The sequence below is a fragment of the Christiangramia aestuarii genome (genome assembly GCF_009735585.1).
In the GTDB taxonomy this organism is placed as follows: Bacteria; Bacteroidota; Bacteroidia; order Flavobacteriales; family Flavobacteriaceae; genus Christiangramia; species Christiangramia aestuarii.
Genome location: NZ_VJVW01000001.1, coordinates 288357 through 403699, shown reverse-complemented (window position 1 = coordinate 403699; position 115343 = coordinate 288357). Strand labels below are relative to the sequence as shown.

Annotated in this window: 103 protein-coding genes and 1 other RNA gene (2 of these 104 cut by a window edge); 45 read left to right on the top strand and 59 right to left on the bottom strand. The window is 42.6% G+C overall.

All coding sequences use genetic code 11. The annotated features are described in order from the left end of the window. Window positions 1–485: the 5' portion of a glutaminyl-peptide cyclotransferase gene (locus FLP08_RS01700; protein ID WP_156273398.1), read on the bottom strand. 571 nt of this gene lie to the left of the window's left edge; 485 of the gene's 1056 nt are visible here — the first part of the coding sequence; its start codon is at window positions 483–485; its stop codon lies off the left edge, out of view. A gap of 84 nt (window positions 486–569) precedes the next feature. On the opposite strand from FLP08_RS01700, the gene ffs reads away from it, so the two are divergent. From ffs to fsa, 3 genes are all read left to right on the top strand, one after another. Next, window positions 570–668: signal recognition particle sRNA small type (gene ffs / locus FLP08_RS01695), an RNA gene on the top strand. 43 nt (window positions 669–711) lie between these two features. Next, on the top strand, window positions 712–1533 hold the full coding sequence (locus tag FLP08_RS01690; RefSeq protein WP_156273396.1) for an SDR family oxidoreductase: 822 nt from the start codon (window positions 712–714) through the stop codon (window positions 1531–1533). A gap of 55 nt (window positions 1534–1588) precedes the next feature. Next, the gene (fsa, locus tag FLP08_RS01685) at window positions 1589–2245 is read left to right on the top strand and encodes a fructose-6-phosphate aldolase (RefSeq protein ID WP_156273394.1); all 657 of its coding nucleotides are present in this window, start codon (window positions 1589–1591) and stop codon (window positions 2243–2245) included. Between the two features lie 48 nt (window positions 2246–2293). Here the strand turns inward: fsa and FLP08_RS01680 are convergent, their stop codons facing one another. Then, entirely contained in the window at window positions 2294–3706 is a 1413-nt protein-coding gene (locus FLP08_RS01680; RefSeq protein WP_156273392.1) for a TlpA family protein disulfide reductase, read from the bottom strand. Between the two features lie 170 nt (window positions 3707–3876). On the opposite strand from FLP08_RS01680, the gene FLP08_RS01675 reads away from it, so the two are divergent. Further along, complete coding sequence (locus FLP08_RS01675; protein WP_156273390.1) at window positions 3877–5502, top strand: ABC-F family ATP-binding cassette domain-containing protein; 1626 nt, start codon at window positions 3877–3879, stop codon at window positions 5500–5502. A 75-nt stretch (window positions 5503–5577) separates the two neighbouring features. Here FLP08_RS01675 and FLP08_RS01670 read toward each other — a convergent pair whose 3' ends face one another. After that, complete coding sequence (locus FLP08_RS01670; RefSeq protein ID WP_156273388.1) at window positions 5578–7938, bottom strand: TonB-dependent receptor; 2361 nt, start codon at window positions 7936–7938, stop codon at window positions 5578–5580. Between the two features lie 300 nt (window positions 7939–8238). On the opposite strand from FLP08_RS01670, the gene FLP08_RS01665 reads away from it, so the two are divergent. Continuing rightward, complete coding sequence (locus FLP08_RS01665; protein ID WP_156273386.1) at window positions 8239–8601, top strand: CoA-binding protein; 363 nt, start codon at window positions 8239–8241, stop codon at window positions 8599–8601. Here FLP08_RS01665 and FLP08_RS01660 read toward each other — a convergent pair. Beyond that, window positions 8572–10017 (bottom strand): sodium:solute symporter, encoded by a 1446-nt coding sequence (locus tag FLP08_RS01660; protein WP_156273384.1) that lies wholly within the window; start codon window positions 10015–10017, stop codon window positions 8572–8574. The genes FLP08_RS01665 and FLP08_RS01660 overlap by 30 nt on opposite strands. Window positions 10018–10094: 77 nt before the next feature. On the opposite strand from FLP08_RS01660, the gene recR reads away from it, so the two are divergent. Both recR and FLP08_RS01650 read left to right on the top strand, forming a co-directional pair. Next, window positions 10095–10712 (top strand): recombination mediator RecR, encoded by a 618-nt coding sequence (recR, locus tag FLP08_RS01655; protein ID WP_156274302.1) that lies wholly within the window; start codon window positions 10095–10097, stop codon window positions 10710–10712. A gap of 217 nt (window positions 10713–10929) precedes the next feature. Next, a complete protein-coding gene (locus tag FLP08_RS01650; RefSeq protein WP_156273382.1) occupies window positions 10930–12255 on the top strand; it encodes a dihydrolipoamide acetyltransferase family protein in 1326 nt (441 codons plus the stop codon). A gap of 50 nt (window positions 12256–12305) precedes the next feature. On the opposite strand, the gene FLP08_RS01645 is transcribed toward FLP08_RS01650, so the two are convergent. Continuing rightward, a complete protein-coding gene (locus FLP08_RS01645) occupies window positions 12306–12725 on the bottom strand; it encodes a BLUF domain-containing protein (protein WP_156273380.1) in 420 nt (139 codons plus the stop codon). 166 nt (window positions 12726–12891) lie between these two features. Between FLP08_RS01645 and FLP08_RS01640 the strand changes: the two genes are divergently transcribed. The 12 genes from FLP08_RS01640 to FLP08_RS01585 all read left to right on the top strand — a co-directional run bounded on the left by FLP08_RS01640 (window position 12892) and on the right by FLP08_RS01585 (window position 21670). Further along, a complete protein-coding gene (locus FLP08_RS01640; RefSeq protein WP_156273378.1) occupies window positions 12892–13668 on the top strand; it encodes a 3'-5' exonuclease in 777 nt (258 codons plus the stop codon). After that, entirely contained in the window at window positions 13668–14282 is a 615-nt protein-coding gene (locus tag FLP08_RS01635; RefSeq protein WP_156273376.1) for a fumarylacetoacetate hydrolase family protein, read from the top strand. Before FLP08_RS01640 ends, FLP08_RS01635 begins: the two co-directional genes overlap by 1 nt. Before the next feature lie 8 nt (window positions 14283–14290). Beyond that, a complete protein-coding gene (locus FLP08_RS01630) occupies window positions 14291–14632 on the top strand; it encodes an Hpt domain-containing protein (protein WP_156273374.1) in 342 nt (113 codons plus the stop codon). Beyond that, window positions 14629–15888 carry a competence/damage-inducible protein A gene (locus FLP08_RS01625; RefSeq protein ID WP_156273372.1) on the top strand — a complete coding sequence of 420 codons (1260 nt, stop codon included), beginning with the start codon at window positions 14629–14631 and terminating at the stop codon, window positions 15886–15888. Before FLP08_RS01630 ends, FLP08_RS01625 begins: the two co-directional genes overlap by 4 nt. Before the next feature lie 228 nt (window positions 15889–16116). After that, complete coding sequence (gene rpmB / locus FLP08_RS01620) at window positions 16117–16356, top strand: 50S ribosomal protein L28 (protein WP_156273370.1); 240 nt, start codon at window positions 16117–16119, stop codon at window positions 16354–16356. Window positions 16357–16385: 29 nt separating this feature from the next. After that, window positions 16386–16568, top strand: a complete 183-nt coding sequence (gene rpmG, locus FLP08_RS01615) for a 50S ribosomal protein L33 (RefSeq protein WP_057480125.1) — start codon at window positions 16386–16388, stop codon at window positions 16566–16568. Window positions 16569–16575: 7 nt separating this feature from the next. After that, on the top strand, window positions 16576–16725 hold the full coding sequence (locus tag FLP08_RS01610) for a DUF4295 domain-containing protein (RefSeq protein WP_084509775.1): 150 nt from the start codon (window positions 16576–16578) through the stop codon (window positions 16723–16725). Window positions 16726–16868: 143 nt separating this feature from the next. Next, window positions 16869–17822: a signal recognition particle-docking protein FtsY gene (gene ftsY, locus FLP08_RS01605; protein ID WP_156273368.1), complete on the top strand. Its 954-nt coding sequence runs from the start codon at window positions 16869–16871 to the stop codon at window positions 17820–17822. A 4-nt stretch (window positions 17823–17826) separates the two neighbouring features. Then, entirely contained in the window at window positions 17827–19461 is a 1635-nt protein-coding gene (locus FLP08_RS01600; RefSeq protein WP_156273366.1) for an amidase family protein, read from the top strand. After that, window positions 19454–19738 carry a hypothetical protein gene (locus FLP08_RS01595; protein WP_156273364.1) on the top strand — a complete coding sequence of 95 codons (285 nt, stop codon included), beginning with the start codon at window positions 19454–19456 and terminating at the stop codon, window positions 19736–19738. The genes FLP08_RS01600 and FLP08_RS01595 overlap by 8 nt, the downstream gene beginning before the upstream one ends. A gap of 108 nt (window positions 19739–19846) precedes the next feature. Then, the gene (gene rimO, locus FLP08_RS01590) at window positions 19847–21199 is read left to right on the top strand and encodes a 30S ribosomal protein S12 methylthiotransferase RimO (RefSeq protein WP_156273362.1); all 1353 of its coding nucleotides are present in this window, start codon (window positions 19847–19849) and stop codon (window positions 21197–21199) included. A gap of 48 nt (window positions 21200–21247) precedes the next feature. After that, window positions 21248–21670: a hypothetical protein gene (locus tag FLP08_RS01585; RefSeq protein ID WP_156273360.1), complete on the top strand. Its 423-nt coding sequence runs from the start codon at window positions 21248–21250 to the stop codon at window positions 21668–21670. 2 nt (window positions 21671–21672) lie between these two features. On the opposite strand, the gene FLP08_RS01580 is transcribed toward FLP08_RS01585, so the two are convergent. From FLP08_RS01580 to FLP08_RS01565, 4 genes are all read right to left on the bottom strand, one after another. Further along, entirely contained in the window at window positions 21673–22347 is a 675-nt protein-coding gene (locus FLP08_RS01580; RefSeq protein WP_156273358.1) for a TVP38/TMEM64 family protein, read from the bottom strand. A gap of 99 nt (window positions 22348–22446) precedes the next feature. After that, window positions 22447–25263: a M16 family metallopeptidase gene (locus FLP08_RS01575; protein WP_156273356.1), complete on the bottom strand. Its 2817-nt coding sequence runs from the start codon at window positions 25261–25263 to the stop codon at window positions 22447–22449. Between the two features lie 11 nt (window positions 25264–25274). Beyond that, a complete protein-coding gene (locus tag FLP08_RS01570) occupies window positions 25275–27764 on the bottom strand; it encodes a M14 family zinc carboxypeptidase (protein WP_156273354.1) in 2490 nt (829 codons plus the stop codon). 93 nt (window positions 27765–27857) lie between these two features. Next, complete coding sequence (locus FLP08_RS01565; RefSeq protein ID WP_156273352.1) at window positions 27858–28652, bottom strand: carboxylesterase family protein; 795 nt, start codon at window positions 28650–28652, stop codon at window positions 27858–27860. 139 nt (window positions 28653–28791) lie between these two features. On the opposite strand from FLP08_RS01565, the gene bshC reads away from it, so the two are divergent. Together bshC and FLP08_RS01555 are read left to right on the top strand one after the other, a co-directional pair. Beyond that, window positions 28792–30408, top strand: coding sequence for a bacillithiol biosynthesis cysteine-adding enzyme BshC (bshC, locus tag FLP08_RS01560; protein WP_156273350.1), 1617 nt, complete (start codon window positions 28792–28794; stop codon window positions 30406–30408). Between the two features lies 1 nt (window position 30409). Then, window positions 30410–31774: a pyridoxal phosphate-dependent decarboxylase family protein gene (locus FLP08_RS01555; RefSeq protein WP_156274300.1), complete on the top strand. Its 1365-nt coding sequence runs from the start codon at window positions 30410–30412 to the stop codon at window positions 31772–31774. Window positions 31775–31781: 7 nt separating this feature from the next. Here FLP08_RS01555 and FLP08_RS01550 read toward each other — a convergent pair whose 3' ends face one another. Then, complete coding sequence (locus tag FLP08_RS01550; protein WP_156273348.1) at window positions 31782–32507, bottom strand: SIMPL domain-containing protein; 726 nt, start codon at window positions 32505–32507, stop codon at window positions 31782–31784. Window positions 32508–32765: 258 nt separating this feature from the next. On the opposite strand from FLP08_RS01550, the gene FLP08_RS01545 reads away from it, so the two are divergent. The 5 genes from FLP08_RS01545 (at window position 32766) to FLP08_RS01525 (ending at window position 38191) form a co-directional block, all read left to right on the top strand. Further along, window positions 32766–33206, top strand: a complete 441-nt coding sequence (locus FLP08_RS01545) for a YybH family protein (RefSeq protein WP_156273346.1) — start codon at window positions 32766–32768, stop codon at window positions 33204–33206. A 511-nt stretch (window positions 33207–33717) separates the two neighbouring features. Further along, window positions 33718–35247 (top strand): glutamine-hydrolyzing GMP synthase, encoded by a 1530-nt coding sequence (gene guaA / locus FLP08_RS01540; RefSeq protein ID WP_156273344.1) that lies wholly within the window; start codon window positions 33718–33720, stop codon window positions 35245–35247. A gap of 31 nt (window positions 35248–35278) precedes the next feature. Next, the gene (locus FLP08_RS01535) at window positions 35279–37255 is read left to right on the top strand and encodes a LysM peptidoglycan-binding domain-containing protein (RefSeq protein WP_156273342.1); all 1977 of its coding nucleotides are present in this window, start codon (window positions 35279–35281) and stop codon (window positions 37253–37255) included. After that, window positions 37245–37646, top strand: coding sequence for an OsmC family protein (locus FLP08_RS01530; RefSeq protein ID WP_156273340.1), 402 nt, complete (start codon window positions 37245–37247; stop codon window positions 37644–37646). The genes FLP08_RS01535 and FLP08_RS01530 overlap by 11 nt, the downstream gene beginning before the upstream one ends. Further along, window positions 37643–38191, top strand: coding sequence for a DUF922 domain-containing protein (locus FLP08_RS01525; RefSeq protein WP_156273338.1), 549 nt, complete (start codon window positions 37643–37645; stop codon window positions 38189–38191). Before FLP08_RS01530 ends, FLP08_RS01525 begins: the two co-directional genes overlap by 4 nt. Here the strand turns inward: FLP08_RS01525 and FLP08_RS01520 are convergent. The 4 genes from FLP08_RS01520 to FLP08_RS01505 all read right to left on the bottom strand — a co-directional run bounded on the left by FLP08_RS01520 (window position 38185) and on the right by FLP08_RS01505 (window position 41647). Further along, window positions 38185–39132, bottom strand: a complete 948-nt coding sequence (locus tag FLP08_RS01520; protein ID WP_156273336.1) for an NAD(P)H-dependent flavin oxidoreductase — start codon at window positions 39130–39132, stop codon at window positions 38185–38187. The genes FLP08_RS01525 and FLP08_RS01520 overlap by 7 nt on opposite strands. A gap of 111 nt (window positions 39133–39243) precedes the next feature. Continuing rightward, the gene (gene mnmA, locus FLP08_RS01515) at window positions 39244–40431 is read right to left on the bottom strand and encodes a tRNA 2-thiouridine(34) synthase MnmA (protein ID WP_156273334.1); all 1188 of its coding nucleotides are present in this window, start codon (window positions 40429–40431) and stop codon (window positions 39244–39246) included. 115 nt (window positions 40432–40546) lie between these two features. After that, the gene (locus FLP08_RS01510) at window positions 40547–40945 is read right to left on the bottom strand and encodes a lipocalin-like domain-containing protein (RefSeq protein ID WP_156273332.1); all 399 of its coding nucleotides are present in this window, start codon (window positions 40943–40945) and stop codon (window positions 40547–40549) included. 36 nt (window positions 40946–40981) lie between these two features. Continuing rightward, entirely contained in the window at window positions 40982–41647 is a 666-nt protein-coding gene (locus tag FLP08_RS01505) for a toxin-antitoxin system YwqK family antitoxin (RefSeq protein WP_156273330.1), read from the bottom strand. Between the two features lie 96 nt (window positions 41648–41743). On the opposite strand from FLP08_RS01505, the gene FLP08_RS01500 reads away from it, so the two are divergent. Next, entirely contained in the window at window positions 41744–42775 is a 1032-nt protein-coding gene (locus FLP08_RS01500; protein WP_156273328.1) for a fasciclin domain-containing protein, read from the top strand. A gap of 260 nt (window positions 42776–43035) precedes the next feature. On the opposite strand, the gene yidC is transcribed toward FLP08_RS01500, so the two are convergent. From yidC to FLP08_RS01485, 3 genes are all read right to left on the bottom strand, one after another. Beyond that, the gene (gene yidC / locus FLP08_RS01495; RefSeq protein WP_156273326.1) at window positions 43036–44883 is read right to left on the bottom strand and encodes a membrane protein insertase YidC; all 1848 of its coding nucleotides are present in this window, start codon (window positions 44881–44883) and stop codon (window positions 43036–43038) included. Between the two features lie 46 nt (window positions 44884–44929). Next, entirely contained in the window at window positions 44930–46570 is a 1641-nt protein-coding gene (pyrG, locus tag FLP08_RS01490) for a CTP synthase (RefSeq protein WP_156273324.1), read from the bottom strand. A 109-nt stretch (window positions 46571–46679) separates the two neighbouring features. Further along, on the bottom strand, window positions 46680–46922 hold the full coding sequence (locus FLP08_RS01485) for a DUF3820 family protein (protein ID WP_156273322.1): 243 nt from the start codon (window positions 46920–46922) through the stop codon (window positions 46680–46682). Between the two features lie 287 nt (window positions 46923–47209). Here FLP08_RS01485 and FLP08_RS01480 point away from each other — a divergent pair, with 287 nt between their 5' ends. After that, on the top strand, window positions 47210–48748 hold the full coding sequence (locus FLP08_RS01480) for a GH3 family acyl-acid amido synthetase (RefSeq protein ID WP_156273320.1): 1539 nt from the start codon (window positions 47210–47212) through the stop codon (window positions 48746–48748). Here FLP08_RS01480 and FLP08_RS01475 read toward each other — a convergent pair. The 8 genes from FLP08_RS01475 to FLP08_RS01440 all read right to left on the bottom strand — a co-directional run bounded on the left by FLP08_RS01475 (window position 48745) and on the right by FLP08_RS01440 (window position 55688). Continuing rightward, entirely contained in the window at window positions 48745–49311 is a 567-nt protein-coding gene (locus FLP08_RS01475; RefSeq protein WP_202912740.1) for a hypothetical protein, read from the bottom strand. The genes FLP08_RS01480 and FLP08_RS01475 overlap by 4 nt on opposite strands. Window positions 49312–49549: 238 nt before the next feature. Next, the gene (locus FLP08_RS01470) at window positions 49550–50011 is read right to left on the bottom strand and encodes a DUF4168 domain-containing protein (protein ID WP_156273316.1); all 462 of its coding nucleotides are present in this window, start codon (window positions 50009–50011) and stop codon (window positions 49550–49552) included. A 142-nt stretch (window positions 50012–50153) separates the two neighbouring features. Next, the gene (locus FLP08_RS01465) at window positions 50154–50756 is read right to left on the bottom strand and encodes a short chain dehydrogenase (protein ID WP_156273314.1); all 603 of its coding nucleotides are present in this window, start codon (window positions 50754–50756) and stop codon (window positions 50154–50156) included. 1 nt (window position 50757) lies between these two features. Further along, entirely contained in the window at window positions 50758–51216 is a 459-nt protein-coding gene (locus tag FLP08_RS01460; RefSeq protein WP_156273312.1) for a DUF1801 domain-containing protein, read from the bottom strand. 43 nt (window positions 51217–51259) lie between these two features. Then, window positions 51260–52435, bottom strand: coding sequence for an MFS transporter (locus FLP08_RS01455; protein ID WP_156273310.1), 1176 nt, complete (start codon window positions 52433–52435; stop codon window positions 51260–51262). 56 nt (window positions 52436–52491) lie between these two features. Next, window positions 52492–54396: a S9 family peptidase gene (locus tag FLP08_RS01450; protein ID WP_156273308.1), complete on the bottom strand. Its 1905-nt coding sequence runs from the start codon at window positions 54394–54396 to the stop codon at window positions 52492–52494. A 102-nt stretch (window positions 54397–54498) separates the two neighbouring features. Next, window positions 54499–54858, bottom strand: coding sequence for a cupin domain-containing protein (locus tag FLP08_RS01445; RefSeq protein ID WP_156273306.1), 360 nt, complete (start codon window positions 54856–54858; stop codon window positions 54499–54501). Window positions 54859–54875: 17 nt separating this feature from the next. Further along, window positions 54876–55688 carry an alpha/beta hydrolase gene (locus FLP08_RS01440; RefSeq protein WP_156273304.1) on the bottom strand — a complete coding sequence of 271 codons (813 nt, stop codon included), beginning with the start codon at window positions 55686–55688 and terminating at the stop codon, window positions 54876–54878. A gap of 147 nt (window positions 55689–55835) precedes the next feature. Here FLP08_RS01440 and FLP08_RS01435 point away from each other — a divergent pair, with 147 nt between their 5' ends. Continuing rightward, window positions 55836–56591 carry a PepSY-like domain-containing protein gene (locus FLP08_RS01435; RefSeq protein ID WP_156273302.1) on the top strand — a complete coding sequence of 252 codons (756 nt, stop codon included), beginning with the start codon at window positions 55836–55838 and terminating at the stop codon, window positions 56589–56591. Window positions 56592–56643: 52 nt separating this feature from the next. Here FLP08_RS01435 and FLP08_RS01430 read toward each other — a convergent pair whose 3' ends face one another. Together FLP08_RS01430 and FLP08_RS01425 are read right to left on the bottom strand one after the other, a co-directional pair. Then, entirely contained in the window at window positions 56644–57918 is a 1275-nt protein-coding gene (locus FLP08_RS01430) for a hypothetical protein (protein WP_156273300.1), read from the bottom strand. A 103-nt stretch (window positions 57919–58021) separates the two neighbouring features. Beyond that, entirely contained in the window at window positions 58022–58522 is a 501-nt protein-coding gene (locus FLP08_RS01425; RefSeq protein ID WP_162430877.1) for an SRPBCC family protein, read from the bottom strand. A gap of 46 nt (window positions 58523–58568) precedes the next feature. Here FLP08_RS01425 and FLP08_RS01420 point away from each other — a divergent pair, with 46 nt between their 5' ends. Beyond that, on the top strand, window positions 58569–59054 hold the full coding sequence (locus tag FLP08_RS01420; RefSeq protein ID WP_156273296.1) for a VOC family protein: 486 nt from the start codon (window positions 58569–58571) through the stop codon (window positions 59052–59054). Between the two features lie 118 nt (window positions 59055–59172). Beyond that, window positions 59173–59814, top strand: a complete 642-nt coding sequence (locus FLP08_RS01415; protein ID WP_156273294.1) for an outer membrane beta-barrel protein — start codon at window positions 59173–59175, stop codon at window positions 59812–59814. Here FLP08_RS01415 and arsB read toward each other — a convergent pair. The 8 genes from arsB to FLP08_RS01375 all read right to left on the bottom strand — a co-directional run bounded on the left by arsB (window position 59802) and on the right by FLP08_RS01375 (window position 67082). Beyond that, a complete protein-coding gene (gene arsB / locus FLP08_RS01410) occupies window positions 59802–60851 on the bottom strand; it encodes an ACR3 family arsenite efflux transporter (protein ID WP_156273292.1) in 1050 nt (349 codons plus the stop codon). The two genes, FLP08_RS01415 and arsB, sit on opposite strands and share 13 nt — an antisense overlap. Window position 60852: 1 nt before the next feature. Continuing rightward, window positions 60853–61470, bottom strand: a complete 618-nt coding sequence (locus FLP08_RS01405; RefSeq protein WP_156273290.1) for an arsenate reductase/protein-tyrosine-phosphatase family protein — start codon at window positions 61468–61470, stop codon at window positions 60853–60855. Window positions 61471–61480: 10 nt separating this feature from the next. Then, window positions 61481–61945, bottom strand: coding sequence for a DUF6428 family protein (locus tag FLP08_RS01400; RefSeq protein ID WP_156273288.1), 465 nt, complete (start codon window positions 61943–61945; stop codon window positions 61481–61483). Window positions 61946–61992: 47 nt separating this feature from the next. Further along, window positions 61993–62328: an ArsR/SmtB family transcription factor gene (locus FLP08_RS01395; protein ID WP_156273286.1), complete on the bottom strand. Its 336-nt coding sequence runs from the start codon at window positions 62326–62328 to the stop codon at window positions 61993–61995. Between the two features lie 68 nt (window positions 62329–62396). After that, window positions 62397–63503: a Gfo/Idh/MocA family protein gene (locus FLP08_RS01390; RefSeq protein WP_238388429.1), complete on the bottom strand. Its 1107-nt coding sequence runs from the start codon at window positions 63501–63503 to the stop codon at window positions 62397–62399. Window positions 63504–63547: 44 nt separating this feature from the next. Further along, complete coding sequence (locus FLP08_RS01385; protein ID WP_156273284.1) at window positions 63548–64651, bottom strand: hypothetical protein; 1104 nt, start codon at window positions 64649–64651, stop codon at window positions 63548–63550. A gap of 60 nt (window positions 64652–64711) precedes the next feature. Continuing rightward, window positions 64712–65863: a hypothetical protein gene (locus tag FLP08_RS01380; protein WP_156273282.1), complete on the bottom strand. Its 1152-nt coding sequence runs from the start codon at window positions 65861–65863 to the stop codon at window positions 64712–64714. A 109-nt stretch (window positions 65864–65972) separates the two neighbouring features. After that, a complete protein-coding gene (locus FLP08_RS01375) occupies window positions 65973–67082 on the bottom strand; it encodes a hypothetical protein (RefSeq protein ID WP_156273280.1) in 1110 nt (369 codons plus the stop codon). A gap of 515 nt (window positions 67083–67597) precedes the next feature. Here FLP08_RS01375 and FLP08_RS01370 point away from each other — a divergent pair. Further along, window positions 67598–68413, top strand: coding sequence for a L,D-transpeptidase (locus tag FLP08_RS01370; RefSeq protein WP_238388428.1), 816 nt, complete (start codon window positions 67598–67600; stop codon window positions 68411–68413). A gap of 44 nt (window positions 68414–68457) precedes the next feature. Continuing rightward, on the top strand, window positions 68458–69222 hold the full coding sequence (locus FLP08_RS01365; RefSeq protein WP_156273276.1) for a hypothetical protein: 765 nt from the start codon (window positions 68458–68460) through the stop codon (window positions 69220–69222). Here the strand turns inward: FLP08_RS01365 and FLP08_RS01360 are convergent. The 3 genes from FLP08_RS01360 to FLP08_RS01350 all read right to left on the bottom strand — a co-directional run bounded on the left by FLP08_RS01360 (window position 69219) and on the right by FLP08_RS01350 (window position 71221). After that, window positions 69219–70013: an HAD family hydrolase gene (locus tag FLP08_RS01360; RefSeq protein ID WP_156273274.1), complete on the bottom strand. Its 795-nt coding sequence runs from the start codon at window positions 70011–70013 to the stop codon at window positions 69219–69221. The genes FLP08_RS01365 and FLP08_RS01360 overlap by 4 nt on opposite strands. A 144-nt stretch (window positions 70014–70157) precedes the next feature. After that, complete coding sequence (locus FLP08_RS01355) at window positions 70158–70514, bottom strand: phage holin family protein (RefSeq protein ID WP_156273272.1); 357 nt, start codon at window positions 70512–70514, stop codon at window positions 70158–70160. Between the two features lie 74 nt (window positions 70515–70588). Beyond that, window positions 70589–71221 (bottom strand): SanA/YdcF family protein, encoded by a 633-nt coding sequence (locus FLP08_RS01350; protein WP_156273270.1) that lies wholly within the window; start codon window positions 71219–71221, stop codon window positions 70589–70591. A 124-nt stretch (window positions 71222–71345) separates the two neighbouring features. Between FLP08_RS01350 and FLP08_RS01345 the strand changes: the two genes are divergently transcribed. Continuing rightward, window positions 71346–71978, top strand: a complete 633-nt coding sequence (locus FLP08_RS01345; RefSeq protein ID WP_156273268.1) for an NAD(P)H-dependent oxidoreductase — start codon at window positions 71346–71348, stop codon at window positions 71976–71978. Here the strand turns inward: FLP08_RS01345 and ribB are convergent. The 11 genes from ribB to FLP08_RS01290 all read right to left on the bottom strand — a co-directional run bounded on the left by ribB (window position 71975) and on the right by FLP08_RS01290 (window position 83239). Beyond that, on the bottom strand, window positions 71975–73123 hold the full coding sequence (gene ribB, locus FLP08_RS01340; RefSeq protein WP_156273266.1) for a 3,4-dihydroxy-2-butanone-4-phosphate synthase: 1149 nt from the start codon (window positions 73121–73123) through the stop codon (window positions 71975–71977). The genes FLP08_RS01345 and ribB overlap by 4 nt on opposite strands. Window positions 73124–73152: 29 nt before the next feature. Next, the gene (locus tag FLP08_RS01335) at window positions 73153–74601 is read right to left on the bottom strand and encodes an LptF/LptG family permease (RefSeq protein ID WP_156273264.1); all 1449 of its coding nucleotides are present in this window, start codon (window positions 74599–74601) and stop codon (window positions 73153–73155) included. A 1-nt stretch (window position 74602) separates the two neighbouring features. Beyond that, a complete protein-coding gene (lolA1, locus tag FLP08_RS01330; protein ID WP_156273262.1) occupies window positions 74603–75244 on the bottom strand; it encodes an outer membrane lipoprotein periplasmic chaperone LolA1 in 642 nt (213 codons plus the stop codon). 9 nt (window positions 75245–75253) lie between these two features. After that, window positions 75254–77653: a DNA translocase FtsK gene (locus FLP08_RS01325; RefSeq protein WP_156273260.1), complete on the bottom strand. Its 2400-nt coding sequence runs from the start codon at window positions 77651–77653 to the stop codon at window positions 75254–75256. A 330-nt stretch (window positions 77654–77983) separates the two neighbouring features. Beyond that, window positions 77984–78346 (bottom strand): diacylglycerol kinase family protein, encoded by a 363-nt coding sequence (locus FLP08_RS01320; RefSeq protein ID WP_156273258.1) that lies wholly within the window; start codon window positions 78344–78346, stop codon window positions 77984–77986. After that, complete coding sequence (gene tpx, locus FLP08_RS01315) at window positions 78346–78846, bottom strand: thiol peroxidase (RefSeq protein ID WP_156273256.1); 501 nt, start codon at window positions 78844–78846, stop codon at window positions 78346–78348. The genes FLP08_RS01320 and tpx overlap by 1 nt, the downstream gene beginning before the upstream one ends. Before the next feature lie 122 nt (window positions 78847–78968). Next, on the bottom strand, window positions 78969–79217 hold the full coding sequence (locus tag FLP08_RS01310) for a DUF6952 family protein (RefSeq protein WP_156273254.1): 249 nt from the start codon (window positions 79215–79217) through the stop codon (window positions 78969–78971). Further along, complete coding sequence (locus FLP08_RS01305) at window positions 79198–79512, bottom strand: thioredoxin family protein (RefSeq protein ID WP_156273252.1); 315 nt, start codon at window positions 79510–79512, stop codon at window positions 79198–79200. The genes FLP08_RS01310 and FLP08_RS01305 overlap by 20 nt, the downstream gene beginning before the upstream one ends. 39 nt (window positions 79513–79551) lie before the next feature. Further along, a complete protein-coding gene (locus tag FLP08_RS01300) occupies window positions 79552–80190 on the bottom strand; it encodes a peroxiredoxin (protein WP_156273250.1) in 639 nt (212 codons plus the stop codon). Between the two features lie 203 nt (window positions 80191–80393). Next, entirely contained in the window at window positions 80394–81866 is a 1473-nt protein-coding gene (gene nhaC, locus FLP08_RS01295; protein ID WP_156273248.1) for a Na+/H+ antiporter NhaC, read from the bottom strand. Window positions 81867–82024: 158 nt separating this feature from the next. Continuing rightward, window positions 82025–83239 carry an aminotransferase class I/II-fold pyridoxal phosphate-dependent enzyme gene (locus FLP08_RS01290; RefSeq protein ID WP_156273246.1) on the bottom strand — a complete coding sequence of 405 codons (1215 nt, stop codon included), beginning with the start codon at window positions 83237–83239 and terminating at the stop codon, window positions 82025–82027. 156 nt (window positions 83240–83395) lie between these two features. Between FLP08_RS01290 and FLP08_RS01285 the strand changes: the two genes are divergently transcribed. Both FLP08_RS01285 and lpdA read left to right on the top strand, forming a co-directional pair. After that, entirely contained in the window at window positions 83396–83854 is a 459-nt protein-coding gene (locus FLP08_RS01285; RefSeq protein ID WP_156273244.1) for an Lrp/AsnC family transcriptional regulator, read from the top strand. Between the two features lie 193 nt (window positions 83855–84047). Beyond that, on the top strand, window positions 84048–85451 hold the full coding sequence (lpdA, locus tag FLP08_RS01280; RefSeq protein ID WP_156273242.1) for a dihydrolipoyl dehydrogenase: 1404 nt from the start codon (window positions 84048–84050) through the stop codon (window positions 85449–85451). A 367-nt stretch (window positions 85452–85818) separates the two neighbouring features. Here lpdA and FLP08_RS01275 read toward each other — a convergent pair whose 3' ends face one another. Both FLP08_RS01275 and FLP08_RS01270 read right to left on the bottom strand, forming a co-directional pair. Beyond that, window positions 85819–87162, bottom strand: coding sequence for a DEAD/DEAH box helicase (locus FLP08_RS01275; RefSeq protein ID WP_156273240.1), 1344 nt, complete (start codon window positions 87160–87162; stop codon window positions 85819–85821). A gap of 72 nt (window positions 87163–87234) precedes the next feature. Next, a complete protein-coding gene (locus FLP08_RS01270; RefSeq protein ID WP_341484966.1) occupies window positions 87235–88113 on the bottom strand; it encodes an aldose 1-epimerase family protein in 879 nt (292 codons plus the stop codon). A 102-nt stretch (window positions 88114–88215) separates the two neighbouring features. Between FLP08_RS01270 and FLP08_RS01265 the strand changes: the two genes are divergently transcribed. The 7 genes from FLP08_RS01265 (at window position 88216) to FLP08_RS01235 (ending at window position 97962) form a co-directional block, all read left to right on the top strand. Continuing rightward, window positions 88216–88752, top strand: a complete 537-nt coding sequence (locus FLP08_RS01265) for an NADPH-dependent FMN reductase (RefSeq protein ID WP_156273236.1) — start codon at window positions 88216–88218, stop codon at window positions 88750–88752. Further along, a complete protein-coding gene (gene pabB, locus FLP08_RS01260; protein ID WP_162430875.1) occupies window positions 88753–90045 on the top strand; it encodes an aminodeoxychorismate synthase component I in 1293 nt (430 codons plus the stop codon). Between the two features lie 83 nt (window positions 90046–90128). Beyond that, window positions 90129–91442 carry a tRNA lysidine(34) synthetase TilS gene (gene tilS, locus FLP08_RS01255; RefSeq protein ID WP_156273234.1) on the top strand — a complete coding sequence of 438 codons (1314 nt, stop codon included), beginning with the start codon at window positions 90129–90131 and terminating at the stop codon, window positions 91440–91442. A gap of 206 nt (window positions 91443–91648) precedes the next feature. Beyond that, a complete protein-coding gene (locus tag FLP08_RS01250) occupies window positions 91649–93523 on the top strand; it encodes a CocE/NonD family hydrolase (RefSeq protein WP_156273232.1) in 1875 nt (624 codons plus the stop codon). Then, window positions 93513–95336 carry a DUF885 domain-containing protein gene (locus FLP08_RS01245; RefSeq protein ID WP_156273230.1) on the top strand — a complete coding sequence of 608 codons (1824 nt, stop codon included), beginning with the start codon at window positions 93513–93515 and terminating at the stop codon, window positions 95334–95336. The genes FLP08_RS01250 and FLP08_RS01245 overlap by 11 nt, the downstream gene beginning before the upstream one ends. Before the next feature lies 1 nt (window position 95337). Then, window positions 95338–96336 (top strand): aldose epimerase family protein, encoded by a 999-nt coding sequence (locus tag FLP08_RS01240; RefSeq protein ID WP_156273228.1) that lies wholly within the window; start codon window positions 95338–95340, stop codon window positions 96334–96336. A gap of 36 nt (window positions 96337–96372) precedes the next feature. Beyond that, window positions 96373–97962, top strand: a complete 1590-nt coding sequence (locus tag FLP08_RS01235; RefSeq protein ID WP_156273226.1) for a solute:sodium symporter family transporter — start codon at window positions 96373–96375, stop codon at window positions 97960–97962. 61 nt (window positions 97963–98023) lie between these two features. On the opposite strand, the gene FLP08_RS01230 is transcribed toward FLP08_RS01235, so the two are convergent. Further along, window positions 98024–99061 (bottom strand): UDP-glucose--hexose-1-phosphate uridylyltransferase, encoded by a 1038-nt coding sequence (locus FLP08_RS01230; protein WP_156273224.1) that lies wholly within the window; start codon window positions 99059–99061, stop codon window positions 98024–98026. Between the two features lie 3 nt (window positions 99062–99064). Continuing rightward, window positions 99065–100228 (bottom strand): galactokinase, encoded by a 1164-nt coding sequence (gene galK, locus FLP08_RS01225; RefSeq protein WP_162430873.1) that lies wholly within the window; start codon window positions 100226–100228, stop codon window positions 99065–99067. 107 nt (window positions 100229–100335) lie between these two features. Between galK and FLP08_RS01220 the strand changes: the two genes are divergently transcribed. Both FLP08_RS01220 and FLP08_RS01215 read left to right on the top strand, forming a co-directional pair. Continuing rightward, complete coding sequence (locus tag FLP08_RS01220) at window positions 100336–101040, top strand: NUDIX hydrolase (RefSeq protein WP_156273220.1); 705 nt, start codon at window positions 100336–100338, stop codon at window positions 101038–101040. A 70-nt stretch (window positions 101041–101110) separates the two neighbouring features. Continuing rightward, a complete protein-coding gene (locus FLP08_RS01215; protein ID WP_156273218.1) occupies window positions 101111–102001 on the top strand; it encodes a hydroxypyruvate isomerase family protein in 891 nt (296 codons plus the stop codon). Window positions 102002–102679: 678 nt separating this feature from the next. Here the strand turns inward: FLP08_RS01215 and FLP08_RS01210 are convergent. The 6 genes from FLP08_RS01210 to FLP08_RS01185 all read right to left on the bottom strand — a co-directional run. Next, a complete protein-coding gene (locus FLP08_RS01210; protein WP_156273216.1) occupies window positions 102680–105235 on the bottom strand; it encodes an adenosylcobalamin-dependent ribonucleoside-diphosphate reductase in 2556 nt (851 codons plus the stop codon). A gap of 594 nt (window positions 105236–105829) precedes the next feature. Beyond that, on the bottom strand, window positions 105830–106543 hold the full coding sequence (locus FLP08_RS01205; protein WP_156273214.1) for a hypothetical protein: 714 nt from the start codon (window positions 106541–106543) through the stop codon (window positions 105830–105832). A gap of 4 nt (window positions 106544–106547) precedes the next feature. Then, on the bottom strand, window positions 106548–109910 hold the full coding sequence (locus tag FLP08_RS01200) for an alpha-amylase family glycosyl hydrolase (RefSeq protein WP_156273212.1): 3363 nt from the start codon (window positions 109908–109910) through the stop codon (window positions 106548–106550). Window positions 109911–109969: 59 nt separating this feature from the next. Then, window positions 109970–111100 carry a SusE domain-containing protein gene (locus FLP08_RS01195; RefSeq protein WP_156273210.1) on the bottom strand — a complete coding sequence of 377 codons (1131 nt, stop codon included), beginning with the start codon at window positions 111098–111100 and terminating at the stop codon, window positions 109970–109972. A 13-nt stretch (window positions 111101–111113) separates the two neighbouring features. Then, window positions 111114–112739 (bottom strand): RagB/SusD family nutrient uptake outer membrane protein, encoded by a 1626-nt coding sequence (locus FLP08_RS01190; RefSeq protein ID WP_156273208.1) that lies wholly within the window; start codon window positions 112737–112739, stop codon window positions 111114–111116. 8 nt (window positions 112740–112747) lie between these two features. Next, window positions 112748–115343 carry the 3' portion of a SusC/RagA family TonB-linked outer membrane protein gene (locus FLP08_RS01185; RefSeq protein ID WP_238388426.1) on the bottom strand. Its footprint extends 326 nt past the window's final position, so the window shows 2596 of its 2922 coding nt (coding positions 327–2922); the start codon falls outside the window, past its right edge; it ends in the stop codon at window positions 112748–112750.

Below are 115343 nucleotides of genomic sequence, written 5' to 3'. Positions count from 1 at the left end.
TTCCTTAATTTAGACCTTCCATACTGGCCTATGCTTTCGTAAAGTGTATCCCCGTGAAATTCCAGTCCCTGTGTATAAGAGGTGATATCATGCGGGTAGGTGTTCACTATCTCGTAAGTATAAAGAGTAGGGGCAGTGGTATTAAGTATTTTAATGTCCTTGAATACGGTATCTGTGATCTCTTCCCCGTGAACCACGGCCTTCAGGGTTTGATTCCCGAGTAAGGTATTCTGAAGCGACATGTCGAAATCCCCGGTTTTAGAGCTTTTCAGATACTGGTCCCCCAGGTAGAAAGAAACCGAGTCTATATTCCTGTTTTTTGAATTTACGATCGAAGCTTTCAGGCTTTCATTTATCTGAAACTGGGATTTATTTTCTTCGATTTTCAGGGAAAAATCAGATTTTTTATTTCCGTTATTGCTTCCACAGGAAAAAAATAAAAAGTTTAAAATAAAGAGTAACAGTAAGTTAAATTTGTTCATCATTAAATAGGCTTGAAGTCACAGCAAAATTAACCAATTCACTTTAAAAAAAGCTTGCCAAAAGATACAAAGATTGTATATTTGCACCGGCAAGTCCCACACAACCAGCTCCTGCTGAATCCCCCAGGGCGGGAACGCAGCAAGGGTAAGCGGTCGTAGCGGTGTGATGTGGGTCGCTTGCCATTTTTTGTTTCTACTAAGTCCTAAATTTATTGCATATTTGTGCGATATGAAACAAGGGGAATCTTCACAGAAAGTGGTGCTTATCACCGGTGCTTCTTCCGGAATCGGAAAGTCTATTGCGACCTATCTAAGCATACGAAATTTTAAAGTTTACGGAACCAGCAGAAAGGCTAACGCCTCTACCCAGAATGGTTTTAGTTTTGTGCAATTAGATGTCACCAAAGAGGAAACCATTGTAGCTGCTATCGAAAATGTGGTGGCGAAAGAAGGCAGGATAGATATTCTTATAAACAATGCCGGAGTTGGAATTACCGGTCCCATCGAAGAAACCCCCGAAGAAGAGATCAAAAAAGCTTTTGAGACCAATTATTATGGTCCATTAAGGATGATAAAGCATAGCCTTCCGATTATGCGAAGACAAAGGGGCGGGCTCATCATTAACGTGACCTCTATAGCCGGGTATATGGGATTGCCCTATCGCGGGATATATTCTGCAACCAAAGGAGCCCTGGAGATCACTGCCGAAGCCTACAGGATGGAGATCAAGCAATTCGGCATACAGATGACCAATGTGGCCCCGGGCGACTTCGCAACCAATATCGCTTCAGGCAGGTATCATGCTCCTGTTACCCCGGGATCTCCATATGAGGAGGTTTATGGGAAGACTTTAAAGCTCATGAACGAGCATGTTGATGCTGGCCAGGATCCGGAATTGATGGCCAAAGAGATCTTAAAAATTATCGAGACCCCAGAGCCGAAGGTGCATTATAAAGTAGGGGAAAGGCTGCAGAAGTTTTCAGTAAAGCTCAAGGGCCTTTTGCCAGATAAACTATATGAGAAAATGCTCATGAAGCATTATAAATTGTAATTTTATTCAGATCCAAAAAATCGTATTTCATTAATTTTCAAAATAACACACAACTATGAAATTTTTTATTGATACCGCCAACCTTGACCAGATCAAAGAAGCCCAGGACCTGGGAGTTCTTGACGGGGTTACTACTAACCCTTCCCTGATGGCCAAAGAAGGTATCACCGGGAAAGACAATATTTTTAAGCATTACAAAAAGATCTGCGATCTTGTAGATGGTGATGTGAGTGCTGAAGTGATCGCAACCGATTTTGAAGGTATTGTAAAAGAAGGTGAGGAGCTTGCGGAATTACATGAGCAGATCATTGTAAAGGTTCCTATGATCAAGGAAGGAGTGAAAGCCCTAAAATATTTTAGCGATAAGGGAATCAAAACTAACTGTACTTTGGTATTTTCTGCGGGACAGGCTTTGCTTGCTGCTAAAGCAGGTGCTACCTATGTTTCTCCTTTTATCGGAAGGCTAGACGATATTTCAACAGATGGTTTGAACCTGATCGCAGATATTCGTTTGATCTATGATAACTACGGTTTTGAAACAGAGATCCTTGCAGCTTCGGTAAGACATACCATGCACGTGCTTGAATGCGCCAAGATTGGAGCAGATGTGATGACGGGTCCGCTTTCTTCTATTGAAGGTTTACTTAATCACCCGTTAACAGATATCGGCCTTGAGAAATTCCTGGCAGATTACAAGAAAGGGAACAAATAATTTCTCGTAGTAAATATAAAAAAAGGCTGTCCGGAAAGACGGCCTTTTTTATTTGTTAATGAATTCCTGTAGTTTGGATTCGAAGTCTGGCCCGCCCAGATTGATATCTCCTTTTACGATGGTACCGTCGGAATTCACGAAAAAGATCTTATTGAGGTATTTTCTATAAGTCTCTTTAGAAGTAGATCGTCTTACGATCTGATATTCGTTCTCCTTATTATAATCAAAGGTTTCCAGGGTTCTTAACCATTCTTCGCGATCGCCCAGATCTATATTTACCCCTAGAAAATTGAGTTCCGGGTATTTCTCTTCCAGCTCCTTAATGATACTATGTTGCCATCTGTGATGAGCAGGAGAATAGATAGACCAGGCAAAAGTGATGGTGGGACTGTCTATAACATCTCCATATTTTATAATATTTCCTTCTGTGTCCTGTGCGGTAAGATCGTTAATTGATTGGCCTACGAAATAATTTTTCTGGATCTCGGCAAGTTCTTCGGCTGTATTGATATGACTGTAATTAATGCTTTCCAGAAGACCCAGAATAGAATCGAGCCTGCTTTCTCCTTCGGCCATAGTAATAGCCTGGGCAGAAAGCCTGTCCAGGAATTCATTTTTTAGCGATTCTATTTCAGATAAAGAATCGATGAGTAGAATACGTCTTTCTATGTTCTTGTAAGTATTAATGTTGAAACACTTCTGGTGATCTGCATGTTCCTCTATACAGGTCTCAATAGATTTTGAACGCAGGTAATCATCGATCAGGTTCGTATAAACATAGTAATCCTGCAGCGCCTCGTTATTAAAATCTATCTCCTTACGGTAGTCATTGAAATTTTCAGGGATCTTTTCTGCATAGTCGTTATAATATTTTCTGATTAGAAAGTTGTAACGCTCTCTTAAATCATAATATTCATAATCTATACTGGACCTGGCAACCTTTAAGAATTCGTCTGAGAATTCATGTTTTTCCTTTAGTTCCTCCAGTTCCTTAAGCCTGGAATTTTTAATAGAATCGGTGATCCTGGCGAATTCTTCCGGTTCTATTTTGTAGTAAGTAAGAATAAGATCGTTATTGCTACGATTCTTTAAGAACATGTCCAGCAAGAAATTGCTTTTTTGAGCACCTTCCCCGCTAAAATTCAGGGACTCGTCAAAAGAAAGGGTGTTGAGCCAAATAACGATACTGTCTCCCGGCTCCATATACATAATCTGGCTTTCCGGGGGATGTTTAAAAGTATAGATCCCACCCTCGAGATTTTTGAAATCTTTCCCGAACTGATTCTTTTCGTCCAGGTAAAGCGTATCTATGGTCTCATTTTCTTTGGAAATGATGACATAATCTGTTTCAGGATTGTTAATCTGGCCGCCGATAAATACAGAAGTTGCTTCAGGGGAATTTTCAGTACACCCCATGAGCATTAGCACGCAGCACAGACTTAAAAAGAAAGTATATTTCATTTGAGGTATTGGGCCACAGGGCTTTTCGGATCGCCCTATTTTTTAACAAATATAGAGGCTGGCATATCGGTGCTATGTTAAGTGGGCGTTAAAACGAATATTTAAAACGTTAATCTTTCTTAGTAAGACTGATTATAACTACTTTTGCAAAAAATTAATTTAATCTGTTTATGCTTTCAGTATCAAACCTTTCTGTACAGTTTGGAAAACGTGTTTTGTTCGATGAGGTTAATACAACCTTTACTCAGGGAAACTGTTACGGAATCATCGGTGCCAACGGTGCCGGAAAATCTACCTTTCTAAAGATCCTTTCAGGGAAATCTGAACCTACTTCGGGGCACGTGCACCTGGAGCCGGGTAAACGTATGTCGGTTCTGGAACAGAACCACAACCTTTATGATGATTATCCTGTACTAGAAACCGTAATGAGGGGTAATAAGCCTCTTTTCGAGGTGAAAACTGAAATGGATGCATTGTATGCAGATTATTCAGATGAAAATGCCGACAGGATAGGGGAGCTACAGGTACAATTCGAGGAAATGGATGGGTGGAACGCCGAAAGTAATGCCGCGTCCATGCTTTCTAACCTTGGGATAAAGACCGAGCTGCATTATTCTCAAATGAAAGACTTGGATGGTAAGCAGAAGGTAAGGGTGCTTTTAGCCCAGGCGTTATTCGGAAATCCAGATGTGCTTATCATGGATGAGCCTACTAACGATTTGGACTACGAAACCATTTCCTGGCTCGAGAATTTCCTGGCCAATTATGATAATACGGTGATCGTTGTATCTCACGACCGTCATTTCCTGGATGCAGTTTGTACGCATATTTCAGATATTGATTTCGGTAAGATCAATCACTTTAGCGGTAACTATACTTTCTGGTATGAATCTTCACAGCTTGCTGCAAGGCAGAGAGCCCAGCAGAATAAGAAGGCTGAAGAGAAGAAGAAAGAACTTCAGGAATTCATTCAGCGATTCAGCGCCAACGTTGCCAAAAGTAAACAGGCGACTTCCAGAAAGAAAATGATCGATAAATTGAATATCGATGAGATCAAGCCATCCAGCAGAAGGTATCCTGCGATCATCTTCGACAGAGAGCGTGAAGCCGGGGACCAGATCCTGAATGTTGAAAATCTTGAGGCAAGTTTAGAAGGGGAAACCCTTTTCAGAAAAGTAGATATTAATCTTGCCAAGGGAGATAAAGTAGTGGTTTTTTCAAAAGATTCCAGAGCTACCACTGCTTTTTACGAGATCATCAACGGAAAGCAGGAGCCTGTAAATGGTAAATTCCAGTGGGGTGTAACTACTTCCCAATCCTATTTACCGGCAGATAATTCAGATTTCTTTGATAGTGACCTTACGCTTGTAGACTGGTTACGTCAGTGGGCCAAGACCGAAGAAGAAAGAGAAGAAGTATATATTAGAGGATTTCTGGGAAAAATGCTGTTTAGCGGGGAAGAGGCTTTAAAGACCTGTAGAGTACTTTCTGGAGGTGAAAAAGTTCGTTGTATGCTTAGTAGAATGATGATGATAAGAGCGAATGTTCTAATGCTTGATGAGCCTACGAACCACCTGGACCTGGAATCTATTACCGCATTTAATAACTCCCTGAAGAATTTCAAGGGGACCGTGCTGTTCACCACTCATGACCACGAATTTGCCCAAACCGTGGCTAATCGTGTGATCGAGCTAACTCCTGGAGGAGTGATAGATCGTTACCTAAGCTTTGATGAGTATATGAGCGATAAGAGCATCAGGGAACAAAGAGAAAAGATGTATGCTGTAGAAGCATAATTTATAGTTAGTTTTAAATAGAAAAAGCCGCAGATCGTATGTTCTGCGGCTTTTTTTGGCTAAACAAATAAGATTTTAAAAGATACCACCGTTTCCTGCCTGGTTGTCGTCCCTGTTCTTACGTTTGAAGGCCAGGTTCTTGCCTCCTCCAAACCTGTAAGAGAATCCAAGGTAAACAGACTGGGTTTCTCCTTTGAATCTTCCCTGTTGAGGGAAAGGTCTGCCCCCGGTTACCCGGAACTCCTGAGTATCGAAAACATCATTGAAGTTCAGGCTCAGGGTAGCATTCTTGTTTTCTAGGAAGGTATAACGCGCTCCCAGGTTTACAAAATACAGGTCGTCTATATCGAGTTGAAGATCTCTCATTTTGCTTCGGTAAAATCCGAAAAGTGAAAAGGTAAGGTCTTCGGTTACATCGAAATTATGATTGGTCCTGAAGGTATAGGCTTCGTTATCAATCTCGATAAATTCAGTTCCGGCCACACCTTTCAGGGTTTGTCCGTAAAGCTCCAGTGAGGTGTTGGTGCTCCACCAGTCGGTGATTTTATAATTCGAAGAAAACTCTACTCCATAGGAGTCGTTGTTCTCAAAGTTCTGATAGGTAAGGAAGATCGAGCCAGGTTCATCTTCTACCTGGTTGAAAACCTGGTTGATCTCGTCTATGGTTCTACGATAGAAAAGCCCGGCGGTAACACTTCCTTTCTTTTTGAAATTACGGGTGTAGTTAAATTCGACCGAATTGGTAAACTGAGGATCAAGCTCAGGGTTACCTGCAACCGTTAACCTTGGGCTGGCAACCTCCCTTATTGGGTTTACCTGCCCAAAACCTGGGCGGTCTACTCTTCTGCTGTAGCTTAATTGGTATGAATTCTTTTCACTGGGATTATAGTTGATAAATCCTGAAGGGTATAGCGTAACATAATCATCCCTGTAAACTTCCTCACCATTATAAATGGCATTTACCTGGTAATTTTCCATTCTTGCGCCAAATTGATACGACCATTTGTCGAAATTCTGCCCAAATGTAGAATAGACGCTATAGATATCCCTTTTGTACTGGTAAGTAGCATCAGTGAATTGTGGATTGGATGTGTTATAGTCATTATCTGTGTCCAGAATCCTGGCTTCCAGTCCCATCTCAAGTTTGCTGGTCTTACCAAGCGGATTCACATAATCCAGGTTAGCTGTAAGGTTGCTCCTGTTTTGAAATACAAGGTCCTGGTATGGAACCAGCTCAAGCTCTGTATTTACAAAATCTATCCTGGTATCTTCGTTCCCCTCAAAATTGTTGTAATCCAGTTCAGCCTGAATATTATGGCCGTCCTTTTCAAATTTATGGTCATACAGGAGGTTATAGGTAGAATTCAGATTATCAAAATTCATTTCTATAGCCTGGGTAAAACTGTTGGAAGGATCGTTTAGGTCATCGAAGCTAATATAGCCCTGAGGCCCTCCAAAGTAGCGGTTCTGGTTGGTATAAAAAGACAGGGTGTTCTGTTCGTTCAGGTAAAAATCCACTCCTATCTTGTAAAGGTAATTTTCTCTTTCATTATCGATTCTGAATTCCTGGGTCGCGTCCTGGGCCGGAAGAAAAATGTTTCCGCCATTTTCACGATCCCCCACATTGGTTCCCAGGTTAGTGTAAAAATTGAATTTGCCTTTTCGGTAATTCAGATCCAGGGAACCATTAAGACGGTTGTGTACGCCCTGGGTAGAGCCTGTATTTACGGTTCCGTTGAAGCCTTCGTTGGAATTTTTATGCAGCACGATATTTATTATCCCGCTCATTCCTTCCGGATTATACTTTGCGGAAGGATTGGTGATCAATTCAATGCTTTTTATGGAGGTGGAAGGTATTTGTTTAAGCAATTGTGCCGGATCCATATTGGTAGGTTTGCCGTCTACCAGAATCCTCACGTTAGAATTTCCTCTAAGCGAGATATTCCCATCCTGGTCTACATTCACCGATGGTACATTTACCATGATCTCGGAAGCACTTGCCCCGGTGGTCATAAGGTCTTTCCCTACGTTGATCACTTTACGGTCCACACGTTGCTCTATGGTAGTCCTTTCGGCCACAACCACTGTTTCGTCAAGCATGGAGATGTCTGCTTCCAGTTCGATGATGCCAATATCAAGCTTAGAATTATTCCGCTCCAGGCTCACCTCTTTGGTAAAGGTCTTATAACCCATGAACTGAACTTTAAACATGTAATTTCCAGCCTTGATGCCGGTTATTAAAAAGCTACCATCCTCATTGGTGGTAACACCGCTAACCAGTTCTCCCTCGGTATCATTAAGGATGACCGTGGCGTAAGGTATGGCTTCTTTGAGTTCGCGGTCTATAACCGTTCCCGAGATCTGGCCAATGGGATCGTTTAAAGCTAGGCTAATTGTAGTGCTCAATAGGCACAGAAATAAAGTTAACTGTTTCATTTTTTGATTGATTTTGATGATTAAGGTTTATTGAAAGGTACTTTGTATTGCATAATTAGAATGCGTAATACTCCGTATTTTGATGCCCTTGTACTATAATGACGAGCCAAAAAGATTTATGTTACATCCTTTTCAAAAAAAAAGAACCTGCACCCAAAAAAGGATGCAGGTTTTGGCAAGATCGTCTTTATTAACACTAACCATCAAAATTAATAGGATGATCTTGCAAGGCCCGGACCTCATTTTAAAGACTACTGGCGAAAGGGATTGTTACACCTAATTTTCATTAACTTTGAAAATATGAAGAAAAAAACGCTTGTTCTCGGGGCCTCCCTAAAACCTAATCGATATTCGAACCTGGCAATTAACAGGCTGGTTAAACACAATCAGCCCACAGTTGCTATTGGATTAAGACAAGGAAAAGTGGCCGGGGTAGAAATAAAGACTGAGAAATATCCTTTTGAAGATATAGATACCGTAACTCTATACCTCAATGCTAAGAGGCAACAGGAATACTATGATTATATACTTTCTCTAAATCCTGAAAGAGTGATCTTTAATCCCGGTACAGAAAACCCTGAACTTTACGATCTCTTAAAAAAGAACAATATTCATTTTGAGAATGCCTGTACCTTAGTCATGCTTTCTTCTCAGCAATACTAATCCCAGGAAGGTTAAGAGCCCGTTCAGTATCAGGATAAAAAAGCCGAATTCAAAGCCAAACCACTTCAGGCTGTTTACACTTATTATGTAAGACAAGACAGGGGCAGCAATGGCGATTGCCGGTACCAGTTTGTCTTTTACCTTCCATTTGGTAAAAAGCCCAAAAGTGTATAAGCCTAATAGTGGCCCATAGGTGTACCCGGCGAACTGGAATAACTTGTTGATCACACTTTTATCTGCGATCGCATATTTAAAAACCAGCATTACCAGGATAAGCAGGATGGAAATCGCTACATGTATCTGTTTTCTTATTCTTACCTGTTTCTTTTCATCATATTTTTTCTCAATATCCAGTATGTCTATACTAAAAGATGTGGTAAGCGAAGTTAGGGCGCTATCTGCACTCGAGTAGGCAGCCGCGATAAGGCCGAGGATAAAGAAGATGGCCACGGCCAGGCCAAGGTCTCCGCTGGTGGCAATGGCCGGGAAAAGATCGTCCCTAACCTCGGTAATGCCATTAATGTCTGCATAATCTGTAAGAAGAACCCCCAGTGCCAGGAATAGGAAATTCACAAAAACCAGCACAATGGTGAACCAGAACATGTTCTTCTGCGCATCCTTCAGGCTGCGGCAGGTAAGGTTCTTTTGCATCATATCCTGGTCCAATCCGGTCATCACTATCGCGATAAAGGCACCGGAAAGGAATTGTTTAACAAAATGGTCCTTGCTTTTCCAGTCTTCGAAAAAGAAGATCTGGGAATGTTCACTTTCCGCCAGGTACCCCATAAGATTACTCACTGAAAAACCAAGATCTTCAGAAATAAAATGAATGGTAATACCCAGGGCCAGCAACATAAAGAAGGTCTGCAAGGTGTCTGTCCAGATGATCGTCTTTATCCCGCTTTTAAAGGTGTAAAGCCAGATTAGCAGTATGGTGATCGTAACTGTCACATAATAGGGTACTCCCATCGCATCGAAAACTATAAGCTGAAGTACATTGGCGACGAGGAACAGCCTGAAACTTGCCCCTACCACCCTTGATAACAGGAAAAAAGAGGCTCCCGTCTTATAGGAAGCATTTCCGAAACGGGACTCGAGGTAGGTGTAAATAGAGGTGAGGTTCAGTTTGTAATAAAGAGGCAGCAGGACCTGGGCTATCACGGCATAACCCACCGTATAACCAAGTACCACCTGGAAATAGCTGAAGGAATCACTTTCTACCGTGCCGGGAATGGAGATAAAGGTGATCCCGCTTAGGGAAGCTCCTATCATTCCGAAGGCAACCAGGTACCAGGGCGCTTGTTTATTTGCTTTAAAGAATTCTGCATTACTGCCTCCGCGACCCGTGAAGTAAGAGATTAAAATAAGGACAGCGAAATAGGCAGCTACAAGAATGAGGACTTGGTAAGGTTGCATAGTAAGTAGTTCTGCGCGGCAATTTACAAATTAAGCTTTAAGTAATTTCATCCATGAAAAAAATCATAAATTCGCATATGGATTTTTCTTCAAAATTACTGGAGCAGGCGGTAGATGAGATGTCGCAATTGCCGGGGATAGGAAAACGAACTGCCCTAAGGCTGGTATTGCATCTACTTAAACAGCCAAAAGAGCAGACCGAGCAGCTGGCCGGTGCCCTGCAAAACCTGAGGCAGAACATCAAATTATGTAAGAACTGCTTTAATATAAGCGATACGGAGCTATGTGAGATCTGTGCCAACCCGTCGCGCGTTTCAGAAATTGTTTGTGTGGTAGAAGATATCCGGGATGTAATGGCCATTGAAAATACCGGGCAGTACCGCGGGCATTATCATGTGCTTGGCGGTAAGATTAGTCCCATGGATGGCATAGGTCCATCGCAGCTTAGTATCAAGCCTTTGATCGAAAAGGTTTCCGCAGGGAAGATAGAGGAGATCATCTTTGCATTGAGCAGTACCCTGGAGGGAGACACTACCAATTTTTATATCTACAAACAACTGGAGGGAACCGGGATAAAAACCTCTACGATCGCCCGCGGAATTTCGGTTGGCGACGAGCTGGAGTACGCCGATGAGGTCACCCTGGGAAGGAGTATCACTAACCGTATTCCTTTTGAAAATTCCATGAAATCTTAAAAATTAAAGGTCTTCTTCAGGTCCTTTCTCTTTAAAAATGGCTAAATCTTTTTCAATTCCGTGCTTGAAATCGTAATTTTAGCGGGAATTTAATCAGCGCTCGCGACTATAAAAAAATTCAGTAAAAGCTAATTTTATTGATTTTTTAATATTCATTAAGCGGTTTTTTGGTTAAATTCGCAAACCTAATAACCAAAATCGCATCTGATTTAACGATATGGCAAAATTCGAATTGAAGTTACCCAAAATGGGTGAAAGTGTTGCAGAAGCAACGATAACTAGCTGGCTAAAAGAGGTTGGCGACACCATAGAAATGGATGAGCCGGTACTGGAAATAGCTACCGATAAAGTAGATAGTGAAGTTCCTAGCGAAGTAGACGGGAAACTGGTTGAAAAGCTATTTGAAGTTGATGATGTGGTTAAAGTGGGGCAAACCATTGCCATTATTGAAACCGATGGAGAAGTTGAAGGCGGGACTACCGAAGATGAAGATGAAGATACTCCTCAGGAAGCTGCACAGGTAGAGGAGACCGTTGAAACTGCAAAAGCGACCGCTTCTAGCGGTGGAACTGAAGATTATTCAGACTCTTCCAGGTTTTATTCACCTTTAGTAAAAAATATCGCCAAGGAAGAAAATATTTCCCTAGAAGAGCTGGAGTCCATCGAAGGAACCGGCAAAGAAGGGCGTGTGACCAAAAACGATATCCTGGCCTATGTTGAAAACAGAGGCTCTCAGCCTAAAAAATCTGCTTCGGCAGCCTCAAAATCTGTGGATACCAAGGCCATGGAGAAAGGAGTGTCTGCACAACCAGAGCCAGTGGTTTCCGGAGAGGACGAGATCATAGAAATGAGCCGTATGGGTAAAATGATCGCACACCATATGGTGGAAAGCGTTCAGAAATCTGCCCATGTCCAGTCGTTTATCGAGGTAGATGTTACTAATATCTGGAACTGGAGAAACAAGCATAAGGCTGAATTTCAGAAGAAGGAAGGTGAGAAACTAACTTTCACCCCGATCTTTATGGAAGCCGTAGCGAAAGCTATTCGTGATTTTCCGATGATCAATATATCGGTGAACGAGGATGCAACCAAGGTCATTAAAAAGAAAAACATCAATCTGGGAATGGCGGCAGCCCTTCCAGATGGTAACCTTATCGTACCGGTGATTAAGAATGCCGACAGGTTGAACCTGGTAGGTATGGCTAAGGCTGTTAACGACCTGGCGAACCGTGCGAGACAGAATAAACTAAAACCAGATGAGATCCAGGGTGGTACTTATACCGTAACCAATGTTGGAACTTTTGGAAGTATCATGGGAACTCCTATTATCAACCAGCCGCAGGTAGGTATCCTGGCGCTGGGGGCTATCAGGAAAATGCCTGCAGTAATAGAAACACCAGATGGTGATTTTATCGGTATCCGTTATAAAATGATCCTGTCTCATAGTTACGACCACAGGGTTGTGAATGGAGCTTTAGGAGGTCAGTTCGTGCAAAGAGTTGCCCAGTACCTTGAAGGTTTCGATAAGGATAGAGAGATCTAGTTCTAAAAGAAAGATGATTTCAAAAGCCGTGATAAATGTCACGGCTTTTTTTATAGGTTATTTACAAATGAGTTCAGCAGGCGGGTAGCATGATGATTATCATATTCACGGCGGCCCTTAAAAACTTCATTTTTGTCAAAATCCCTGTAGCCAAGTATCTTTTCGGCTTTTTTATGATCCAGTTGTCTGAAAGCCATAGACCAGTTGGAAAACTGCCTGTCCTGTTGCAGTCCGGAATCTAGCTCGACAACGCTATGATGCCTGGCGTCTTTCTTGATCTTCTGGAATAGTTCATCTATCAAGCCAGGTGCCCCCTCGATGTATTGAATGAAAATACCCTGGTAGGACACCAGCAGACCGGTGATCCCCATGGCAGAATTATTTATCCGGCAGTTTTCTAAAAGCTTTTCAAGGCCTGCTTCAGACATGATGTGCGACTGCCGGCTCATATAAGAGATATACTTGTACACTTCGTGAAAATTCAATGATACTTTAAATATAGGAAAAATCGCATCAAGTTAATACTGGCTTAAATTCCAAGTCGTTTAAGTATAAAATCTATGTGCAATTTGCCCGGATACCTGCCCGGTGCAAGCATAGAATTATAGTATATTTGTTCAGAATTAAATGAAAAGCATGGACCTGAAGCTTACCAAACCTATCTGTTTTTTTGACCTGGAGACCACAGGCACCAATATTTCCAAAGACAGGATCGTGGAGATCGCCATCCTGAAAGTATACCCCAACGGCAATAAGGAAAGTCATACCTGGCTGGTAAACCCGGAAAGGGATATTCCAGCAGAAGTAGTGGCCATTCACGGAATTTCTAATGAAAAGGTGGCTAACGAGCCTACTTTCAAGGAACTGGCCTCTAAAATTCATGATCTGATCAAGGGCTGCGACCTGGGAGGGTATAATTCTAACCGCTTTGATATCCCCTTACTTGTAGAAGAATTACTGAGGGCCGGGATCGATTTTGAAATGAAGAATGTGGTAGCTGTAGATGTGCAGACCATTTTTCATAAAAAAGAACAGCGAACCCTTTCTGCCGCCTACCTATTTTACTGCGGAAAAGAGCTGGAAGGAGCTCACGGTGCCGAAGCCGATACAGAAGCTACTTACGAGGTGCTGAAATCACAGCTGGACAAATACGAAGACCTTGAAAACGATATGAAATGGCTGGCAGACTTCAGTTCTCGTAAAAAGTTTGCTGATTTTGCTGGATTCATCAGTTTCGACAAAAAAGGAAAAGAGGTTTTCGCCTTCGGAAAATATAAAGGCAAGCATGTAGAAAAAGTGTTGGAAGAGGAGCCTGGCTATTTCGGGTGGATACAGAATGCCGATTTTCCCTTATATACCAAAAAAGTACTTACCGCGATCAAACTGCGTAAACTCAATAATAAGCTTAGTTAATGAAGATAATTTGCGTAGGTAGGAATTACACCGAGCATATTGCCGAATTAAAGAACGAGAAGCCCGAGGAACCGGTATTGTTTCAGAAGCCGGATACTTCGATATTGCTGAAAAAACAACCTTTTTTCATCCCGGATTTTTCGGATGATATACATTATGAAGTTGAGGTTCTGGTAAAGATCAAAAAGATAGGGAAACATATTCAACCGAAATTTTCTCACAAATATTATGATGAGATCGGGCTCGGAATAGACTTTACGGCGAGGGATCTTCAGCAGAAATTAAAAGACAAAGGCCTGCCCTGGGAGAAGGCCAAGGCATTTGACGGAGCTGCGGTAGTTGGATATAAATGGCTAGACAAGAAAAATTTTGAAAGCGTAGACGATCTTAACTTCAGTCTGAAGAAAAACGGGGAGACCGTACAGCAGGCCAATACCTCGCATATGCTTTGGAAAATTGATGAATTAATTGCTTATATTTCGACCTATTTCACCCTGAAGATAGGTGATATCATATTTACAGGAACACCTGCCGGAGTAGGTAAAGTGCAGCCTGAGGACCGGCTGGAAGGATTCCTGGAAGAAAATAAAATCTTTTCTATAAAAGTAAAATAACCAACCTAATGAGCAGCTACAATCTTGATGATGTAAAAGAAATGGCCGGCGGGGATGAGGAATTCATGCTCGTGGTAGTACAGACCTTTCTGGAAGAAATACCACCAGATGTTGCTGCGATGAATGAGGCTATCAGCAATGATAATCCCTCACTGGCATATCAATATGCACATAAGATGAAACCCAATCTTCAGCTTTTTGGCCTAAATCTTATGGATCAGATCCTCATTATAGAAGCCTGGTCCAAACAAGGGAAAAGAAAGGATGAGGTGCCTGAGGCGGCTGAGACGATCACAAGAAAAGTAGATGTGGCGGCCAGTGCTCTTAGAAGAGATTTTCAACTGGCATGAGGGCAGAGATCGTAACGATAGGGGATGAGATCCTGATAGGCCAGATCGTAGATACCAATTCAGCCTATATTTCCAAGGAGCTTAACAAGATTGGGGTGAGTGTTCACCAGATCACCTCTATCGAGGACGAGCGTGGGCATATCCTGCAAACCTTAAAAGAAGCTTCAGAAAGAGCTGATATCATTATAATAACCGGAGGCCTGGGGCCTACCAAGGATGATATCACCAAGAAATGTCTTTGTGAGTTCTTTGATGATAAACTGGTTCGTAATGAAAAGGTTTTAAAACATATCGAAGAGCTTTTCGAAAAATACATCGAGACCCCGATTTCTGATCTCAACCGCGACCAGGCTTTATTGCCTTCAAAAGCCATCGCCCTGCATAATGAGTACGGTACAGCTCCCGGAATGTGGTTTGAACAGGATGGGAAGGTCTTTGTATCTATGCCTGGAGTTCCCTATGAAATGCGCGGCTTAATGGAGCGTGAGATCATCCCGAGATTGATCAAAAGTTTTTCCAGGCCGGTGATCCTTCACAAAACCGTTATTACTTACGGCCTTGGGGAAAGTGCCATTGCTGAAAAGATAGAGAGCTGGGAAGACAATCTTCCGGCAGATATCAAGCTGGCTTACCTCCCCAATTTGGGAAGGGTTAGACTGAGACTTTCAGCCCGCGGACAAAATGAAGAAGAACTAAGAAATAAGATCGATGCCCAGATCACTGGTCTGCATAAGATCATTGGTGATATCATTTACGGCTACGAAGATGATGATTCCATAGAAGTGATTATAGGAAGGATGCTTGCTGAAAAAGGCTGGACGCTCTCCACTGCTGAAAGCTGTACCGGCGGAAGGCTGGCAGCAAAATTTACCACCGCTCCCGGATCTTCCCTAAGTTTTAAGGGCAGCGTGGTTTGCTATGCGACCCAGGTCAAAGTGGACCTTTTAGGAGTGCCTGAAGAAATTATTTCAGAAAAGTCGGTCGTGAGTGCTGAGGTTGCCGAAGCCATGGCAAGAGGAGCACAGCAGCGATTGTATACCGATTTCGCTATCTCTACCACGGGAAATGCCGGGCCAGCAAAGGGAGATAGTGATGCAGAACTGGGAACGGTTTTTATAGGAATTGCCACTCCGACGGGAGTTAATTCGCATAAGTTCAATTTTGGCAATCACCGCGAAAAGGTGATTGGGAAAGCAGTGAACAAGGCTATGGAATTAGTGCAGAATGCCATCCTGAAATTCGGGGAAGATCATTGATCTTGAACCTCTTGCCAAAAACTTTTCTGAAAATTGATTTCTTTCAGCTTGATTTGTATGCTTAAAAAATCCTATTTTTGCAGCCTGAACAGCGTTGGGATGGGAGTTGAACGCCAGGGCAACTTATTAATTTCAAGACCAAAATATTTTTTTTGAATTAGTTGTCTGTTAGGTAAAAAAATCGTTAATTTGCAGCCTGTTTTGAAATAACGAGAAAAGTATAGAGCAATGTCAAGAGTTTGTGAACTTACCGGGAAAAGAGCTATGGTTGGGAATAATGTTTCTCACGCCATGAATAAGACAAAGCGTAAATTTAACGCTAACTTAGTAAAGAAACGTTTCTTTATTCCTGAAGAAGACAGATGGATCACCCTAAAAGTGAGTACTTCTGCATTAAAAGATATCAATAAAAAAGGCATTTCTGCCGTAATTAAGGAAGCTAGAGCAAAAGGATTTCTTCAGAAATAATCCTAAGCGGCACCTAAAAATATTTCACAATGGCAAAGAAAGGTAACAGAGTTCAGGTAATTCTAGAATGTACAGAGCACAAAGCGACTGGACAACCAGGTACTTCAAGATATATTACTACAAAAAATAAGAAGAATACACCGGATAGAATGGAGTTGAAAAAATTCAACCCTATTCTTAAGAAAATGACGGTTCATAAAGAAATAAAATAATTGAGTCATGGCAAAGAAATCAGTAGCATCTATTCAAACAGGATCTAAAAGATTAACCAAAGCGATAAAAATGGTTAAATCTGAGAAGACCGGTGCCTATACATTTGTAGAACAAATCATGGCTCCGGAAGACGTAAACGACTTTTTGAAAAAGTAAGGATCGTTCACAAACGATTTTAAATAATCTTAAAAAGCCGTCCTGGATTTATTCTGGACGGCTTTTTCTTTTTTACGTATATTTATTGCCGCAAAATGAGGGGGTTTTGAACCTTCTTTTGTTTTTTAAACCTGCCAAATACAATGAGTTTATTTAAAAAGATATTTTCTAAAGAGAAAAAGGAAAACCTGGACAAGGGACTTGAAAAATCCAAGACCAGTTTTTTTGATAAAATGAGTAAGGCGGTTGCCGGAAAATCCAAGGTAGACGATGAGGTCCTTGATGATCTGGAAGACGTGCTTATTAGCAGTGATGTTGGAGTAGCCACCACCATAAAAGTGATCAATAGAATAGAAGAACGTGTGGCCCGGGATAAATATCTAGGAACCGACGAGCTGAACAAGATACTTCGCGAAGAGATCGCGGCATTGCTTTCAGAAACCAATACGGGTGAAGAATCTGAGATACATGTTCCTGAGAAGACCAAGCCCTATGTGATCATGGTGGTAGGTGTGAATGGTGTTGGAAAAACAACCACCATCGGGAAACTGGCCCATCAGTTTAAAAGCAAGGGGCAAAAGGTGGTTCTTGGAGCCGCAGATACCTTTAGAGCTGCTGCAATAGACCAGCTTCAGATCTGGGCAGACAGGACAGATGTTCCCATAATCAAGCAAAAGATGGGGAGCGATCCTGCTTCCGTAGCTTTTGATACGGTACAAAGTGCAGTTAAAATGGATGCCGATGTAGTGTTGATAGATACTGCCGGGCGTTTGCATAATAAAGTGAACCTGATGAAGGAACTTTCCAAGGTGAAGCGAGTAATGCAAAAGACCATTCCGGAAGCTCCTCACGAGGTTTTGCTGGTGCTCGATGGTTCTACCGGGCAAAATGCTTTTGAGCAGGCCAAGCAGTTTACAGCCGCTACCGAGGTGACCTCGCTGGCTGTGACCAAACTGGACGGTACCGCTAAAGGAGGTGTAGTGATCGGCATTAGCGACCAGTTCAAGATCCCTGTAAAATATATTGGTGTAGGAGAAGGAGTTGAGGATCTGCAGGTATTCAATAAATACGAATTTGTAGACTCATTCTTTAAATAAACCTATGCGTAAGCTTTTACTACTGTTCGCTGCAGCCAGCATCCTGGCTTGTAAGAACGATCAAACCGAAAAAACTTCTGAAATTGCCGAAACTACTGCCGATTCCACCAACGTGGAAGAGATGGAGTTCAGGCAGGTCGATTCAAAGATCATCAACAATGATAGTCTTTGGCAGCCATTCGAGGCAGATCTTTCAGAATTTTCAACTGAGGTTTATGAAGAAGTAAAAGCCCTTGTTTTTGAACGATCTATCCCAGAGATACAGCAGGCGATAGCTTCCGGAAAACTTACCTATGAAGAACTGGCGATGTTCTATCTTACCAGGATCAGGGAATACGATCGCGAGAACGAACTTTCCTTAAATTCTGTAATTTCTCTTAATCCCAATTTAATTGAAGAGGCCAGGGCAAAGGACAGTCAGATAAATGGTTCTGAAGCCCAGCATCCTATATTTGGGATCCCGGTCCTTTTGAAGGATAATATAAATACGGCAGCGATGCCGACCACCGCAGGCTCCCATGCCTTGCAGGATAACCAGACCCAGGATGCCTTCATCGTACAGCGACTTAAGGAAAATGGGGCCTTGATCTTAGGAAAGGCCAATTTAAGTGAATGGGCGAACTTTTTCTGCCAGGGCTGCCCTAATGGGTTTTCTACAGTAGGAGGCCAAACCCTCAATCCTTACGGAAGAAAGATCCATGATACGGGTGGGTCGAGTTCGGGAAGCGGAGTGGCCGTGGCGGCTAATTTAGCACCGGTTGCAGTAGGCTCTGAAACTTCAGGTTCAATTCTGTCACCTTCCAGCGCCAATTCTGTAGTGGGATTAAAACCTAGTATAGGTCTTTTAAGCCGCGGAGGGATAGTTCCAATTTCCAGTACGCTGGATACACCCGGACCCATCACTAGGACGGTTATAGATAACGCAATTCTTCTGGATGCGATGACGGGTGTGGACGATAAAGATCCGGCTTCAGCAAAAGCCGTTCAACCAACAGGGAATTATATTGATGGCCTGGAGAAAGCTAGTTTAAAAGGCAAACGTTTCGGCGCGATAAGATCTTTGATGGAGGATAGCCTTTATGTTAGGGCTGTTAACGACCTTAAAAAAGCCGGAGCCGAGATCGTGGAATATGAAGCAGAGGAAATAGACCTTCCCAATTTTATCAGGTTGCTGAACCTCGATATGAAACAGGATCTGCCGGCATATTTAAAGAATTACGGAGGGGAGGTTCCCTATAACTCTGTGCAGGATGTCATAGCTTATAATAACCAGGATTCGCTAAACAGGTCTCCCTACGGGCAAGCCCTTTTCTACGGAATCGTAAAGGATTCGGCTTCCAGTAAAGAATTTGCCGCTATCAAGGATACGCTGAAGATCAACGGTACCAGGTTCCTGGAAAAACCAATGCAGGAACATAAGTTGGACGCGATTCTATCTATCAATAACTATCATGCAGGTTATGCCGCTGTGGCTAAATATCCCGCCATTACGGTTCCTATGGGTTATACCAGGGAAAACCGGCCTATGGGACTCACCATGATCGGTAAGCCATTTACTGAAGAACAGCTCCTGCAGTTCGCCTATATTTTTGAAAAGAATACCAAAAGAAGAAAAACTCCCGAAAATTATAATGAGTAGTAGTTCCCAAAGATATCTCGTCCTGATTTCCAAGATTATTTTCTTTTATAGTATATTCTATGTGGTGATGAAGGTGATCGCGATGTTCCAGGGTGCATGGGTAATTCCTAATCTTATCCTTTCGCTGCCATACCTGGTTTTCGCCGTGGTGGGAGGTTTTATGGTGAAGAGGAATTCCTATCACTGGGCTTATGTTATTGCCGGTGCCATTCTTATAAGTATCGTGAGATATTATGAAAAGGAATGGATGCTGCAACTACACGAATATTTCTCTTAATATCTTCAGGTTAAAGACTTTCAGGTATATCTAATTTTAGATTGTATCTTTGCACCCGCTTTGGACTTTCCCTTCGGAAAAGTTCAGGGCTAAAAAGCAGATAATTATATGAGGACGAAGTCACTAAAGAAGAACAGGATCAACGTGGTAACCCTTGGCTGTAGTAAGAACGTTTACGACTCCGAGGTTTTGATGGGTCAGTTGAAGGCCAATAATAAGGACGTTGTACATGAAGAGGATGGGAATATCGTAGTGATAAATACCTGCGGATTTATAGATAATGCAAAAGAGCAATCTGTAAATACGATTCTTGAATTTGTAGAGAAGAAACAGCAGGGAGATGTAGATAAGGTCTTCGTGACCGGATGTTTAAGCGAACGATATAAGCCAGACCTGCAAAAGGAGATCCCAGATGTAGACCAGTATTTTGGTACCACTGAACTTCCAGGACTACTTTCGGCTTTGGAAGCAGATTATAAGCATGAGCTTATCGGGGAGCGTCTTACCACGACTCCAAAAAACTATGCTTATTTAAAGATCGCTGAAGGTTGTGACCGTCCATGCTCATTCTGTGCGATCCCTTTAATGCGTGGTGGACATAAATCGACGCCAATCGAGAACCTGGTGACCGAAGCTGAAAAGCTTGCCGCCAACGGGGTGAAAGAATTGATATTGATAGCCCAGGACCTTACTTATTATGGTCTTGATCTCTATAAGAAACGTAATCTTGCCGAATTACTTGAAAACCTTGTCAAGGTTGAAGGTATCGAGTGGATCAGGCTGCATTATGCATTCCCGACCGGTTTCCCGATGGATGTGTTGGAAGTGATGAAAAGAGAGCCTAAGGTTTGCAATTACCTGGATATTCCGCTTCAGCATATTTCAGATGATCTTCTGAAATCCATGCGTCGTGGAACCACCCACGAGAAAACGACCAAACTTCTGAAGGAATTCAGGAAAACAGTGCCTGAAATGGCCATCAGGACCACCCTGATCGTTGGTTATCCAGGAGAGACCGAAGAACATTTTCAGGAATTAAAGGAATGGGTTAAAGAGATGCGTTTTGAGCGTCTTGGCTGTTTTACCTATTCTCACGAGGAGAATACCCACGCATATAACCTGGAAGATGATGTTCCGCAGGAGGTGAAGCAGGAGCGCGCCAACGAAATCATGGAAATCCAGTCACAGATCTCCTGGGAGCTTAACCAGCAGAAAATAGGAGAGACCTTTAAAGTGGTAATTGATAGAAAAGAAGGTAATTATTTTATTGGTCGTACCGAATTTGATTCTCCAGATGTGGATAACGAGGTGCTGATCGATGCAACTTCGGTATATCTAAAGACCGGTGATTACTACGAAGTGAAGATCACAGATGCCGCCGATTTCGATCTTTACGGAGAGCCATTAAATGTCAACACTGAAAAGCCAAAAAGAAAGGAATTGAAGATTAAGTCTGTATAATACGATGTCGATCTTTAAATTTGAATTTAAAGATCGATATTTTTAAAAATGACACGAATAAATAGAAAGCTTGGTTTCTTCAAACGTAACTATTATTCCATCTTCGGTTCTCTGTGGTTAGCTTTGGGAATAGTTTACTATCTAAACAAGAATTATTCTGAAGAAAAACTGCTTACCTTCAATTTTGTGATCTCTATTTGCTACGTGATCCTTAGTATGCTTTATTTCTATAAGGCCTTTGGAAAACCTGAAAATAACAAGGAGTTCATCGAATGGGATGATAATGTATTGAATTACAAGCCAATTAGAGGGAAAATTCATTCTTATAAGATCAATGATTTAATAAATTTGAAAGTTTCCAATAGTAATCTAATTATTAAAGCCCCAGACGCTAAAGGCACCATGGCAGAGTTAAATGGTTATTCTGAAACTGACCTTCAGAAATTAGAATCTCGATTCGGTTCTTTCTAAGCTTACTTTTTCCGCTTACGATAGTCAATATATACGTAAAGGCCATAGATGACTATTCCGGCTCCACCTATCCAGTAAAGTCCGTTCTTCAAACTTGTCGTATCCTGCCCAAAATAGGCAATGGCAAAAGAAAGTGGGATGATCCCGGTAAGTGTGGCCAGGATGAACTTACGGTATTTCATGCTCAACATTCCGGCGATAATGCTAATGGCATCGTTAGAAAGAAATGGAGAGATCCTAAAAATTGCAATGGTCCAGAAGCCGTATTCTGAAACCCAGTATTCCACTTTTTTGTTTTTCGATTTTCCCATAACCTTCTCTAGGTTATCTTCACCCAGCCATTTCCCGAGGTAGAAGGCGATAGTTGAAGCGCAGTATACCCCAGCGATGGAAATAAGCGCCCCTCCCCAGAAGCCGTAAGCCAAAACCGCCACGATCATGGGAAGCCAGGAAGGGAAAACCACCAGGAAGATCTGCAGGATCATCACGATAATGATGGCAACCGGCCCCCAGAATCCAAAGCTTTCAAAATGTGCGCTGATCTTTTCTTCGTCATTGCTCCATAAAATATCCCAGGTTTCATTCAGAAACTCCTGAAAGGATGAATGCGCAAAATATAAGATTAGAAGACCGGCTACTGTGCTCAAGGTTAGGATGTAAGAAATTTTTTTGGACAAAAGTTCTTATTTGGTCTCGTTAGGAATCACTGATCGAGGAAAAGATATAAAAAAGGCGGAAATGTAAATTCCCGCCTGACTTAAATCTTTGATAAAGTTTTAGTTGGAATCCTCAGGATTTAATAGCACCGGTTCACCGTAGCCTAAGTCTTCAAGCTTTTCCAGTTGAGTTTCGGCATCACCAACAATGAGGTAATACATCCTTTCGGGGTCTACATATTTTCTGGCCAGGTCCTGTATATCTAAAACACTAAGCTCTTCGGTCACCTTCTCTCTTTCCTTTATATAATCATAATTATAGCCATAATCACTGATCTCACGCAGCATATTCAGTTTTGCGCCCAGGGTCTCGAACTTCCTGGCGTTACTTTTTATCATATAGCTTTTGGTGACTTCAAGGTCTTCAGAGGTGAAGGTAGATGCGTAATCTTTCACTATATCCCGAACCAGTTCTGCAGCTTCATAAGTGATATTGGTCCTAACGCCACTGCTTATCATAAAAGGTCCGATATAAGACCTGTCTGCGAAGCCGGAGCGTATACCATAAGTGTAACCCTTGCCTTCGCGTAATTGCTGGGTTAACCTGGAAGCAAAGCTGCCACCACCAAGACGGTAATTCATGACCTCTGCCGGGTAAAAATCATCATTTTTTGCTGAAAGACCCGGCGCACCAAAGGCAAGAACAGATTGTTTAGCTCCGGGAACATCGTAAAAATAAACCTTCGATTTTTGTGGGGGTGTGAATTCTGGTATTTCTGGGAATTTAACTGGCTTTGGAGGCCAGCTTGCCGAGATGGCTTTTACTGCATCTACCGCATCTTCCTTTTCCACAAAGCCCGCCACGAGGAAAGTAGAGGCCAGGGGAGAAAGGTTTTCTTCGTAAAAATCCTTTAGATCTTCAAGACTCAAATTCCTCAGAGTTTCCGGAGTTCCCAGTTCATTATAAGAAAGTATGCTGTTTTCCCCGTAAACCAGTTTTTTAAATTCATTCTCAGCGATGGAGTTGGGATCTCCCTTTTCTTCCTGTAGCTGGCTAAGACTTTGCTGTTTGATCAGTTCAAATTCCTTTTCATCCCACCTTGGCTGAAGAAGGATTTCCTGAACGAGGTCCATGGTTTCTGAAAAATTCTTGGCCAAAGTATTTCCCGAAATGCTGATTTTTTCTTCTTCAGAATTCACATAGATGGACGCACCCAGTAATTCTATGGCTTCCTCGAGTTCTGCCGGGGTTCTTTTAGCCGTTCCCCTGGTCATCATGCTCGCCAGCATATGTGAGGCTCCTGCCGTAGCTGCTGTTTCCAGGAGCTGCCCACCCTTGATCTCCAGGCTGAATTGAACCACAGGTACTTCTTTGTTCGTGATCCCCATGATCTTCATCCCTGAGGGCATTCGCGCATCCCAAATTTTAGGAATATTCAGTTCGGGTTTGCCATGATATGGAGGTTCCTTACTACGGTCGAAACTTGAAGCTGTTTTTTCGTAGGAAACTTTCTGGTTAGGATCAAATTTTTCTTCGGCTCCCTCTACGACTTTTTCTTCTACTACCTCGGCTTTTTCAGATCCTTCTAGCGCAAGCTCCAAACTCCCTTTTGGGACGAAGCTCGTAGCCACATAATTTTTGTCATTGACATATTTATTGAAAACACGCATTACATCGCCGGTTGTTACCACCAATAGTTTATCCACCTCTTTATTTATAAAATTGGGGTCTTTGGCGAAGATTTCATACTGCGCTAACTGAAAACCTTTACCTAAGACACTGGAGATGGAATTATAAAAATTGGTTTCCAGCCCGGCCTTTATTCTTTTAAGGTCTTTTTCCGGGATACCGTTTTGTTCGAATTCTGAAAAACTTTCTTCGATCGCCAACTTAACAGAATCCAGGTCTTTGCCCTCATAGGCTCTCACCTGCAGCATTAACTGGCCGGCCAGTTCTGAAGGATAATTGAACATTTCTACCTGGGAAGTAAGGTTCTTTTCTTCCACCAGTTTCTTATAAAGAGGCGCATTTTTTCCATTGGCCAGGTAGCTGGCGAGGATCTCCAGGGCAAAGGAATCGGGATGATAATAATGCACTGAAGGCCAGGTGAGGGTCAGCTCCGGCAGTTTGGCGAAATTATCCTCGTGGTAGAGGTTCTTGATTTCAACTAGGCTTACCGGTTTCTTTTCTAATTCTTCTATATCTGGTCCCCGGTCTATTTCGTCAAAATATTTGTGAACCCATTCCTTGGCCTGCTCCTTGTCAAAATCCCCAGAAATGGTGAGGATCACGTTGTTCGGAACATACCAGCGGTTATAGAAATCCTTTACGTCCTGTAAAGTGGCATTCTGCAGGTCTTTCAGACTGCCTATTACCTGCCAGTGATAAGGATGACCTTCTGGATAAAGGTTCCTGTCTACCACATAATAGGTATGCCCATAGGGGCGATTATCAACCCTTTGTCGCTTCTCGTTCTTTACGACCTGTTTTTCCTTGGCCAGTACAGGTTCTGTAACTGTATTGATAAAAAATCCCAGTTTGTCCGCTTCAGCCCAGATCATCTTTTCCAGAGCGTCGTTAGGAACGGTCTGAAAATAGTTCGTACGGTCGCGGCTGGTAGAGCCATTGGCACCAGAACCTCCAATTCTGGCACTTAATTTGTCAAGGCCGCCTTTACCGAGGTTTTCAGACTCAAGAAACAGCAGGTGTTCGAATAAGTGGGCAAAACCCGTGCGACCTTCCTTTTCCCTGGCCGAACCAACATGCGCAGTCAAAGCCACAGCTACTACTGGGTCTGAATGGTCCTGATGAAGAATTACCTTTAGGCCGTTCTCCAGGTTAAAGGTTTCAAAGTCTACCGAAAAATTCTTTGATTCCTGTGCAACCACAGTGGTTCCCAGGAATAATAAGAGATTTAAAAATTTAAGGGTCTTCATTTTCTAAATAATTAGTAATCGTAACCAGTATTGTTCGTAAAAAATATGGCATTGGCGAAAAACAGTTTTCCGTTTTGCCAGAATGCCCGGAAGAGGGGATTGTCTACCATATAAATCACACTTCCGCTACCTAAAGGTACTTCTCCAAAAACCAGCGAATTATTAAGTTTTTTAACCGCTTCACTTCCGGCGAAGCCTGAAACGATCTCTGGCTCTTCAAGATAAGAAACATTATATCCATCTTCCAGCAGGGAATAACTGTCGCCGCTGAGCTTTAATGAAAAATATTTATCAGGATAACCGAATGCCAGCGGATGGGTGTTATCGAGTTTTGTTCTAATGATACTTCCGGTAATAAGGTCCTTAATGCTTTCACGTTCACGTTGTGCATAAGGTACCAGGTTGGGTTTAGAAGCCAGGCTATCCTTTTCGATGGTCTTATTCTCCATAATACCAAAGCCTTCCTTTTCAGTGAAATTACTTACCGCTCTGCCAATTGCGATCAGTTTTCCGCCAGCCTTTACCCAGGAAGTAATCTTTTTCATGTTATCCTCGTTCAGGAAGTCTGAATACCAGCCTTCAGGCAATATCAATACATCGAATTCACTTAGATCTATCCTGTTAAAATAATCGGCCTCAAGAGGAGTCACTGGATAATTAAGATCCTGTTCAAAATAATACCATACTTCCCCAAAATTAAGAGAGGATATTTCATTTCCTTTTAGGACCGCTACCTTCTGGCGGTTGATGATCTTTATGTCTGAGGAGCCGAAATCGGGTCCGCTACCGGCGAAACTCGTTTCAGCAGTAAGAAGCTGTCTTTTGTAATTATTGGCGATCTCGACAAGTTTGGCGTCAAAATCCTCGACTTTAAGGTTGTCACTTTTGGTAATGACCAGGCTGCCTGGCTCGAATTTCTTTCCATGGCTCTCAAAGGCTACCTCGCTAAAGCGCACTTTTATACCATTTTTCAAAAGTTCCGAAAGAAATTGTGCATCCTGCATACTGTCCCACTTGGTAATATATCCCGCAGCATTAGGGTTTGCCTTGTTTTGCACTTCAGGGGCAGCAGAAGCCTTTCCGTCGTTTATTAGCTTGCCACTGGCTACGGCATCCAGGCCATAGGCGTAAGGCAAGCTCCAGGCAGTGATATCATAAGTAAGCGAATCCATTAGTTTCGTCTTTGGCTCGAACAAGACTTTTACCATCTTAGCTTTGGGCTGGTTCGTAGAGATGATCAAAGTGCTTGCGTCTGCATCCAGACTACCGTTTGAATTAGAATTGAATTTATAACCATTGATCCTGCCGGAGTTGGCGTAAGAGTATTTGATCTCATGCCTGTCCAGCAGTGCCTTTAGAGTAGCTAATTTATCTGGAGAACCCTGCAGGGCATAACTTTTATATTCAAAATCTGTCTTATCGAAATAATCCTGGAATTCATTATTGAGTTCAGCAGCATTTTTTGAAGCGACCTCTACCGTAGACAGGCCGGTAGTATGGTGGTGTTCCACACGATCCTTCAGGCTTAGCACATAGCCTTCATCGGTTTCTATGCCCAGACCAGCACGGCCATGCCCGGCCTGTTCGTAGGTCATACCAATCGCTCCCATATAAGTTGGGTAGGTATCTCCGTAACTAGGGTAAAGCAGATCGAATCTTTCACCGGTGAAATATAACCAGCCTTCCCTGTCGAAGTATTTAGCATGATTCTTCCCGATCCTTGTTTGAAAATCCCTCTGGAAAGGGGTGATGATCTCGTGGAAAGGTTCAGCCGCCGGCGCAAAATAGTAAGGGTCATTTATTCCCTGCTCATGGAAATCAACATGTATATGTGGCATCCATTGATTATAGATTTTCAGCCTTTCCCTGGTTTCTACCTGCGTGGCCCAGGCCCAGTCCCGATTGAGGTCGAAAAGATAATGATTAGGTCTGCCGCCAGGCCAGGGTTCATGATGTTCAGCCGCAGCCTGGGAAGTATTATAAGGTTCGGTCTTTACCTGGTTATACCAGTTGGCATACCTGTCCCTGCCATCGGGATTCATGCAGGGGTCTATGATGACCACGGTATTCTCAAGCCAGTCTTCTTTTTCGGTAATTAGCGAATAAAGGGTCTTCATGCTCGCTTCGGTACTGGAAGCCTCATTTCCGTGAACATTGTAGCTTAACCAGACGATGGCGATTTCATTATCAGGATTTCCATTGCCAAGCCCGGCATTTTTCAAATGTGCAGCCCTGATATCTTCCAGTCTCTTTATATTCTTTTCAGAAGAAATTATTGCGTAGGTGAGAGGTCGGCGTTCATTGGTTTTTCCGTAGGTATGATAATCTACCATGGATGAATTTGCAGCTACGTGATTAAAATAGTTAACCACGTCTGCATGTCTGGAAAACTGACTCCCCAGTTCGTAACCAAGGAATTCTGAAGGAGATTTAAGATTTTGTGCGAAAAGTATCTGAGCAGTAAAAAATAAAAGGCATAGCAGGGAATACTGATATTTCATTAATTCAGGTTTTGGTTTGCACCAGTAAATATAAAGCCTACTGCGAAAAATTAGGCCTTAGGGCTTATAATTTCTTAGATAAGTAAGCAGATTTTAGTTCCAGACATCGTTCTGAAGCCACTCAACGGCATTTTTTACATATGGTACATACTCACAGGGCTCATAATGACCGAGACCAGGCGCTACTTCCATGGTGACATCGGTACCCGCGCTTCGGGTAGCTTCAACCCATTCCTGGGTTTCTGCCAAAGGAAAGAGCTCATCATTCTCTCCATGAATTACATACAGGGGGATGTTGATCTGTCTGGGAGTCCCGGCGGTACTATAAGTGTTATAGGAACTTACCATAGGGATGGAAGCGCTAAAGAGGCCCTGGACAACTTCAGCATAAAACCAGGCACCATTCCCTCCGTTGCTGTAGCCGGTCACAACCACCCTGTCTTCATTCACGTTCTGGTATTTATTAACCAGGAACAGGAGACTAAGTATCATCTGCTGGTTAACAGCATCTGTCCATAAATTATTACCTCCGTTGGGACTTAGGATGATCGGGTCTATTGCTTCAAAGCCAGGTTCGGTATAACAAGCCGTGGATTTATGGGCATCCGGATTTCCGCCGGAGGCACCATGCAGGGTGAGAATCAATGGACGTTCCGAAGTACCTGCGCTTTCAGGAATTATAAGTCTGAAATTCCAGGTCCTGCCTTCCACACTTTGAAGGCTTACATCATTTACCCCGGTAGTGAGGTCTAATGCCTGGAAATCTGCCTCAACATCGGCACTTGTCCGGTCTGGGGTGCTGGGAGAATCATTATCATCTGAAGAACAGCTAATACTGAAAAACGTGATCAATACTACGAGGATGGACCTAAAAACTAGCTTTTTCATGATGATGAAGGATTAATTTCTCTAAGATAAGAAATAATCCAGTATGTTAATCTTATATAAAAGCGGAGCTATGGGGTAATTCAGAATTTAGTTTCCTCTTCAAAAGGTTTTATATTTACGGTAATTTTTAAGACAATTGATGGCTATAGAGCAGATACCTTACTCAGAAACAAATTATTTCTCAGATCTCATCCTTGATTACCTTTCTGAAAAGGAGGAATTGAAGAACTTTTATAAGCGCTTTCCCCGTATTGATAATTTCGAAGCCCAGATAAAGGAAAAAAGCGAGTCTTATGACCATAAGATTAGACAGGACCTGTTTGAGGTTCTTACTGAGCAGTATCGGGAATTAGATGTTTCTGATAAGACGCGAAAGAATATTGAGGTTTTAAAGGAGAAGAATACATTTACCGTGGTTACCGGTCACCAGCTGAATTTATTTACCGGGCCGCTGTACTTTCTTTATAAGATCGTTTCTACCATCAATCTAACCAGCCGTTTAAAGGAAAGATATCCGGAAAATGATTTTGTGCCGGTTTACTGGATGGCAACTGAGGATCATGATTTTGAGGAGATCAATTTCTTTAATCTGCATGGAAAGAAATTCAAATGGAACAAGGCTGATGAAAGGGCCGGAAAAACGGCCGTTGGGAAACTTTCTACCAAGGGGCTGAAAGATGTTTTTGAACTCTTTTCCGCGGAACTTGGAGGAGGCGAAAATGCTGAAAAACTGAAGGCCCTATTTGAAAATGCTTATCTAAACCATGATAACCTTACCGATGCCACCCGCTACCTCGCTAATGAGATCTTTGGGGAATACGGTCTTGTGATCGTGGCTGCAGGAGATGCGAGGTTGAAGAATCATTTTGCTCCCTACGCTAAAAATGAGCTTCTTAAACAGGTTTCCTATGAAAAGACCTCCGCCAGTGTAGAAAATTTGAATTCCCTTGGGTATAATGTACAGGTGAACCCTAGGGAGATCAACCTATTCTATCTAAATGAGGAGATTAGGGAAAGGATCATCAAAAGAGAGGATAAATACTATGTTCACGAAACCGAAATTTCCTGGAGTGAAGACGAGATCCTGAACGAATTGCAGCAATACCCTGAGCGCTTTAGCCCTAACGTGATGATGAGGCCTTTATATCAGGAAGTGATCCTACCTAATCTATGCTATATAGGTGGAGGCGGTGAACTGGCTTACTGGCTGGAGTTAAAGGATTATTTTGAAGCTGAAAAGGTGATGTTTCCTATACTATTGCTCAGGAATTCAGCCTTGTTGCAAAGTGCCAAGCAAAATTACAAAAGAGAAAGACTGGATATTTCTATCCCGGAACTTTTCCTAAAGCAACATGAACTTATCAACAGGAAGGTAAGAAAGATCTCAAATATTGACATTGATTTCTCACCTCAGAAAGAGCATTTGGTGAAACAGTTCCAGGAAATGTATGAATTGGCAGAAAAAACAGATCAGTCTTTCCTCGGGGCTGTAAAGGCACAGGAAGTAAAACAGCTAAAAGGCCTGGATAATCTTGAAAAAAGACTGCTTAAAGCTCAAAAACGTAAATTGAAGGACGAGGTGGAGAGGATCACTGAAATACAGAACGATCTCTTCCCTAACCGAAGTTTACAGGAAAGACAAACCAACTTTTCAGAATTCTATGATGAATATGGAGAAGATCTTATCACTCAGTTACTGAATAATCTTGATCCTCTGGATGCTAACTTTAAAATTTTGACCTTTGGAAAAGAATAGAATGCATACCATAGACATGGATCTGGTTGAAATGACCCTGGATGTCATGAAATATACCATAGACCGGATCTCCAATGTGACCCCAGAAATGGGATCTCCTAAAAAGGAGGAAGACTTATTGCGTATAGTGGGAGAAACGATCACCCCCGAAGGTATTGGCGGGGAGAATGCTTTTCAGTTATTTCGGGATGTGCTGGTAAAGGCTACCGTACCCATAGATCATCCAAGACACCTGGCTTTTGTGCCTGCGGCGCCCACAAGGGCCGCCATCATGTTCGACCTGGTAACTTCAGCCTCGAGCATACATGGTGCATACTGGATGGAGGGTGCCGGAGGGATATTTTGCGAGAACCAGGCCATGAAATGGCTGGTGTCGCTAACCAAACTGCCCGAAGGTGCTTTTGGTGTATTTACAAGTGGAGGCACTGCGGCGAATTTATCGGCTTTGGTGACGGCAAGAGAAGAATGGAGAGAGCAGAAGCCCAAACATGCAAGAGAAAGAGCCTTACTAATGACCTCTACCGGGGCTCACAGTTCTATAAAATCCATGGCCAAGGTAATGGATGCAGATGTTCACCTGATAGATTCAGATGATGAATTCCTTTCTGGTGATGAACTTAAGGATGCAATAAAAGGTCTCAGCGAGCATGACCGGGACAGGCTATTTGCAGTAGTGGCCACGGGAGGAACTACTAATGCGGGAATTATTGATGACCTGCAGGGAATTGCCGATGTTTGCGAAGAAGAGAATATCTGGTTGCATGTAGATTGTGCTTATGGCGGTGGAGCCCTGGCGGCTAATTCGGTCAGGTTTTTATTCAATGGGATAGAAAAGGCAGATAGTATTACCATAGACCCCCACAAATGGTTGTTCTCTCCTTACGATTGTGGCGCCGTGATCTATAAGAACCTGGAACTGGCGAAAAAAGCCCATTCCCAAAAGGGAGCTTACCTGGAGATCTTTAAAGATGAAGGAGCACAGGGCTTTAACCCGGCCGATTACCAGATCCAGCTTACCCGTCGATTAAGAGGAATGCCTTTGTGGTTTTCTTTAGCCATGCATGGGACAAATAAGTATAAAGAAGCTATAGAACGTGGGATAGAACTGGCCAAAATTGCTGAAGAAAAAATCAAGAATGGCTCTAACCTTGAACTGGTGAGGCCTTCAAGTCTATCTGTGGTTTTATTCAAAAGAAAGGGTTGGACTGCTGAAGATTACCGGGACTGGACCTATAGAAATCATAATTCGGGATTCGCGCTGGTCACTCCCTCCATCTGGAAGGAAGAAAGCGTGATAAGATTTTGCTTTATAAATCCCGATACTACCGAAAAGGATATAGACGAGATCCTGGCGACACTGGAATAAGTATATATCAGTCTATTTCATATTCCAGCCTCATGGTGATCGAAGCTGTTTTATTTTTATCGGCGGTGTTATAAGCGCCGCTCCAGCTATAGTCTTCGCCGCTGTTCTGGCCTGTGATCTGAAAAACGCCCATACCGGCGTTTTTGAGATCTCCGAGACTACCACCGCTGTTTTCGGCGATCTTTTCGGCTCTTAACCGGCCGTCTTCGGTGGCTTTAGAGATCATTTCGATCTTAAGGTCGGCAAGCCTGGTGTAGTAATATCGTGGGGGAGAGGAATTGAACTGCACACCTTTGTTGAGCAATTGAGTGATCTCCCGGGAGACCTCCTCGATCTTTTCAACCTCATTAGATTCGATCTTTATAGGCTGCACCAGTTCATACCCCTTAAAGATGCTGCCGGTGAAGTTACCGTTCTGGTACTGGTTTTCGCGTTGCTCCACTGTCTGGACAGAATTGAAGACTATATTCTCCGGTTCGATTCCCTGTTCTACCAGGTAATTTTTTACGATTTCCTTATCCCGGTTTAACTGTTCATAGGCTTTCTCCAAATTAGGGTTCATGCGGCTGAAGCGACCTTCCCAAACAATAAGGTCTGAAATGAAATTCTCACTTCCCGAGCCGGTCACCGAGATGACTCCATCCGGGTTAGCGCGGGAAACATACGAGTTACCCAGTAAATAGGCAGAGAGGATAATGGCTATCGAAAAAATGACCGCAGGAAAATATTTCATATGTAACAAATTAGACCACTCTAAATATAAATAATCTCCCGCATCTGTAAACGGAAATTTCCTTCCGAAGATTTAGAAGTAAATAGACCTGTTTTTTAATTTTTGCGTTTAAATAAATGAATATTGCTTTTTGTAAGAAGCTGTATTCTATATAGTTAAATGATTCCGATTTATTTTTTTTGTATATTCAGTTCTGTGAAAATCTCGAGTATACGAAGATTTTCACTCTCCTAAGTAACCACTAAACCAATCAATATTATGAAAAGACTATTTGTACTTTTTGCGATCATTCTTTTTAGTTTTTCATCTTATGCCCAGGATTCGGGAGATGCAAAATCTGCTATCAAGGAGAATTCTGAAATAATGCATGAAGCTATGAAAAATGGTGACTATGAAAAATTTAGTTCTTTCTTCGCTGAAGATGTGATGTTCAAAATGTCGGGACATCAGCCTATAAGCGGCAGGGCTGCCGTGACCGAGGCTCACAAGCCCATGGCGCAGCAGGAAATGCAGCTGGTGATAAATACCGAAGAGGTTCAGGATTTTGGAGATTATGCCCACGAGATAGGGAATTACGAGATACATACTAAAGACGGGCAAAAGGTAGACCACGGGCATTACTCGACCTTGTGGAAAAAAATAGATGGTGAATGGAAGATCTACCGTGACGTGATCAGTACTTCGGTATCTGCAAAATAAGACTTCAGCAGTTGAAAAATTTAAAGTCTCGTGTATACACGAGACTTTTTTATTGTAAAGAAAAAATCCCCAAGTTAACTGAGGACTTTTAATGTAGGGCAAAAAAAAGATTAATCATTATGCATTTAACAGCAAGTAGGTGATAAGTATTATCATAAATAGATCGACTCCATAAATAGGAATCGTTTCCTTGGGAAGCAACCAGGCCGATTCTTTAAACCTATTCCTTTTCCTGTTTCTGCTTCCCGTTTCAATTTACATGATTTGGATACTGTAAAGTTAACTTCCTGTTTCTAAATAAAATATCAACAGATAAGAATTAAATATTAAAAAATTTGAGCTGCTGTTAAAGAAAGAAGGTTTTTTTATGACTCTGACTAAAACCGATTGTTTCAGAGAATAATTCAGGGAGTCTTAAGGTCCCGTTTTGCGATTAAAAAGAAGTGGTAATAACAAGGAAATTAATAGGCTGTATTTATTTTATTTTTAGCTCATTTTCCTATTTTTGCGCATGCAAAACAACGTACTCATCTTAGACTTCGGTTCGCAGTACACCCAGCTTATCGCGCGCAGAGTAAGAGAGCTGAATATTTACTGCGAAATTTATCCCTACAGTAAAATTCCAGAAGATTTATCGGGTTTTAAAGCGGTTATCCTTTCAGGAAGTCCGTTTTCGGTAAGAGCAGAAGATGCTCCCCATCCAGATCTTTCCCAAATTAGAGGTAAACTTCCTATCCTGGCAGTTTGTTATGGAGCACAGTACCTGGCCCATTTCTTTGGTGGGAAGGTAGAGCCTTCAGACACCCGGGAGTACGGAAGGGCAAACCTTTCTGTGATCAAGGATGCTGAAACCCTTTTTGAAGATATTACCGAGAATTCGCAGGTATGGATGAGCCATAGTGATTCCATCATCAAACTTCCTGAAAACGCGGTGAGACTTGCTAGTACCTCAGATGTACTGAATGCGGCCTACCGTATAGAAGGTGAGGAAACCTACGCGATACAGTTCCACCCGGAGGTATATCATTCGACCGATGGAAAGCAGTTACTGGAGAACTTCCTTGTTAAGATCGCCGGAACCAAACAAACCTGGACTCCAGGAGCCTTTGTAGATCTTACGGTAGATGAGCTGAAGGAAAAGATCGGGGATGATAAAGTAGTGCTTGGCCTGAGTGGAGGAGTAGATTCTACGGTGGCGGCGGTATTGCTGCATAAAGCTATAGGCAAGAATCTATACTGTATTTTTGTTAATAACGGCTTATTAAGAAAGAACGAATTCGAAAGCGTTCTGGATCAATATAAACATATGGGGCTTAATGTTAAGGGAGTTGATGCTTCGGCACGATTTCTGGATGCCCTGAAGGGATTAAGCGATCCTGAAGAAAAACGTAAGGCCATCGGTAATACCTTTATCGAGGTATTTGATGATGAGGCTCACGAAATTACAGATGTGACCTACCTTGCCCAGGGAACTATCTATCCAGATGTGATAGAGTCTGTTTCGGTAAACGGGCCATCGGTTACTATCAAATCTCATCATAACGTAGGGGGATTGCCAGATTTCATGAAACTGAAAGTGGTGGAACCATTAAGGATGTTATTTAAAGATGAGGTAAGGAGAGTAGGTAAAGAACTTGGAATAGATAAGGAATTATTGGGTAGACATCCTTTCCCGGGACCGGGACTGGCTATCAGGATCCTTGGCGATATCACTGCAGAAAAAGTGAGGATACTTCAGGAAGTAGATCATATATTTATCCAGGGCCTAAGAGACTGGATGCTGTATGATAAGGTATGGCAGGCAGGCGCGATCCTTTTACCTATACAGTCTGTTGGAGTGATGGGAGACGAAAGGACCTATGAGCAGGTAGTTGCATTAAGAGCTGTGGAATCTACCGATGGAATGACCGCAGACTGGGTGAATTTGCCTTATGAATTCTTACAAAAAACATCCAATACAATAATAAACCGTGTTAAGGGCGTTAATAGAGTGGTATATGATATAAGCTCCAAACCACCTGCAACCATAGAGTGGGAATAAAAAATTATCGTTACAACCTAAATCTTTAAGAATGAAGTATCTATTTGTAATATGTTTTCTTTTTCAAGTCTATTCGACCTCGGCTAATGCCCAGGCTTATAAATATCATACGGTAAAGAAGGGAGAAACCGTTTTCAGTATCTCCCAGACCTACAATATTGATGAGGAAGATATTTACAAATACAATCCCGATGCTAAGGAAGGGATCGGCATTAATGAAAAGCTGGTCATCCCGGTAAGTACTTCCAAACCTGAATCGAAGACAAAAGCCGCTTCCCAGTTCGTGGAGCACAGGGTAAAAAGAAAGGAAACCCTTTACAGCCTTGCCAGAGAATACAAGGTAAGCGTAGACGATATCAAAAGATATAACAAGCAGCTTTATTCGAAGGAACTTCAAATGGGAGAAACCATCAGGATTCCTGTAGGAGGTTCAAATTCAACTGAAGATTCGGGATCGCTGATTGCAGATAATACCAGCAAACCTTCGGCCCCGGCCAATCCTGCGAAAAGCCAGATCACCAGCACCAGGGAGCATATTGTTCTACCTAAGGAAACCAAGTTTGGGATCGCCCGTAAATACGGGATGACTCTAAAAGAACTCGATGCCCTGAACCCAAAAGTTGAGGTACTACAACCCGGAATGATGATAAGGGTAGGCACCGACGTTCTGGAAGACGAACCGGTGATCATTACCGATGAGCGTTTCAGGTTCTACGAGGTACAGCCTAAAGAAACCCTTTTCAGCCTTACCAGGAGATTTGGAGTGAGCGCCGATTCTCTTAAGCAATTGAATCCTGCCTTGAAAGACGGACTGAAATTCGGGATGGTTTTAAAAGTGCCTGAGAATCCTGAGGGAAAAGGCACCGAAGAGAACGACTATTTCAATATGGCCGATGCAGCCAATATGAAGATAGACCTGAGCAGCTCTGTGAATAACAGAAGTACTAAAGAAATCGCGGTAATGCTGCCGTTCCATCTGAATAAGATAGATGCAGATTCTATCGAAACCTATCGCAATTCAATTCTGAATGAAAGAGTGGTAAGGATTTCCCTCGATTTTTATTCCGGAGTTTTAATGGCGGTAGACAACGCAAAATCCATGGGTATCTCTACCAATCTGAAAGTTTACGATACCAAACGTGATCCTTCACAGGTTGCGAACATCATCAACACTAATGATTTTTCCAATGTAAATGCGGTGATCGGACCTTTCCTTAAGGAGACCACTGAAGCTGCGGCCTCCAAGCTGGAATCCAGGAACGTACCGGTTATCAACCCGCTTTCCAATCGAAGCATGAGAGGTTTTGAAAACCTTTTTCAATCCAGGCCTAGCGATGAGATCCTGAAAAATGCCATGTTGGATTATATTTCCAGGAATGCACAGGCTAAGAACGTGATCATCATTGCCGATGGGCAGGCATTCCAGATCAAAAGTGAATTGACCAGTATGATCCCTTCCGCCAGGACCGTTACGCCAACCAATAATTATGTTTCAGAAGAGACGCTGAAAAAGATGATGAGTCCGGGAGCTAACTGGGTGATCCTGGAGTCTGAAAACATTAACGTGGTAAGCAGCGCTACTTCAGCATTGAACCGGCTGGCCAGGGAAAATGATATTACCCTTTTAACTACCAATAAGAACAATGCTTACGAGAGTGATATTATTTCTAACAACCACCTGGGGACTTTAAAGTTTCATTATCCTTCTGTAGACAGGGAGTATGATATCGCGGCTTCTGAAGATTTTATAAATGATTACGAGGAGAGATTCGGGATCCAGCCAAATCAGTATGCTCTTAGAGGATACGATCTAACCATGGACGTCCTGTTGAGACTTGCTTCTGCTGAAGATCTATATGAATCTTTTGAAAGATATCCCGGTTATACCGAATATTTTGAAAGCAAATTTCACTATATGCCAAAATCGGGAGGCGGTTTCGCTAACGACGCGATTTATATACTAAAGCTGAACAAGGACCTAAGCATAACTAACGCCAATGACTTCTAAAGTTAAATATCTCGGAGATCTCAGGACAGAATCTAAGCATTTACAAAGTGGTTCCAGGATGATCACCGATGCCCCGGTTGACAACCATGGTAAAGGAGAGGCTTTCTCCCCAACCGATACGGTGGCAAATGCTCTTGCTACCTGTATGCTAACGGTAATGGGTGTCAAGGCGGAATCCCTAGGAGTAGATATGAAAGGAGCCAGTGCCGAGGTTACCAAGACCATGGCTGATGAACCTAGACGTATTTCCAGGATAGATGTTGCTATACATTTCCCTAGAAAGTTTGATAAAAAAGAAACCGAAATTTTGGAAAGGACCGGAAGAACCTGCCCGGTGCTGCAAAGTCTTCATCCAGATATAGAGAAGAATATTAGCTTTTCTTATTCATGAAAAATTCGATCTTGCTTTTGTTTTTTCTGAACTTTTGTCCTTGTCTACCTGCTCAGGAAAAGATCGAAAAAATAAGCTGGCAGGAAGAAAGGCCCTTGACCTGGGCCGATTTTAAGGCTGCACCGGATTACTCCATTTCTTATTCTGCGAATACGAATTCAGGAATCAGTTATTCCTGGAATTACAGCACCGCTACAGGTGAGCCGGTCTTGGAATATGAAGTTTTCAGTAATTTTTATCCTAAGCGGTCCTGGGTGAAAGGTATCGAGAATGAGGAATATCTTCTGGCCCACGAACAGTTGCACTTTGACATTTCAGAATTACATGCCCGGAAACTCAGGAAAGCCGTGGAGGAATATGAAATAGGACGAAATATTCGCAGAGACCTGAGAAATATTTATGACCGGATAGATAAGGAACGGGTCACGATGCAGAACCAGTTCGACCGGGAGACCTCGCATAGTGAAAACAGGAGTGCAGAGATGAAATGGAGAAAATTTATCGCTGCTGAACTAAAGAAACTGGGAAACTACTCTAATCAGTAATTCGCAACCTCTTTTTTGGCGCTTTCAAAATCTCGCAGAATCTCGTTTACAATTTCTGCGGCGGGTTTTATTTCATGAATAAGGCCCGAGATCTGCCCGATCTCAAGTTCACCTTCTTCCAGGTCACCTTCGAACATACCTTTTTTAGCTCTAGCCCTTCCTAAAAGTTCAATCAGTTCCTCTTTGCTTGGAGCCTTTGCATACAAATTCTGTATATCTTCATAGAATTTGTTTTTAAGCAGGCGTACCGGCGCCAGTTCCTTTAAGGTTAGTACAGTATCACCTTCTTTAGCGCTCACCACCATCTCCTTGAAATTCTTATGGGAAGAGGCTTCTGGGGTGGCCACGAACCTGCTGCCTATTTGAACGGCATCTGCACCAAGTACCATCGCGGCTAACATTCCCCTTCCTGTGGCTATACCACCAGCAGCGATTAAGGGAATCGAAATCTTTTCCTTTACCATTGGAATAAGGGTGAAGGTGGTGGTTTCATCCCTTCCGTTATGCCCTCCGGCTTCGAAACCTTCAGCAACTACGGCATCTACACCGGCTTCCTGGGACTTTATCGCGAACTTCACACTGCTAACCACATGAACCACTTTAATGCCATGTTCCTGTAAATGCTTGGTCCAGGTTTTAGGGTTGCCCGCCGAGGTGAAGACGATCTTAACTCCCTCCTTAATGATGATTTCCATGATCCTATCGATCTCCGGGTACAACATGGGAACATTCACCGCGAAAGGTTTATTGGTGGCCTTCTGGCATTTCTGAATATGTTCCCTAAGGACTTCAGGGTACATAGAACCAGAACCAATAATACCCAATCCTCCGGCATTAGATACAGCGCTGGCGAGTTTCCAGCCACTGGCCCAGATCATTCCGGCCTGGATTAAAGGATATTCAATATTGAAAAGTTCTGTGATTCTATTTTGGGTCGCCATTATTGTTTGAATTTGTTGTTCAAACATAACAATATAAATGCCTTCTTGAAACCCGGAGTACCAAATTTATTCGGGCATCTAGCCCTTTTGTATAGAAAAAAGGTTTTGTACTTAGGAGATGACTCCCGAACCTAATAATTCCTCATCTTTATACCAGGCGACGAACTGTCCCTCGGTGATGGAAGCCTGCGGTTCATCAAAGAGCACATACATGCCATTCTCTGTTTGGTATAGCGTTGCATCCTGTAAAGGCTGGCGGTATCTTATCCTGGCCTTAATTCTAAGTTCCTGGTCGTTTTCGATCTTCAGGTCCCGGCGTATCCAGTGTACTTCGTCCTGGGCGATAAAAAGACCTTTGCGGTATATTCCCGGGTGATCTTTCCCCTGGCCGGTATAGATCACATTTTCATCTACATCTGTATCTATAACGAATAAAGGTTCTGGAGTACCACCCACGGCAAGGCCTTTACGCTGACCCTTGGTGAAATAATGTGCCCCCTGGTGTTTGCCAACCACTTTTCCATCATTCAGCTGGTAGTCGAATTTTTTTGATAAATGCTGAAGCTGGTCAAGTTTTGAACTGAAATTATTCTTTTCCTCTTTAAAAGTATCATTATCTGCCGCTACTTCAACAATAACTCCTTCTTTAGGTTTTAATTTTTGCTGAAGGAAATCCGGTAGTCTAACCTTTCCAATAAAGCAAAGTCCCTGCGAGTCTTTCTTCTCTGCAGTGACCAGGTTCTGTTCTGCCGCGATCTTCCTTACCTCAGATTTCTGAAGTTCACCAATAGGGAAGAGGGTCCTCGAAAGTTGCTCCTGGGTTAACTGGCAAAGGAAATAAGACTGGTCTTTATTATTGTCTTTCCCGGCAAGTAACTGGTAGACCTTCTCGCCGTCCTTATCTATTTCTCCTTTACGGCAATAGTGACCGGTAGCCACGTAATCTGCACCAAGGGATAGGGCGATCTTCATAAAAACATCGAATTTGATCTCTCGATTACACAGCACATCAGGATTCGGGGTACGGCCACGCTCATATTCATTGAACATATAATCTACGATACGTTCCTTATATTGTTCGCTTAGATCTACCGTTTGAAAGGGGATGCCGAGTTTTTCGGCAACCATCATTGCATCATTACTGTCGTCCAGCCATGGGCATTCATCGGAAATGGTGACCGAATCATCATGCCAGTTCTTCATAAAAAGACCTATTACCTCATAACCCTGTTCTTTTAAAAGATAGGCTGAAACACTAGAATCAACACCTCCGGACAGTCCGACAACAACTTTTTTCATGCTTTAAAATATTATTCATTTTCAATACCCACTATGAAGTCGGATTGAGGGGCACAAAATTACGAAATAAAAAAAGGTGGCGAAAGCCACCTTTGATTCTATATATTCAGAAAGTTTATTGTCTTTCAAAACTAAGGCTGGAAGTAGCTGATAGGTTAGGAACAAAGGTAAACCTGTTAGCGCTGCTAAAGGTCACTGTTCCGGCTACGGGCTCGTCAAATCCAGGGACTTCTATGGTATACTGGGAATTCGAGGAGCTGCTCCATTCCCCGGTATCTTCAGCTGAAACACAATTGCCATCTACCGTTGAGTAAAAAGTAGAGCTAGCCGTTTCGTCGGCATTAAAGGTGATCGTTGAGCGTCCCGTACAGTCATCTACAGTCACTCCCGGTACATTAGTAGCATCCACAAGTACCCACGTGCCAATGATATTTCCGTTGGAACCTGCATCATCATCGTCGCTGCAGGCTATAAATAAAGTAATGGATAATAACAGTAATATGATCTTTTTCATAAGTAGTTAATTTAGTTTATCAAATATATTCAATTATTAATAATCTTCTTCTCTTTCCAATTTTCCTTCAGAATAATATTTCCAGGTGCCAAACTTATTACCCTCGAGGTAAGAGCCCTCCATGGTCTTTTCACTTTTTACATTATAATAAGTTGCGGGGCCATGTAATTTCCCGTTCTGATAGGTCAATTCTTTGGTAACCTGGCCATTGTCGGCATATATAAAACTCTTTCCATGTTTTTCGCCCTTAGAATACTCCGTCTTCTCAGCTAGTTTACCATTAGGGTAAAAGGTCTCCTGCAGGCCATGAAGAAGGTCATTCCTGTAATCTTCTTTCATCATGATGCTGTCTGACTGCTGATGAAAATAAAGCCATTCCCCTTCACGTTTTTTGTTTAACATTTTTCCTTCACTTATGGGTTTTCCCGATTGTGTGAAATAAGTGACCTGTACCGAGTCTGTATCCTCTTGAAATTCCATAATGGCGGAAGGATGCTGATAAAAACCTTTTTTGTAGAATTTAAAAATCCCGGTCTCCTGGCCATGTTCAAAATTACCTTCGAATTTAGGATCGAAAGTGCCCTCAAAATCTACTTTCCAATAGCCATGACGGCGTCCCTGGCTGTCTAACTGATTGTTTTGTGATTTACAAAGCGTTGAAAAAGAGAGTGATAAAATTAAAAAAATTAGATGTTTATTCATTTTTAACAAACATTAAACAGAATTATAGACTTTTTGGCTCTACATTTACGTACCAATGATTATTCAAAAGCTAATCAATAACTAAAACTTAGAATTATGAATTTTATTTTAAAAAATGTGAAATTAAGTTTCCTGGCGCTCATTATCTGCTTTGGTTTTACCGCATGTGATGAAGAAGATGATTTTCAATTTGATGATGACGTAACAGTGACTCCCGATCCAGATCCAACCGATGATGGAGGGGTAGAATCCAACAACATTCTCGATTTTGCTTCGGCAAATGGTTACACCACTTTTGTTGCAGCTGCAGAAGCTGCAGATCTAACTAGTGTATTAGTAGGTGATGATGAGCTGACCGTCTTCATGCCTACCAATGATGCTTTCCAGGCTTTATTAGACTCTAATGACGACTGGACTGCCTTGGGAGATATTCCAGAAGACCTTCTAGTAGAAGTATTGATGAACCATGTTCAGTCAGGAAGCCTGATGGCTGCAGATCTTAGTACAGGTTATCTTACCAGTATGGCTCAAACTGAAATTGATGGTGAAATGATAGATCTTAGTCTGTATGTAAATGTTGGTGAAACAGTAATGCTTAATGGAATGAGTACTGTAACCGATCCTGATAATGAGGTTGATAATGGGGTTGTCCACGTAGTAGACGCCGTTATTGGGTTACCAGATTTAACCACTTTTGCTACTGCAGATCCGGATTTTGATTCTTTAGAAGCCGCTTTAACTGAAGCTGAACTTGTAACAACTCTTCAGGGAGATGGGCCATTTACTGTTTTTGCCCCTGTTAATGACGCGTTCCAGGCCTTACTCGATTCTAATGATGATTGGACTGAATTAACTGATATTGATTCTGAAACTTTAACTGCGGTGCTTACCTACCATGTAATTTCAGGAATAAATGCTAATTCTGAAGATATTGACGATGGAACTATGGTTACCACCGTTCAAGGTCAAGATCTAACTATAAATAAAGATGGGGATGGAAATGTTACCGTAACCGACGCTACAGGAGCTACCGTAAATGTTGTTGCTGCGAATGTTCAGGCGACCAACGGTATCATTCATGCAGTGGATGGAGTACTGCTTCCAGATATGAGCGACGATTCCGAATAATTTTAAATTAATTGTTTGAATACTAAAGTCCTTGCTTCTTAAGCAGGGGCTTTTTTTATTCCTTTTTCAATCTTTGGCTAAGAGCATTCTTCGCTTATATCCTTAAGCAAATTTGACCGGGAATAAATAAACCATTCAACTTCAACCTGGAACCCGAGAATCAATTCTAAAATTTAATAGGTAGATTTAGTTTCCGGTATCTATAAAAAAAAAAGCCCCTTGATCAAGGGGCTTTTATATTCACTAGAAATTATTCTCAATTAGCGTTTCTGTTTTTTCTGCTGTTCTTCAGCCTGTTCCATCATTTCCTGGAACTTCCTGGTGAACCTGTTCTGCTTTTTAGGCTTTTTCTTGTTCTCCTGTATCTTCGCATGGATCTTATCTTCATCGATGATCACATACTTGATCACTAACATGATCCCAATGGTGATCAGGTTAGAAGTGAAGTAATATAATGAAAGTCCAGACGCATAATTGTTGAAGAATATCAACATGATTAGCGGCGAAAGATACATAAGGAACTTCATGTTGGGCATTCCCGGCTGCTGGCTGGCCTGCATATTCTGCCCTGTGGTCATCATCATATAGATAAAGATGGCAATAGAAGCAAGAATAGGGAATAAACTTACATGGTCTCCATAGAATGGAAGGTGAAATGGTAACTCTGCCACCACATCGTAACTTGAAAGGTCGTCTGCCCAAAGGAAACTTTTCTGTCTAAGCTGGAATGCACTTGGGAAGAACTGGAAAAGGGCATAAAAGACCGGGATCTGCATAAGCGCTGGTAAACATCCGCTCATAGGGCTGGCTCCCGCCTTGCTATAAAGCTTCATGGTCTCCTGCTGCTTCTTCATTGCATTATCCTTATACTTTTCATTGATCTCGTTGATCTCTGGTCTAAGTATCTTCATCTTGGCCTGGGACAGGTAAGACTTATAGGTAACCGGGGAAAGTACGATCCTTACCACGATGGTCATAGCAATAATTGCAAGCCCGTAGCTTGGCAGTACTCCCGCAAGGAAAGCAAAGAATGGAATGAACAGGTATTTGTTTATCCATCCAAAGATTCCCCATCCAAGAGGAATGATCTCATCCAGGTTACGGTCATAGTCGTTCAGGATCTTATAGTCTGCAGGACCATAATACCAGTTCATATTATAGTTGAGCTCTCCTGCCTTTAGATCTAATGGGATCGTGGAGGCGAAGGTCTTAGTGAATACCGTATCTACCTCTTCATCCTCGACCAGGTTCTCGACTTCGAATTTCGCGGTCTGGAAAGGAGTGTCGGTTAGAAGGATTGAGGTAAAGAAGTGCTGTCTATAAGCAATATAGCTTATGTCTTCCTCCTCGTCGTCTCCACTGGAAAGGCTGCTGTCGTCTCCATCTTCATGTTCATAGATAAGGTCGGTATACCTGTTTTCATAAGAAATACTCTTGGCATGTCGGTATCCCTTAAGTTTCCAGTCCAGTACAGGAGTTTGAGAAGAATTAAGTATTCCGGTTAATCCCTGTGAACGTACACTGAAATCCAGCATATATTCTCCTGGACGCATGGCATAGCGATATTCCAGGTATTCATCTTCAGAAACCTTAAGTTTCATGGAAAGCACCTGGTTACCATTACTTTCGGTTAACTGAGGTTCAAAATAAAGGTTTTCAGTATTCAGTGTCCTCCCATCGGTAGTGCTGAACTGCATATTCAGGGAGGCATTCCCATCTTTGATCAAATGTACCGGTAGGGAATCATAGGTCTTATAATTCTTCAGCCTTGCTTCCTCTATATATCCACCTTTATTAGAGATCTTCAATTCTAACAGGTCGTTTGAGATCGTGGTAGTTCCTCCTTCAGCAGAAGCCAGGGTCTCAGAATATCCAAAAGCTCCCAGGCGACGCTGGGCATCGGCAAGGGCAGTGGAGTCATTGCTAACTTTCCTTGGCTCCTTATCATCTGCAACCTGCGTGTCCTGAGAACCTTCTACCTGTTCTGTGGTAGTGGTCTCCTCTGCAGGAACTTCTTCAGGGGTGTTATTATAAAGCATCCAAAGAAGGATACCTCCAATCAGAATAAATCCAATTATGGACTGAATGTCTATTTTCTTTTCTTCCATTATTTAATTTTGCTTAATCTTCCTTTGTCAAAAAAATGGCCATTTCTTATTTCTGTGCCATCTTGGCATTTTTCTGCTTTACAGAATGTTCGTGTGCGGCTTTTACAAAAGAGACAAAAAGAGGATGAGGGCTGGCCACCGTAGACTTATATTCCGGGTGGTACTGCACGCCTACAAACCAGGGGTGATCCTTTAATTCTACGATCTCTACCAGGCCTGTTTCCGGGTTGATCCCGGTGCTGGCCATTCCGGCATTTTCAAGTTGTTCTTTGTATTTATTATTGTACTCGTAACGGTGACGATGTCTTTCCTTGATCTCGGTAGTGCCATAGACCTTATGGATGATAGATCCTTCGGTAAGCACGCAGTCCCACGATCCAAGTCTCATGGTTCCTCCTTTATGAGTAACCTCCTTCTGCGCCTCCATCAGGTCTATAACCGGGTGCTTGGTGCCGGCATCCATTTCAGTTGAATTCGCATCTTTAAGCTGAAGCACGTTGCGGGCAAATTCGATCACCGCCATTTGCATTCCCAGGCAGATTCCAAGGAAAGGCAAGCCGTTCTCACGGGCATATCTTACCGCATCAATTTTACCTTCAATTCCACGTTCGCCAAACCCCGGTGCTACCAGGACCCCGTCAAGATGGCTTATTTTATTGTGGATAGTACTGTCATTAATGAATTCTGAATGTATATATTCCACCTTCACTGAAACTTCATTTTCTGCTCCCGCGTGAATGAAAGCTTCCAGGATAGATTTATAAGAATCCTGAAGTTCCACGTATTTCCCGATAAGACCAATATGCACTTCGGCCTTAGGATTTTTGTGTCTTTTCAGGAACTGGTTCCATCGCTCCAGGTTTGGAGTAGTGTCATCTGGTAAAGCAAGCTTCTTTAGGACCACCGTATCCAATCCTTCCTTAAGCATCATGTTCGGTACGTCATAAATGGTAGGTGCATCGATACTTTGTATCACGGCCTCCTGGCGTACGTTACAGAATATGGCCAGTTTCCTTCGAATATCGTCTGAAAGTTCATGCTCGGTACGGCAAACCAGGATGTCAGCTTTTATCCCGCTTTCCATCAGTGTTTTAACGCTATGCTGGGTAGGTTTAGTCTTTAACTCCCCGGCTGCGGAAAGATAAGGTACCAGGGTAAGATGTATCACCAGGGCATTATCATCACCCAGTTCCCATTTTAACTGTCTTACCGCTTCAATATATGGTAGAGACTCAATGTCACCCACGGTACCACCAATTTCAGTGATCACAATATCATAATCGCCATTCTGGCCAAGGATCTGTATCCTTTCCTTGATTTCGTTGGTAATATGGGGTACTACCTGCACGGTTTTTCCAAGAAATTCCCCGCGACGTTCCTTTTCTATCACACTCTGGTAGATCCTACCGGTGGTCACGTTGTTCGCCTGGGAAGTGTTCACGTTCAAAAAACGTTCGTAATGGCCAAGGTCGAGGTCTGTTTCAGCTCCATCTTCAGTTACATAACATTCTCCATGCTCATAGGGGTTCAAGGTTCCCGGATCTACGTTTATATAAGGATCCAGTTTCTGAATAGTAGCTTTAAAGCCCCTTGCCTGCAATAACTTTGCTAAAGAGGCGGCAATTATCCCTTTTCCAAGGGAAGAAGACACACCTCCTGTTACAAAAATATACTTGGTATCGGCCATTTTAGTCGTGTTTGTTGTGTTGTTTATTCAGGGCGCTAAATTACAAAGAAGAATAGAAAAACCTGCCAATTTAAAGCCCTAATATTAAGAGCTTTTTAACAGCAAATATTTAGCGTTTGTAAGGATCGGGATAGCGCTTCCTTATCTGTCGCAACAGGCCTTCCAGGCTGTTGATCTTTAATTCACAAACCTGCTGCATCTGTTCCCCGAGCTTTCCCTCTGGGAAGCCTTTTTGCCTGAACCAAACGTAATAAGGTTCCGGAATATCTGAGAGGTAATAGCCCTTGTATTTGCCAAAATGCATTTTTGCAAAGGCGAGTTCGAGAAGTTTTTTAGGATCTGGATTCAGCAAGACCTGGGTAAATTTAATTGAGGCGAAAGTTCAGAATAATTTTTTATTCAGAGGCCCTACTTTCTAAATTATGATCTCAGGATATTTTACCATTGCGACAATGGAAGAAAAAGAAGGCAGCAAAATTGGCCTGAATATGATGAAAATAGAGTCCTAAATTTCAGTAATAAAAAACTGCCGGTATTAGAGTTTCAGGCTTCGATTTTCGGAGTTAAATATTTGGTAATCCTTGTGCCTGCTCTAAATGGTATTTTTAGCTTTATGCTTTCCAAATTCAAATACGAAAAATGGCAATATTCGGATCGATCATTAAAAGTCTTATAGACCTCAAAGAAACGCTAACCCCGGAGGGTGAGGCGGTGAGGGACCAGGAAGAAGTGTTGAGAAATCTTTTAAAGAAAGCAAAGAACACCTCTTTTGGTAAGCATTATAATTTTGAAGAGATACTGGAGTCTGACAATCTGCGCAAAAGTTTTGCAGAGAAGGTCCCGTACTTCGATTATAATAAGATCGATAAGGAATGGTGGTATAAATACCATGAGGGAGAAGAGGATGTAACCTGGCCGGGAAAACCGCCATATTTCGCCTTGAGTTCCGGAACTACCGGGAAGAGCAGCAAACGAATCCCTGTTACCGAAGAAATGGTGGAGGCCATAAGGAAAGCCGGCATCAAGCAGGTTAGCGCATTGAGCAATTTCGACCTTCCGCCAGATTTCTTTGAAAAAGAGATCATGATGCTGGGAAGCTCTACCGACCTTCAGAAGGAAGGAGATCACCAGGAAGGGGAGATCAGCGGGATTAGCGCCAGTAATATTCCATTCTGGTTCCGTGGCTATTATAAGCCGGGAGAAGAGATCGCCAAGATAGATGAATGGGACGACCGGGTAAAAATGATCGCCGAGAATGCCAAGAACTGGGATATCGGAGCCCTTAGCGGCATCCCTTCCTGGATGGAGCTAATGCTCAAGGAAGTGATCGCCCACCATAATCTTAACAATATTCACGAAATCTGGCCTAATCTCCAGGTCTATGCCTCGGGTGGAGTGGCCTTTGAGCCTTATGAAAAGAGTTTTAATGCCTTGCTGGGGAAACCGGTACAGGTCATAGATACTTACCTGGCTTCAGAAGGATTCCTCGCCTTGCAGAACAGGCCGGATACTCACGCCATGCAGCTTATCACAGATAATGGCATCTATTTTGAGTTCGTTCCGTTCAAGCCCGAATATATCAACCAGGATGGCTCGATCACTGAAGATGCTCCGGTAATACTCTTAGAAGATGCTGAAGAGGAAACAGAATATGTCCTGCTAATTTCGACCGTAAGTGGAGCATGGAGGTACCTTATAGGGGATACCATCAAATTCACAGATAAATCTAAAAACGAGATCAGGATCACCGGAAGGACCAAATTCTTTCTGAACGTGGTAGGATCTCAGCTTTCGGTAAATAAGATGAACGATGCGGTGCAGGAACTGGAGAACGAGTTCGATATCAGGATCCCTGAGTTCGTGGTAGCGGCAAAAAGGGCCGAAGAAGACGATGAATACTATCATTACTGGTACCTGGGAACCGAAGATGAGGCAGACGATTCCAAGCTGGCCGAAGCCCTGGACAATGCGCTAAAGGATGCTAATAAAAATTATAAAGTAGCCCGTTCTAAAGCCTTAAAAGGAGTTAAGGTTACCACTATCGATCCAAATATGTTCCACGAGTGGAATGCCGTGAACAAGAAAAAAGGCGGACAGGTGAAAATGGAGAAGGTAATGGACGAGGAAAAATTCGCCGACTGGGAAAAGTTCCTTAAAGAACAGAATGCGGTGAGTTAATCTACCTTGTCTATCAAGGCCATGATCTCCTCGGGAGATAAGTATAATTCCTGGATACGGTCCTTATAGGTGTCTGATAACCTGGAGTGGTTCAGGATAAAATTCTTGGTAGCGATGATCTGCTCCCCAAGGCCGTGGTTAACCGCGTAGGTATCGGCAGCCCTTTCTGCCTCCCTGATATAATTTTTCGAGGTTACATATCTCATTCCAAACCAAAGCAGTTCTGCGCCGGTACGATCCAGATAATCCATGATATGTCCCAGCTCGTGGCCAATCCAGCCCACAAGAACTTCTGAAGGGACGCTGGTAATGTCGAATTCCTCATCGTCTATGGTGAATTTTTCATTGATAAAAACCAGGTATCCACGGTTCTTCCTTTTTTTGAAGAGCCCTCCAATCTTTGGCTGGGCCTGCATAAAAGATTTCTTGATATTCTTTTTGAATTTGAACTCTATGGGTACATCCTTTAGTTCAGGATAATGAGAAAGTGCCACGTAGGTTTCGCGCCAGATGGCATCTGGAACTATTTTATTGCTGAACTTAAGACTGTCTTTTTGTTGCATGGTTGATTGCTGGGCATAACAAGCAGGAAGGATCAATATAAATATTAATAAAAAAAGGCTTCTCTTTAAAAGGCTTGTCATAGGTTCGAATTATTTCCCAAATTACAACAAAATTGATGCCTTTAAAATTTTCAAATTTTAAAATAGACTTAAATTATTCCGGTCTTATACCTGATCCAGCCCATAAAAAAAGCAGGTCTAAGGACCTGCTTTAATTTTATATCGTTCAGCTAGAGAATTAGCTCTTCAGGATATTCTGAAGTCTTTGCTGAAGCTCAGCATCACTTCTCAAGGCCATGGCCATTTGCTGGTATCTTTCCATGCTTAGATCACTTTCTTCGATCACCTGTTGCATTTTTTTCTGAAATTCAGGTTGAATAACTTCGAATTCAGCCACTACGGCCTTATACTTTTTATCTTCTGCGTCTGTGGTTTCAACTTCTTTTTTAGGATCCATTTTTGCCTGGTGGATCTCATTAAACCTTTGTAGCTCAAGTTCTTCTTCCTGCACTACAGCCATCATTTCCTGTTGAACCTGCTGGTTCATCATTCTCATTTTCTGGAAAACTTCAGCGAATTCGTTCAGTTCGGCATCGCTTACTTCAATCTTTTCCTGTTGTGGCATGGTGGTATTTTGAGCTGCAACCGAAGCGGTTCCCACTGCAAAGACGAATAACAGGCTACTAATAAACTTCTTCATTTTCTTTGTTTTATGATTTTGGTCTATAAAGTGCGAAAACTATGCCTATAACCCAATAATCTGTGGCTTTAATAAAATGAAGTTCAGTCTTAAGAAAATCTTAACAGGATAGCACTGCTTATGTTAACCTATCAGCTGCCTTTTAAGCAAGGATGCGAATGATCTCACCATTGACCTTACCCAGGACTGACTTTTTGTAAGCGTCTGCCACTTTGTACATCGGCACCGGGGTATGGCCCGGGAAATAATCCTCATATTTCTCTTTGGCATCTTCCACAAGATCTGCAGAGACGGCATTTATCCGGTGTCCGTTTTCAAGTTCCAGGGCAGCGGCTTTCACAAAACTGTGGATACCACCATTCACCATGGCTGCGCTGGTGGTCTTATCTACCGGGTGATCTGCAAGTATTCCCGTGGTAAGGGTAAAAGAACCACCGGGGTTTAAATACTTTCTGCCTATACGCACCAGGTTCACCTGTCCCATCAATTTACTCTTAATGCCTATGTAGAAATCCTCTTCGCTAAGTTTGTCGAATTTATCCCATTTGGCATCGCCAGCAATACATACCACCGCATCAACCTTACCGGCCTTTTCGAACATCTCTTCTATGGAAGACGCTTCGGCGATATCTGTCTGTATTTCTCCGCTGGTCTTTCCAACCTTTATGATCTCATGTTTATCTGAAAGTGCTTCGCTCACTTTTTTACCTATCGTTCCGTTTGCACCTATGATCAAAATCTTCATATTATTTCTTTTTTATGTTTTTTTCGTACAGATCTATCCATTCCTGGGCTGTGAATTTTGAACATAGCTCTCCAATTAGATCATAAGGGATCTGCTCCATATTTTTGAACCGAATGCAGCTTTTTCCCATATCCGGCTTTTTTCCCATCCTCTTTTTATACTCTTCAACGAACCAGTCGTGAATTTCCTTATTCGCATATACGCCAGAATGATATACCGCGATATAGTTCTTCTGGGAAGCCAGGTTGATGAAGGGCAGGGGCAGGGAAGTGTCGCAATGATATCCTTCAGGATAAATGGAATGTGGTACTACATAGCCGATCATCCCGTAGCTCATGGTTTCCTCGAATCCTTCCGGAAGATTTTCCTTTATTTCGGCGCGAAGCCTGGACATAGGCCCTTTTCGTTCTTCGGGAATTTTCCCGATATATTCATCTGGAGAGCTGGCTTCAATTTTCATAAGGAATCTATTGATCTGTTCGAACAAATTTAATTATTTCAGCCTAAAGTTTTTTCCGGAAAAGGGAAAGCAGGCCAAATGCCGGGCATATGGCTAGAAATAGAAAAATGAGGGCAGGAGATAGTTTCCCATTAAGAAAATTAAGCAGCTGTATACTGAAAATGGTGATGCTGAAGCCGATACAGTTCACAATGGTAAGGGCAGTACCTCTTGATTCTGCGGAAGCGTTCCGGGCTACCAGTGTGGAGAACAAGGGAGAATCTGCGATCACCACCAGCCCCCAGAAAATTAGGAAGCCGATTAGCAACACTTCAGAGCCAAAAGAGAATACGAGGGGAGAGAGCAGGCAGCATATGCCCGACATCAGTAAAGCAAGGCCTGCGGTTTTATTGGTACCGGCCTTTTCTGAAATATAGCCTCCCGAAATGCAGGCAAGGCTTCCAAGACCAATTACCAGGAAGGAGATCAGCGGGATACTGAAATTTGATTCGGGGTTTGAATTCCTGTAAAAATTAAGGATTACCGGAACGAAGGCCCAAAAGGCATATAGTTCCCACATATGGCCAAAATATCCGAATGCTGCAGACCTGAATTCCGTATTTCTGAAAACCTTAAAAAAAAGGCTTATATCTGGCCTGTTTCTTTTTGTCCTGAAAGGACCGTCTGGTACGAGGAGAAAGATCAAAAGTCCGCCAATCCCCGCCAGGATAGAAGTAAAAATGATCACGCTTTTCCAGTGCAGTTCGATTTCACCCGAAAGGGCTTTAAGCAAATGCGGAAAGGCCGTGCCCAGCACCAGTGCCCCAACCAGGTAGCCTAAAGAACGGCCCAGGCCCCTGTCAAAATAATCTGCAGCGATCTTCATGCCAACAGGATAGATACCGGCCAGGCAAAACCCGGTTAAAAATCTATAGATAATAAGGCTGGGTAAAGCGTTGTTATCCAGTAGTATTCCCAGGTTGAAGAAAGCTCCGAGTAAAGCAGATAAAAGGAAAACTTTTGAGGGAGAAAATCTGTCTGCGATGGTAAGAAATGCAAAGCTAAGGGTACCGGCAATAAAACCGAATTGAACAGCCGAGGTAAGATGACCCAAGGCTTCCGTATTAAGGCCGAACTTTAAAAGCAGCTCGCTCATTACCGCATTCCCCGCGAACCATAGCGAAGTGCAGCAGAATTGTGACAAAACAATAACAGGTAATATCCAGTAAGGCGTTTTCAATACTTGTTCGTCTTAAGGGATATAACCTGTTCCATATAAAGGCAATAATACTAAATTTAATCTTTCAATGTGGTGTCTGGCAAAGTGACCTCTTCGTCTTTAAGGTATTTATCCAGGAAAAGCCTTATTTGTTTATAACCTTTAATTTCATTTTCCTTTTTGATGAAGCCGTGACCTTCGTCTGCAAAAACCATATACTCTACCGGTACATTGTTCTTTTTAACGGCCTCAACGATCTCGTCTGACTCTATCTGTAAAACCCGGGGGTCGTTCGCTCCCTGTAATACCATAATAGGATTCTTTACATTTTCTGCGTGGAACAAAGGAGAGATCTTCTTAAGCCTGATAGAATCCTTAGTGGTAGGGTCACCAAGCTCTTCATAAAGTGCATTTTTGAATGACTCCCAGTAAGGCGGAATAGACCTTAGAGTTCGTAGCCAGTTGGTAACTCCAAAAATATTCACTCCAACTTCAAATTCATCTGGGGTAAAGGTCATAGCGGCCATGGTCATATATCCTCCATAACTTCCTCCAATGATCCCAATCTGGTCTTCATTGATATAATCCTGCGAGGCTAACCATTTTTTACCATAAATAACATCCTGAAGGTCTTTTTCACCGTGATTCTTATCGTCCATCTTGTAAAAACTGGCTCCATAACCGCTACTTCCTCGGTTATTAACAGCAAGCACAGCATATCCATGGTTTACCAAATATTGGATAAGGGCAAAATAGCCTACCCTGGACTGGCCACCGGGACCACCGTGAACCCAAACCAAAGCGGGTTTCTTATTATCGGCAGTGGCATTGAGAGGTTTGTAATAGATGGCCGGGATCTCCAGTCCGTCAAAAGACTTGTATCTCACTACTTCTGCTGAAACCAGGTCCTCCGGGTCTATCTCGGGATTAAGTGTACTGGTTAGCTTTTTAAGCTCCCTGGTTTTTAAATTATAGACATAAATATTATTAGGAGTTTTTGAAGTCCCCACGGTGAGTCTTAAAAGATCCTCACTGTCTGAAAAACTTGCAGAAACTATATTGCCGTCCTTGATTTCTGGAAGCTCCATAGCTTGCTGGGTCGCATTTTTCCACATGATAAGTTTGGTGGCCCCATCTTCATTAATTCCAATCACCCGGTAGGTGTCATTTTCACTTAGGCTGCTATACATTACGTCCCAGTTGGTCTTGTAAAGTTCCTTGGATTTTTTGCTGTTGAGATCGAATTCCATCAATCGGGCAAATTCACCTCCCTGGTTGGTGGTATAGTACATTTCGGTTTCATCCTTATTAAAACCGGTAGGGCTGTAATTGAATCCTGGTTCTGAAATCTCGGTGATATCACTGGATTCCCGGTTTAAAAGGAAAAGTTTGTTCTCACTGGTGGTTACTGCCTTGGTTAAGACCAGGTATTTTCCAGATTCAGAAACATCTGCGATCGAATATGCTTCCTTGTTCTCGTAAAGCATTTCCGGTTCCCAGGTACCCACTTTCATCCTGTAAAGGTCAAAGAACTGCGGATCCCTTTTGTTGGAAAGATAATACATGTATTTTTTATCCTTGCTCCAGCCTGCGAACTCTGCCTTTTCATTTTCTGAAGGCGTGAGGTCTTTGGAACTACCATCAGGCTGTAAAAGATAAATATGGCTTATTTCGTTCCCGCCTTTATCGGCAGAATAAAGGATCTCGTCGCTTCCCGGCACATAATCTACTGCGAAATAAGATTCCTCTTTAGAATTGGTAATAGCCTTTTGTTCTCCACTAGCAATATCGATCTCGTAGACATTGAAGATGCCAGACTTATCGCTGCTAATCAACAACTTGGATTCATCGGCAGAGAAGCGGCCGCCTCCCACACGGGTATTCTCGTAAAACTGTTCGATGCTGTACTCCTTAGGCTGCTTTTGTTCTTGGGCAGAAAGCATAAGGGTGACCAGCAAAATCAGGTAAGTGATTCTTTTCATTCTTTGGGATTTTTGGTTAGAAAAAAGGTTTCCGAAACTGAAAACCAGCTCAATATACAAAAAATGAAATTCGAAATAAATATCGCATCTGCGGGAGGCTTTTTAAAGCCTTTCCTGCCTGTTATTGGTGAGTTCGTGCTTTTCCTTTCCCGTATGCTGGGTAGAAGCAGGTTCAAATAACATGACCTGAACTTCCTGTTCGGCAATAGGTCTGTGTTCGACCCCACGGGGTACTATAAAAAATTCATTTTCCTTAAGTTCGACCATGCGATCCCTGAACTCTATCTTTAATGTTCCTTTCACGATATAGAACATCTCATCCTCATCTTCATGGGAGTGCCAGATGAATTCACCTTTAAGCCGGGCCAGTTTAACCTGCTGCCCGTTCAGTTCCCCTACGATCCTCGGGTTCCAGTGGTCTGAGAATTTTTCGAACTTTTCGGCAATGTTTACTTTTTCCATCTATTCAGGGTTTGGGATCATTTTACAAATCTATTTTGCATTAACCAAAGATAGGTTTCCGCGAAGGTTTTGCTCCAAAGGGCCTCGTTATGCTTACCTCCTTCAACAAACCTGGTTTTGAAATTTTCAGTTTTCAGGCCCTTTTCAGTTAGCAGGTCTATCATTTTTTCGAGGTCGGGAAGCATTTCTTCAGATTCTTCAGTTCCTACCAGGAAATAAAACCTGATTTCAGGATTAAGTTCAGCCTTTTGAGCAAAATCATAGATCTCCTCGTTAATCCAGAAGGAGGGAGAGTAAACCCCAACCATTCCGAAGATCTCCGGATATTGCAGAGCGGCATAAAATGAAACAAGCCCGCCCAAGGAAGATCCAAAAATACCGGTATTCTCAAAACCCGGTTTTGTGCGAAAGCTTCTGTCTATATGAGGTTTTAAGGTTTTGGTGATAAATTCAAGATATGCATCAGCCTTTCCTCCGCCATATTTTTCGTGTGGGTAAGGGGTTAGCTCCTCTATCCTTTTATTCCCTCCATGCTCGATACCTACAATTATGGAGCGCGGTTTTCCGATACTGTCCAGGCTTTCATCTACCTTCCATTCGCCGGCATAGGAAGCTTTCCGGTCAAATAAATTCTGAGCATCGTGCATATAGATCACCGGGTAGTCACGACCGGAACTTTGGTAGTTCTCCGGTAAATAGATCCATATCTTCTTTATAGTATCCATTTGTGGTGCTTCAATTTCAAAGCTGCTTACCTGTTCAGAGGCTGTACTTTGGGCAAGGCTATGTATGCTAATTAAAAACGCCAGCAGAGTGAAAATCCTGTACATGGGGAATCAATATTATATTTGCTTCAAAATAAGGCTAAGTTTCAACAAAAAACAATTTTATGATCGTTCAGATCATTTAAGTTGAACCTGTAATAATATAGCCGGCCATAATTCGTTTTAAGTGCAGGTAATGTTAAAACTAGTAATATGAATAAATTGAGAAAATTCGGAATTATTGCTGGAGGCCTTTTGTTCCTGGCTGCCTGCAGCGATGACGATAATGATCCCGGAACTGGTGTAGACCTTGATTCCAGGGTCTTTAAAGCCGATGTGCACGTAAGCACTTCCAGCCTGCCACAGGATATCCTTGATTACGTAACCGAAAATTATCCCGGCACAACCATCAGGGAGGCCGAAATAGAGGATAATAATAATTATGAGATCCATCTTAGCAATGGAATAGAACTTGTTTTTGACCAGGATGGAAATTTTCTGGGCATAGATGACGATAGCGATGATGATTTCGGGGATGAATATCTTTTGGTTTCAGAAATTCCTCAGAATATCCTTGATTTCATCGAAGCGAATTTTCCAGGGGTAGAGATCGATGAGGCCGAAAGGGAAAATAATGGTAATTATGAGATCGAACTGGAGAACGATGTGGAACTGGTTTTTGATGCTAACGGTAATTTCCTGGGGCAGGGAGAAGATGAGAATGAGGATGAAGATGATGATGAAGAAATAGACCCGGCAGATCTGCCTCAAAATATCCTGGATTATATCAGTGAAAATTATCCGGATAATACGATCATAGAAGCCGAGATCGAGGATGATGGCGAATATGAAGTAACCCTGAATAACGGGGTAGAACTGGAATTCGATTCAGAAGGTAATTTTCTGAGCGCCGAAGATGGTAATGGAGAGGATGAAGATGAGGATGATGACGAATCAGATGACGATTAGTCCCGCATATCCAGAATAAATAAAGAGGCCCTTTTTAGAGAAGGGTCTTTTTTTATTTACACTCGAAGCATTTCAGCAAAGGCGAATCCTCGATTTCCAGGTCTTCAGATCCTTTAAGCGGTTCTTCCAGGGCGCCCCGTTCCTGGATAATATCATGAAAAGCCTTGGCATATTCTTTTAAATTGTCCCTACGGCTTTTAATTTTTTCACTTATTTCCTTCCGGTCGAGGTCGGCGATCTGTTTCGGCCAAACCGTGAAAGCCTCTTCAATGGCTTTTTCTGTAAGTGAAGCCTGCAACTGTTCCGCCTGTTCCACATAAACCTCTTCCGGAGTATCCAGTAAAAAATAACGGTCGAATGGATAGACCAAACCGGGTAAATAATCTATCTCTTTTTTGAAAGGCCGTACCAGTGGCTCAATATTTTCATTGGTAATAATGGAGGGAATAACACCGCTAAGGTTAAAAAAGGCATTGTCGCGGTCTCCAGCTACCGGGATTGCGCTAATCTTATTTTCCTTCTCTAGAAGTACCCAGCCCCATTGTTCAGCATGCCGGTCCCAGTCACCTATCAATAGATCGAATAACCGGGCTTTTACCAAAGCAGCTCTGTCTATGCTCACCTTGTCCCCCTTTTCCTGTTTTATTTCCTGAAGGTCCTTGGTTTCCACGATCTCATCTACATTCTTAAAAGAGGTCCAGTTCTTTTTACTTTCTGTCTCATATTCCAGAAGGTAAAGGCGATTGCCATATTTTTTATTGTATTCGCCCAGGGCTTCCTGCTTTGGAATAAAATACATCGTAGGATGCGTATGCAGAACCCCGGCAATTTCTGATAGCCTGGCTGAAAGGATGGCGCCAAATGGATGTTGGGCAGAGATGCCGTCAACAATGATATTTTCGAGCCCCAGGTCTTCAGCTACTTGGGGAATCAGTTTTTTAGGGTCCTTGGTAACACTTCTAAGGGTGTAGGTAATGCCATTTTTGCTTTCCAGTTTCAGGGAATGGGTTTGTTTTCCACCACCTTCTTTTTTGATCTTCATGCCTCCCTTCAAAGTATCCAGGAATGCGATAGGGACTTTAACCGGGGTAGACCAGGCTTCCCGATAATTCTTTCCCTGCATGAAAGCTTTAAGAATATTACCTTCGTACAGGCTGCTTGGAGCCACCAGGACAGAATCGTGCTCCTTGAAATTGACTTTTTCAAGATCTTCAAAATTCTTTATTTCGCAGGTTTTGAATTCCTTATCTGTACTGGAGGCAGACCAGTAGGTAAGGCCAATGAACACCACTAAAAGGATACCTGCAAAGACAAGAACTTTCTTCATCGAACTTCTGTTTTATAAATTTTTCGGGAGCATAAAGCTATGATTTTAACGCTGATCTATAATTTTTTAAAAGTTATAATATTCTGAAATTTCCGGGGAAGTATCAATCCATGTGCAATTCACTTTTCCTGTTCCTTAGATCGGGACCTTCCTGTAGTTTTGATTTCAGGTTAAGCAAATAAAAGGTCCAGCCTGTCTTACAGCCTACATAAAAGTTCATCTTGGATTCTTCATCCTGCGGAATCTTTTCCTGAACAAGCCTCAATATGTTATGACCATGTTCAACAACCACGCGCACTCCTACGATCCCGGCCTTACCAAACTGAAACCTGAGGAACTCAGCCTGTTCGGGATTCAGTATTTTGCCGTGCTCTTCTACGCTATCTGGCCATCCAAACCATTGCCACCGGTAAGTGTCTCCCGGCTTTATTTGTTCCTGCCTCTTTCGTTTTTCACCACTTGGGGTGCTGAATTCGGCCAGTCTTAAGAACCATTTCTCCAGGGCTTCCTGGGTTAGCCATGCGTTTATGATTTCTTCTTCTGAATTGTCCAGTGGCAGGTTGACCGTGAAGCTGCTCCAATCTATTTTTTTTCTTTCTTCCATGAGCTTAAAAATTAAAGAATGTCTATTAAATTTAAAGAAAAATACCATGTCTGGAAAGTATAAAATACCCCCTGCGACCCGTATTGGTCATGTACATTTAAAGGTGTCTAACCTGGATAAGGCTTTGAGGTTCTATGAAGGTGTCCTGGGTTTTGAGATCACCGAAAGAATGGGGGACCAGGCAGTATTTCTCTCGGCAGGAGGCTATCATCACCATATCGCTTTGAATACCTGGCATAGTGAAGGAGCGGGGAAGGCACAGCGGAATGGAGTAGGGCTTTTTCATGCGGCCATTCTTTATCCCACGAGGAAAGAGCTGGCAGGTATCACTAGAAGATTGTTGGAGTTGGATTATCCAATTACCGGCGCTGCCGATCATGGGGTCTCAGAAGCCATCTACCTGGATGATCCAGACGGGAATGGGATTGAGTTCTACTGGGATAAGCCACGGGAACAATGGCCTGTCAAAGCAGATGGAAGTATAAAAATGTATACCAGGAGATTAGATCTTGAGGAATTACTGAGCTTGTAAATTCTTTCCATAGAGTGTACTGGTAATAAAGTGATTAAGATTAACGTGTTTAATTTTACCTCTAACCGATAGGTGGTTAGATTCGTTTTTAATATCATTGTGCCCGTAAACACTCGATATGAAAACATTTATACTTACCATCGCTCTTGTATTTTTCGGGTTTGTCGCCGGCGCTCAGAACGAGTCTGATAAATTTCTAATTGAAAAAGGAACCTGGAGTTTGGGAGGATCTGTTGGAGTTAATTCTAATAATTCTGATAATGAAAATTCGGAATATGAAAATTTTGGATTTACCCTTAGACCTCAGGCTGGTTATTTTATTAATGATAACCTGGCCGCGGGCTTAACATTAGGATATCATTATAGCAGGAATAAGTATACCCGCCCTGATGAACTTCAAGAAGCAACCAATAATGCATTTACCATAGCTCCATATTTACAAAAGTATTTTGCGATCTCAGGATCATTCTCTTTCAACCTGACGGGTTTCCTGGAATACACCCGAAGTACCTCTAAAAACGATTATGATAATTGCCTCAATTGCCAGAAAGATACCCGTAATCTTTATGGCATAGCTTTAAGACCTGGTTTATCATACCTGCTATCAGATAAATTTTCATTAGATGCCAATTTAGGAACTCTACAGTATAGTCACTCAGAATTTCGTGAGGATGGAATTGATAGAGCTACTACAAATTCCTTTGCTTTCTCTTTTGGTTTAAGCAATATTTATCTAGGGCTTACATTCTATTTGAACTGATATTCTTTTTTATAATATCTCTTTTTTAGCCAGAATGATACCCTCACCAGAAGTATCAAGGCCGGTACCTCAACCAGTGGACCTATAACCCCGGCAAAGGCTTGCCCGCTATTGAGTCCGAATACCGCAATCGCTACGGCGATGGCCAGTTCAAAATTGTTACCTGCCGCCGTAAACGAAATGGAAGCATTTTTATCGTAAGATGCTCCCATGGCTTTACTTAAAAAGAATCCTATAAGGAACATCAGGCTGAAGTAGATCAATAGCGGAATAGCGATCCTAACCACGTCCATAGGAATTTGCACTATCAATTCTCCTTTTAGAGAAAACATGAGGATAATCGTAAATAAAAGGGCTATGAGCGTTAACGGAGAAATAGCTGGGATGAATTTCTGTTCATACCAGGTCTCTCCCTTCACTTTTACCAGGATTAGGCGGCTAAGAATTCCCAGGGCAAAAGGGATTCCCAGGTAGATCGCTACACTTTCGGCGATCGTAGCAATCGAAATATCAACGATAGCCCCATCAAAACCGAAAAGAGGAGGAAGCCAGGTAATGAACAACCAGGCATAAAAACTATAAGCAAAGACCTGGAAAATGCTGTTCAATGCAACCAGGCCGGCGCCATACTCGCTGCTTCCTTCGGCCAGGTCATTCCAAACCAGGACCATAGCGATACAACGGGCAAGACCAATCAAAATAAGACCCACCATATATTCAGGTTGATCCTGTAGAAAGATGATCGCCAGGAAAAACATAAGGAAGGGCCCGATGATCCAGTTTAGAACAAGTGAAATGCTCAGGATCCTGACATTTTTAAAAACCTTAGGTAAAAGCCTGTATTTCACTTTGGCCAGGGGCGGGTACATCATCAAAATAAGTCCGATGGCAATAGGGATATTGGTGCTTCCCGAGCTGTAAGAATTAATATTTTTAGGAATGGAAGGGAAAAAATACCCTAAACCAACTCCTATGCCCATAGCCAGGAAGATCCACAGGGTAAGGTTTTTATCCAGGTAACTCAGTTTCTTTGGCATTTTATTTTATGTTTTGGAATACATGAATCATTTCTGAAGCGATCTGTTCGCTGCGTTCTTCATATTTCTCCATGGCGAAAGGAGTATCATCAAATTCTTTAGGATCTTTATAATCCAGCGGGATACGGGCTTTTGAACCGGGAATAAAAGGACAATTTTCATCTGCGTTGGAGCAGGTCATTAGCGCAGCAAACTCCTCACTGGGATTTTCGGGAGCATCATACACTTTGGAATAACAGATTAAGGGATCGATCTCTTCAGACATAAAAATTTCGAAAAGTGGGTTTTGTCCGCTCCCCGACTTAATTATAAAACCAGCCCTCCTTAAAGCTTCCACGGCATTTTTAAAGAAAGCGGTTTCTTCCGTGCCTCCGGAGTAACAATCGGTTTTGATGCCGTAGTACCTTGAAATAGCCCAGGCCCATACCTGCGCCAGCTGGCTGCGCCTGGAATTATGCGTACATATAAAGTTCAGCGTGATGGGCGCTCCGTGGTCCTTTTGCTGTTGAACATAATCGATCATAGGTTGCAGGACCTTCTGCCGGTATGCTGGAATCTTTGACTTTTCTAAGTGTTCGATCTTTTTTACCAGTACCGGGAATAGTTTTGTTTTGGGCATAGATGGTTAATTAACAGCAACCAGAGCCTGGTGCACAGGATGAATTCTGCAATTCAGATGATTTCACTTTAGGTTTTTGCTGAGGTACACCACATTTTTCTTTGGCCAGGCAGGCGGTTTGAGTGTTCACTAACAAGAAATTCTTACCGTCAAAATCAAGTTGAAATTTATTGATACTTTCTCCCTGATATTCAACCTCTATCTCGGCGTCGGGCAAATTCAATTTTTCTTTGGCCAGGTCTATAATGTGAACTAGTTTATCCGGATGGAGACGGTGGTTATAATCGTTCTCCTCCCATAATTGAAAAGACACTTTTTCTTCATCTCTTAAAGTTCCTCCACAGTCAATAAAATGTTTGTTTATTTTCCCGACTTCGGTAACATGAAAATGCTCCGGAACGAGTTTTCCATTGGGAAGCTCGAAAGCGATCTCCTTTAATCCGGATAACTGATTTCTAAATTCTGAAAGTTTCATATTTCTATCGTTTTATCGCATTATTACGATATTTGTTTCTAAATTTTTTAGCAGCAATCACCGGGCTCACAAGCCTGGATCTTATCGAACATCCCGTTGAACAACTTTTGTACACTTTCCCACTTTTCAGGATTTATACAATAGCTCATGGATACTCCTTCGATATTACCCTGGATGAGTCCGGCATTTTTTAATTCTTTTAAATGCTGGCTAATAGTTGCCTGAGCCAGACCAAGTTCGCTCACCAGATCGCCATTAATGCATTTATTAGAGGCTAATAAATACTGCAGGATAGCAACACGGGCAGGGTGAGCAAATGCTTTTGCGAGTGTGGCAAATTCATTTTGCTCCTGAGTAAAAAGATCTGATCTGGTAACCCCCATAATTCAAAATTATATATTGCAATATTACGATGAATAAGAATATCAGCAAAAAATAAATGATTTTTTTTTTAAATAAGGATTCGCCGATTGGTTGCAGCAGCCTCGTTGATCTTTTGGACTATGTGTATATCTTTCATCCCTTCAGTTCCCGGCACCAGTACTTCGGTATCATTTATTATGGCAAGGGCATCATCATCCATTTGCACGGCCTGCTGGTTTTTACCCATAGGAGGAAGTACAAGTCCGTCGCTGGTTTTTCCCTTTACGCCGGAATATGACTGCATTGGCCTAAGATAATACCAGCCTTTTTCGGCGCTCACTTCTAGATTGTTCAGGCTCTGCCCGAAGCTGGTCTTTCCATCCACGAGGATACCACCAGGGAATTCCATCTTGAAACTAGTAGTCTCATCTACCTCGGTGAACATTTCTGGTCTTCGGGTACTTTGCTCGGCCGTGACCGCAAGAGGTTCCATTCCGGTGGAATAACGTGCAGCGTTGATGCTGTAAACACCCATATCGTATATGGCGCCACCACCCATTTCTTTCTTCAGTTTCCATGGATTGATAGTACCGCCATTATACCCGGCCTCAGAGATCACATTATTTATATTTCCGTAGGGCTTGGTTTTAGCCCAGTTCATGATCTTTTGAGTATTGGTTTCATGCTGCATGCGGTAGCCAATAGAAAGTTTAACCCGGTTCTTATTACAGGCATCTATCATCTGCTGGCATTCTTTGGCCGTTCTGGCCATGGGTTTTTCACACCAGACATGTTTTCCAGTTTCCGCTGCCTTGATCGCATATTCTGAATGAAGCCCGGTAGGCAGGACAATGTAGATCACATCTATTTCCTCGTTATTTGCGATCTCGTGCATATTCTGGTAATTATATACATTAGAATCTTTAATGCCATATCTTTTCTGCCAAACAGGGATCTTTTCCGGACTACCAGTCACTATGCCCCGAAGTTCGCAATGATCTGTTTGCTGAAGGGCGGGTGCCAGCAAATCTGTGCTATAATATCCCAGTCCAACCAGGGCTACACCCAGTTTATTTTTTGATCCAAAGCTTATGCAACCAGGGAAAGGAAGCAGGGAGGCTCCCAGTAATAATCCCGATTTCCTGATAAATGACCTTCTGTTTTCCATGCCGCAGATTTCCTTTAAGATAGTCATTTTCGTAATTCTAAAAATAAGGGTAGTTCCCTGCCTGGGTTTATCTAATGGTAAGAGTATGTGGTCGTCTCGCCTGTAGCTTTCCTTTTAGTCAGTTTGCCATCGTCTCCAAATTCATAGGTGTAAATTCTGGAATAATTATCTTCACCAAACTTATATTCGATAAGACCTGGTAAGCCCTTTTGAGCATTCACCCCTGGTAAAATTTGAGTAAATGGGTTCAAGACAGGTAGATAATTATCATAGTTAATCTTATAATTTAATTCCTCATCAAAATAAAAAGTCGTGCTTTCTGTTTTGAGTCGTCCATCGCTATAATATTCGTAGCTGGATTTTGCCTCCAGGCTTTCATTTCCTAATTCATCTTTATCGTACGCAGAACTGGCTATCAAATTTCCATTTTGATCATAATCGTAATTAGTGTAGCTGAAGGAAATTCCATCATATTTATTTACTGTTTGATGAATGTTTCCGTTTTTCCAGTAATAAAGAGTCTCCAGGTTGCTCTCAGGATCCTCATCGAAAACCGAAATCACCTTTATTAAGTTCCCGTCTTCAGAATAAAAATACTGGCTTGATTCCTTCCAGCCGAAGCCTGAAATTACCTCAGTTTCAACTGTGATTAGTTGTTTAGCATTATCATAGAAAAATTCTTTAGTTTCACTTCCCTCATTAGACCGGGTGTGGTAAGCTCTGGGCATACCCATCAATTCATCGTCACTTAAAAGGATTACCAGTTGATTATTATTCGCTTTTATTAAATTACCACTTAGTGCATAAATGGAAAAAACAATTTTTTGCATGTTGGTTACAATTTCATCATCTTCAGGAGTAATAAAAAAAGAAGCATGTGAAGCGCCGGCCTGTACCTGAATACTTAGAATGCCATTCAGAATTTCAGGGACCGTTCGAAGGTTTAATTCGTTGTTGCTCTCTAATTTCAGCTGAATTTCCCCTACTGAGATAGTCTTGCTATCAAATGGCAATATGACTTCCTGCTGTCCTCCGTTTTCGGAAATATTTTGAGATTCACCGAATCGAATTACCGTATATTGTTTTAGATCATTTGAAGATGCTTCGTCATCGGTGGAGCAGGCTGAATAAACCGCAATTAGTAGCAAATACCTGAATATTAATAAAGCTTTCATGACATATCGATTTTGTTGATTAAGGCGGAGCTTGGGGCCCCGCCTTGATTCTGAATTTATTTACTGGTATTCAAAAACTATAAATTCATCTGTGGTACTCCTTTGAGTTACTTTTCCCTCTGAATCGAACTCATAGGTGTAGTTAAAGATTTGCGTTTGGAGTCCGTCACCTTCAGATTTCATCGTACCCGGTAAGTTCTTTGGAAAGATTACTCCTGGAATTATTTCGTTAAAAGGGAAAGTGTGGGAATATTCCAAATAGTTGTCATAGGTGATAAAAGTATTGGTTTCACCTTCATCGGGATACCACTCATTTGGATAGTAATATTCGGTATTGTGTACTTTAACCAGTTCATTGTTATTATTATACGTGAAGGCAGATCTGTAAAATATTCTTTTTTCAGATTGGCCAAAAAATGAAAAAGATTCCTTAGTAATTACATTTCCTTTCTCATCGTAGGTATAAAAAGTTTGTTCCTGTTTTTCAGTAAGGATATAAAATTCAGTAGATAGGATCCTGTCATTCTCCCAGTTATAAATGGTTTTCTGATCAAAAACTGGTTCCAGGTCTGAATAATCATAGCCTGTCATGATCGTGGAAAGTTTACCGTCCTGGTCGTAAGAATATTTAGAAACAGATTTAAAAGGTCCCCAATCGCTAGGAGTTTGTCGCTCGATCTTCAGAAGTTTCCTTTCTGAATTGTAGAAGTATTCATATATGACTTCTCCATAATCGTAAGCTATCTTCATGCCTTTTGGCATTCCGTTGAGCTCATCATCTCGCACTCCCAGATATAGGTTCCTATCATCCATTTTCCTGAAAAATTCACTTAAAGCATTTATCCTAAACCTATATTCAAGAAATCCATTGGTAATGGCATCATCTTTAGGAATAATACTAAGTATTGCTTTAGAACCTCCCTTTTCTACCTCAAATTTAATCACTCCATTCACCATTTCTGGTATGGTTTCGAAATTGACCTCGTCCTCTGTAATTAACTGCAGGTCAAAACTACCGTCAGTATAGGCATAGGTACCAAAAGGGATTACAATTTCCTGCGGCCCTCCATTTTCGTCAATAAATACTTCTTTAAAAAGCTTTACGGTCGTAAATCGTGGGCCATCTTCGAGGGGTGATTCATCATCTTCTGAACAGCCAATCAATAATGCTGTTAACAGCAGATATCCGCTTAATTTAATAATCGTTTTCATCACTGAGTTTTTTTAATCAACCCGGCATAGGCGGTCCTCAGGATAGATTCAGGCTTATATAAATCTTAAAGGCAGCATTTAACAGATTGCGATACCTGTTTTCTCTACTTTAATAATATTCGTAGGTGATCACTTCACCATCGGTCACACGCTTAACGGCATATCCTTTTTCATTGTATTCATAGGTGAATTCAAAGCTAAAATCCACACCGTTCTCCTCCAATCGGTACAGGCCGGGCAGATTATGCTGGGTCATAATACCGGGCACCACCTGGTTTACAGGAAATAAGTTTGGTTTGTCCAGGTAATTTTCATAGCTCCTGCTAGAGATGAGGGCGTACTCCTCTTCTGTGTCCACCTTTAGGTAAATGATCTGTTTGTAGAAGTTTCCTGTGTCAAAATACAGGTAAACATAAACGAAGTTTTCCTTGAAATCGCCCTGGTCATTTTTCAGATAAACCACCTTGCTGCCTATATTCCCGGCCTCATCATAATCGTAGAGACTATAGGCCCGCATTTCTTCTCCAATAAACTCTTCAGACCTAACGAGTTTGTCTTCTTCCCAGTAATATTTGTTCTTAATGACTGCGGAAGTAGCTTGATGAATCGTCTCCAGAATAGTACCACTAGAATTATAATGGTAGGTAGTATGATCTTCATAGCCATGTGAATATTTATTGGTTACCCGACTAATTTTGCCATTTTGCGAATATTTATATTCCACTTTTATGCCTCCACCGGCAAAGCTTTTTGGTTTCCCGTCCAGCTCATCATCGATAATACTGAGTAACATTTCCTGGCCTTCTTCAGACTTACGGAAACCGCTGCTCATGGGGCCGAAAGTGATGCTGAATTCCTGATGCCCTTTTAGCAGCTCATCATTTTCTGGTATTACCTTAAATGAAGCGCTGGCAGCTCCTTTTTCAATCTGCAGGCTTATATAATTATCAATCATCCCTGGATTGGTTCCAAGGTTTATTTCATCGGGAACCTGCAACCTCACTTTGATCTCGCCACTGGTCCTGGCTGCCGGTTCAAGAAGCAGTTTGATCTCTGTTTCTCCAGCATTTTCAATGATGCTCAGGTCTTTTTCAAATCTAACTTTTGAGATTAAAAGGTTAGGGTCATCTCCCGGATCGGGCCGGTCATCATCTGAGGCGCAAGCGCTGACTAGAAATAAGACTACGGCACCCCAGATGAATTTGTAAAATTTATTCATTTTTTTGATCGAATTAATTGGATAGGTTATATAAGATCGGGCCGATGAATGCTCCGTTCATTGCCTGGCAATAACTTCGGATGTGAAGAAGACTTTCCTGCTGCTTGAATGCTATTAAGTTTCGTTTCGCCAGAGCTCAAAAGGGGTGATAAGAAATGTAGGGTATTTTTTGATCCTAACCTTTTGGTCTAAAACTCTGCAATTTACGATAGATGAGATTTTAGTATCTCTAAGCTTTAGTTAAATCTTAAGATAAATTTTGATAAAAACCTTCCCGGTCATTCTAAAAAAGGGTTAATTATCATAATATCAACAAAGGCTTAACTCCTTATTAGCAGGCATCTCGAAGGTATGTGCGTAATTTCATACCACAAATCAAAACTACTATTACAATGAAACGCTTAGATGCTTTTAGTAAATTTTCGTTATTATTTTTATGTAGTGCCCTTTTTCTTGCCTGTAATTCTAATACGCAGGTAGTAGAACCTTCAGTTTCACAATCTAAAGAGTTGTCGATGAGAAACCCGATTGTGAAAAAAGACCCTAAAATCTTCCGAAAAGAGATCAGTTATACAATTGATTCTCTTAATACCCGGGCAGATATCGATAGCCTTTTCAAATCATATTCTGAAGACCAATTAAAAACCATTCTGGCCCTGAACAGGATCGAGAAGAATAGATTGAGACCTAATAGGCCGATAATTGTTCCCGAATGTGCTTCAGAAGATTTTAATACCTATAGCCCCTTCCCGCAACATATCAATACGCTTGGGTGTATCCCAAAAACCGTCCTAATTAATAAAAGGGTTCAGGCCTTTGGGCTTTATGAAAATGGGAACCTGGTGAAATGGGGACCGGTGAGTACCGGTAAAAGCTCTACCAGGACGCCAAGCGGTTTAAATTACGGGAATTACAAGGCAAAACGTAAGGTTAGTACTGTAGATGCGTCATGGATCCTGCCCTATTATTTCAATTTCATGAATTTTGAAGGGGTAGGAGTGCACCAGTATGCCCTTCCCGGATACCCGGCCAGTCACGGTTGTGTAAGACTTTATATGGATGACGCCAAGTATATTTTCGATTGGGCAGATATGTGGGAAGTGAAAGGTTCCAGGATTGCCAGAAATGGAACTCCTTTTATGGTCTTTGGAGAATATGATTATTCTGCTGAAAAACCGTGGATCAAGCTTTCCCAGAACATGAAGGCCAATGATCTTACTCAGGAAGAACTAGATACACTTAAAGAATATGTGGAGAATTATCAGAATGACCCTAAGAATTTCCACAATATAGCTTCAAAAGAAACTGAAGCAGAATTAGCCAAGGTTTAATTGAATTAGTTTTTAATTAACTTAGCCGGTAAACATTGATTCTTATGAAGAGATTTGATATTTACCGGCTTTTTCTTGTCCTTTTTTTGATGCTCACTTCGGTCTGTATTCAGGCCCAGGAAACGAACCTTATGATAAGGGCTAAAGCCAAGGATGCCAAATTTATAGGTAGTTCCATCGGTGGGGCTCATATCCTGGTAAAAGATGATTTAACCGGGGAGGTACTGGCTGAGGGTATTACCACCGGCAGTACCGGCAATACGGATAAGATCATGAAACAGAACTGGAAAAGGAATTCAACTTTGTCTGATAATGAGACCGCTGGCTTTAATGCCAAGCTCGATATTGAGCAACCAACCTTTGTAACAGTTGAAGCCTATGCGCCAATTAACAAGAAACAGGCGACGGTGCTCAGCAGCACACAGCTCTGGGTAATACCTGGAAAACATATTACTGGTGACGGACTGGTTCTTGAAATTCCAGGCTTTGTAGTAGATATAATTTCTCCTCAAACCCACGAAAGGATTGCCTCATCAAATGATATAGAGCTGTTAGCGAATGTGGTCATGATGTGCGGTTGCCCCGTTACCGAAGGCGGGATCTGGGATGCCAACCAGTACGAAGTAACGGCCATCGTAACTTCGGAAGAAGGAATTGCGAAGGAAATCGAAATGGTTCAGAAAGATAAACCTAGCACTTTTAGTGCAGAAATGAAACTGGAAAAGGGACTATACGAAATCCTTATTTATGCCTACGACCCTGAAACGGGAAATACGGGGCTCGATAAAACCAATATCATCATTAATTAAGCCCTGAGTAGTCCCAGGTCCTCAATAGTTCTTAATACGCCATTATTGTTATTATCGTGGCTGGTAACAAAATTACTGGCCTCGATGATCTCTGGATGAGCATTTTTCATGGCGTAGCTATGCTTTGCCACCTGCATCATTTCCAGGTCATTCAAATAATCGCCAAACACAAGGGTTTCCTCGGGACTAATCCCAAGTTCTTTCTGGATTCCTTTTATGGCATTTCCTTTATTCGCATCCAGTGCCGTAATGTCTATAAATACTTTTGCAGCGATGGCAACTTTATACCTGTCGGTATAATCTACAAAATGCGGAAAGGTATTCTCTTCGACCCCATCAAAATTGCAAAGCGTCACTTTAAGGTAAGTGTCCTCAACCTTGGTAAGATCATCAACCACCTGCAGCCTTTCATAAAACTTAGATATTTCCTTTCTGAAACCTTCATCACTGGTTTCAATATAAGCTGAAGATTTTCCGCATAGCACCAGATTGGTCTTTTCCAGCTCTCTTCCCATTTCAATGAATTCTTTCGCGGCTTTTTCGTCTATGGGATTTACATAGAGTTCCTTCCCACGATGGGATACATAGGTGCCATTTTCGGCAAAGAACATGGTCCTGTCCTTGATCCTGTCAAACTTAGATTCCAGGTTATAGAACTGCCGCCCACTGGCGATGGAAAACAAGATCCCATTTTTGGTGAGCTGTTCTTCTACCTTCCAGAAATCGGGGTGTAACTCGTGATTATCATTCAGCAGGGTTCCGTCAACATCGGTTACAATAAGTTTGATCATGGTTCTGATTTTAAAAGATCAAAAATAGACTAATGTGCCGGGAATAGGATTAAATCTGGATTAAATTTCCTGCTTCTACCATAAGCCAAGCTTATAAGCTGAAGATATAAGTATACCGGATGAAATCATTCACCCGGTATTTTTTTAAAATAGCAATGCATCCGTTATCAAGCTGAAAACAGCTATCACAAAAGCCAGGAGCACCGAGGCTCCAAAACCATCGGTTTTAAAATCTGAAGTCAGTTTATCTGCGATCTCGATGATGATCGCGTTAACGATCACCCTGGTGATAAAGCCCAGTCCCAGGAAGTAAAAGATACCAAGGGTGGCAATATTTAGAATTGCCGTAAGCAGCCAGCTTAACAGAAAGCTTAGAATTCCGATGATGATCGCGACTATCAAAGCAGATTTGAATCCGCTTAAATGAACTCTGGAGATCAGTTTTGCAGCGACGAGCAGAACTAGCGCGTCGATAAGGATATGGATTATCCACTGGAACATGTTGATTGTTTTTAGTAGTTAGTAATATCCTAATATACCAAAAATGCGATGGGTTGCCTTATTGAGGTCTATTCCTAATGGATAAATGCCTGTAAGGAATGGGGTTTTTTCTTTAGAAGTACTTCCCATAGGGCCTTTAAATTGGCCAGTTTTTCCCTTTGTTTAAGTCGGTATTCGGTTTGATAAGCGCTCTGGTCTGCGGCAAATCCATGATAATCCAGTCCAAGGTTCTGGGCAATAAAAAGGGTTCTGGGAAGGTGGAAGTTCTGGGTGACCACGATAGCGTCTTCGATATTGAACACCCTGCCTGCACGGTACATACTATCATAGGTATCCAGGCCGGCATGGTCTGAAGTGATAAGACTTTTATCGATGCCGTTCTTCTGAAGATAGTTTGTCATGGCCGCTACCTCGTTATAATCGTCGCTCCTGTGATCACCGGTAACGAGGAAGTTTTCTACGATGCCATTTTCATATAGTTTGATAGCTGTGTCTACCCGGTCTTTCAGAATAGGCGATAGTTTCCCGTCTGCATGTACACTGGCACCAAGAATGATCACCGTTTCAGAATGAGGGATCTCAGAAATCTCTTTGTAAATAAGGTCCTGGGTTTGTCTCTGGAAGGTAGCTTCGATGCCCAGGATAACGAAAATTATGAGCACCAGGCCGATAACCGAGAACAGGATGATTTTTTTTAATCGCCGCATTTTAGATCGATGAATGTATACCGAAGATAGCCATAAAAATTGGATGTATCAGATTAATTTATGGGCTAACGCCGGTCTTGCCTTTAACATTGTGTACATTTGTAAAATATTATTTGAATGCGTTATGAGTAATATAAAAGCTTTGAACTGGCGCTATGCGACCAAGAAATTCGACGAGTCTAAAATTCTTTCTGAAGATAAAATAGAGGTCCTCAAAAAGGCCTTTAACCTTACGGCTACATCTTACGGATTACAGCCTCTAAAAATGCTCATTATTTCCAATAAGGAGCTTCAATCCAAACTAAGGGATTTCTCCTATAACCAGCAGCAGGTAAACACCGCTTCTCATGTACTGGTGATATGTATCGAAGATAAGGTGGACGAGGAATTTATTACCAATTATTTCAAAAGGGTAAAGCATGTAAGGGAAACCCCGGAGGAGATCATTAAACCTTTTCACGAATTCCTGGTAAACGATTTTAAGACCAAGGCTGAAGAAGAGATCCACGCCTGGGCTACCAACCAGGCCTACCTGGCGTTGGGAACCTTGCTTACCGTTTGTGCTTCTGAAGAGATCGACGCCTGCCCCATGGAAGGTTTTGAACCTGAAAAATATGATGAATTCCTAAGCTTACCCGATAAGAACCTTCGCTCGGTCTTAGTTTTACCCGTAGGTTACCGTGCCGAAGATGACGAATTCTCTAAATTCAAAAAAGTAAGAAGACCCCTGGATGAGGTCATCATCGAGATCGATTAGTAATTTACGTATTCGGTGATTTCAAGGCCGTAACCAATCATCCCCACACGTTTTGTTTGCTGAGTGTTAGAAAGCAGCCTGATCTTATGGATCTCCAGGTCATGGAGGATCTGCGCTCCAATCCCGAAGTCTTTATTATCCATCTTGACCGGTGGCGCTTTTATCTCACCCTTTTTCTGACTTTCCTTTAGTTCTGCCAGCCTGTTCAGCAGGTTAGGAGACTGGTTCGCCGGGTTGATGAAGACAATGGCTCCGCGGCCTTCTTCATTGATGGCCTGGAACATTCCGTCCAGTTTTTTATCGGCATTATTGGTAAGAGTGCCCAGGATATCATTGTTCACAAGGGTAGAGTTTACCCTCACCATGATCTCCTCGTTGGGTTTCCAGCTACCCTTGGTCAGGGCGATATGTACCTGGGAATTCGTTGTTTGCTTATAAGCTCTTAGTCTGAACCTTCCAAACCTTGTATCCAGTTCAAAATCTTCTTTTTTCTCAATGAGAGAATCATGCTGCATCCTGTAGGCAACCAGGTCTTCAATAGAAACGATCTTTAGATCGAACTTTTTGGCAACTTCCATTAACTGGGGTAACCTGGCCATGGTTCCATCTTCGTTCATTATCTCCACGATCACTCCGGCAGGTTCAAACCCGGCCAGCCTGGCAAAGTCTATCGCTGCCTCGGTATGCCCGGTACGTCTAAGCACGCCACCTTCTTTTGCCTTAAGCGGAAAAATATGCCCGGGACGGTTGAGGTCTGTGGGCTTGGTTTCAGGATCTATAAGTGATTGTATGGTCTTGGCTCTGTCTGCTGCTGAAATTCCCGTGGTAACTCCCTTTCCTCGCAGGTCAACTGAAATGGTGAAAGCTGTTTCCATGGGGTCGGTATTATTGCCAACCATCATTTCCAGTTTCAGCTCGTTACATCTGGCTTCTGTAAGAGGAGAGCAGATAAGTCCGCGGCCGTGGGTAGCCATGAAGTTGATCATTTCGGGGGTAACCTTCTCTGCGGCGGCAAGGAAATCTCCTTCGTTCTCCCTGTCGATATCATCTACCACGATGATCACCTTTCCGGCACGAATATCGTCTATCGCCTCCTGAATATTGTCCAGTTTTACCGAATATTGATTGTTCTCCACCTGAGCCATACTATCTAATTTTGTGGCTGCAAAGATATTTATTCTGTTTTACTTTTATCCTTGAATAGCCCGGCTTTTTTGAAGAGTTTCTTTACCGGTGCGATGAAATTGTCGAATACGAACAGTCCCTGGTCTGTAGTCGCCCGATAAGTAAGGTATATGCCTAAAGGCAACATGATCCACGTAGAAAGCCAGGTGGCAATAAAGGCCGGGATACTACCGTCTTCAGCCGAATTCTTCGCAAAAATTCCTATGAAGTGATAAGTTAAGAAAAGGAGTATTGCTACAACAATTGGCAGACCCATTCCACCTTTCCTGATGATCGCTCCAAGCGGGGCTCCCACAAAAAACAATACGATACAGGCGATAGCCAAAGCATATTTTTCATGCAGGGCGATCTCGAATTTATTGATCTGTTTGATATTTACCTTGAATTCCTGCTTCTTCATTCCTAAATGGGCCAGGGCTGAATTTACCGTACCCAGGGCTAGGTTAGAGATCTGCGCAGCATCATAAGTGTCAAAATAGGAGAGAAGCTCAGAATCCTCATTAATAACAGTATCTTTTGGCTTGTAGTTGTTATTGAGGTTAGAGATACCGGTACGGTTGTACATGTTCTTACGAAAGGCCGCCATCCGGTCGTTATAGGAAACCGAAAATGAATCTATACTTTCATCAAGCTCAGAGATCTTAAGCATCCCATGTGCAGAACTGTAAGTTTCATCTTCAAGATCTACATTGTTGAAGTCAGATAGGTCTATGTTGATCACATATTCGTCAAAATAGCTCTTGGTAAAGGGTTTCCTTTTTCGTTTCTGGTAATCGCTGGGTTCTACCTCGTCGTAATAATTACCTTCTTTCAGGATAAGAGAAAGTACATCTGAATCTGTGCTTCCCACCAGTTCGCCTTCCTTGGCTTTGATAACCGTATTATTTCCACCGGTCTTTTTCTTCTGATGAATAATCACATCGGTGAGGTACTGGTCGTTCTCTCCGCTTTTTTCATCCACCTTGATATTGAAGGTTCCAATATCATTGAAGGTTCCTTCGGTAATGGCCATGGCTGGTTTCAGCTGGGCAATGTTTTTTCGGAGGTTGATAGATTTGAATTCTGCAGCCGGGATCACATTATTGGCAAAAAAGAAGGCTACCAGGCTTATAAAAACGATAAAGACGGTAAGGCTGCGCATGGCGCGCCCAAGTGAAATACCCGATGATTTCATCGCGGCGAACTCGTAATTTTCGGCAAAAGAGCCGAAGGTCATGATCGAGGTAAGCAGGATGGTGAGCGGTAATACCAGTGGTACCAGTTTCGGGGAGAAATACAAAAGGAATTTCAGGATCACTTCTGTATCCAGGTCTTTACCAGCAAGTTCACCTATGTACAGCCAGATGGTCTGGAGTACAAAGATGAACATGAGTATGATAAAGACCGAAAAAAAAGTTTTTAGAAAACTGGTTAGTATGTACCGGTCGAGTATTTTCAATTTAGTCTAATCTATTGATGTAATAATCGCTGTAACGATCTTCGTTAAAGTTAAATAGATTCTCCGCAAGCGGCTGGTCTGTCTTAAAGCTTTTCACGGTAATCGTCACTTTAGTGCCATTTTCCTGTGTCTGGATAAGATCGTAGATATGCTTGGTCTGGCTGTCTATCCCCAATAGTATGTTCTTGATCTCGGCATTGCTGTCTTTTGGAGTAAGCTTCACATACTGGATCTGGCGTCCCTTTACATTCTGGGTGGCCGCCATCTCATAATTGTATCCGTCTTCATAAAAACTGAACATTTTAGAAGGCGTAATGCTGTTGCTATCCTCTTCTACATAATTGGAAATATTGATCTCCTCATCCTCCGGAATGATAGTGTAGATTTTCTTTCCGTCGAACATCTGGGTAGTACCCATAAGGTTAAGAACATATTTCTCACCTTTAATGCTAACATCGCCTCTGGTTTCCTGCCTAACATTTTCAGCCTCGTTTTCCAGGGCATATTTGAATTCGATAACCATATTATCGTAATTCTTCACCTTGGAAGATACCTCGTTAAGTAATTTTTCTGCTTTCTGCGAGCTTTGTGCCTGGACGTTTAAGGAAAGAACTGCGGCCAGGATGAATACTAATTTTTTCATTTTGAATTTTTAATTGTCTGGTTCATTTAATAGTTGATCTAAAGCTGCGAGATCTGTGATTAAAACCTGTCTTGCCTTGCTTCCTTCAAAAGGACCAACGATGCCTGCGGCTTCCAGTTGATCGATGATTCTACCTGCACGGTTATAGCCAAGTTTCAATTTTCTCTGAAGCAATGATGCCGAGCCCTGCTGGGCGGTAACGATCACCTCTGCAGCTTCGCGGAACAGCTTGTCCCGCTCGCTCACATCTATATCAACTCCTGTGCCACTTTCCTCACTTTCGTAGGCAGGTAACTGGTGTGCATCTGGATATGCTTTTTGTGCCCCAATGAATTCTGTGATCTTGTCAACCTCAGGCGTATCTACGAAAGCACACTGAAGCCGCTTGAGCTCATTCCCCTGGGTGAACAGCATATCCCCGCGACCAATCAACTGGTCTGCACCCTGGTTGTCCAGGATGGTCCTGGAATCGATCTTTGAGGTTACCCTGAAGGCTACCCTTGCCGGGAAGTTTGCCTTGATAATACCGGTAATTACGTTTACCGATGGTCTTTGGGTGGCAATGATTAAATGTATCCCGATAGCCCGGGCAAGTTGCGCCAGACGGGCGATAGGAGTTTCCACTTCCTTGCCAGCGGTCATGATAAGGTCGGCGAACTCATCCACCACCAATACGATATAAGGCAGGAACTTATGCCCGTCATTCGGGTTAAGCTTTCTTGCCTTGAATTTCGCGTTGTATTCCTTGATGTTCCGGCACATGGCGTTCTTCAGCAACTCGTACCTGTCGTCCATCTCGATACAAAGCGAATTCAGGGTGTTAATAACCTTGGTATTATCGGTGATGATGGCGTCTTCGGTATCAGGAAGTTTGGCCAGGTAGTGACGTTCTATTTTATTGAATAAGGTAAGTTCTACCTTTTTAGGATCAACCAATACAAATTTTACCTCTGCCGGGTGTTTGCTATATAACAGCGAAGTTAAAATGGCATTCAGTCCTACAGATTTACCCTGACCCGTTGCTCCCGCCATAAGCATATGCGGCATCTTGGCGAGGTCTACCACGAATGTTTCATTGGAAATTGTCTTTCCTAATGCCAGGGGAAGTTCCATCTCGGCATTCTGGAATTTTGGTGAAGCGATCACCGAACGCATGGAAACGATACTGGCATTTTTGTTAGGGACTTCAATACCAATGGTACCTCGTCCCGGAATAGGAGCGATGATCCTGATGCCCAGTGCCGAAAGGGACAGGGCGATATCGTCCTCAAGATTCTTGATCTTGGAGATCCTGATCCCTGCTTCGGGAACAATTTCATATAGGGTTACCGTTGGGCCAACCGTCGCCTTGATCTGGGCGATCTCGATCTTATAGTTCTTCAGGGTCTCAACGATACGGTTCTTGTTCTCTTCCAGTTCTTCCTGGTCTATGGTGATAGTGCCGCCATAGTCCTTTAGAAGCTCAATTGTCGGGAACTTATAATTCTTGAGTTCCAGGGTAGGATCAAATTCTCCGAAATCACGTACAAGCTTGGTGCTCAGATTATCTTCCTCTTCCTCTTCGGGAGCAGCTTCTACCTCCATGGCCACGTCATCTTCAGGCTCTTCCTGGGTGGTATGGATCTCCATTTGCGGAGACGGTTCTGGTTCTTTTTTCTTTTCAGGGCTTTCTGAAATGCTTTCTTCTGAAAGATCTATGCTTTGAGGTTTTTCTTCTTCCTGCACAGGTTTAGTGGGGGTGAGGCTTTCTTTCCAGTCGAGTTCTTCATCGGTTTCAGAAATTTCAGACTGGTGTTCCTCCATGGCATCCTTGAGCTCTTTTTTTCCGGACCTGAAATATCCGCCAACCATTTCCGGAGTAACTCTTAGGCGAATGGCCAGATAAGCCATAAAAAGGAAAAGCATTAATAAGACAGTTCCGAAGAATCCCAGGTAATCCTGTATAAAATCGTTGGTCTCATAGCCAATACGGCCACCAAGCAAGGCATAATTCCCGGCGAAAAAGCCAAAGAATACCGAAAGCCAGATCATCACCAGCACTCCCCAAAACCAGAATTTTCTCAGGTTCGAGCTATTGAAACCGAAGAAAAGATATATTCCGCTTAGCAAAATTAGGAAGGCAATAGAGAAGGAGGCAAGTCCAAAACCTTTATAGATAAAAAAGTCGCTGATAGCCGCACCAAATTTGCTCAGCCAGTTTTTCGCTTCCACCTCGCGGTCGGCGAATTCGTTGAGCACACTTTGATCTGCCTGCCAGTTGAACAAAAAAGATATGAATGCCACGATAAGGGCAAGGCCAAAAAGCATTAGGAAACTACCGAGAACCACTTTTTGCTGCCTGTTCAGCTTTAGTGAGAAATTACGAGGTTTTTTGGCGGTTTTCTTGGTCTTAGCTTTCTTTTTAGCCATACGTAGGTTCAAGGATTTGAGCAAAAATACAAATAAGCGACTATTAAAATAAATAAATGCATTTAGAAACTAAAAATTGTGCGGAGGTCAGATTAATTATCAACTTCTCAGCAGGGAGAAATGCCCGTGTAAAAATTACTGGATTCTGCGAAGAAAGATTGCCTGAAAATTCCTTAGGCGGTATTAGGATCCGGTCCACGAATAGCAAGGGATGGACTGCCTGTAGTATGTATTTATAAAATTTTATTCACCCCGATTTTAGTTAACCAAAAATAGTCTGGGAACTTTAAAACCAGTAGTTTACAGGTGAAGTGATAAATTAATTCAGGTTTAAAAAATATAAGGGAAATAAATAAAGCAGGCGATGATCACTGCTATCAGGGCCGCGATAAAAACCGCACCCGCCGCAACATCTTTAATATGGCCGATCTTATTATGGAAGTCCGGGTGTACAAAATCTGCCATGGCCTCCATAGCGGTATTCAGCCCTTCGGCCGACATGACCAGGCCTATGGCAAAAAACTGGAACATCCATTCGGTTCGGGTAATATCGAAGAACCAGCCCGCGATGCATACCAGTATCGAAATACCAAACTGTACCTGAATACTTGGCTCATGCCTTAGCAGCAACCAGGCACCTTTTATCGCATATCCTCCTCCTCTGATCCTTTTTCCGAGGAAACTGTTTTTCATTATAAGAGTGTTTTCAAGGCGGCAAGATAGTCGGGCTCCTCATCTATTTTAGGAACCTGCTGTGAATGTATAACATGACCATTTTCATCCAGTACCAGGACAGCCCTGGATAAAAGCCCTTCAAAGGCGCCATCTATCATTTCTACCCCGTAATCCTTGCCAAAGTTTCGATCTCTGAAATCTGAAAGGTTCACCACCTTTTTTAATCCTTCATCGCTTACAAATCTTTGCTGGGCGAAAGGCAGATCCCGTGAGATGCACAAAACTACAGTATTTTTCAATTCTGAAGCTTTTTTATTGAAATTACGAACCGAAGTGGCGCAGACATTAGTGTCTATACTCGGGAAAATATTCATGATCACTCTTTTGCCTTTATAGTCTTCAAGAGTGCTGATGCTAAGATCAGATTTTATAAGTTCAAAATGGGGTGCCTTTTCATTTAAGGCGGGAAGACTACCATAAGTAGTTACGATTTCATCACCGAGTTCAATCTTTGCCATGCTATTTTTGTTAGGTCTATAAATTTATAAGATTGTCTTTCGGTTATTACTAAAATTATCATAAAACAACAAGGGCTGTTTCCTAATGAAAACAGCCCTTTTGAAATGATTTGTAAGAAGATCTACTGGTCTATAGAGCCCAGGACTTTCTTTACAAAATTGTTAGCGGCATCCTTTTCTGGCATACCATCCTGTATCATTTTATGAACTTCTACAGCTCCACAAAGGTTGGTAATTAATTCTCCAATCACATCCATCTGTTCTTCGGTTACCGAACGGTGCTCGGTGAAACTTTCCAGAACTTCGATGGTATGCTGAAGTTTTACCTCCTCGTTGTTTCTCTGTAAATGTTTAATTACTGGTAACTTCATCTACTAAGTTTTTTAACTGGTCAAACTTATTTGTTTGAACCTGATTCTTAAAACTTCCATTTTTGAAAGTAGCAAAAGTTGGCAGGTTATCTACTTTGGCCAGTTTTCTTGATTCCGGGAATTTCTCGGCATCAACGAATACAAACTGGGCATTTTCATTCTCTTCAGCCAGTTTTTTGAATTTTGGCTTCATAAGCCTGCAGTTACCACACCAGCCGGCCATATACTGAACCACCACGGTGTCGTTGCTTTCTACTACTTCGCTTAAGTTATCCTGATCTAATTCTTTAATCATAGCAATTTTTTTAGATTCCTGAATAATGCCTGAGCACTCTTAGTTTAAGCTTAGGTAGTTCGCTACACCTTCTCTGTCGGCGTTCATTGCTTCTTTACCTTCTTCCCAGTTTGCAGGACAAACTTCTCCTTTTTCCTGAACGTGAGTGTAAGCATCGATCAATCTTAGGAATTCATTTACGTTTCTTCCAAGTGGCATATGGTTGATACCTTCGTGGAATACAGTTCCTTCTTCATCGATAAGGTAAGTAGCTCTGTAAGTTACATTGTCTCCTTCAAGAGTGATCGCTCCGGTTTCCTCATCGTAAGTTTCGCTCATGATATCAAGGATATCAAGTCTAGAACTTAAGTTACGGTTAGAATCTGCAAGGATAGGATATTTTACACCTTCGATTCCTCCATTATCTTTTGGAGTATTCAACCAGGCGAAGTGTACCTCTGGAGTATCACAAGACGCTCCGATCACCATAACATTTCTCTTTTCAAATTCTTCCATAGCATTTTGAAAAGCGTGAAGTTCGGTAGGGCAAACAAAGGTGAAATCTTTTGGGTACCAGAAAAGCAATACTTTCTTATTGTTCTTCTGAGCTTCTTCCAAAACGTTTATTTTGAAAGTATCTCCCATTTCGTTCATTGCGTCTACGCTAAGGTTTGGAAATTTTTTTCCTACTAAAGCCATATAAATTATTGTTTTTTAAGTTTAACTTTCTCTTTTTCTACGTAGCAAAATTAGCATCTAAACGCGCATTTAAAAGGACTGAAAATTTTTAAATTTTATTGTTTGATAGGGTTTGTCTATCAACTTAGATAAGTGTAATAGCGAGCATCTATAATTGCCAAATTATCAGGAAATTAACTTCAGATCTGCGAAAGTCTCACCAATTATTTTTCAGTAAGCATTTTAATTTTTATACCCACAGCTGCGAATAATAATGTCATAAATGGGCTTAGGTAATTGAAGAAGGCGTACCCAGCATAAGATAGTACGGGCACTCCCAGAACCCCACTGTGATAAGCTCCACAGGTGTTCCATGGAACCAGAACCGAGGTCACCGTTCCTGAATCCTCTAAACTACGGCTCAAATTCTCGGGTGCGAGGCCCTTATCCTTATAGGCTTTCGCGAACATTTTCCCGGGAACCACGATGGCCAGGTACTGGTCTGATGCTGTAACGTTCAATGCCAGGCAGCTAATAACGGTGCTGGCAAATAATCCGAAAGTGGTATGGAAAAGGTTCAATAAAGCTTTACTGATTCTGGCCAGGGCTCCAATTGCTTCCATGATTCCTCCAAATACCATCGCGCAAAGGATAAGCCAGATGGTCCCAAGCATTCCGGCCATTCCGCTGGAGGCAAAAAGGTCGTTCAAAGCTTCAGAATCGGTTTCTACAGCACTATCTACGGTAATGGCATTCATGATGCCTTTGTATCCACTAATAAAGTTCAGTTCATCCATTCCGCTAACTGCGAGCACCACATCGGGCTGGGCGATAAGGGCGGCTACGGCTCCAAGCAAAGTACCTATTAAAAGCGCGATAAGCGGGGAAGTTTTTCTAACGATCAGAAAGATAACCAGGACAGGTACCACGAACAGCCATGGGCTGATGTTGAAGGCAGCATCTATAGAATTCAATATGTCGGTGGTATCTGTAGTTCCGCTGGTATCCAGGTTTAGACCAATAATTATAAAGGCGATTATGGTAATGGTAATAGTAGGCACAGTAGTTAGGGCCATATATCTAATATGTGTAAAAAGATCGGTTCCTGCCATGGCCGGCGCAAGATTCGTAGTGTCACTTAGCGGCGACATCTTATCTCCAAAATAAGCTCCGGAAAGTATGGCTCCTGCAGTCATTCCTAACGAAATTCCCAATGCATCGGCGATACCAATAAGCGCAATACCTACGGTCGCTGAAGTGGTCCAGCTACTTCCCGTAGCCAGAGAAATAACGGAACAAATGATCACACAGGCTGCCAGAAAAATGGTGGGATTTAATATCTGAAGACCGTAATATATCATGGTAGGGATGATCCCGCTGATAAGCCAGGTCCCGGCCAGGGCACCTACCATGAGCAGGATAAGGATCGCGCCGGCTGTGCTTTCAATGTTCCCGGCCACCTCGTCTATCATCGTATCAAATTTCACCTTATTAAAGTAACCTACGATGGCAGCCACGGCACCTCCTAAAAGAAGAATGAACTGGTTAGATCCGCTAAGGGCATCATCTCCAAATACAAAAACATTGAAGGCCAGCATGCCGATAAGGGCAAAAACGGGGATCAATGCCTCCCAGATATTCAGCTCTTTGTTTTCAAGGATTGGTTCATTCTTAGGACTTGCAGTAGAGTTTTCCATTAAGGCTCAGTACTTTATATATGGCAAAAAATTAGCCTCAGGGCAAATCTGAAAATCATCAGATCTACCCTGAGGCCTTTATTTTTAAAACCGGTCGTTAATATTGATCATTTTTTCTGATCGTAATTTTACGACTTTCGGCTTAATCCTGCAAAATTTTAAACCATTTCGGTGGCTAAAACCCCAACTTTCATCATACATTCTTTCATTCGCTCATAAGTTCTTGAAATATCATTATCCAAACCTATGGAGAAACGAATTAGCCCATCGCTAAGTCCCATTTCCATTTGTTCTTCTAGAGGAATTTCAGAAGAGGTAGATGTGCCGGGCGCGCTGAAAAGTGTTTTGTAGAATCCAAGACTTACCGCAAGATATCCCAGGTTCTTTTCTTGCATGAGTTCCATGAGTTCGTTGGCTTTATCAAGGGAACCAACGTCTATGGTAAGCATACCGCCAAAACCATAAGATTCGTTCATCATTTTCTTGAAGGTTTCATGACCCGGATGAGACTCAAGTCCCGGATAAACGGTTTTAAAACCATTTTCCTGGAATTTCTGAGCCAGGTGCATGGCATTCAGGCTATGTTGTTTCATCCTGATATGAAGTGTTCTTAAGTTTTTCAGGATCGATGCTGCCCTCAGGCTATCCATAGTTGGACCAAGTAGCATAGCCGCCCCATCGTTCACATTCCTAAGATCGTTGATGAATTCAGTGGTTCCGCAAACCACACCGCCAACCGTATCGCTGCTTCCATTAATGAATTTGGTTAGACTGTGTATCACCACATCTGCACCCAGTTTTGCCGGGCTAAGGGAAAGCGGGGAAAATGTATTGTCTACTACCAATTTCAGATCACGCGCTTTTGAGATCCTGGCCAATACCGGAAGGTCTGCGATCTCCAGCAACGGGTTGCTCACACTTTCGCAATAGATCACCTTGGTATTTTTCTGAACTGCTGCCTCTACCATCTCAGGCTTTGTGATATCAACAAATGTGGTTTCGATACCGAATTTTGGAGCGAAATTTTTCAGAAAAGCATAGGTTCCGCCGTAAACGGTTCTGCTACAAACTATATGGTCTCCGGCATTACACAACTGCATTAATACTGAAGTGATCGCGCCCATTCCTGAAGCTGCCACATTCGCGGCTTCGGTCCCTTCCATCGCGGCAAGGGCTTCCCCTAGGTAAAGGTTAGAAGGGGAGGAGTGGCGTGAATATAAATAACAACCTTCAGCATTGCCCTCGAAAGTATCGAACATGGTCTTGGCTGAAAGGAAGGTATAGGTCGATGAGTCGGAGATCGAAGGGTTCACTCCTCCAAATTCTCCAAAATATTGTAGATCCTGAATATGGTCTGCCGGTTTGTATTTCATGATGTTTGATTTATACTATCAAATTTCCTGATATTCAGTTTTAAAAACAATGATGAGCGTCATATTTGGAAAATAAATCGGCTATCTCGGAGTATTTCAGATTTTAAATCTATTTTTATCTTGAATCCTGATGCTTTTCCAAATAAATTAAAGCAAATGAAACTTGACGAAATAGATAAAAGGATCCTGAGACATCTTCAGGACGATAGTAAAAAGACCAATAAAGAGATCTCCAACGACCTGGGACTTTCGGTCACGGCAGTTTTTGAACGTATTCGCAAACTGGAACGCGAGGGCATTATTTCTAAATATGTGGCACTTGTAGACCCGGAAAAGGTTCAGAAGGGTTTTATGGTGCTTTGCCAGATCAAACTTGTGCAGCATAAAAAGGACTTTCTTTCCAATTTTGAAAAGGAGGTAAACAACCTGCCCGAGGTGATCGAGTGCCTGCACGTGAGCGGAGATTTTGATTATATGCTCAAGGTAATGGTGAGGGATATGGATGCCTATCGTGAATTCCTGGTGACCAAGCTAACCACGCTGGACCATATTGGCAGTACCAAAAGTATCTTTACCATTAATAAGGTGAAACAAAGTACGGTTATAAGTTTGTAAGTGAAAAGAGGAAAGTTGAAAGTGAATAGTGGAAAGAGGAAAGAGGAAAGAGGAAAATTAAGATTTATAAAATCTAATTATAATTTTACTTACAGCTTACAGCTTATTGCTTACAGCAAAATGATTATTGGTCAATGTAGAGAATAGTTGTACTTTTACGATCGATTTTTGAAAAACGAAAAAATACACAATTATGAGTACATATGATGTTGCAGTTATAGGATCAGGACCCGGTGGATATGTTGCCGCCATTCGTTGCGCCCAACTGGGTATGAAAACTGCAATCATTGAAAAATACTCCACTCTTGGTGGAACCTGTCTTAATGTTGGGTGTATCCCCAGTAAGGCGCTTTTAGATTCATCTCACCATTATCACGATGCGATCAAGCATTTTGAAGAGCACGGAATTGAAATTCCTGGTGAAGTGAAGCTGAATCTTGAAAAGATGATGGAGCGTAAATCTTCTGTGGTAAGCCAGACTTGCGACGGGGTGAAGTTCCTGATGGATAAGAACAAGATCGATGTTTATGAAGGTTTAGGTTCTTTCAAGGACAAAACTCACATCAATATTGAAAAAGATGGTGAGACCAAAACGATTGAAGCGAAAAAGACCATTATTGCAACCGGTTCCAAGCCTGCAAATCTTCCGTTCATTGAACTTGATAAGGAGCGAGTGATCACTTCTACCGAGGCTTTAACGCTGAAGGAAGTTCCAAAACACATGATCGTAATTGGTGGTGGAGTTATTGGTCTTGAGCTTGGTCAGGTTTACCGTCGTCTTGGTGCTGAGGTTACTGTGGTGGAATTCCTTGACAGGATCATCCCAACCATGGATAGCGCCCTTTCAAAAGAACTTCAGAAAGTTCTTAAAAAGCAAGGTGTAAAGTTCCATTTGAGTACCAAGGTGAAATCGGTTGAAAGAAACGGTGATGAGATCATCATCAAGGCCGATGACAAGAAAGATAAAGAGATCGAACTAAAAGGTGATTACTGCCTGGTTTCGGTAGGTCGCCGTCCTTATACAGATGGACTAAATGCCGATGCGGCAGGAGTAGAGCTTGACGATAAAGGAAGAGTAAAGGTGAATGACCATCTTCAAACCAACGTGGATAATATCTACGCTATTGGTGATGTGGTTCGCGGAGCCATGCTGGCCCATAAAGCCGAAGAAGAAGGCACCATGGTTGCTGAACTAATTGCAGGACAGAAACCTCATATTGACTATAACCTTATTCCCGGTGTTGTTTATACCTGGCCAGAAGTTGCCTCAGTTGGAAAGACCGAAGAGCAATTGAAGGAAGAAGGAGTGAAATATAAGGAAGGGAAATTCCCAATGCGTGCCCTTGGACGTTCAAGAGCCAGTGGTGATATTGACGGACTTGTAAAGATCCTGGCAGATGAAAAGACTGATGAGGTTCTTGGAGTGCATATGATTGGTGCAAGAACGGCCGATCTTATTGCTGAAGCGGTGACTGCGATGGAATTCAGGGCCTCTGCCGAGGATATTTCCAGAATGTCTCATGCTCACCCAACTTATGCTGAAGCAGTAAAAGAAGCTGCCCTTGCTGCAACAGAGAACAGACCATTGCATATTTAATGATCGAATCAAATAGTTTTAAAAAGCCGCCCATTTGGGCGGTTTTTTCATTCATAATCGTTAGGTTGATTTTTGCGAATTTCGCAATGAAACAATCACTACATTTAGGAGTTAATTCTAAAATTTAGAAAACATGTCTAAAGAGAAATCTCCTTCAAAGAATTCGGCTAAAAAAGAGCCAACCATGAGTTTGAAAGAAAAAAGAGCGGCTAAGGCTGCAAAGAGGAAAAATAGAAGTTAGTATACAATCAACCTTTCGTCAAGCTGAACTTGATTCAGCTTCTCATGAGATCCTGAAACAAGTTCAGGATGACAAATTTCAGGTGATAATCTTATTAAACCAAAAGGAGCGCAAATGCGCTCCTTTTTATTTTTTTCTCCTTCGGTTAGCGTTCTTGTCGCCCCTGGTTTTTGGCTTTTTATATTTCTTAGCGATCTCTCTGCGGTAAGAGCCACCGAGGTTCACTTTCTTGTTCTTATTCTTTTTCTCATGAAAAGCCGGCCCGGCTTCTTCCACGTCCTTATTGGGATTGTTGATTTCGATCGCCCTCGGCTTTTCCTCGGGGATGAGTTCTTTTGAAACCTTAACCTCTTTGGGTAATTCATACTCCGGAACTTCCATCTTCATAAGCTCTTCAATGGCATCCAGGTATTCCTGTTCCTTTTCTGTGGTGAACAGTAAGGATTGTCCTTTTCTTTCGGCACGGCCGGTCCTACCAATCCGGTGCATATAGTTTTCCGGGTAGGTGGGGGTGTCAAAATTCACCACATGGGAGACATGTTCAATGTCCAGCCCGCGGGCCATCACATCTGTTGCGATAAGGATTCGTGAGTTGCCTTCATCAAAATCGGTCACGCTCTTAAGCCTGTAATTCTGGCTTTTCCCGGTATGTACCAGGCTCACTTCGCCCGGGAATTCTTCTCCAAGGTTTTCATACAGCCTGTCGGCAATTCGCTTGTCTCCAATAAAAATGAGCATTTTATGGTAGGTCTCTTCATCCTTGAGCAGATGCCTGAGCAAATTCGCCTTGGTATAAAAATTCGGGATCTTGTAGCCGCGTTGTTCTATATTTTCCAGGGGTGTACCACTCACTGCAACCGAGATCTTTTCCGGAGCCTTGAAGTTGGCATCGATCATCGCTTCAACGGTTTCGGTCATGGTGGCCGAAAACATGATACTTTGCCTGTTATTTGGTAGTAGCTCTATGATATTATTAACCTGGAATTTGAATCCAAGATCCAGCATCACATCTACTTCGTCTATCACGAATTTCTGAATAGATTTTAACTGTACGGCTCTTCTAAGCACAAGGTCATAAAGCCTTCTTGGTGTGGCCACTACGATATCCAGGCCACGCATTAGCTCCTGGTGCTGCGTATTGATATTTACTCCACCATAGACCCCGGCCACGCGAACATTGATGTATTTAGCAAGTTTTTCGATCTCACCAACTACCTGCACCACCAGTTCCCTGGTGGGTACCATGATAAGAATACGCGGATTCTTTTGCTCAGAATATTTCAGCATTCTTAACAGAGGAAGCAGGTAAGCGAAAGTCTTCCCCGTCCCGGTCTGGGCGATTCCCACCACATCTCTTCCAGACATGATAGATGAAAATGCCTGTTTCTGTATAGGAGTGGGAGTCTGGAAATCCAGATCTTCCAGTGCGTTACGTAGCGGTGTATTTAAATTTAATTCCTGAAAACTCAAAGCCTGAAGTTTAATTTTTGGCAAAGGTACGTTATGAAAGCCAAAGTCTTCCCCCTTTCTCTCAAGTAAAAGCTAGAAGATATGAATGCTGTAATCTGCATTAAATTCATTTTTGGCTTCAAGTCTAATGATGCCTTCTTTTTTCTTGAGGTTCTGGTCTGTGCCTTCCAAATCTGCAATTCCAAGCCAGGGTTCAATGCAAACGTAAGGTGCACCCGGCTTGGCCCAGATACCCAGGTTTTTAAAGTCCTTATAAGCAATCGATAGGATTTTTCCGTTTTTCGAACTTACCAGATCCACTTTTTTGGACCTGATATTCTTAAAAATAAGCGCGTCATTATCAAAAATATGTCTCGTAAGCTGTATTTTACTATCCTTCTTCAATACATTTTTCGTTTCTGAACTTACCAGTCCGTCGTCATTCAACAGGTAGGTGTTCAGGTCCATCGATCTGTCGAACTGCAGGGAATAATCCTCGATCTCCTCGTTTTCGAATAACTGAATGTTGAAGGCCGGGTGACCACCAACTGAAAAATAAATAGGTTTATCGTCGAGGTTGATGATATGATGACTAACCTCCACCGTTTTTCCCATTAAGGTAAAGGCTATTCTGAAATTGAATTTGAAAGGGTACATTTTCAGAGTTTCTTCAGAATAAAGCAACTCAAAGACCAGCTGGTGCTCTGTTCTTTCTTTTAGCCTGATCATTTCATTATGCCGAATAAAGCCGTGTTTCGGCACTGAATATTCCTTTCCTTCATAAAAGTATTTCCCGTCCTTGATCACACCAATGATGGGGAAAAGGTTAGGAGCGTGACTTTCCCAGATGTTGGGATCGGCCTGCCAGATATGTTCGAGATCTTTCTCTTTATTGATGATGCTGCAAAGTTCAGCACCGGTTTCCTGCACCGTAACTTTCAGGAATTCATTTTCTATACTGTGTTTTTTCACTTTGGCGGAATTTTTCAATAAAGTTACGAATCTGGCGGAGCTGGGAAAATCTGGACGCCTGTGCTTTATTTATTTTCGGTATTTTTAGGGAAAATTCAGCAGATGAAGAAAATACTTGCCTTCGCAGGCTCTAACAGCAGTACCTCCATTAACCAGCAATTACTGAACAATGTGGTAGGCAGGATCCAGGCTCACGAGATCAAGCAGATTAAGCTTACAGATTATCCTCTGCCAATTTATAGCCAGGATAGGGAAAAGAATGAAGATTTTCCTGTTAATGCCACCATCATCAGGAACCTGATCGCCGATAATGATGCGCTGGTCATCGCGGTAAATGAGCATAATGGCGGTCCTTCGGCATTTTTCAAGAATATTATCGACTGGCTATCCAGGCTGGACCGTAATTTCCTCGATGGAAAAAAGATCCTTTTAATAAGTACTTCTCCTGGAAAACGCGGTGCAAAGTCTTCTCTGGAATATACCCAAAACATTTTTGGAAGATTTGGAGGAGAGGTAATAGAAAGCTTCAGCCTGCCCTCGTTTAAAGACAATTTTGAGGATGGGAAGGTAACAAACGAAGTACTGGATATGGGAATTGAGGATGTGCTTACTACCTTTGCGCATCAAATTGAAAGTTAAGTGCGCACTTCCAGAGTTTTTTCGGTAAAAGATACATCTAAGGTCAAAGAGCATTTATTAACCTGGGGCCGGCAGTTCCAGGAAGTTGCCTGGCTGGACAGCAATGAATGTGATTCCAAGACCGGGGAATACGAGGCCATCCTGGCCGTGGAAGCCTTTACCGCGATCAAGACCGATGATGTTGCCGCCTTCGATAAACTGAAAGAATACCAGGAAACCACAGCCGACTGGATCTTTGGATATTTGAGTTACGACCTGAAAAACGATGTGGAGAACTTAAGCTCCAGGAATTTTGACGGACTTCATTTTCCTGACCTTTATTTTTTCCAGCCTCAAAAGATCATTTTCATTAGAGAACAGCAGGTAGAATTTCACTACCTGAGGATGGTAGACGATGAGATAGAAGAAGACCTGGAAGAAATTCAGGGTCTCGAAGTTCAGACAAAGGCAGAACATAATCCGGTAGAGGTGAAATCCAGGCTTTCCCGGGAAGAATACCTCGATAAGATAGGAAAGATGCTGGATCATATTCACCGTGGTGATATTTACGAAGCGAATTTTTGCCAGGAATTCTATGCTGAAAATGTACAGATAGATGCCTTTAGCATTTACCGTTCCCTTAACGAGATCTCCACGCCGCCTTTCGCCGCTTATCTTAAACTGGAGAACTTCAACCTTATTTCTGCTTCGCCCGAGCGATACTTAAAGAAAAAGGGAGAGCATCTGCTTTCCCAGCCTATCAAAGGCACCGCCAGAAGGTCTGAAAACCCTGAGGAGGATCTCAGGATCGCTAAAGAGCTGGCCGATGATCCCAAGGAGCAGTCTGAAAATGTGATGATCGTGGACCTGGTTCGTAACGATCTTTCGCGTATCGCTAAAAAGGGAAGTGTACAGGTGGATGAATTGTGTAAGGTATATAGCTTTAAGCAGGTGCATCAGTTGATCTCCAGTGTTACTGCAGAGATCGCCGAAAATGTGCCGCCGGTTGAAGCGCTGCGCAACAGTTTCCCCATGGGAAGTATGACCGGGGCTCCCAAGATCTCGGCAATGAAGATCATCGAGGAACTGGAAGAATCCAAACGCGGGCTCTATAGCGGCGCGGTTGGATATTTCACTCCGGATGGCGATTTCGATTTTAACGTGGTGATTCGCAGTATACTTTATAATTCTGAAAATAAATATCTTTCCTTTTCAGTTGGCGGGGCGATCACCGCGAAGTCTCAGCCAGAAAAGGAATACGAGGAATGCCTGCTGAAGGCTAAAGCCATGCGGGAAGTCCTCACCAACCTGTAATTCACATTTTAGTTTTTTGAAGAAATAAAAAAGTGGCCGGTGCCGGGCCGCATTTAGGAGTGCCTTTGTATCTTTGGGAAACGATGGAAAAGGCCTTCAAGAATCTCGTTAGAAAAGACTATCCCTATTTATGCGGAGGTAAGTTGCTGCTGGCCGTTAGCGGGGGAGTAGACAGTGTAGTATTGGCACATTTATGTCACCTGGCGAAACTTGATTTTTCCATTGCCCATTGCAATTTCAACCTGCGTGGGGATGAAAGCGACGGGGACGAAAAATTCGTAGTAGACCTGGCCGATTCTTTAGAGGTTGAGGTCTATACCGAAAGTTTTGATACCCTTAATTATGCTGAAAATAACGGGGTTTCCGTTCAGATGGCTGCCAGGGAGCTAAGATACGAGTGGTTTGCTGAGCTTAGCAGTTCTGTGCATTTCGATTATACGCTTACCGCCCATCATGCCAATGACAACCTGGAGACTTTTCTAATCAATCTTATCCGCGGAACCGGGCCGGAAGGCCTTGCCGGGATCAAGAATAACAAGAACGAGATCGTAAGGCCACTGCTTGGTTTTACCAGGAAGGAGATCGAAGCATTTGCCAGAAAACGCAATTATAAATGGCGGGAAGACAGCAGCAATACTTCAGATAAATATATGCGGAACAAAATTAGGCAGCAGATCGTTCCTGTGATGGAAGAACTAAACCCGAACCTGCTGGATAGCTTTGCCCGTACTCAGGCACATTTGCAGGAGAGCATGGACCTGGTAGAGGATTATATCAGCCTTTTATATCCAAAACTGGTACAGAAAGATAAATATGGTTATGCTATAGATATTGAGTTTCTTAAAAAGGTTCCGAATCAAAAACAGATCCTGTATCAGCTTCTTAAAACCTTTGGGTTTACTGAATGGAATGATGTCTATGATCTTCTGGATGCCCAGACTGGTAAAATGGTATTGTCAGATACTCATCGGCTGATCAAGGACCGTAAAAAATTATTGCTCACCGAACATAATGAGAATTCGGTAGGAAAGGAATACAGTATCGGCAGGGAAGAGGAGCTGGTCATGATCCCGGGAATGGGAAGCTTCCATATAAGCGAAGTCGAAAAAAGGGGCCAGGCATCAGAAAATTGTATTTACGTACCCGAACATAAACTGGAATTTCCACTAAGTATCAGGAAATGGAAAAAAGGTGACTTCTTTTATCCCTTCGGAATGAAAGGAAAAAAGAAACTGAGCGATTTCTTTAAAGATGAGAAGTTCTCCCTTCCCGAAAAGGAGCATACCTGGCTACTTTGTTCCGGCAAGGATATCGTCTGGATCATAAACCACCGGGCAGATGATCGCTTCCGCGTAGAAAATTCAGATTCCAGGATCCTGAAGATCTGCATCACATAAGTATTTTTGATTCCAAAAAAAAAAGACCCTGAAACAAGATCAGGGTGAGGTTTCGACCGGCAATTTTTGTTGTTCTATCCTAATGCTATGGGAGATTCAATAATTTAAAGATCTTTGAAAAATTCCTATAAAGCTTAAAAATCAAATTTCCTTTAGGTTTAAAATGCTAATTTCTATCTTTAGGGACTTTAATAAAAAAATCATTGATGAAGATCTTTAAGAACCCCTTGTTTACTGTACTTATTCTGTTTTTAAGCATGCCGGTCTTAGCCCAGACTGAAACCGAATTCGATGTAAAACAGCACTATACCAAAATGGAAGTGGATATCCCCATGCGGGATGGTGTAAAACTCCATACCACAATTTACTCCCCAAAAGATACTTCCAGGGAATATCCAATTTTAATGCAAAGAACCCCATATAGCTCAAGGCCTTACGGGGAAGACCAGTTCCGTTCCAAAATTGGTCCTAATGAGATACTGATGAAAGAAGGAAACATCATTGTTTACCAGGATGTGCGTGGAAGATGGATGAGCGAAGGAAAATATGACAATATGCGCGCCTATATTCCCAATAAAAAAGGAAAAGAGGTAGACGAAGCCAGCGATACTTACGATACCATAGAATGGCTGGTAAATAACGTGGAAAATAATAATGGTAACGTAGGTACTTGGGGAATTTCTTATCCCGGTTTTTACGCGACCTATTCTTTGTTAAGCGGTCATCCGGCCTTAAAAGCGGCTTCTCCGCAGGCCAGTATCGGGGATTTCTTCTTCGATGATTTTCACCATAATGGAGCATATCTTTTGAGTTACTGGAGGGCGACCGCGGTATTTGGATACCAAAAAGACAAACCAACCGATACTGCCTGGTACGAATTTCCAAAACTGGGAACCGAAGACCAGTACCAGTTCTTTATGGACGCCGGACCTTTGAGCAATCTAGACCAGTATTATAAGGAAGACAACGAATTCTGGCAGCAATTAAAGGAGCACCCGAATTATGATGAATTCTGGCAGAAGCGTGGGATCGTTCAGCATTTTAAGGATACCAAGATCAAGCCGGCGGTGATGATCGTGGGCGGATTGTTCGATGCCGAGGATCTTTACGGGCCTTTTGCCATTTATAAGAATATAGAAGAGAACAGCGATAATTTTAATTCTATCGTTTTTGGTCCCTGGAGTCATGGCGACTGGGCGCGTGAAACGGGAAGACAGTCGGTAGGAAATGTTTATTTTGGAGATAGTATTTCCACACATTTCCAAAGAGATTACGAGACAGAATTCTTCAATCATTTTCTGAAGAACGAAACTCCGGATAATATAGACCTGGCCGAGGCCCATATCTACGATACCGGCTTAAGACAATGGAACGACTATACCGAATGGCCTCCGAAGAATACTTCTCCAAAAACCCTTTACCTGGGAGGAGACCAAAGTTTTACCGAGCAACCTACAAAGCAGGAATCCACTTTTGTAAGTGATCCTGAAAAGCCGGTTTCTTATAATGATGAGATCAAGATGGTCTTCACTCCGCGGGAGTATATGACCGGGGACCAGCGTTTTGCTGCCAGAAGGCCAGACGTACTGGTTTTTGAAACCGAAGTACTGGAAGAAGATATGAAGATTACCGGACCTATCGAGGCGATGCTAAAAGTGGCCACGACCGGAACCGCTGCTGACTGGGTGGTGAAAGTGATAGATGTTTATCCGCCAGATGCTGAAAATTATGAAGAAACCATGCCTCACCTTAAAATGAGCAATTATCATATGATGGTGCGCAGCGAGGTGATGCGCGGCAGGTTCAGGGATGGTTTTGAAGAGCCGAAGCCTTTTGAGCCGAATAAGAAGACCGAGGTAAATATCAAACTGCAGGGGGTAAACCACACCTTCAAAAAAGGACATAAGCTGCAGATACAGGTACAAAGCACCTGGTTTCCCTTGATAGACAGAAACCCACAAACCTTCGTAGAGAATATTTTTGAAGCTGAAGAAGAGGATTTCCAGAAGCAGACCCACACCGTTTATGGTGATTCCGCGATCAAATTTTCAGTATTAGAAGAAGAGAACTATGAAAATTAAGCTATATATCATCCCACTCCTGCTGGGATTTTTGATCATCTCCTGCGGCCAGGATAAAAGCGCTGAGGCTTATTCTGAAGCCGATATCGAAAAAGCTTCGGCAGAGCTAAACCAGTATTTCGCCAAGGAATATCAGAAGGAGATAGAAGAATCTCCCGAAACCCAGACCCGCAGGGGGATGAAGACCGATTACGGCAAATGGGACGATTATTCTAATTTGAAATATACTGAAGACCTGGAGCAGGCCAAACAGCGTATGGACTACCTGGAAAAGGTGGATACGGCGGCCCTGGATGAAGAGACCAAACTGAGTTATGCCCTCTATAAAAGACAGGTTCAGAATGAGATCGATGATTATAAATATCGTTTTTATAATTATCCAATAGAGCAGATGCACGGCTTGCATGCAGAGCTGCCTGCTTTCCTGATCAATATGCACAGGATAGACTCTGTGCCAGATGCCAAGGCCTATATTCAAAGACTGGTTGGATTGGGAAAAGTGATGGACGACATTATTGAACAGCTTCAGCTAAGAGAGCAGAATGGCATTATTCCTCCTAAATTCGTGCATGACAGAACCCTGGATGCTTCCCGTAATCTTATTAAGGGACGACCATTCACAAAATCCTCTGAAGCCAGTACGCTGATGGAAGATTTCAGCTCCAAAATCGATGAACTAGAGATCTCAGAAGAAGATAAAACGGCTCTTATTGATGAAGCAGAGACCGCACTGGTTGATAATGTGAAGCCAGCCTACGAAAAACTGATCGATTTTCTGGAAAATCAGCAGCAAAGGGCGACCGAAGAAGCCGGGGTGTGGAAGTTTCCAAAAGGGGAAGAGTTCTATAACAATGCCCTGCAGAGAGTGACCACTACCAATCTTACGGCAGATGAGATCCATGAGATCGGGCTCAGCGAGGTGGCAAGGATACACGGCGAGATGGAAAAGATCATGGAAGAAGTTGGCTTTGAAGGCTCCCTGGAAGATTTTTTCCAGTTCATGAAGACCGATGAGCGCTTCTATTATGAAAATACAGAAGAAGGAAAGGCGGCTTACTTAAAAGAGGCTAAAAGCATTATTAACAATATGAAGGAGATGCTGCCTGAACTATTTAACACCATGCCTGAAGCCGATATCGTGGTAAAGGCAGTAGAGCCTTTCCGTGAGAAAAGCGCCGGGAAAGCATTTTATCAGCAACCGGCCCTGGATGGATCCAGGCCAGGAACTTACTATGCGAACCTTTACGATATGGCGGCCATGCCTAAATACGAGATGGAAGCCCTGGCTTACCACGAAGGTATTCCTGGCCACCACATGCAGATCGCCATTGCCCAGGAACTGGATAGCATTCCCGAATTCAGGAAATTCAGTTTCTTTACGGCTTATGTTGAAGGCTGGGGGCTTTACAGTGAATACATCCCTAAGGAAATAGGTTTTTATAAAGATCCTTATTCAGATTTTGGTAGACTGGCCATGGAACTCTGGAGATCCTGCCGACTTGTTGTAGATACCGGTATACATGCCAAAAAGTGGACGCGGCAGCAGGGAATAGATTATTACAAACAAAATACCCCCGCGGCCGAAAGTGCCTGCGTGAAAATGGTTGAAAGGCATATCGTGATGCCGGGGCAGGCCACGGCCTACAAGATCGGGATGAACAAGATCCTGGAACTGCGGGAAAAGGCGAAGAAACAATTAGGCGACAAATTTGATATCAGGGATTTTCATGATGTTGTACTTACAGATGGTGCCTTACCGCTAACAATCCTGGAAGCAAAAGTTGACTCCTGGATAAAATCGAAAAAGATCTAAATTGAACGAACTCAAAAAATCGAACCTGAAGGTCATTGACCTAGTGAATTCTCAAAAAAGCAGGCTGCAGATCCTGAATTTTGGCGCCAGCATCTTCAGCTTTAAAATGCGCGACAAGTATGGCGACCTGTTGAATCTGATTGTAGGGCCTAATGATCCTGAAGTTTACCTGAGCCCGGAGTATAGAGATAAAAATCTTTGTTTTGGTGCCAGTATCGGCCGTTTTGCGGGAAGGATCTCCCAGGCTCAATTCAGCATAGAAGAGGAAGAGTTTCAGTTGTTCGAGAATCAGGAAGGGGTTCATCTGCATGGAGGGGAATACGGCTTCCAGTATAAGCTTTGGGAGGTGGAAAAGGTACACGAGGGTGAGAATCCCTATGTGGTCCTGGCTTATACCAGTGAACATATGGAAGAGGGATACCCGGGAAGCCTCCAGGTGAAGGCCAGGTTCCAGCTTACCGAAGAGAACGAGATAAAGATCTCTTATTCGGCGAAAACAGACCGGGAAACCATCGTGAACATTACCAATCATGCTTATTTCAATTTGAACGGCTCGGGTAGCATAAGCGATCATTTTCTACAGATCAACGCCTCGAAGATCCTCGAACTCGATGAAAATAAGCTGCCTACGGGCAACCTTATAAAACTGAAAAAGCACCAGAAAGATTACAGCGAGAACAAGTTGCTGGGCAACCGGGAACTGGATGATGTTTTTGTGACCGATGTCATGGAAAACGAGGTGCAGGCACAACTATTTGCACCTCTTAGCGGTATAAAGATGAAAGTGAGCAGCAACCAGCCGGTACTGGTAGTCTTCTCACCGGAAAAACTACCCGGAGACTGGACCTATTTGAGCGAAATGGATAAAAAATATCCCGCCGTGGCCATCGAAGCCCAGAATTATCCTGATGCTCCCAATTTCAGGAATTTCCCTTCGAGTTTGCTAAAGCCCGGTGAATTGTACGAAAACAACATCCAATTTGCTTTTTCTGTAAAATAATAATTCTATATTTAACCGAAAATTTAAGAAAAGATTATGATTGGAATTCTATCCTTCGTAGGGTTTACCGCCCTCGTTGCCATAATTGCCTATTTTGCAACCAGATCCACCGATGAAACGACCAGTGATGGCTACTTTTTAGGGGGTAGGAGTTTGACCGCAGGAGTGATCGCGGGATCGGTCTTGCTAACGAACTTATCTACCGAGCAGATCGTTGGTTTGAACGGTTCGGCCTATAGTGAAGGAATCCTGGTAATGGCCTGGGAAACTTTGGCGGCACTGGCGATCGTAGTGACCGCTTTGTTTTTGCTTCCGCGTTACCTGAAAGGAGGACTTACCACAGTTCCTCAATTCTTACAAACCCGTTTCGACCGTACCACTAAATCTATAGTTTCAGGCCTATTTCTATCAGGATATATGGTCATCTTTTTACCTATCGTTCTATACTCAGGAAGTTTGGCGATTAGTACTATGTTCGACGTTCCCGGCATGCTGGGGGTTAGCGATACCGCGGCACTATGGATCTGCGTATGGGGAATAGGTATCATAGGCTCTATATACGCTATTTTTGGAGGATTAAAAGCGGTTGCGGTTTCAGATACCATCAACGCTATCGGCTTACTGATAGGAGGATTAATGATCCCTGTATTCGGATTAATGGCCATAGGAGATGGGGACGTATTCGCTGGGCTTACCACTCTGGTAGACTCTAATCCAGGGAAATTCGACTCTATTGGTGGACCCGATGCTTCGGTTCCATTTTCAACAATATTTACCGGGATGATGCTAGTACAGTTATTCTACTGGGGAACCAACCAGGCGATCATTCAGAGAGCTCTTGCTGCCAAGAACCTGAAAGAAGGTCAGAAAGGTTTGATGCTGGCGGCTTTTATCAAAATATTAGGTCCAATTATCGTGGTCCTTCCGGGGATCATTGCCTGGCATATGTTCCAGGGGAACCTTGACAACGCAGACCAGGCTTACCCGGCGCTTGTGAACGAGGTATTACCACCGGTGCTGGTTGGATTTTTTGCCGCAGTGCTTTTCGGGGCGATCTTAAGCTCCTTTAACTCTGCGCTGAACTCTTCGGTGACCCTATTCGGAATAGACATCTATAAGCATCATTTTAATCCTGAAGCTTCAGAAAAGGAAGTGGTGAAGAAAGGAAAGCGTTTCGGTATCTTTATCGCGATCGCCTCCATGTTCATCGCACCATTGATCGCGAATGCTCCACAGGGACTGTTCGGTTACCTACAGGAAGTGAACGGATGTTACAGTATTCCAATTTTAACCATCGTCGTAGTGGGTTACCTATCCAAGAAGATCCCGGCTATTGCGGCAAAAGTTGCGCTTTTTAGTGGGGTTGGCCTTTACCTGGTATACCTTGGATTGAAATATTTCGTGGTGGGTGAAGATGCTTTGCCTCATTACCTGCACGTGATGGCTATCCTGTTCGTGATGAATATCGCGATCATGTGGATCATTGGTAGGGTGAAACCAAGAAAAGAAGATTTCGTGCTGCAGCATACCAAGCAGGTAGATATCAGCCCGTGGAAATATGTAGTTCCTGTAGGGATTGGGATCTGCGCACTGGTGATCTTTGTATACGTGTACTTCGCTCAGTAAGCACAAAAACTAAAGGATTAAAAAATCCGCTTCTTTTTAGGAGCGGATTTTTTATTTCAACTTATTGCAGATAATGTTTCTCTGGTAATTGATTCAATCTCTTGGCAGCTTGTTCTGCGGTGATATCCCGCTGAGGTCCTGCAAACATTTCATAGCCTACCATAAATTTTTTCACTGTTGCTGAACGAAGGAGCGGAGGGTAAAAGCTCATATGAAAATGCCATTCGGGATAGGCCTTTCCATCTGTGGGCGCCTGATGGATACCCGAAGAATAAGGAAAGGAGGTTTCAAAAATGTTATCATACTTTATTGTTAACTTTTTCAGAATTTCGGCAAATGCGATTTCTTCGTCTTCGTTAAGCTGCCCGATATGCTGAATATGCCTTTTTGGTACGATCATCGCCTCAAAGGGCCACACCGCCCAGAAAGGGATAAGGCTAACAAAATGTTCATTCTGGTCGAGGATCCTTTCCCCTGATTCCAGTTCCTGCTGAAGGTAATCGCCTAAAAGACTTCTTTTATGTTCCTGCCAGTGCTTCCTGAATTTTGAAGATTTTTTCAGGATCTCAGTAGGTATGGAGGACTGGGACCATATCTGCCCGTGGGGATGTGGATTACTGCAGCCCATGATGGCTCCCTTATTTTCAAAGATCTGAACATAGTTGATATTGGGCTTTTCCCCAAGTTCCAGATATTCCTTTTTCCAGATCTGTACCACCCTGGTAATATCCTTTTCTTCCATCAAGGGTAGAGTAAGCGAATGGTCTGGAGAAAAACATACCACCTTGCAGATACCCTGTTCTGTTTCAGCTTTTAGAAGACCTTCCTCAAAATTGATCTCTGGGGAATCGGGGAGCAGGGAAGCGAAATCGTTCACAAATGAATAGGGCTGTCTGTAATCTGGATTGGTTTCTCCACTGGCCCGGGTATTTCCGGGGCACAAATAACAGGAAGGGTCGTAAGTATGCTTCTGCAAGGTCTTCTTTTCCTCGGTCTTTCCCTGCCAGGGTCGTTTAGTGCGGTGTGGGGAAACCAGCACCCATTCGCCGGTAAGTATGTTGTATCTCCTGTGTGGAGTATTGTTGATCTCAGACTGCATGATCTAGATTTTTGAAATTTGAGTTCCCTCGCCCGGCATGACCGTAAAAGCGTCCAGTTCTATGTTGAAGTTTTTGAAATAGGCCTCGGAAACCTGTTCTATATAGGTTTTTATATGTTCTTCTTCAATCAGGTTTATGGTGCAACCTCCAAAGCCGCCGCCCATCATCCGGGAGCCTAAAATGTATTCCCTGTCCCTGGAAAAATCTACCAGGAAGTCCAGTTCCTTGCAGCTAACCTGGTAATGGTGCTGAAGGCCCTCGTGAGAGGCGTACATTAATTTCCCGAAAGTTTGCAGGTTACCAGACTTAAGGGCATTTGCTGCTGCCAGGACACGTCCATTTTCCTTTAGAACATACAGGCAGCGATCGTACATCTTCGGGCTAAGCTGTTCCTTATAATTTTCGAGAGCTTCAAAGGTCAGGTCTCTTAAAGAAGTTATCCCTAGTTTCGTACTTTGAATAATCTCGATCGCGGCTTCACATTCCTCCCGCCTGGAATTATAGTCACTGTCGGCTAAATTATGAGACACATTGGTATTTAGCAGGAGTAGCTTGCAGTTTTTGAAACTTGCCGGGATAAATTCGGTTTCAAGGCTTTGGCAGTCTATTTTTATCACGTGGTCCTTTCTGGACATTACCGAAGCAAACTGGTCCATGATACCACAGTTAGAGCCTACAAAGTCATTTTCGGCTTTCTGGCATAGTTTCACGATCTGCATATCAGAAAGATTAAGCTCAAAAAGACTATTTAAACCACCGGCAAAACCACATTCCAGTGCCGCCGAAGAACTTATCCCGGCACCAACGGGCAATTCACTTTCTATAAAACAATCAAATCCTTCCAGCCTGCCGCTTAGTTGTAAAAGCTCCTGGGTCACGCCCAGTAAATAGTCTTCCCAACCCCCGGTTTTGGTAATGAATTTGTCAAGACGGAACTCGAAACCTTTATCCAGGCTTTGGCTGTAAATACGACAAAAATTCACCGTATCGTTCTTTCGAAACCTGAGGAATATCTTTTTGTTTATCGCTGTAGGCAGGACAAATCCTTTGTTATAATCGGTATGCTCTCCAATAAGGTTGATCCTTCCCGGAGACTCTACCTTTAAATCTGCCTGAAAATCTTCAAACACCTCCGGCTTTCTTTCAAATGATCTTATATGACTCACTTCTAATCCTTTTAAATACAAAATTAAAAAATAAATGTACAACGTACATTTAAAGTAAATTTTCCTAATCTCTTATTTATTTATCTTTATAATAAAATTAGAAATCAATGTCAGAGAATCTAGGGGACCTCTACCAGGTAAAGGAGAAAATGTATGTCGCTACAGACTGCATTATTTTCGGTTTCCAGAATGGTAAATTAAAGCTTTTGGTGTTTAAAAGAAAGGTAAGTCCGCTAGAAGGTGAATGGTCTCTCATAGGAAGTTTCGTTAGGCTGGATGAAGACCTGGAAGTTGCAGGAAAGAGAGTGCTCAAAGAATCTACCGGGCTGGAAAATGTTTATATGCAACAATTGAGAACCTATGGCAAAAAAGACCGGGACCCGGGCTACCGATGTATCTCGGTTGCGCAATATGCTCTGATAAGGATAAACGAATATGATGAAGAATTGGTGGAAGAGCATGGCGCCAAGTGGTTCGAGATAGACCAGCTACCCTTGCTCATCCTGGATCATAACCAGATGGTTCACGATGCCCTTTTGCAATTAAAACAGAATGCCCGTTACCGGCCGATTGGTTTTGAGCTCTTACCCGAGAAATTTACCATTCCGCAGCTACAGGCATTGTATGAAGCTATTTACCGGAGGGAACTGGATCCGCGAAATTTCAGGAAAAAGGTGCTTTCGCTGAATGTGCTCGAAAAGCTGGATGAAAAGGACCGGTCTGGCAGCAAGCGTGGAGCTTTCCTCTATAAGTTCAATAATGACAATTACCGCGACCTGCTGGAGTCTGGTTATAATTTTGAGATTGCCTAAGCGGGAGACTGAATTTCAGCGCTATAAACTTTCAAAGCTTTGTTTATATATAAATATAAAAACATCTAACATGACAAGTAAACTGAACAGGAGAAAAATGCTTAAGAACCTGGGACTGGGAGCCGGGATGCTCAGTTTTGGAAATTTCTCGGAAATCTTAGGGAATGAAATTCAGCAGTCAGATTTCCAGGTTTTTTCTTCAGGAAAAATGAATCTTTCGGTTTGCAGATGGTGTTACGCAGATATCCCCTTAAAGGAATTCGCCAGGGAATGTAAGAAAATGGGCATTACCGCTATGGACCTGTTGAAGCCTTCAGAATGGGGTGTCGTAGAAAAAGAAGGGCTGGTTTGCTCCATGGCTACAGACGATTTTGCCAGTATCACCAAAGGCTTTAACGATCTAAGAAACCATGCAACATTACAGGAGCAGTACCGTGGACTTATAAAACAAGCTTCTGAGCATAATATAAAAAACGTCATCTGTTTTTCCGGAAACAGGAATGGGATGGATGATGAATCAGGGATCGCGAACTGCATTAAAGGCCTTAGTCCCTTGCTGGATTATGCCCAGGCCCTGGGAGTAAACCTGGTTATGGAATTGCTGAATTCTAAAATTGACCATGCAGATTATATGGCAGATCACACGAGCTTGGGCGTGCAACTGGCCAAAAGACTGGGCAAACCTAATTTCAAGCTGCTTTATGATATCTACCATATGCAGATCATGGAAGGTGATGTGATAAGGACCATCAGGGAAAACCATGAATATATCAACCATTATCATACCGGAGGTGTGCCGGGAAGAAACGAGATAAATGACTCCCAGGAATTGAATTATCCAGCCATTATGCGAGCAATTTATGAGACCGGTTTTGAGGGTTATGTGGCCCAGGAATTTATTCCCACCTACGACGATAAGATGGCAGCCCTTAAAGAAGGTGTAAACATTTGTGACATATAAGCTATCCAATAAATCGAACTGAAACCAATTTTAAGGTTGTTTTGGCTCTTCTTCTTATTACTAGCCGTCAAGATACTGAAAGTATACAGTCTACGATAGTGCCCGGTCTGAAAGGGTAGGAGTTGTAGCAGCGTCATTCGGTAGGGGTCAGGAGTATGAAGATTCAATAAATACAAAGGACAATTAGCAAATAGCAATAAGCAGTAAGCAATAAGTAATTTTCAAAGGATTCTTCGCTTCAATTCGTTTCGCTCCGAATCACAAATGGTTGTCATTCCGACGACAGGAGGAATCTCTTTTGGTAAAAGGTTGTTTCTTGTGAAAAATTCTTCGCTTCACTTCGTTTCGCTCTGGAAGACAGATGGTTGTCATTTCGACGACAGGAGGAATCTCTAGTGCTGGATAGGCAATTAATGTGAATAGATTCTTCGCTTCACTTCTTTTCGCTCTGCACGACAGACTTAATTTCTGGTTTAGTTTTCTTACTTCCCGGGTAGTTCAGGTTTTGATATTTCATAGGATGCTGGAACTAGTTCAGCATGACGAATAGAATAACACTGTCACCCTGAATTTATTTCAGATTCTATTGTCGCTAATTCGGATATAGCTTTAGAATTATCAGAACAAAAAAGGTCCCGTTTTGCAACGGGACCTTTTTCCTTTGTTTATAACAGAAATTTAACCACACTTGGAAGAACCACAGTCCTTACAGGTTAAGCATCCTTCCTGATAGATAAGATTTGAAGAATTACAATTGTTACATTTCTCCTTTTTTGCCACAGTACCATCGGCAATATAGCGCTTAAGAGCTCTCACCACCCCGTTCTTCCAGGTGTTGATAGATTCGCTATCCAGCTGCAGACTGTTGATAAGGTCTACCACGTTATCTATAGACATTCCGTGACGCAGGGTACTTGAGATCAGTTTCGCATAATTCCAGAACTCTGGATTGAACTTATGAGATAGACCTTCAATGGTGGTCTTGTAACCTCTTTTGTTCTCGTACTGGAAGTCGTATCTTGAAGTTCCGTCCTCGTTTCTTGCTTTAAGGATATATCCTTCGCTTACCCATCTTGGCAGCAAAATACCTTCCTCATCATCGGCAAAACCGGTGAAGATCTCGTAAGGTCGCCCGTCTACAAGACCGATAAAGGCGATCCATTTATCTTTATTATTCTGGAAACGAACCACGTCTGCGGTTAAGACTTCTGGCCTCTTCAGCGGGAAGTTCCCGGTAGTGGTCTCGTCTTCCTCTTCTTTTTTCTCGTCGTTAGAGATTAAAACTCCAGAACGTGACCCGTCACGGTAAACGGTAACTCCTTTACAACCTGCTTCCCAGGCCTCCAGGTAAAGTTTCCCTACCAGGTCTTCGCTAACATCATTAGGAAGGTTTATGGTCACACTAATTGAGTGGTCTATCCACTTTTGAACCGCTCCCTGCATTTTCACTTTGCTCAACCAATCCACATCGTTAGAGGTAGCCTGGTAATAAGGTGAAAGTTTAACCAGTTTGTCCAGTTCTTCCTGAGAATAGTTCTTATCTGTATCGTGGCCGTTAGCCTTCATCCATTCCTTGAAACGGTGGTGGAAAACCACGTATTCTTCCCAGGAATCTCCGACTTCGTCCACAAAGTCTACCCTTGCTTCCTTATCGTTAGGATTTACTTTTCTTCTACGCTTGTAAACCGGTAAGAAAACAGGTTCAATTCCAGAAGTGGTCTGGGTCATTAAACTGGTAGTCCCGGTTGGGGCGATGGTAAGCAAAGCAATGTTCCTTCTACCATACTCCAGCATATCGTAATAAAGCTTTTCATCGGCTTCTTTTAGTCTAAGGATGAATGGGTTGTTCTTTTCTCTTTCAGATTCGAAGATAGAGAAAGCACCTCTTTCCTTAGCTGTGTCAACAGATGCGCGGTAAGCGGCCAATGCAATGTTTTTGTGGATGTCCACTGAAAAGTCTATTCCTTCCTTGCTTCCGTACTTGATGCCAAGTCCTGCAAGCATATCTCCTTCAGCAGTAATACCAATCCCGGTTCTACGACCTTCGTAAGCTTTCTGGCGAATGTTCAGCCAAAGATTCTTTTCAACAGATTTGATCTCTTCGCTTTCCGGATCGGCATCTATCTTGGCAAGGATATTATCTATCTTTTCAAGTTCCAGGTCGATGATATCGTCCATGATCCTTTGAGCGGCACCAACATGCTTCTTGAAAAGTTCGTAATTAAAGTGCGCCTTATCTGTAAATGGCTCTTCCACATAAGAGAAAAGGTTGATCGCAAGTAAACGACATGAGTCGTAAGGGCAAAGCGGGATCTCCCCACATGGGTTGGTAGATACGGTCTTATAACCAAGATCTGCGTAACAATCTGGCACAGATTCGTTGATCACGGTATCCCAGAACAGGATTCCCGGTTCTGCAGATTTCCACGCATTGTGAACGATCTTCTTCCATAATTTGTTCGCTTCGATATCCTTGGAGAATTTCGGCGACTTGCTGAAGATCGGGTATTTTTGAGTATAATTCGTGTTGTTTTTTACGGCTTTCATGAAGTCGTCATCGATCCTAACTGAAACATTGGCGCCTGTAACTTTCCCCTGTTCCATTTTCGCATCGATGAAATCCTCTGCATCCGGGTGGTTGATAGATACAGATAGCATCAAGGCTCCTCTACGTCCATCCTGTGCTACCTCCCTGGTAGAGTTAGAGTAACGCTCCATAAAAGGTACGATCCCTGTAGAAGTAAGGGCAGAATTCTTAACTGCAGATCCCTTAGGTCTTACGTGGGAAAGGTCGTGACCCACACCACCTCTACGCTTCATAAGCTGTACCTGCTCCTGGTCGATCTTCATGATCCCTCCATAAGAATCTGAATCTCCCTTATTCCCAATAACGAAACAATTGGACAGCGAACCTACCTGATAAGGATTTCCAATTCCGGCCATCGGGCTTCCCTGGGGAACGATGTATTTGAAATCCTTAATAAGATCAAATACTTCATCCTCGCTCATTGGATTCGGATATTTTTTTTCAATTCTTGCGATCTCTTTTGCGATACGGCGGTGCATATCGTTTGGAGTAAGTTCATAAATATTCCCGTCTGAATCTTTCAGGGCATATTTATTCACCCAAACTCTCGCGGCAAGATCGTCTCCTTTAAAGTATTTCAGGGATGCTTCAAAAGCCTGTTCCTGCGTATAGGTTTGAGGAACTACTGGTTTTTCTTCTACAGGCATATAGATTAAAGTTTTTAGGTTAGAATTCTGTTATTATCGTGGTATAAAACTAAGCAAAGAAATGAGATGATTAACAAATCATTTAGAAAAAGTTATCAAGAAAAAACTGTTAATTAAATGATTGTCAAGCGAATAAAAAATTACTAACAATAAAAAGTTGACAAATAATGAAAATTATTTTTTTTCAGGTTGAAATTCTATTCCGGAATTTGAATGTGGAATATAAGCTGGAATAACAAGGAAAACAGGCCTGAAATTGACCGGATTTCAAAGTTTCCCGGAGTGATCTGAACAAAAAAAGAGGCCCCGCTGTGGGCGGAGCCTTCTTTGAATTAACACCTATGAAAATTCAAAAAATAAAAAGTTTATTTCTTACACCAATCGATTGGCTCGATCGGGACCTTTCCATTTCCACTAGGAGGCAGGGTTATATTTTTGGTCACTATGTGACGGCTGTTTTCAGGAACTTAAGATGTGAAATTCTATAGCTCACATCGGCGTCGCTAATATATAGAAATATCTTCGTTTTCAGTTTAAACTGCGACTTTTCGTTAAAAAAATATTTTTTCATCAAAAAGCCGCGTTTAATCCTGCTTATTCTGAAGTTTTGAAGGTATAGATACTGCTTGAGGCTGAGCTAGTTCCGTCGCTGCTAACCACTCTCCAGTAGTAAACCGTATTAGAGTTCACTGAAATATCCATACTGGTTTGTGTTAAATTTTGCCATTCTGAAGCTGGTTCCTGTAGCCCATCCACATCATCGGCATACAGGGTGTAGGTGACCGCGTCACCGTCAGGGTCCTGAACCTCCTCCCAGTCAAGAGTGATCTTTCCGTTATCTGGAGTTACCGTTGCTCCTGGTTCCGGATATACGGCTGCCGCAGGAAACGGAGCAATATTGGATTCTCCCTCCCCGGCAAGGTAGAACTTCCAGGTCTCTGAAGTTGTGGTGGCCGATCCTGAATTCCTGGAAATGATCACCCAGGAATATGGATGTCCTCGCTTAAGGCTAACTTCGGTTTCAGAAGTGGTAAGGCCTGTCTTGGTGGTAAATGTATTATCATCAAGGTTGGTGACCTTAAGGTCATACTTCTCGGTATCTGCCGAGGCCTCCCAGGAAAAATCCACCGTAGCCGAGTTTCCCGAAATTTCTCCCTGCTCACATTCCTTATTATTTTCAGGAAGGCTAAGTAAGGCTTCTCCAGGTTTATCCCCTTCTGGCTGGGGATTTGGATTAGGTGCGGGATCACTATCACAGCCTGCCAGTAACTGCAAGGCGATGATGCTTAGGTATATATATCTTTTCATGATTCTATTCTTTAATTACTTTAAAGGTCCTGTCTACATTAGCTCCCTTCAGGTGGACTATATAAAGACCGGTACTTCTGTTATTTACATCCAGCTCGATCACCCTGTTCGCAGGAACATTTATCATGCTTCTGTTTAGCAGGTTCCCGGTGCTTCCGAAGATCTCAACCTGTACCTCTTCGTCCTGGCCGGCTACATAAACCTGCAGGTATCCCTGGGTAGGATTAGGGTAGAAGCTAACTTCTTCGCTTACGAAGACCTCTTCGAAATATGCTCCCTGGCAGTCCAGCTCGGTATGTACCTCGATCTTATTAATACCGCTTTTTAATTCCAGAATGACCTCGCTTTCTTCAGTGACCACCTGGCTTTCATTAAAACTTATATAATAACGTTCAGCTCCATCGAGTTTCAGGGTCACCTGTTTCCTGTCCTGGTTCACTACTGAAGTTGCATTCAGTGCTTCAGGTGCGCTTATGTTCACGCTAAAGCATCTTTCAAAATCAGGTTCGCCTGTCACTGTAAAGCATACATCGTAGTTGCCCGGAGCAAGGTTGGTAAAGCTTTCATAATAAGAATTGTCGCTATTCAGTTCCATAGTATCCATTCCGCTAACCGAAACTGTATAGGTATGCCCGGGGATACTTGAATAAACATTGATACTTCCATTCTCCTGGCCGGGACAACTTAGGCCCATGCTCTCTACCCTAAAGGCATCGGTTGGCAGACTAAAAACGCTGCAACCATTCACATCTACACTGTCTCCGGCTGGGGTGTCAGGGCAATTATCGGTAGAATCTGCCACGCCATCTCCATCTGAATCGGGGAAATTATCGTTTGGGAAAAGGTCTGAAGGCTCATCTGCATAGATGTGCCATTCGCCCGGCGCCAGGTTGATACTTGTAGTTTGAGAGCTGATATTCTTTTTTCTATTGTTATTGAAAAGGTCATACCAGGTTCCTGTAGCCTGAAATTCAACTTCAGCAGTTTTAGCGGTTACGCCAAAATTACCTACAATAACAATGTTTGAAATTTCACCGCTTCCGGCATTGGTGGTAGTAAGGTGAATGGTTTTAATTCCTGTGGACGCACCTGCATCTATGCTGAAATCTTCGGTATCAAAAATAGGTTCAGAATTTCTTAAAGCTATAAGTTTGGAATAATCCTCGTAAAGATCTTTTCTGTCTTCATCTTCGAAATAATCCCAACGGATCGGCTTATTTCCAACCCGGCCATTATAGTCTATAGAAAAATCGTAGCCAAGTTCTCCGAATTGCCAGATCATTTTTGGTCCTGGAATGGTGAAGAAGAAAGCAGCATCCAAGCTCATTCTGTCAAGGGCAGTAGGTAATGACTTTACAGAATAATCACCGGCAGAATTTCCATATTCCAGGGCCTTGAACATTAATCTCTCTTCATCATGACTTTCCATATAAACCACGTTTTGTGGTTCTTCCCAACCACGATTCTTGTAGGATGCCCACTCAAAATCTGATTTTCCACCATCGTGGTAGCCCATGATCGCTTCCCCATATGGCCCATTAAGGTTGCTCCACAACATGATACCCTTACCTTCGTCGAGGCGGTAATTGGCCCATTCGGTTTCTTCCTGGTTGCCTCCTAAATGCTCAAAGATCACGTAAGAGTTATTATCAACTTCCCACTGGTAATCGGCATATTTTTTTAATACTTCCACGCGATCTGCCTGGTAAGAACCGGTACAGCCTTCATCGTTCGCAGAACAGTTCTGGGTAAAGCCCTTGGTAAGATCCCATCGGAAACCATCAAATTTGAATTCCTCTATCCAGTATTGCACGATCCTTTTAACATACTGCTGAGTCCCCTCGTACTGGTGATTGAAATCGTAGAATACCGAATAGGCATGTTTCGCCGACTGGTTAAGGAAGGGATTGCTAGCAGAAGGAGTTCCGCTGGTTTCCCCATCATTATAAAGCCTGAAATAAGGGTTCTGGCCTGTAGCATGGTTAAATACGATATCTGCGATCACAGCCATTCCTCTTTGGTGGGCCTCATCGATAAGCTTTTTAAGCATTTCTGGAGATCCATAATATTTATCTGTGGCCATATGGAAGCTAGGATTGTATCCCCAACTTTCGTTACCATCAAATTCGTTCACCGGCATAAGCTCGATCGCGTTAATTCCCAGGTTTTCGAGGTAATCAAGACGGTCTATAAGGGCCTTATAAGAATGGTCCTCATCAAAATCTCTTAACAAAAGTTCGTAGATCACCAGGTCTTCCTTGGCAGGTTTCTCAAAAGAAGCATCATTCCAGTCATAGGTTTCAGTATCTGTCTGGAACCAGGTTACCGCATTGGTGGTTTCACCCTCGGGATAGTCTGGAATGCCTGCAAAAGTTTCGGTCTCTATATACTGGTCATTCCATGGATCCAGAATAAGGTGAGAGTAGGGGTCGGCGATGGCAATGGAATAATCTACCATATACTGGTAAAGGATATCGCTGTTGGCTGGAAGTCCGTTTATCTCTATCCAAAAACGTTCTGTTTCGGGATCGTAATTCATCAGATAATCATTAGAAATTTCCCAGTTGTTTTCAGAACCTATCCAGTGCACAACCTCCTTGCCTGGTGCATGAAGCACAAAAGTAGCTTTGGTAGGGGTAGCGGCATCAAAATTGATCCCGTCCTTAAGACCTGCCGGTAATGCTACCACAGGAACATTGGGTTTACTGGCAGCATAAAATATCTTCGACTGGGAATCGCTGCCATCTATCGCTTTTAACCTGATCTCGCTATAATCGCTCAGGCTAAGTGAATAGCTATAGTTTTTGGAAAGGCTGGAAGTGGAATTCACCAGGGCATCATTCACATAAAGTTCAAAAAGGACTTCTTTGTTAGAACTGGCCGAGATGGCTAATGATTCACCGTTTTCCAGAAGGCTGAAGCTGGAAGTAGGGTTTTCCAGGTTTAATTGAAAGGTTCCAACTTCAAGGACAAAGTCCTGAGTTTTCTTATCGCCGCTACCATCTTTGGCCTTAACCAGAAAGCCTATTTTGGTAATATCGTTACGATTAAAAAATTCAGAGACTTTGAAGCTTATGCTGAGCTTCCCGTCATTTGCCTCCAGTTTATGTGCTTCATTAGAATTATCCCAGCTACCATTATTGGGGGCATCCTGTTGCACCCCGGCACTGTTATAGCTCCAGGCCCAAAGATAGGCGTCGGAGACACCCCATTTGCTTAGGTCTATGCCTGAAAAAGTAAGGCTGATGGTATCATCTTCTCCGAACGGATCTGGGCTAACTTCAACCGAAGCCTCTTGTTGCTGGGCATTCGCAAGCGGCAGCAGCCCCATGCAAAAGACCCAAAATAGGAGTAGTTTATTCTTCATACTCTTTTGTTTTAAATAAAAAAGGGGCTACGTAAATAGCCCCTTTAGATTGCTAATTCTTAATTCTTGGTTAGCGTATAGGTATACATTCTCGGATTGCTAAGATCCAGAGTGATGGTATAGTTCCCATCTTCTGGAACCCCAATATTATCACCGTTGAATTCAGCAGTACCATCGGCACCAGAATCTCCAATGTTCAGGTCCCATGCATCGTTCGCACGGAACTTAATTCCATTGTCTGGAGCCTCTTGAGCTGTAAGGTCTAAAGTAAGCGTCCAAACCTTGTTTTCTGCATCATAGGTCATATCTGAATCGCTATCCCAACCTGTAGGAGTTGCGTTTCCAATTACTCCCCAGTTAGTTTCAGTAAGAGAGTAAGTTAAAGCTTCAGGGTCTGCCTTTACGTAGAAGTATCCGCCAGTTCCATCAGGAGTTCCTGCGTCAACACCTGGAGAGGCAAGCACTTCAGTGTAAGCTCCGCCTTCAGCTCCGGCATCACCATAATTTCCATCCCAACCTTCGTTAGTAGGAAGGAATTTATACATAGGTTGTTCTACATCCATATTAATGAAGCCTTCATAATTGGTTCCACCCATTTCAGCGGCTAAAGGAATACCATTCTCCGGGCTCCAGTCTGCAGCGTATCCGCTGGCAACTGCAAAGTTTCCGGTCACGTAGATCTTAGGAAGTTCCGGCTCGGCATCACCTTCCGGAAGAGTTACATTCACGGTAACAACTTCTGAAAATTGCTCTACCACGTTACCACCGTCGCTACCAACAAAGGCACGCACCTGGAAATTCAGGCTTCCAGTATTTGGAGCTTCAGTTTCTGGATCATTATCTAATCCGGCATCTGCAGCCAGGGCAAGCATTTCGCTTACGGTAACGGCTCCATTGGTCGCTTCCCCTTCATAAATAGGGTCTGTAGTATCAAAGGTCATATCTGCAGATCCTAATAATTGGTATTTTACCGGCGTCTGTACATCAAAATCTACCGGGTTCCAAACGAACCTTTCCGCAAGGTTATCCCCGTTAGAAGCCATAAGATTATAATTGTCTGCCACGCTGCTGGTAAAAGCCAGTCCTTCCGGATCTGGTTTAGCTACAAAAGTGAAAGGATCGTCTTCTGTACATGAATTCAGGCTGATTAGCCCTATAAGTGCGAATAGTAAAAAACTTAATTTTTTCATTTTATGTGATATTTTAATAACCGTCGTTTTGAGTTAGATTTGGATTTACTGTTAAGAGATTGCTTGGTAATGGGAAAAGTCTTCTGAAGTCGGCTACGGCCATTCCTCCACGAGTTCCTCCTTTAAAAGGCCATAGGTAGCTGCCCGAAGTGAACAGGTCGTAACGAATAAGGTCTGTTCTTCTCATTCCTTCCCAGTATAGTTCTCTTGCTCTTTCGGCAAGGATAAAATCCAGGTCAAGTTCAGAAGAAGTGATATTTCCTGAGTCATCACCAAAGGCTCTCTCTCTTAATTCGTTGATATAACCGGTCGCAGTGGCAAGGTCTCCGCCGCCGCCTCTAAGAGAAGCTTCCGCATAATTAAGGTAGATTTCGGCCAAACGAATAAGTGGCAGATCGGTATCCACGAAGTTTCCTGCCTCGTCGCTACCTGCATTGCCTTGTGAATCGATGTTCTTGAACTTGGTTACTGCATACCCATCGGTAAAAGTATTGGCGATAGTGCTTATCTCCAGGCTCTGACCATCTGTATAGAACATGGCTCTTTCGTCTGCCCATTCTACTGGATTTCCATCCTCATCGGTCGCGGTTACGGCATAATCGAAATTGTTCACCAGTTCTTTCGTGGTTCTAAGGCCTTCCCAGCCTCCGTTCACACCAAATTCGCTGGCATCCATGCTGCCACCAATAGCGGCGTGTACCAGGAAAGTAGTACCTCCATAGGTTTTAGACTGGTTCCCATCGAAATTGATGGCGAAGATGAATTCGTTCTGGGCTCCGTTAGAGTTATTATCGGCAAGGAATAACTCATCGTAGGCAGAACCATTTCCGTTCGCATCGCTCGTATTGATAGAATAGGTTGAATTGATCGCCTGCTGAGAGTAATTCACTGCTTCAGCATATTTTGGTTGCCCAATCCATGTCTCAGCATTTAAATAAAGCCTGGAAAGCAATGCCCATGCAGCTACTTCGTCTACACGACCATATTCATTTGAACCGCTGGCTTTCAGGTTATCCTGGATTTCCAGAAGCTCCTGCTCAACAAATTCGAAGATCATATCACGGTTCGCCTGTTCCGGAAGTTCGGTGGTCACCTGGGTAACCAAAGGAACGTTTCCATAAAGGTCCATTAGGTTGTAGTATGCAAAAGCTCTAAGGAACCTTGCTTCAGCAATATATGCGTCCACCTCTGGATCTCCACTCAAGGCCATGGCGTTAGAGATAAAGGAGTTACAGAAAGATACCTCCTGGGCAAGTCTGTAATACATACCCGTGGTGAAGTCGTTAGAAGCTCCCCAATCCATCGCGTGAAGGTTTGGAAGTCCCGGGTCTCCCCATCCAACCACTGCATTATCTGTGGTAAGTTCATTAAGGCTGAACAACATTCTGGAGTACTGCGAAGTACCTTCGTCTATACCAGAGATATCAGGCTGCCCAGCAGGTCCCTGCTGCCCGGTAAGAGCAAGACTGGCATATAGTTTTGCCAGAGCTCCTTTAGCTTCCTGTGCATTGGCAAAAACATTCGCCTCAGTAAAACTGTCTGGATCTATAGGTGTTTGATCAAGATCGTCGTGGCAGGCAATCAGAGAAAGGCAGGCCGGTACGATCAGGATTAATTTCTTTATAAAATTCATTTTCATACTATTTTTTAAAAGTTAAGATTTGCTCCAAGGGCAAAAGTTCTTGGTCTCGGGTAAAAATTGTTATCTATACCTCCGCTGATCTCCGGGTCAAGCCCTTCATAATCGGTCACCGTAAGAACGTTAAGAGCTGAACCATATATTCTTAAAGAAGAACCTTCAAAAACCTCCTGAAGGGTATAACCCAGGGTGATATTATCTAATTTGAAGAAGGATGCATCCTGGATATAATAATCGCTAACCAGATTGTTCTCTGTGGTAGCGACAAACCCAGTGTTGTAATAATCTGTATGCAGGTTTCTCAGGATAGAATTAGCCGTGGCACGGGTTTCGAAAGCTTTACTCGATGCCATGTTGTTGTAGGCATAGTTTCCAAAATTAGCCCTGGTCACTACAGAAAGATCCCAGTTCTTATAGTTAATGTTGGTATTAAGACCCATGATCAGGTCTGCATAAGGATCTTTGTAAAGGTATTTATCCTCGTCGTTAATAAGGTTGTCCCCGTTACGATCTACATAAGCACCTTCGATAGGTCTTCCGCTGTCATCATAAACCTGTTTTAACACCCAGTAGCTAAAAGGAGAATATCCTTCTTTATGTAACTGTATAGTGTTTCCAGTACCACCGCTGATTCCACCTACCTGTACTTCATCTGGTAAGTTAGTGATCTCATTTTCGTTGTAGCTGATGTTGTAACCAATGCTCCAGTTGAAATTTTCCGTTTGTACGGGAATCACATTTAATTCGAATTCCACACCTCTATTCTCCATATCACCGATATTCTTGTCTATCGCGTTAGAGAAATTAGTAAGCGGATCTACGGTCACGAAGCTAATAAGGTCTTCGGTCTGCTTAAGGTATACGTTAACCGATCCGTTAATGCGGTTGTTGAATAATCCGTAATCAAGCCCCAGGTTATAGTTTTTACCAACTTCCCATCTCAGTTCCTCGTTAATGGCTGAAGGACGGTAGGTTTGATAAAATTGGTTCCCGAACTGGTAATTCGCGTCAGAGCGGCTACCCGTATAGTTGGTTAGAAATCCATAATCTCCAAGTCCGTTCACGTTACCAATCTCACCGTAACCCAATCTTAGTTTCAATTGGTTTACCAGGGAAGAACCTCTTAAAAAGTTCTCGTTATTAATGTTCCAGGCCAGCGCGAATGAAGGGAAGTATCCCCATTGGTCGTCCGGGTTAAGCTTAGAAGAGGCGTCGGCTCTTAAGGTAGCGGTAACCAGGTAGCGGTTATCGAAGTTATAGTTTAACCTACCAAAATAAGATAGAAGCACGCTTCTGTTCCTGTCTATAAACTCAGCCTGCAGGTTATCTTCGGCAGCTTCACTGTCGTAGCTATAGCTGTAGTTTTCGAAGCTCTGGTAGGAGTAACCGGCAACCGCATTTACAGAATGCAGGTCGAAGTCGTTATCATAAGTAAGGTAAGCATCGAAAAGCTTATTGGTGAATTCGTTACTATAAGAAGTATATGCTCCATTCCAGTCAAGGTCTGCTGAAGGCATCTGCTCTGAAGTGAACACCCTACCATTACTGTTAGACTTATCCAGACCGGCATTTACCGTGGCAGTTAATTCTGGTAAAAAGAATAGATCGTAATCTACCTTAGCATTACCTATAAAACGTCTTACTTCTGAAGTATCATCCTTGAACTGCAACAGGGCTACCGGGTTGGTAGGAGCAAGGTTTATCTGCACATTATCTGCATTAAGCCAGGTGAAATAACCTCCAAAAGGTGAGTTTTCATCAAAGATCGGCTGGGTAGGATCAAAGTCTACTGAAGACCCGATCGCATCCCTGTTAGCAAAAGTATTTTCAGTATACATGCCTCTTCCGTTAAGTTCTACCCTAAGGTCATTTTCCAGGAAGTTAGGGCGTAAGTTCACAGAAGCCGTGGTTCTGGTAAAATTATCACCTCTTAAGATACCATCCTGGTCTGTATAACCTAAAGATGCACGTACGGGCATAAAATCTCCAACTCTACCAGTGGCGCTGAAGTTATGTTCAGAACCAAAACTAGTATTGTAGATCTGTTTTTGCCAGTCTGTATTTGCATCTCCAAGCCTGGCTAAATCGTTTTCGTTACCGATATCGTTTATAAGTGATCTGAATTGATCACCATCCATCACATCCACATATTCGGTAGGAGTATAGACAGTTGTAGAGCTCGAAAGGTTGAACTTGAACTCATTTCCTTTTCCTTTTTTAGTGGTGATCATGATCACCCCGTTAGCAGCTCGCGAACCATAAATTGCGGTTGAAGATGCATCCTTAAGGATGGTCATGCTTTCAATATCGTTAGGGTTAATGAAATCAAGCGGGTTTCTTGATCCTCCAACATTATCATCAGAATTTGCCAGCGGGATACCATCTACTACGATCAAAGGTGAACTGGTTAGGGAAAGAGATCCCTGTCCTCTAATATTGATGGTTTCTCCTTCACCAGGAGCTCCACCTCCGGAGGTTACGCTAACCCCGGGTACTTTTCCCGTAATAAGCTGACCTGCCGTTTGAATAGGTCCCTTGTTGAAATCCTCGGTACTAACCTGTTGAACGGCGCCGGTAGCATCTTTCTTATCTACAGATCCATAC

Excerpts from the sequence above, each read along its gene's own strand:
- FLP08_RS01690 (WP_156273396.1), top strand. The coding sequence starts at position 712 with ATGAAACAAGGGGAATCTTCACAGAAAGTGGTGCTTATCACCGGTGCT.
- fsa (WP_156273394.1), top strand. The coding sequence starts at position 1,589 with ATGAAATTTTTTATTGATACCGCCAACCTTGACCAGATCAAAGAAGCC.
- FLP08_RS01680 (WP_156273392.1), bottom strand. The coding sequence starts at position 3,706 with ATGAAATATACTTTCTTTTTAAGTCTGTGCTGCGTGCTAATGCTCATG.
- FLP08_RS01675 (WP_156273390.1), top strand. The coding sequence starts at position 3,877 with ATGCTTTCAGTATCAAACCTTTCTGTACAGTTTGGAAAACGTGTTTTG.
- FLP08_RS01670 (WP_156273388.1), bottom strand. The coding sequence starts at position 7,938 with ATGAAACAGTTAACTTTATTTCTGTGCCTATTGAGCACTACAATTAGC.
- FLP08_RS01665 (WP_156273386.1), top strand. The coding sequence starts at position 8,239 with ATGAAGAAAAAAACGCTTGTTCTCGGGGCCTCCCTAAAACCTAATCGA.
- FLP08_RS01660 (WP_156273384.1), bottom strand. The coding sequence starts at position 10,017 with ATGCAACCTTACCAAGTCCTCATTCTTGTAGCTGCCTATTTCGCTGTC.
- recR (WP_156274302.1), top strand. The coding sequence starts at position 10,095 with ATGGATTTTTCTTCAAAATTACTGGAGCAGGCGGTAGATGAGATGTCG.
- FLP08_RS01650 (WP_156273382.1), top strand. The coding sequence starts at position 10,930 with ATGGCAAAATTCGAATTGAAGTTACCCAAAATGGGTGAAAGTGTTGCA.
- FLP08_RS01640 (WP_156273378.1), top strand. The coding sequence starts at position 12,892 with ATGGACCTGAAGCTTACCAAACCTATCTGTTTTTTTGACCTGGAGACC.
- FLP08_RS01635 (WP_156273376.1), top strand. The coding sequence starts at position 13,668 with ATGAAGATAATTTGCGTAGGTAGGAATTACACCGAGCATATTGCCGAA.
- FLP08_RS01630 (WP_156273374.1), top strand. The coding sequence starts at position 14,291 with ATGAGCAGCTACAATCTTGATGATGTAAAAGAAATGGCCGGCGGGGAT.
- FLP08_RS01625 (WP_156273372.1), top strand. The coding sequence starts at position 14,629 with ATGAGGGCAGAGATCGTAACGATAGGGGATGAGATCCTGATAGGCCAG.
- rpmB (WP_156273370.1), top strand. The coding sequence starts at position 16,117 with ATGTCAAGAGTTTGTGAACTTACCGGGAAAAGAGCTATGGTTGGGAAT.
- rpmG (WP_057480125.1), top strand. The coding sequence starts at position 16,386 with ATGGCAAAGAAAGGTAACAGAGTTCAGGTAATTCTAGAATGTACAGAG.
- FLP08_RS01610 (WP_084509775.1), top strand. The coding sequence starts at position 16,576 with ATGGCAAAGAAATCAGTAGCATCTATTCAAACAGGATCTAAAAGATTA.
- ftsY (WP_156273368.1), top strand. The coding sequence starts at position 16,869 with ATGAGTTTATTTAAAAAGATATTTTCTAAAGAGAAAAAGGAAAACCTG.
- FLP08_RS01600 (WP_156273366.1), top strand. The coding sequence starts at position 17,827 with ATGCGTAAGCTTTTACTACTGTTCGCTGCAGCCAGCATCCTGGCTTGT.
- FLP08_RS01595 (WP_156273364.1), top strand. The coding sequence starts at position 19,454 with ATGAGTAGTAGTTCCCAAAGATATCTCGTCCTGATTTCCAAGATTATT.
- rimO (WP_156273362.1), top strand. The coding sequence starts at position 19,847 with ATGAGGACGAAGTCACTAAAGAAGAACAGGATCAACGTGGTAACCCTT.
- FLP08_RS01585 (WP_156273360.1), top strand. The coding sequence starts at position 21,248 with ATGACACGAATAAATAGAAAGCTTGGTTTCTTCAAACGTAACTATTAT.
- FLP08_RS01575 (WP_156273356.1), bottom strand. The coding sequence starts at position 25,263 with ATGAAGACCCTTAAATTTTTAAATCTCTTATTATTCCTGGGAACCACT.
- FLP08_RS01570 (WP_156273354.1), bottom strand. The coding sequence starts at position 27,764 with ATGAAATATCAGTATTCCCTGCTATGCCTTTTATTTTTTACTGCTCAG.
- FLP08_RS01565 (WP_156273352.1), bottom strand. The coding sequence starts at position 28,652 with ATGAAAAAGCTAGTTTTTAGGTCCATCCTCGTAGTATTGATCACGTTT.
- bshC (WP_156273350.1), top strand. The coding sequence starts at position 28,792 with ATGGCTATAGAGCAGATACCTTACTCAGAAACAAATTATTTCTCAGAT.
- FLP08_RS01555 (WP_156274300.1), top strand. The coding sequence starts at position 30,410 with ATGCATACCATAGACATGGATCTGGTTGAAATGACCCTGGATGTCATG.
- FLP08_RS01550 (WP_156273348.1), bottom strand. The coding sequence starts at position 32,507 with ATGAAATATTTTCCTGCGGTCATTTTTTCGATAGCCATTATCCTCTCT.
- FLP08_RS01545 (WP_156273346.1), top strand. The coding sequence starts at position 32,766 with ATGAAAAGACTATTTGTACTTTTTGCGATCATTCTTTTTAGTTTTTCA.
- guaA (WP_156273344.1), top strand. The coding sequence starts at position 33,718 with ATGCAAAACAACGTACTCATCTTAGACTTCGGTTCGCAGTACACCCAG.
- FLP08_RS01535 (WP_156273342.1), top strand. The coding sequence starts at position 35,279 with ATGAAGTATCTATTTGTAATATGTTTTCTTTTTCAAGTCTATTCGACC.
- FLP08_RS01530 (WP_156273340.1), top strand. The coding sequence starts at position 37,245 with ATGACTTCTAAAGTTAAATATCTCGGAGATCTCAGGACAGAATCTAAG.
- FLP08_RS01525 (WP_156273338.1), top strand. The coding sequence starts at position 37,643 with ATGAAAAATTCGATCTTGCTTTTGTTTTTTCTGAACTTTTGTCCTTGT.
- FLP08_RS01520 (WP_156273336.1), bottom strand. The coding sequence starts at position 39,132 with ATGGCGACCCAAAATAGAATCACAGAACTTTTCAATATTGAATATCCT.
- mnmA (WP_156273334.1), bottom strand. The coding sequence starts at position 40,431 with ATGAAAAAAGTTGTTGTCGGACTGTCCGGAGGTGTTGATTCTAGTGTT.
- FLP08_RS01510 (WP_156273332.1), bottom strand. The coding sequence starts at position 40,945 with ATGAAAAAGATCATATTACTGTTATTATCCATTACTTTATTTATAGCC.
- FLP08_RS01505 (WP_156273330.1), bottom strand. The coding sequence starts at position 41,647 with ATGAATAAACATCTAATTTTTTTAATTTTATCACTCTCTTTTTCAACG.
- FLP08_RS01500 (WP_156273328.1), top strand. The coding sequence starts at position 41,744 with ATGAATTTTATTTTAAAAAATGTGAAATTAAGTTTCCTGGCGCTCATT.
- yidC (WP_156273326.1), bottom strand. The coding sequence starts at position 44,883 with ATGGAAGAAAAGAAAATAGACATTCAGTCCATAATTGGATTTATTCTG.
- pyrG (WP_156273324.1), bottom strand. The coding sequence starts at position 46,570 with ATGGCCGATACCAAGTATATTTTTGTAACAGGAGGTGTGTCTTCTTCC.
- FLP08_RS01480 (WP_156273320.1), top strand. The coding sequence starts at position 47,210 with ATGGCAATATTCGGATCGATCATTAAAAGTCTTATAGACCTCAAAGAA.
- FLP08_RS01475 (WP_202912740.1), bottom strand. The coding sequence starts at position 49,311 with ATGCAACAAAAAGACAGTCTTAAGTTCAGCAATAAAATAGTTCCAGAT.
- FLP08_RS01470 (WP_156273316.1), bottom strand. The coding sequence starts at position 50,011 with ATGAAGAAGTTTATTAGTAGCCTGTTATTCGTCTTTGCAGTGGGAACC.
- FLP08_RS01465 (WP_156273314.1), bottom strand. The coding sequence starts at position 50,756 with ATGAAGATTTTGATCATAGGTGCAAACGGAACGATAGGTAAAAAAGTG.
- FLP08_RS01460 (WP_156273312.1), bottom strand. The coding sequence starts at position 51,216 with ATGAAAATTGAAGCCAGCTCTCCAGATGAATATATCGGGAAAATTCCC.
- FLP08_RS01450 (WP_156273308.1), bottom strand. The coding sequence starts at position 54,396 with ATGAAAAGAATCACTTACCTGATTTTGCTGGTCACCCTTATGCTTTCT.
- FLP08_RS01445 (WP_156273306.1), bottom strand. The coding sequence starts at position 54,858 with ATGGAAAAAGTAAACATTGCCGAAAAGTTCGAAAAATTCTCAGACCAC.
- FLP08_RS01440 (WP_156273304.1), bottom strand. The coding sequence starts at position 55,688 with ATGTACAGGATTTTCACTCTGCTGGCGTTTTTAATTAGCATACATAGC.
- FLP08_RS01435 (WP_156273302.1), top strand. The coding sequence starts at position 55,836 with ATGAATAAATTGAGAAAATTCGGAATTATTGCTGGAGGCCTTTTGTTC.
- FLP08_RS01430 (WP_156273300.1), bottom strand. The coding sequence starts at position 57,918 with ATGAAGAAAGTTCTTGTCTTTGCAGGTATCCTTTTAGTGGTGTTCATT.
- FLP08_RS01425 (WP_162430877.1), bottom strand. The coding sequence starts at position 58,522 with ATGGAAGAAAGAAAAAAAATAGATTGGAGCAGCTTCACGGTCAACCTG.
- FLP08_RS01420 (WP_156273296.1), top strand. The coding sequence starts at position 58,569 with ATGTCTGGAAAGTATAAAATACCCCCTGCGACCCGTATTGGTCATGTA.
- FLP08_RS01415 (WP_156273294.1), top strand. The coding sequence starts at position 59,173 with ATGAAAACATTTATACTTACCATCGCTCTTGTATTTTTCGGGTTTGTC.
- arsB (WP_156273292.1), bottom strand. The coding sequence starts at position 60,851 with ATGCCAAAGAAACTGAGTTACCTGGATAAAAACCTTACCCTGTGGATC.
- FLP08_RS01405 (WP_156273290.1), bottom strand. The coding sequence starts at position 61,470 with ATGCCCAAAACAAAACTATTCCCGGTACTGGTAAAAAAGATCGAACAC.
- FLP08_RS01400 (WP_156273288.1), bottom strand. The coding sequence starts at position 61,945 with ATGAAACTTTCAGAATTTAGAAATCAGTTATCCGGATTAAAGGAGATC.
- FLP08_RS01395 (WP_156273286.1), bottom strand. The coding sequence starts at position 62,328 with ATGGGGGTTACCAGATCAGATCTTTTTACTCAGGAGCAAAATGAATTT.
- FLP08_RS01390 (WP_238388429.1), bottom strand. The coding sequence starts at position 63,503 with ATGACTATCTTAAAGGAAATCTGCGGCATGGAAAACAGAAGGTCATTT.
- FLP08_RS01385 (WP_156273284.1), bottom strand. The coding sequence starts at position 64,651 with ATGAAAGCTTTATTAATATTCAGGTATTTGCTACTAATTGCGGTTTAT.
- FLP08_RS01380 (WP_156273282.1), bottom strand. The coding sequence starts at position 65,863 with ATGAAAACGATTATTAAATTAAGCGGATATCTGCTGTTAACAGCATTA.
- FLP08_RS01375 (WP_156273280.1), bottom strand. The coding sequence starts at position 67,082 with ATGAATAAATTTTACAAATTCATCTGGGGTGCCGTAGTCTTATTTCTA.
- FLP08_RS01370 (WP_238388428.1), top strand. The coding sequence starts at position 67,598 with ATGAGAAACCCGATTGTGAAAAAAGACCCTAAAATCTTCCGAAAAGAG.
- FLP08_RS01365 (WP_156273276.1), top strand. The coding sequence starts at position 68,458 with ATGAAGAGATTTGATATTTACCGGCTTTTTCTTGTCCTTTTTTTGATG.
- FLP08_RS01360 (WP_156273274.1), bottom strand. The coding sequence starts at position 70,013 with ATGATCAAACTTATTGTAACCGATGTTGACGGAACCCTGCTGAATGAT.
- FLP08_RS01355 (WP_156273272.1), bottom strand. The coding sequence starts at position 70,514 with ATGTTCCAGTGGATAATCCATATCCTTATCGACGCGCTAGTTCTGCTC.
- FLP08_RS01350 (WP_156273270.1), bottom strand. The coding sequence starts at position 71,221 with ATGCGGCGATTAAAAAAAATCATCCTGTTCTCGGTTATCGGCCTGGTG.
- FLP08_RS01345 (WP_156273268.1), top strand. The coding sequence starts at position 71,346 with ATGAGTAATATAAAAGCTTTGAACTGGCGCTATGCGACCAAGAAATTC.
- ribB (WP_156273266.1), bottom strand. The coding sequence starts at position 73,123 with ATGGCTCAGGTGGAGAACAATCAATATTCGGTAAAACTGGACAATATT.
- lolA1 (WP_156273262.1), bottom strand. The coding sequence starts at position 75,244 with ATGAAAAAATTAGTATTCATCCTGGCCGCAGTTCTTTCCTTAAACGTC.
- FLP08_RS01325 (WP_156273260.1), bottom strand. The coding sequence starts at position 77,653 with ATGGCTAAAAAGAAAGCTAAGACCAAGAAAACCGCCAAAAAACCTCGT.
- FLP08_RS01320 (WP_156273258.1), bottom strand. The coding sequence starts at position 78,346 with ATGAAAAACAGTTTCCTCGGAAAAAGGATCAGAGGAGGAGGATATGCG.
- tpx (WP_156273256.1), bottom strand. The coding sequence starts at position 78,846 with ATGGCAAAGATTGAACTCGGTGATGAAATCGTAACTACTTATGGTAGT.
- FLP08_RS01310 (WP_156273254.1), bottom strand. The coding sequence starts at position 79,217 with ATGAAGTTACCAGTAATTAAACATTTACAGAGAAACAACGAGGAGGTA.
- FLP08_RS01305 (WP_156273252.1), bottom strand. The coding sequence starts at position 79,512 with ATGATTAAAGAATTAGATCAGGATAACTTAAGCGAAGTAGTAGAAAGC.
- FLP08_RS01300 (WP_156273250.1), bottom strand. The coding sequence starts at position 80,190 with ATGGCTTTAGTAGGAAAAAAATTTCCAAACCTTAGCGTAGACGCAATG.
- nhaC (WP_156273248.1), bottom strand. The coding sequence starts at position 81,866 with ATGGAAAACTCTACTGCAAGTCCTAAGAATGAACCAATCCTTGAAAAC.
- FLP08_RS01290 (WP_156273246.1), bottom strand. The coding sequence starts at position 83,239 with ATGAAATACAAACCGGCAGACCATATTCAGGATCTACAATATTTTGGA.
- FLP08_RS01285 (WP_156273244.1), top strand. The coding sequence starts at position 83,396 with ATGAAACTTGACGAAATAGATAAAAGGATCCTGAGACATCTTCAGGAC.
- lpdA (WP_156273242.1), top strand. The coding sequence starts at position 84,048 with ATGAGTACATATGATGTTGCAGTTATAGGATCAGGACCCGGTGGATAT.
- FLP08_RS01265 (WP_156273236.1), top strand. The coding sequence starts at position 88,216 with ATGAAGAAAATACTTGCCTTCGCAGGCTCTAACAGCAGTACCTCCATT.
- tilS (WP_156273234.1), top strand. The coding sequence starts at position 90,129 with ATGGAAAAGGCCTTCAAGAATCTCGTTAGAAAAGACTATCCCTATTTA.
- FLP08_RS01250 (WP_156273232.1), top strand. The coding sequence starts at position 91,649 with ATGAAGATCTTTAAGAACCCCTTGTTTACTGTACTTATTCTGTTTTTA.
- FLP08_RS01245 (WP_156273230.1), top strand. The coding sequence starts at position 93,513 with ATGAAAATTAAGCTATATATCATCCCACTCCTGCTGGGATTTTTGATC.
- FLP08_RS01235 (WP_156273226.1), top strand. The coding sequence starts at position 96,373 with ATGATTGGAATTCTATCCTTCGTAGGGTTTACCGCCCTCGTTGCCATA.
- FLP08_RS01230 (WP_156273224.1), bottom strand. The coding sequence starts at position 99,061 with ATGCAGTCTGAGATCAACAATACTCCACACAGGAGATACAACATACTT.
- FLP08_RS01220 (WP_156273220.1), top strand. The coding sequence starts at position 100,336 with ATGTCAGAGAATCTAGGGGACCTCTACCAGGTAAAGGAGAAAATGTAT.
- FLP08_RS01215 (WP_156273218.1), top strand. The coding sequence starts at position 101,111 with ATGACAAGTAAACTGAACAGGAGAAAAATGCTTAAGAACCTGGGACTG.
- FLP08_RS01210 (WP_156273216.1), bottom strand. The coding sequence starts at position 105,235 with ATGCCTGTAGAAGAAAAACCAGTAGTTCCTCAAACCTATACGCAGGAA.
- FLP08_RS01205 (WP_156273214.1), bottom strand. The coding sequence starts at position 106,543 with ATGAAAAGATATATATACCTAAGCATCATCGCCTTGCAGTTACTGGCA.
- FLP08_RS01200 (WP_156273212.1), bottom strand. The coding sequence starts at position 109,910 with ATGAAGAATAAACTACTCCTATTTTGGGTCTTTTGCATGGGGCTGCTG.
- FLP08_RS01195 (WP_156273210.1), bottom strand. The coding sequence starts at position 111,100 with ATGAAAAAATTAAGTTTTTTACTATTCGCACTTATAGGGCTAATCAGC.
- FLP08_RS01190 (WP_156273208.1), bottom strand. The coding sequence starts at position 112,739 with ATGAAAATGAATTTTATAAAGAAATTAATCCTGATCGTACCGGCCTGC.